Raw genomic sequence first — 114603 nt, 5'->3', positions numbered from 1 at the left:
GCCCCGGACAATCTTGTCCACTTCGGCCAGATTGTTCTCTGCCACCCGCCGGATCGCCTTCATGGCCGCCAGGACACTGTCGTCAGCCAGCCTGTAGACCACGAACTTTCCCTGCCGCTCCGCTGCGACCAGCCCCGCCCGCCGCATGGTCTGCAGGTGCTGCGAGACATTTGCGATGGGCGCCCCAAGCTTTTCTGCGAGCAGATCGACGCTGCGCGGCCCCTGGCCGAGTTGTTCGATCAGCTCGAGCCGTTGGGGGTGACCCAGCGTCTTGGCGACCAGGGCGAACTGCTTAAACAGGGCGAGCTTCGGTGAAGGACTTGACATCAGATCATTGCTCAATCATTCAATTGAAATATTGAATATACCAACACAGATCCATCCACAAGGGTTGATCCAACGGAGTGCCATCATGATCCTGCGCCAGTTTCTACACTTCGATCCCGTAGGGGCGTCCTATCTTCTGGGCTGCGGCGGCAAGGCATCAGCGGCGGTTATCGATCCAATCGGCCCCGTCGAGCCTTATCTCGAAGCTGCCGCCACCACCGGCATGAAGATACTCTACGTGATCGATACGCATATCCATGCCGACCACATCTCGTCCGGTCGTATCCTGGCGGAGGCGAGCGGCGCCAAATATGTGCTGTTCGCTGGCGCGTCCTGGCGGCCAAAGGACAGGTTCTGCTGTGCGGAAGCTGCTTGGACGCAAGGGGTCTCGCTCAGGCCGATGTCGTCGACGGAGCGGCCAGAAGCACCATGGATGCCTTGGCGGCGGCATCAATGACCGCCGACAAGGTCCTAGTTTTTTAGTCGCGCACTTTGCCCTGCCGCTATGCGCTTGGTCTTGGCAGTTCACATTCCAGAAGGGACCGTTGTCCGAACAGGGATATGAGATGACGGGTCTCCCCGCGGTAGCACTTCGAGGGGGACCTGGGTCCAAACGCACTGCACCACTCTTTCAATTTGTTGATGGGTATGTTGGGTCCGGCGCAAGGGTCGGCTATCACGCAGATTGATATCCACGGAGGGTGACTATGGAATTGGTGCAGAGCCGTGGAAGCGGTCGTATCCGAGCTGGCTTCCAAAGGCTATTTGCCACTCCGGCCATGCCGCCGAAAGCGGGCCGAGCCTTATTTGAACGGCCCTGGCCTATAGTCGTTTTACTGGCGCTGCCGGCTGCAGCCATGATGGCCGGAAGTGACTACACCCTCGGTATCTGGATGCAGTCCTTTCCAGAAGACCTGCTGCCCATCGCACACTTCGTCACTGACCTCGGCGAGGGTGTCGAGGTGTTGGTCACCACCGGACTCTTGCTCCTGTTGAGCGCGCTGGTCCCGGTGATCTCTCTGAGACGCCGTGTGAAAGCAGGACTGAACGCCGTTACCGCTGGGGCGGCTTTCATATTTCTCTCGGTGGCGGGTGGCGGCCTCCTGGCGCTGGTGCTCAAATATGCAATAGGCCGGGCTCGTCCGGTCCTATTGGACAGCGAAGGCTACCTTTCATTCCAGCCCTTTGCGATGCACTCCGACTTCGCCGCACTTCCCTCCGGGCATTCGGCAACGGCTGCGGCAATGGCACTTTCATTGGCGCTGGTTTTTCCGCGCCTTCGGGCGCTCTTCGTCACCGCAGGCGTTCTTATCTGCGTGTCCCGGCAACTGGTCGGCATGCATTGGATGAGCGACACGCTGATGGGTTGGGCGGTTGGCGCGGCCTTCACATATTGGCTTGCGCATGTCTTCGCCCGTCGTGGCCTGATGTTCCGCTATGATGATTTTGGCCGCCTGCGGCCGAGGCGAACACGGTTTGCCCCGGCCCGGTTCTTCCGTCGATCGGCCCTCAGATCAGCGTAAGCAGCGCTCCACCTAGGCCGAGCAAAACAACCACAATCCACGGGGCGGTTTTCCACACAGTCAGCAGCAGGAAGCCGGCAAGGGCCAGAGCAAAGTCGGCGGGTGTGAGCACGGCGCTGGTCCAGACCGGATTGTAAAGAGCTGCTCCCAGGACGCCAACGACCGCGGCATTGGCACCGCGCATCGCCGCTTGCGCGACTGGCCTGGTGCGGAATGCATCCCAGAACGGCAGGGCACCGACCACCAGCAATAGACCCGGGAGGAACACCGCCACCAAGGCTATAGCAGCGCCCATTGGGCCCGCGGGCTCAGGTTGCATTACCGCGCCGAGATAGGCGGCGAAGGTGAAGAGCGGACCCGGAACGGCCTGGGCCGCGCCATATCCGGCCAGGAAGGCATCGCTCGACACCCAGCCGGTTCGCACCACTTCGGTTTCGAGGAGCGGCAAGACCACGTGGCCACCACCAAACACCAGCGCGCCGGCCCGATAGAAGGCGTCGAAGAGGGATAGCGATTGCGAGGATGCAAGAGCCTCGACGACCGGAAGCCCGACCAGCAGGATAAAGAACAGGGCCAGCGCTGACCATCCCACTGCCTTGGGCACACCGAATGTAAGGTGACCAACTGGGTTGGGTGGCATCCCCCTGCAGAGCCACAGCCCCAGGAGACCACCCACGACAATCGCCGCGACCTGGCCGATTGATCCGCCGACAAAGATGACCAGCAGAACGGCGAGCAGGGCGATGCCGGCCCGCTCGCGGTCCGGAGCCAGCGTCCTAGCCATGCCCCAAACCGCCTGGGCCACGACGGCAACGGCCACCAGTTTGAGGCCGTGGAGAATGCCCGCGCCGACCTCGCCTTCGAACCAGCTTGCCCCAAAAGCAAGGAACAGCAGGAGCAAAGCCGAAGGCAGGGTGAAAGCTGTCCAGGCCGCTAAGGCGCCCAGCGGACCGCCCCGTAGCAGGCCCAGGGAAAAGCCGACCTGGCTTGATGCCGGCCCCGGCAGGAACTGGCAGAGCGCCACGAGGTCGGCATAGCCTTCCTCGCTGATCCATCTGCGCCGGGTGACCAGCTCGTCGCGAAAGTAACCCAGATGGGCTATGGGTCCACCAAACGACGTCAATCCCAGCTTCAGGAAAACGCGAAAGACCTCTCCTGCTGAGCCACGGGACGTACCTTCCGTGGTGTCAGGATTTGCTACTGCCGACCTCATGAAACAGCTCCCCAATCTTGTCGCGAGCTGTTTGCAAGCCCTCGATGCCGTAAGGTGTTGCGCGATAGACCCGCCGCACGGACCGCCCGACCCGCTCGCTCCTGGACGTGAGATACCCCTTGCGCTCCATTGCGTGCAGCATTGGATAAAGCGTGCCCGGGCTGATTTTGTAGCCGTGATGGGCGAGTTCCTCGATCATCCAGTGACCATAGAGATCCCCTTCCGCCGCATGATGCAGGATATGCATCCGGATGAAGCCTGCCAGCAGTTCCTGGTGTTCCATGCTGCAATCGCATTGAGTTTCACACAATCGAATCTCGATATCGGGAACCGATTGTACGAAGAGGTTGTTATCCTGACAACTCATCGCGCGATGAGTCCACGGCAATCATAGGAGGCTTTCATGACCAGCGAAACAAACCGCGATCCACGCCACCACACCCAACAGGTGCAGCAGCGCCTTCAGGAACTGATGAACCACCTGCGCCAGGACATTGAGAAGGTTGATGAGCCGCAGCTCAAAGCCATGTTCGAGACGTCGGCCGAGGTATTGGGCGGCATCAAGAAGGCGTTTAGCGACTACGAAAGCAAGAACGAGAGCGCCTGGCGATAGACGAAATGGTGGAGGGACGGTGACACTGCAGCAGGCCCGTTTGCGGCAGATTTCCTTGTTCGGTCGCTGCAATGATGGTGGACGACAATTGGCAATCAAAAGAGCGAGGTCCCTGAGTGCCGGGAGAATTGAACGTGGCTCTTAAGCCAGTAATGCTAGCTATCCTCGATGGCTGGGGCTGGCGTGAAGAGAGCGCCGACAACGCAGTGCGCCTGGCCCACACACCGCATTTCGATCGCCTATGGGAAAGCTGTCCGCGTAGCTTCCTTGCGACATCTGGCCTGGATGTGGGGCTTCCAGATGGCCAGATGGGCAATTCCGAAGTCGGTCACCTCAACATCGGAGCAGGCCGAGTCGTCCTGCAGGATCTGGTCCGCATCACAAAGGCAATTGAGGACGGAACGCTGGCGGGCGCCGTCATGGCCTCGGGGCTGCCAGCGGCGCTCAAGGCAAGCGGCGGGACCTGTCATCTGATGGGGCTGGTTTCGCCCGGCGGCGTGCATTCGCATCAGGACCATGCAGTGGCCCTTGCCCGAGTATTGCAGCAATCCGGCGTTCCAACGGTGATTCACGCCTTTACGGACGGGCGCGATACCCCGCCCGAGGCTGCAGCAGGCTATTTGGCCGAGATCGACGCCGCCCTGCCACCCGGCGTAGATATCGCCACAGTGACCGGCCGCTATTGGGTAATGGACCGTGACCAGCGTTGGGAGCGGGTACAGCAAGCTTATGACGCGATCGTCACGGGCCGTGGGCAGAATAGCGCTACGGCGCAGGAAGCCGTTGACGCGGCCTATGCGAACTCTGTCACCGACGAGTTTGTGCCTGCGTCGGTTATCGGTAAATTCGGTGGCATCAAGGACGGGGACGCCGTCCTTTGCTTCAACTTCCGCGCAGATCGTGTCAAGCAGTTGATGGCCGCGCTGCTCCTTCCTGATTTCGACGGGTTCACGCGCCAGGCGCCGCAACTATCGGCAGCCGTCAGCATGACGCACTATGGGGATGAATTTGACCCATGGCTGAAGCCGCTGTTAGCGTCGCAAACCATTGCCAACGGACTGGGCGAGACCGTGGCGCTCGGCGGAAGCAGGCAATTGCGACTTGCCGAGTCAGAGAAATATCCGCACGTCACCTATTTCTTCAACGGCGGTAGGGAAGAGCCATTTGTCGGCGAGGAGAGGACCATTGTCGACTCGCCCAAAGTCGCCACCTATGACCTGCAGCCTGAAATGTCCGCCCCGATGGTCGGCGATCGTGCCGTCGAGGCAATCGGCTCGAAACGCTACGATCTGATCATCGTCAATTTCGCCAACCCCGACATGGTCGGCCACACTGGCAATCTTGAGGCAGCAATCGCCGCGGTCGAAGCGGTCGATCTTCAACTCGGGCGAATTGCGGAGGCGATCCATTCGGCCAATGGGGTGCTGATGGTGACGGCCGATCATGGCAATTGCGAGCAGATGCGTGATCCCCTCACTGGCGGGCCCCACACTGCGCACACCACTAATCCGGTCCCGGCCATACTCTATAACACCACTCATCGGTCGCTTCGCAGCGGCCGCTTGGCAGACGTGGCTCCGACATTGATCCAGCTGATGGATCTGAAGAAGCCGCAGGAGATGTCGGGGACATCGCTGCTAGCGTGACATCCGGTAGAACCAGCGCTCGCATGGAGCCGCGCCGGCTGCGTTGCGGAACAGTCCGGGAGCCAATGGTGGCGTCGACCTAGGTCGATGACCTAACGCAAACTCGGTTGCCACGTTTTTGAGACCTCGTCATACCGCCTCAACAGCGAGAATGGGTCAACAAGCGCGCTGGGACAGCCTGGCCTAAACGGCAGCTATCGACGCTTTGGACTCGGGAAGCGGCCAGTCTTCAAACGGCCCCATATTTGCCATGAGCCGAGCGCGTTGGAAGGGCAGGGAGTGGGGCCCATATTGATCGGCAGGCCTCGCTCGTTTCAGGAACTCTTGTGACAGAAGTAGGTGAATATTACCTAGTAATTTCAATGCAATAGGTGTTCACAGTTTTGTTCTGACCGGCGCGCCATTATATGACTGTGTGAATGTCGGAGAAACGCCCCCACCGAAGCGGGGCAGTTGATTAATGCGGGCATCTCATGCATGCAGACCGTATGACAAGCCCAATTGCTTATCGGCCTGACATCGACGGATTGCGCGCGGTTGCTGTCGGCGCCGTCGTGATATTTCACGCCTTTCCAAGCCTTCTTCCAGGCGGTTTCATTGGCGTTGACGTGTTCTTCGTGATTTCGGGATTCCTGATCACCAGCATCCTTCAGAAGAGCCTCGGCGAGGGCCGCTTCTCACTGGTCGACTTCTATGCGCGCCGCGCCCGACGGATATTCCCCGCACTGGCCTTGGTCATCGGCGCGTGCCTCATTGCGGGCTGGTTTCTATTGCTACCGGACGAGTTTGCCACGCTTGGCAAGCACGCTGCAGCCGGGGCCGGCTTCGTTGCCAATTGGGTGCTCTGGCAAGAGACTGGGTACTTCGGAGAGGAAGCCTCCCAGACCATCCTTCTGCACTTATGGTCACTCGGCATCGAAGAGCAATTCTATCTGGTCTGGCCGCTGCTCATGCTGGCTGGCTGGAAGCTACGTTTCGACCTATTCTGGATGGCCGCGCTGATGTGCGCCGTCTCCTTTGGCGTAAACATGTGGGTCATCAACGTCGATCCGGTTGCCACCTTCTATTCCCCGGCCACCCGCGCATGGGAACTTGGCATCGGCGCCATGCTGGCCCTGAGCCCTCGTGGGCAAGTGGGGCCACGCGCAGCGACGGTTTTGTCGGGCATTGGCCTAGTGACAATTGCCGCGGCCGCCTTATTGATGTCCGAGGGCGAGCCTTTCCCGGGCTGGCGCGCCGCTATACCTACCGTCGGCGCGGCTGCCATCATCGCGGCCGGTCCGACTGTTTTCGGCAACCGCCTCCTTGCCATGCGCGCCCCCGTATTCATCGGCAAGATCAGCTACCCCCTCTATCTGTGGCATTGGCCGCTGCTCGCATTCCCGGCCATAATCCTGGACGGCGCCGTCCCTACCCCTTGGCGGGCCTTCGCCATGGTGGCGGCCTTCGCTTTATCCGTGGCCACCTATCGCTTGGTCGAGCGCCCGTTGGCGGGCGACAGGCAGTTGTTCCGCAAGTCTGGCATTCTGGCAGCGGCGTTATCCCTGGTCGCCGCTCTTGGCTTCACGACCTTCTCAAGTGCCGGGCTGCCGGCCCGTGGCAACATGGCAGAATACGCAAACACGCAGACCTGGCTGGCCGCGCGCATGGACTGGCCCTACGCAGAGAACGACCTGTGCCTTGAGCGCTTCCCTTCACCGCATCGGCGCGAGGGATGGTGGTTTTGTATGCTTGAAGAAGATGCGCCACCGAGTGTTTTCCTGATCGGCAACTCATTTGCAAATCATCTGTATGCAGGTGTAGCCAACGCCCCAGCGCTTCGAGACGAGAATGTCCTTCAGTTCGGCAGTTGCGATCCAGGACTCGGCCTATCTTTCACCTATTCACCGTCACATCCTTGCTTCGGTGAGGGGCGTCAGGCGCAGGAGGAAATGACCAACCGGATCATCGAGAACAACCCGACAATCCAGCTCGCAATCCTTAGCGCCCCTTGGCCGTCATTTAACGCCGATGGCGATGCCGTTGACTATTTCGACCCCTTAAAGGTTGACGGTGAATTCAGCTCGGTCCCGCCAGTCCCCGGCGAGACATCCTACGACGCGTTCATGGGTGCCCTAGAGCGCCGCATCGCGTTTTTGGATAACCGAAACATCCGGACTGTGGTCGTGCTAATGACGCCAGAGATCGAATACAGCCCTGAAACGTGCTACGGCGGACGCCCCCTGATTGAGGCCGCCAACCCTTGCGAAGTAAGTTATGCCGGGGAACTTCAGAAGCAGGAGCGCTTTCGCGCCGGATTGGCTTCAATCGAGGCCAAGTATCCAAAACTGTCCGTGTTCGACCCGTTGCCTACGCTATGCCGCGACGACGTATGCATTATGAAAGGCGAGGGCCCGCTCCTGCGCGACATCGGGCATCTATCGGTGGAGGGCAGCAATCTGGTTGGTGAAGCACTGACCGAATGGCTTACCAGCGATTTTTCAACCAGCGAGCCATGACGTTCTGCGGATCCGGAGCGAGGTGCCCGTCAACATCGAGAAGTTGGACTTCGGCGCCGAAAGCCTCACCGAACTGCACAACGGATTCGGTACTAACATGATCATCTCGGTAACCTATACGGATGAGTACATTGCGTTCCCTGAGTGCACCGGCATACTTTTCCAAGGCGACGGGCGGCAATGGCCTCACCATTGCGGGCACCTCCCTGGCGCGCGACAGCCTGGTGCTCAATGCCGGGTTCGATGTCAACCTCACCGACAGCGCCACATTGGGCCTGGCCTATGTCGGCCAGTTCGGCTCGGGCATGCAGAACCATGGCGCCAGCCTCAGTCTGAATGTGAAGTTCTGATCGCGAGCGGCGCCATTCGGCAGAAACGTGAAAACCCTCACCATGGCTTCCCCAAAATCAGTTCTCGCCGCTACCGTTGCCCTGGTGCTGTCGCCTCAATTTCCAGCGCCAGGAACCGGGACTGCCCGGTAATGCATCGAGCCTGCGTAAGAGCCATGGCAGCTGGCAGCTCTGCGCCCGCTCACTGACCGTTATCGGATCTTCGTGGGCCCAAAGCCGTTAATCCGCCAACGACTCTTTTCCGGTCACCTGCCAATTGAATTGGAATGTGGGGGGCGCGGCGCAAATCTGCCGCTTAGCAGTTTATAGGATTCGAAATTTCCCAACAATTGCAGTGCCTATCATGTCGCAGCGGGCGCACCATCTGGCAGCTGGTGGGTCTACACGTCCAGCTGTCCTCCGACAGTCCGCATCGCGCGTTGGTTGAAGAGGGAAGTCGCGCAACGGGCTATTTAGGCGCTCGGTGGCAGGGAGCCGCGCGCAACGATCGGCATAGGTACCAGGTCCGGCTGCGTGGTTTGCAGCGATCCCAGGAGCAGCTCGACGGCCCGGCGCCCCATTTCTTCGTGCGGCAAGCCAATGGTCGTCAGGCCCGGCCGCAAGTATGACGCGAGCTCGTCGTTGTCGAACGAGACCACGGCAACATCCTTCGGAACGTCAAGGTCGGCTTCTGCCAAGGCCTGGTAGGCGCCGAAGGCAAGACGGTCGTTGAGACAGAGGATCGCGTTGGGCCTTTCTGACTTGAGCAGCTTGCGGGTCAGTTCATAGCCATGTCCGGGTTCCCAGTTCCAGCAGCTGAGTTCCGCGGAGAACTCCATGCCGTGTTCTGCCATGGCCTCGCGGATTCCGGCGAATCGCCGGGCGATGCTCTCGGAACGGAAAAGTCCGGCTTCATCCCTGGCGTTGTGACCAAGGAGTACCACGCCGTCCCGAATGCCGGCAGCAGCGAGCAGGTCGACCGCCTGGCGGCCGCCGCGGTATTCGTCCGGCAGCACGGAAACAGGAAACCGCGCGCTGGTCCCGTTCAGCATTACCACAGGCACATTTATCGCCAGGTCCGGCACGAATACCTCCCGCGCCCGCATGGCGGCGAAGATCAGGCCATCGACCTGCCGGTCGAGCGCGGCTTCTACCGCCTGAATTTCGCGCGCCGGTTCGCCGCCGGTTTCGAGCACCAGCATGACATGCTTGGCTCCCTCGGCCGCTGCCAGCGCGCCGCGGATGAGGCCGCTCGCAAAACGCGTGGTCGCCACATAGTCGGAAATGAAGGCAATGGATCGTGACTTGTCGGTACGCAGGGCGCGTGCCGCGACATTGGGGCGATAGCCAAGGCTTGCCGCCGCGGCATGCACCTTGGCATGCGCATCCGCCGACAGGCGGGTATCGGGCCGACCGGTCAGGATCATCGAGGCAGCGGTGGTGGACAGACCCGCCAGGCGAGCGACATCTGCCAGCGTAACGCGCTTCTTTTGCAAGCCTCGTACCTCCCTCGCCCCTACAGGGGCTGACGTCGTTTGCATAAACACGCTGCACTCGCTTGACAACCGAGCCGCGCCATTGCATCTGCTAAATGCTTTTAGCAGGGGAAGTGAATGGGTTTCAACCTGTCCGATCACTGGGTGTGGGACTTCTGGCTGGCCGATGACGGCGTCGGCTACCATCTCTATTACCTGCATGCGCCCAAGTCGCTCGGCAACCCCGACCTGCGGCACCGCAATGCGCGTATCGGGCATGCCAGTTCCACCGATCTGGTCAACTGGACCAATCATGGCCGCATCTTCGATGCCGGTCCTGCGGGCAGCTTCGATGGCAGCGCCACGTGGACGGGCAGTGTCGTGCGCGACCCAGCCGGGCTCTGGCGCATGTTCTATACCGGTTCGCGCTTCCTCTCGCCCGACGGCAACGCCAATATCGAAACCATTGGCCTTGCCACATCCACCGATCTGTCCACCTGGACCAAACAGCCCGGTCCGATCCTCGTTGCTGATCCCGCCCTCTATGAAACGCTTGGCACATCGAGCTGGCCCGAAGAAGCCTGGCGCGATCCCTGGGTGTTCTGGGATCAGGCAAGCCAGCTTTGGCACATGCTCATTACCGCCCGCAGCACGACAGGTGCGGAGCCGGACAGGGGCGTCATGGCCCATGCCACCTCGCCCGATCTTTTCAGCTGGACAGCCCAGCCGGCCCTGAGCCAGCCGGGCGCGGGCTTTGCCCATCTCGAGGTCTTCCAGATTGTCCAAGTCGGGGGGCGCAAGCACGTTGTTTTTTGCTGCGACGCCGCCAAGCTGGTGGGTGCGCGGGCTGGAGAGATGGGTGGCGTGTGGACGCAGCCGCTCGATCATTTCCCGGCCGAGATCGACTTCCGCGCCGCACGGCTCCTCATCGATGAGCGGCTCTATGCCGGTCGCATCGCCTTTGACCGCGCCGGCAAGGCATTCCTCCTTGCCTTCAACAATGTCACTGCCGATGGCCAGTTCATGGGCGGCATTTCCGATCCGCTGCCTGTCCAGGTGGGCAGAGATGGCTATCTCGAGCTGGAGGTCGCACGATGAGCGCCGCAATTCACGGGTTCGCCGCAAGCGGCTACGAGGCCGTTGCCGAGGCCTTTGCCAGTGCTTTTGACGGTCGACCCGAAATGGGCGCTGCGCTGCATATCATCCGTGACGGCGAAAGCGTCGTCGATCTGTGGGGCGGTGTAGCCGATGCGCGCGACGGGCGTGCCTGGCAAGCGGACACGCCTTCCGTGATCTTTTCGTGCACCAAAGGTCTGGTCTCAATCCTTGCCGCCCGGCTCGTCCAGGAGGGCCGGCTTGATTATGACGCTTCGGTCAGCCGCTACTGGCCTGAATTCGCCGCAGCCGGCAAGGCCGAAGTCACGGTGGGCGACGCGCTGGCGCACCGTGCCGGGCTGTCGGCACCGCGACAGGACCTCACTGAAGACGATATTGTCGACTGGGACCGCATGGCCCAGGTCCTTGCCGAGCAAGAACCGCTCTGGCCGCTCGGCACAGGCTATGCCTATCATGCCCTCACCCATGGCTGGGTCGCCGGCGAAATCATCCGCCGCGTCACCGGCCGCTCGGTCGGGCAGTATTTTGCCGATGTCGTTACCACGCCGCTCGGCGTCGACGCCTGGATCGGCCTGCCCGAGGGCGAAGCCTCGCGCGTGGCGCATCTGCGCGTCAGCCCGCCGCTCTCGGCCCTCTGGGCCGACGAAGCCTCAAAGCCAGCACCAAACTGGCCCTATAAGGCCATGACGCTGGGGAATGCCCTGCCGGCCGACCTCGTTTCGGAAACCGGCGGTTTCAACACCCAGCGCATCCGCGCCGCCGAAATTCCCGGCGCCGGCGGCATTGCCAGCGCCGAGGCGCTCGCCACCATCTGGTCGGCCGCGGTCGTGCCAACACGCGGCATATGGCTGCTCGACACCCCTGTTGTCGCCGAGGCGACGCGCACCCGCAGCGAAGGGATGCCGGTGTTCGGCGGAGAACCTCCTTATTCGCGCTGGGGCTGCGGCTTCCAGCTCGATTCCGAGGCACGCCGCTATCTCAATGACATGTGCTTCGGACATGACGGTGCAGGTGGGCAGGTCGGCTTTGCCGATCCCCGGCACCAGATCGGTTTCGGCTTCGTCACCAACTGGATGATGGGTCCGGAAGACCAGCGCGCCACCGCAATCATCGCGGCGCTCCGCGCTTCACTCTAGTCGCCGCGCCCGGGCGCAATGCGGATATTGACTCCGCGCTGCGCCCATGCGCTAAATCCATTTAGCAGAGGGAAACATCCCTGCAGACTTTATCCTGGAGGAGGCAAGTCTTGAACAACCCAACCCGCAACGCCCTGCGTATCCTGACCACGCTGTCGGCCGCCGCCACTGCCGGCACGGCCCTCGCCGCGCCCACCTGCGGCACCGACCCGGTCGTGCTCAATGCCTATTTCGAAACCGGCTTTCCACTGCCGACGCGCCTGAGCGAAGAGTTCACCAAGCAGTTTCCCAATGTCACCTTCGACATCAAGGAAGACCAGTTCGCCAACATGATGGAGAACTCGCCGCGCATCCTGTCCGAGGACAATGCGCCCGATCTCATCCGCCTGCCGTCGTTGACCGACCTCGTCGCCAACGATCTGCTGCTCAATCTCGACACCTATTTCACCGAATTCGGCTGGGACAAGTTCCCTGCCGGCCAGCTGGTGCAGTTGCGCGTCGAAGAGGGTGGCCGTCCGCGCGGCACCGGCTCGCTCTTTGGCATGGGCCTGAACTATTCCATGACCGGCGTCTTCTACAACAAGGCCCTGGCCGAGCAGCTCGGCATGACCGAGCCGCCCAAGACCGTTGCTGAGCTCGATGCACTCATGGCCAAGGCCAAGGAAGCGGGCATCCAGCCGATCATGCAGTGGAACAAGGGCACGGCAGGCCTCGCCTTCCCGCTGCAGAACCTGATGGGCGCCTATGGCACGCCTGAGCCGATCAATGACTGGATCTTCCAGAAGGACGGCGCCAGCATCAACACGCCCGAGGCCCTCGAGGCCGCCGAGCATCTCGATGGCTGGATCAAGGCCGGTTATTTCCCGCCCGATGCCAATGCGATCGAATATTTCCAGATGATGAGCCGCTTCATCGGGGGCGAAGGCCTCTTCATGTTCAACGGCGATTGGGAATCGGGCAATCTCGATACCAATGCCAAGGACAAGTTCGGCTTCTTCATCATGCCGAGCACCGAAGAGGGTGGACGCCATGCCTCCATGTCCGCGCCGCTGAGCTACGGCATCGGCGCCAAGGCCGCCAACCCCGATTGTGCCGCCTTCTTCCTTGATTGGGTCGCAACCAATGAAGAAGCGCGCAAGATCAACGTCGCCGTCGGCGGCTCCAATCCGGGTGGCCCGGCCGACATGGCCATTCCCCCGGTCGAGCCCGGCTCGGTGACCGAGCAGTCACTGGCGGCCGGTGCGGTGCTGGCGCAGGACAATGGCGCCATGGATTTCATCGCCAATGCCACCGGCGCCATCTTTGCCGCCGGCTGGACGCCGGAACTGCAGAAGATGGTCGGCGGACAGCAGACGGCTGCCGGTCTTCTCGAAGCCGTCCAGAAGGAATACGAGACCCAGCTGTCCCGCTAAAGAGGTCTCGGCTGCCCACATGCCCGGAATGAACCATGACTGAAAATCCATCGTCCGTTCCGGACGTGTCGCAGCGCAACAAGCGGCTTCCCCCCGCAAAGGGAAGCCGCAGAACCAGGCTCACGGCCTGGTTCTTCATTGCGCCGGCCTTCCTGGCCTACGCCGTCTTCGTGCTCGTGCCGCTCTGCATGAGCTTTTATTATTCGTTCCTGCGCTGGGACGGGATTGGCGAGGCACGCTTTCATGGCCTCACCAATTACATCACCGTCCTAACCGACAGCGATCTTCTGCAGATCATCGGCAATGCCTTTCAGCTGGTGCTCTATTTCACCCTCATTCCCGTCGGGTTGGGGCTGGCCGTCGCCTCGGCGATTCGCGGCCAGATGAATGGCCGCTTCGGCATGGCGACGCGCACCATTCTCTTCCTGCCCCAGGTCATTCCGCTGGTTGCCGCCGGCATTGCCTGGAGCTGGATGTTCGCCTCGACCGGGCTCGTCAACCAGGCGTTGAAGGCCGTGGGGCTGTCGAGCTGGGTCAAGGGCTGGCTGGGCGATTTCGTCTGGGCCCTGCCGGCCGTGGGCGTCATCGGCGCCTGGGTGTTATTGGGCCTCTGCACCATGCTGCTGGTCACCGGCATCACCAAGATCGACCAGAGCCTTTATGAAGCCGCCCGGCTCGATGGCGCGAGACCGTGGCACGAATTCCGCTACATCACCCTGCCGGGCCTGCGCCAGGAAATCGGCGTCTGTATCACCGTCACCGTGATCGCCGCGCTCGCCAGTTTCGACATCGTCTATATCTCCACCCAGGGCGGTCCGGGCATCACCACAACCGTTCCGGGTCTCGAAATCTATCGCCTCGCCTTTGCCCACCGACAGGTCGGCCTCGCCTCGGCGCTCGCCATTGTCCTCATGGTCCTGGTGCTGCTCTCGATTGCACCGGTCCAGTGGTTCACGCGGGACAAGAAATGAAGACCTCCCTGCCCAACACCATAATCGCGCGCACGCTGATCGTTCTCCTGATGGCGATCACGCTCCTGCCCTTTCTCTCTATGCTGTCGGCGGCACTCGCCCCGCAGGGCACCTATCCCAGTGGCCTGCAATGGCCAGCGGACCCGCAATGGGGCAATTTCCTGCGCGCCTTCGAAGTGGCCAAGATGGACCAGCTGCTGGTCTCGAGCGGGCTCATCGTGCTCGGCGTCGTGCCCATCTCGGTGCTCTGCGCCACCATGGCCGGTTATGGCCTCGCCAAGCTCACGACCAACAGGTTCAAGTGGCTCTACCTGGTCTTTGTCTTCGGGCTGACTCTGCCCTTTGAGGCCGTCATCACCCCCCTCTATTACGAAGTGCGGTCCATGGGCCTGCTCAACACGCGCTTTGCCATCATTCTTCCGCTGATCGGGCTCTACATGCCCTTCGGCGTCTACTGGATGCGCGCCCACTTTCTCAACGTGCCGCAGGACCTCAGCGAAGCGGCCCAGATCGACGGCGCCACCCGCTGGACCGAGTTCTGGCATGTGCAGGTGCCGCTGGCCCGTCCGGCCATCATGTCGCTGACCATTCTCCTGTTCCTGTGGACCTGGAACCAGTTCCTCCTGCCAGTGGTGCTCGTGCAGGATCCGATGCAGCGCACCATGGCCGGCGCGCTGGGTGCTTTCCAGGGCCAGTGGGGCACCGACATACCACTACTCTGTGCAGGCTCGCTGCTGATCCTCACGCCCACCGTCATCATCTTTCTCATCTTCCAGCGCCAGTTCGTCGCCGCCCTCATGCAGGGCGCGGTCAAGGGCTAACAGGAGTCCCCCCAATGGCAGGACTTACCCTCCGTTCCGTTCACAAGGCCTATGGTGAAGTCCCCGTGATCAAGGGCGTGGATCTCGATATCGACCATGGTCAGTTCGTGGTTTTTGTCGGCCCCTCGGGCTGCGGCAAGTCCACTTTGCTGCGCATGATTGCCGGCCTCGAGGACATTTCTGAGGGCGAGATCCGCATCGGCAACCGCGTGGTCAACGAGGTCGAACCGCGGGACCGTGGGGTGGCCATGGTTTTCCAGTCCTATGCGCTCTATCCGCACATGAGTGTCTACGACAATGTCGGCTTCGGCCTGAAGTTAGCCGGCACGCCCAAGGCCATGCGCGATGCCAAGATCCGCGATGCCGCCAGAGTGCTGCAGATGGAACACCTGCTCGATCGCAAGCCGGGTCAGCTTTCGGGCGGGCAACGCCAGCGCGTCGCCATCGGCCGTGCCATCGTGCGCGAGCCCGATGTGTTCCTGTTCGACGAACCGCTTTCCAATCTCGATGCGGCCCTGCGCGGCGACATGCGCATGGAGCTGGCCCGGCTGCACAACGATCTGGGCGCCACCATGATCTACGTGACCCACGACCAGATCGAGGCCATGACCCTTGCTGACAAGATCGTCGTACTCGATGGCGGCGTCGTCCAACAGGTCGGTTCACCCCTCGAACTCTACAACAACCCTGCCAACCTTTTTGTGGCCGGCTTTATCGGCTCGCCCAAGATGAATCTATTGCAGGTCAGGACGGTAGATGGCGTTGGCAGCGGCCTTGTCCTTGGCGACCACGCCTTGGGTATTGAGGCGCCGGCTGGGGCAAGCGATGAACTGACCTTCGGCATCCGTCCACATGCCCTTTACCTGGCCGAAGGAGGTCGTTTGGTCGGCACGGTCGTGTTGATCGAGCGTCTAGGCAACGAAACGATCATCCGGATCCGCCTGCGATCCGGCAATGATATCACCGCGGCGCTGGCCGGGCAGGTGAACCTCGCGCTCGATCAATCTGTCGCGTTGGACTTTGATCGTGCCGACTGCCTGTTGTTTGATGCCTCGGGTCGCAGAATCTAGAGATTTGCGCCACGGGCTCTGCGATAGCGCATGCCTACACCCTTGAGTGCCCCAGTCGCCATCCTGACGGCAATCGGTATGTCGGGACTGCGTGGCCGCCCAGTCCCAAATCCGACCGAGACGCGCCCCCATTAGCTTCGTGACGCGATAAATGCGCGCCAGCCCCCATGATGGGTTACGTCTTCGGCATCTGCAATGGCATGGGCCTCGCAGAGAAAGCCGGATACAGCACTTCCGTCATCGAGGATCACCTTGCCGATCCCCAATGGCGCCGGAATTCGGGCAACGAAACGACCAAAGGCATCGGCAGGAAGGGCCCAGACTTCGACCTCGAGGCCTGCGCCTGCGAAGCCGGGCTGCCGCACCATGCCGGGTTTGGCCGGAACGGTATTGGGCAGGGCATACAACCGGTAGTCGCCGGCCGTCCGGCACACTTTCAGCAGGCGTCCTCCAGGGCCGGTCAGTTCTGCGTTGAGTGGCATTCCGGACAAGTGGGCGCCGACCACAACGATCGGAATGTGCTGGTCGTCTCCGGAAGACGTGTCATCGGCCCCTACCGTCAGATCGGTCGCAATTGGCAGCATCAGATTTCCTCCATGACGACGACAACATCGCCGGTTTTGACATTTCTACCCGGTCCAGCGCGCACCTCGCGCACCCGGCCTGCCGCGTGGGCAGTAACGGTTATTTCCATTTTCATGGATTCGATGATGGCAACGGCTTCGCCCTGGGCGACCGCGGCACCGCTTTCGACCAGAATTTTCCAGATATTGCCGGGCACGCCGCTGGCAATGCCGAAGCAGTTTTCCGGTATGTCGCCCTCGATTGCGCCGTTGCCGGCATCGTCGGCGATGAAGCTATCGAGGCCTTCCACCTTCCAGCGATTGCGTTCGGCGTCGAATGCGGCCTGCTGGCTGGTCTTGAAGGCGGAGATGCTCCGGGCATTGGCAGCCAGTTCCCGGGCGTAATCGGCGTAGGAGAATTGTGTCTCCTCGATCCGCAGTGGATAGGCGCCGTGCGGGAAGGCGGCGCGCGCTTCGGTGAGTTCATCGTGACTGACCGGGAAGAAGCGGATCTGGTCGAAGAAGTTGAGCAGCCACGGCTTGCCCGGGGTGAATTCCGGGGTCGAGCGCCAGGTGTTCCACACCTGGATTGTGCGGCCGAAGAGCTGATAACCGCCGGGGCCTTCCATGCCATAAACGCACATATAGGCGCCGCCGATTCCCACCGCGTTTTCCGGCGTCCAGGTACGTGCCGGATTGTATTTGGTGGTGACCAGGCGATGGCGCGGGTCGATCGGCGTGGCCACTGGCGCGCCGAGATAGACGTCCCCGAGTCCCAGCACCAGATAGCTGGCATCGAAGATGGTGCGCTTGACGTCCTCGATACTGCCGAGCCCATTGATGCGGCGGATGAACTCGATATTGTCAGGGCACCAGGGCGCGTTGGGGCGCACCAGTTCCTGGTATTTGCGCATGGCCAGCTGGATATCCGGGTCGTTCCACGAGAGGGGCAGATGTACGATGCGGCTTGGGACAATCACGTCCTCTGCGGCAGGTAGCTCCGTTTCGATCCCGGTCAGCAGACCCAAGAGCGTCGCACGCGAGAGCACGGTGCTGTCGTAGTGTATCTGAAGCGAGCGGATGCCCGGCGTGAGGTCGATGATGCCGGGCAGACCGGCGTCGCGGACGGCTTGCTCCAGCAGGTGAACGCGCAGGCGCAGGGCAATGTCGAGCGACATGGCGCCATATTCGACCAGGAGGTTGTCATCGCCCTGGCGGCGATAAATGACCGGCACCGGACAATCATCGGAGCGGGCGAGAATGGCCGAACCCGTGTTGTATTCGGGGCGATGGATGGCTGGTCCGGCAACCGGATCGCGGGGGCGGGCGACAGGTTTGAAGCGGATGGTGTCGCCGGGCTTGAACTGGCCCATCTTCCACAACTCGTCGCGAGCGATTACTGCCGGGCAGACGAAACCGCCCAGGCTGGGGCCATCGGGGCCGAGGATAATCGGCATGTCGCCGGTGAAGTCGATGGCACCAATGGCATAAGCATTGTCATGCAGGTTCGATGGGTGCAGCCCGGCCTCGCCGCCATCGCTGCGGGCCCATTTCGGCGCCGGGCCGATGAGCCGGACGCCGGTGCGGGCGCTGTTGAAATGGACTTCATAGTCGGTGGCAAAAAGTGCCTCGATATCGCCGTCCTGGAAGAAGTCGGGTGCACCATGTGGGCCGTACAATACGCCGACCTCCCAGTGGCGGGTGAGAGGGGCCGGCGCTTCGGCGGGATGGACGACTGGCTGTTCGGCGCGGGCAAGGTGCAGAACGTGCCCGGCCTTGACTGTCCCGGTGGCATGGCCGCCGAACTGGCCGAGGCCGAAGGTGGCGCGGGAGCCGAGGACGATGGGGGCTGCAAAACCTCCCGCCACCGCGAGATAGCTGCGCTGTCCAGGGCCATCGATGGCGCCGATGGCGAGGGTTTGCCCGGCCGCGATTGCCACGGGTGCGTTGTGGGCAACCGGAATTCCATCGAGCTTCATCGGCATGCGGGCGCCCGACAATGCGACGGTCGCCGGGGCGTGGAAGCGCAGGGTCGGGCCGGCAACGGTAAGCTCCAATGCAGCTACCGCATCGGCATTGCCGACGAGCCGATTGGCGTGACGGAAGCTGCGGCCATCCATAGGTCCGCTGGGAGGCACGCCGACATGCCAAAGGCCAAGACGACCGGGCAATTCCTGGATGCTGGATTGGGCACCTGGGGCAATGACTTCCACCACATCGGGGACGAATGTAAAGTCCCGGAGCGCCGTGGTCGCAACCTTGCCGCTGGCAAGCAAGTCGGACGCAGCGATGGTCCTTAGATAGGCGAGGTTGGTTTCGATTCCGGCGACGGACGTCTCATGCAGCGCCGCCCGCAGATTGGCGATGGCCGTGGGGCGGTCGATGCCGGCGACGATGATCTTGGCCAGCATTGGATCGTAGTTGGACGTGACTTCGGTGCCGGTTTCGATCCAGCCGTCAACGCGGACATGGTCGGGGAATTTGACTTCGGTCAGCTGCCCCGCGCTTGGCCGGAAATTCGCGTGCGGTATTTCGGCATAAAGCCGGACTTCGATGGCCGCGCCTTGCGGGGTCAGCGGGCCGACCTTGGCAATGGGGTCTTCGCCTGCGGCCTGGCGGATCATCCACTCGACGAGGTCGATGTTGAATACCGCCTCGGTGACAGGGTGCTCGACCTGGAGACGGGTGTTGACCTCGAGGAAGTAGAAGTCCTCGCGGACCGGGTCGTAGATGAACTCAACCGTTCCGGCCGACGCATACTTCACCGCCGAGCCGAGATCCGTGGCGGCCTTGTGCAGACGGGCGCGCACGGCTTCGGAGAGGCCCGGCGCAGGTGTTTCTTCCAGCACCTTCTGGTTCCGGCGCTGCAGCGAGCAATCGCGCTCGCCCAGCGCGATGACTTTTCCCCTGCCATCGCCGAAGATCTGCACCTCGACATGGCGGGCGTCGGATACAAAGCGCTCGATATAGACGCGGGCGTCGCCGAAGCTGGCGGTTGCCGTGCGCTGCACGCTGGCGAAGGCGGCAGCGAGCGCCGCCGCGTCGGTACAGAGCTGCATGCCGATGCCCCCGCCGCCGGCGGTGCTCTTGAGCATGACCGGGTAGCCGATCGTTTCGGCGGCGGTGAGGGCCTCCTCCACACTGCTGAGCAGGCTGGTGCCAGGCAGCAGCGGCACGCCGCTAGATTTGGCCAGTTCGCGGGCGGTGTGCTTGAGGCCGAAAGCCTCGATATTGGTCGGCGTGGGGCCGATGAAGGTGATGCCGGCCGCGGCCAGGCGCTGGGCGAAATCGATGTTCTCGGAGAGGAAGCCATAGCCGGGATGAACGGCTTCGGCGCCTGTGGCCTTGCAGGCAGCGATGACGGCGTCGACGTTGAGGTAGGACTCGGTTGCCGGGGCAGGGCCGAGGCGCACGGCCTCGTCGGCCAGCGATACGGCTCTGGTGAACCGGTCAGCGTCGGAATAGACGGCGACCGAGGCGATGCCCATGCGGCGCAGGGTCTTGATGATGCGCACGGCGATTTCGCCGCGATTGGCGATGAGGACTTTAGTGAACATGGGATCAGTCCGAAATCACGACGCGGATGGGCGTGGGATTGAAGCCATTGCAGGGGTTGTTGACCTGGGGGCAGTTGGAGATGACGCAGAGCACGTCCATCTCAGCGACGAGTTCGACATGATCTCCAGGTGCCGACAGACCATCGACGATGGTCATCTGGCCGGAGGGTTCGATCGGCACATTCATGAAGAAGTTGATGTTGGCGACGATGTCACGCTTGCTCATGCCGTGCTTGGTTACCTCGAGCACGAAATTGTCGCGGCAGGCGTGGAGATACTTGGTGTCGTGGCCGAAGCGGACGGTGTTGCTCTCGCAGGAACATGCGCCGGCCGACGTGTCGTGGCGACCGCAGCTGTCGGCAGTGACGACAAGCATCACATTGCCTTCGTTGCTGACGATTTTGGTGCCCAGCCCGATATAGGCATTGCCGTTGACGCGCAGGGTGTCCTGACCGCTATAGCGCTCGGAAAAATCGTCGGCCCTGTAGAACAGCGTATCGACGGCCTGCTGGCCCTCGCTGTCGATGATGCGAATGGTCTGGCCCTTGCGGACGATACCGGACCAAGGCTTTTCGGCGGGGATGAGGTGTTCCATTTTGTCTCCCTCAAGCCAGCTGCATGGCGTTGTTTTCGAAGCCGCGCACGGCCTCCGCGGTCGCTGTGCGACAGAGATCGTCGACGGCGATGGGCGCGCGGAACCGGGTGACGGTCACCGGATGCGGCGCATAGTGCGGGCTCGGATCGAGCGGGTGCGGGCAGTTGGAGAAGGCGACGATCAGGTCCATCTCGGCGCGCAGGTCCACATAGTCGTTGGCAACAAGCAGGTCCTCGCGCCAGGTGAATTTGCCACTGGCATCGACGCGGACCGGGGCGAAGAGGGTGAGCGCCGAGGGAACGTCGCGGCGATTGAGGCCGAGCTTGCCGGCGACAAGGATGAAATTGTCGCGGGTGTTCCTGACGCCGTCAGCATATTTGCCGGCATTCGAGGCAGCAGTTGAGCCGCCGACCAAGCCGTCATGCGCGGTGGATGCCGCTTCGGTGACCGAGAACAGAACCCGGCCCATATCGGTAAACAGCACACGACCCCTGGCGATGGCGGTTGTCCACTGGACCTTGACGGTGTCGGGCAGGTTGAGGCGTTCGCTACTGTCAGCGGATGACCAAGCGATCAGCGAAAGGGCAGACGGCCCCTGGTCCTGAGCAATGCGGATGGTGTCGCCGACTCTGAGGCTAGTCGACCAGTACCAGCCCCCGGGGATGGTCTCGACATGCAAAGGATTGGCAATCGGTGCAGCGGGAATGGTGCTGGGGCCGGGAAGGGCTTTGGGAGCATTCTGCATCCCCTTGCGCTGGTGTTCCTCGTAGCGCGCTCGATCGGCAGCGATCTGCTCGGGTGTTCGGCTCATGGATTGACTCCCTGTTTTGGCGCCAGGTCGTCCTGGCCAAGACCCAAGGGAATGACCGGGTCGTCCCGGTCTGGGGCAAAAATGGACGGCTCGCCGGCAATGCGCGGTGGCCAGATATCGATGTCGCGGCTGAGGAGCGCGCCATAGCGCTCGCGCTCTTCCGGGCGATCACGTGGTCGCTCGAAGGCGATGACGCGCGTGCCCAGGGTAAAGGCCTCACGCATGTCATGGGTGACCATGACGACTGTGAGCTCGGTCTCATGCCAGAGGCGCTTCATCAGCACATGAATTTCGGCCCTTATGCCCGGGTCGAGCGCGCCGAATGGCTCGTCGAGCAAAAGGACCTTGGGCTTCATGATCAGCGCCTGGGCCAGGGCCAGGCGCTGCTGCATGCCGCCTGAAAGCTGGGCGGGGTACTTGGTCTCTGATCCGGCGAGACCGACTTCGGCAATGAGCGACATGGCTTCGTCTATCGCCTTACGGCGGGCGGCACCAAACAGGCGCGCGGTGATCGGGCTCTTGAATTCCTTGCCCAGCAGCACATTGCCAAGCACGGTGAGATGCGGAAAGACCGAATAGCGCTGGAAGACCACGCCGCGGTCGGGGCCGGGCTCGGCCACCAGCGGCACGCCATCCATGGTGATGGTGCCATGTGTGGGTGCTTCTTCGCCGAGCAACAGCTTGAGGAAGGTGGTCTTGCCGCAGCCCGATGGGCCGACCAGCGCCACGAATGCGCGTGAGGCGATGGTCAGCGAGATTTTCTCGAGCACGATCTGGTCGCCATATTCTTTCCAGACATTGTCGAAGACGATGGTGCTCATCAGCGGCTCCCCAGATTGGACCAGGGGAAGACAATGATGCGCAGGCGATCGAGGGCGAAATTGGCGAGGACCGCCAGAAGCGTGATCCAGGCGACGTATGGGAAGATCACGTCCATGGAGAGATACCGGCGGACAAGGAAGATCCGGTAGCCCAGGCCGCTATCGGCCGAGATGGCTTCGGCGGCGATGAGGAAGAGCCATGCGGGTCCAAGCTGCAGGCGAAGGCAGGTGATCAGCCGCGGCAGGACTTGCGGCAGTACCACGCGCAGCGCGATCTGCCAGGATGAGCCACCGAGCGTTTGGGCCTTGGTGATCTGCTCCTTGGGCAGTTCCATGACGCGCAGGGAGAGATCGCGGATCATCGCCGGGGCGACGCCGATGATGATCAGAGTGATCTTGGCGGTCTCGCCCAGGCCCAGGACGATGAAAAGAATGGGCAGCAGGGCCAGGGGCGGCACCATGGACGCGGTTGCGATGAACGGAGAAAGCAGTGCTCGCGCATAGGGCAGCATGCCCACGATCATGCCGACGACAAGGGCCAGGAGGGTGGAAATGCCCAGTGCCCAACCCAGGCGGACGAGGCTTGCGGCGGTATCGGACCACAGGATGTATTCGCCGGTGCGTGGATCGGGAATGAAGGCGAGGCGGTTGACGGCATCGATCATGCCCTGCAGTGCTGGCAGCAGCTTGTCACTTGGATTGTCGGCCAACCGCGCCGCCGAGCCGACGCCGTAGGCAGTAACCAGCAGCACGAAGGGCAGCAGCATCAGCAGCGTGGTGACTGTGGGTGTAGGTTTGGTGTTGATCCAGCGCATGGTTTGTTCGGACGGTGGTGACGTGGACGACCGCCTCAACCGCCCTTCGGGGCCTTCTCCCACGAGGGGCGAAGGCGATGGAGCGGGGAGGCCTCAGTCGGGACCCTTCTCCCTTGTGGGGGAGGGCGGCGCTTAGCGGATGAGGGGATCTACAGCGCCTCGTCGGCCGCCATCTGCATGTATTCCGCGGTGAACCGAAGCTTTATATTGGCACTGTCGCCAAGCACGGTGCCATCGGGCAGTTCGATGCCGATGACGTCGGCCGAAGGCGCGCCGGAGCCGAGCAGGCCCTTGTCGAAGAGGAAAGTGCGGACCTTGTCCATTGTGGTGGCGAGGTCGGGCGAGGTGGTGAAGGCCACGGCTTCGGCGGCGGTTGGGAAGAGTTTGGTGGCCGCAAGCTGGGCTTCAAAGCCGGCCTGGTCGGTGCCCGAGGCAACGCCCATGGCTTCGCGGGCAGCGGCGCCTTCGGGCGTGTCTGCCGTCATCACCGCCATCGTGTCGTACCAGATGCCGACAAGCGCCTTGCCGAAATCGGGATTGGCATCCAGCACGTCGGTATTGGCGACCATCATGTCGATGATCTCGCCGGGGATCTGCGCGCTGTCGAAGACCTTGGTGGCGTCGGGCAGAGCCAGGATTTCCGAAACCATCGGGTTCCAGGTGACCATGGCGGTGACGTCTGCTGTCTGGAAGGCGCCGACCATGTCGGGATCAGAGGTGTTGACCACGCTGACATCGCGCTCGGTCATGCCAACGCTTTCGAGCGCCCGGGCGAGCAGGTAGTGGCTCACCGAGAATTCGACGAGATTGACCGACTGGCCGGCGATGGACGTCAGGTCGCCCTCGCCCTTGAGAATGACGGCATCATTGCCGGCCGAGAAATCGCCAATGATCACTGCCGTCGTATCAACGCCGCCGGCCGCCGGGATGGACAGGCCATCCATATTGGTGAGGGTGACGGCGTCATAGGCGCCGGCGGTGTATTGATTGATGGATTCGACGTAGTCGTTGAACTGAGTCACCTCAATAGTAATGCCGTACTGGTCGGCCCACTTCTGTACGATGCCGCTGTCGGCGGCATAGCCCCAGGGCATCCAGCCAACATAGATCGACCAGGCGACCTTGAAGTCGGTCTTGGCCTGCGCCAAGGCGATCGTCGACGTGCCAGTGGCCAGAGCCAGCGAGACTGCAGCTACCGTGGTGAGTTTGGTCAGAAACGTCATCTCAATTCCCCTTGCGAATTCACAATAAGGGATTGGACAGAAACCATCGCGCCAATCCCTTGGCTATCGAGGTCTCCCGGGCTTTTGTCCCGCCGTGCGTCCGGGCGGATGTCTCCCGCCCGGTGGTAGCTCTTGGACCAGGCACGTCACTGACGCCGGAACCCTAGCACCTTACTCTGTATGCAAGTCAGCAAGTGCCGTGCCAAAGGCATAAGGCATCAATTTCAAAGGCTTAGGGTGCAGCCTGAGATATGCCATGACTAATAACTGGGCGACATTAGGCTTGCTGTCTAATATTTGTGCAATGCAGCGGACTTCGGTCAGGGGAGCGAGGCTGGTCCGGTGCGTAACCAGGAGCTGCACACTATCGTCCAAACGGCGTTGGCGGCGCTATGGCAGCGGAATGCTCCTGCCTGGGCTATGTGAGTTAGCGATTGATCTGGTCACAAATCGCGGCTTGGAAAACAGTCGTCACTGCCCATAGTGCCGCGCAACTGCGTCCAGTTCCTCAGGCTCAAGACGATGCGGGCCTTCTTCAAGCGGATCCTGGACCACTTTCGCCATGACTTCGGCAAAGCGGCCGCCGCGGTCGGCGCCATGCTTCTGGAACAGTTGTAGCTGCAAGCGCAAGTATTCGACTGGCTGGCCGGAAAGGCGCGGATAGTCGGTACGCGCCGTGGCCCCATGGCAACGCTCGCAGGCGGGAATGTCGCGCGAGACGATGCCCTCGCGGGCTATGTGGGCGCCAAGGGCGTTGCTGGCGGATGGGCCGACCTCGATCTGCCGGCCGAATTGACGCGCGAGGTCCTGGATGTCGGCGTCGGACAATTGCCGGGTCGCTGCCATCATGGTGCCGCTATGACGGCTGCCGTCACGGAAGGCGGTGAGGGCGTCCGTGAGATATTGCGGGCTCTGGATATCGAGGCGCGGGAAGGCGCCGTCGCGCCCCGCGCCCGTCTCGCCATGGCAGGAGGCACAGCTGCCTGGTTCGGCATTGCCATGGGCCAGCGCCGCATAGTCGCTGGCCTGCATCGTGGGCAGTCGCCGCACGAACGCCACCATGGCCCAGATTTCATCGTCGCGCATATCGGTCGGCCAGGCCGGCATGGCTGTGTGGCGGATACCATATTTGATGGTCTGGAACAGACGCGCATCGGGGCGCCAGGCGGTGAGGGCCGGTGGCGACGGCGACAGGTCCTGCGCAAAGCGCGCGGCCGGCGCTTCGGGGCTGCCGTGGCAGGCGGCACAGACGAGCTGGTAGTGGCCAGCCCCGCGCCGGATCATGGCTGGATCGTCGAGGTCGGGCGCGCCGGTCAAGGCCGAGCGCAGACCGATGGATTGACGGGCGGCAGTCTGGGTGTACCAGTCGACCATGGCATTGCTGCCAGGCCTGGCGCTGTGGTCGATGAGCCCGGTCAGCGGCAGGGCCAGGATGAACAGCGCGCCGGCCGCGGCACTGGCAATGATGGGTGCGAGACGCCTCATGGCAGTACAGGCCGCCTCAGGGCCCGCGCCACGAGGGTCAGTCCACCGGCCAGATAGATCACCCCGCCTATGGCCAGCATGATGACGCCGCCCACCTGCTGGTCGGCCATTTCGGAGAGGCCGAAAGGACTGTGGTGGTCATGTCCGGGATAGATCGGCCGGGGCGCGAGGCCGATCAGGGCGCCAAGCAGCGTCATGTGCATGGAGGTGAAGAACAGGGTCAGTGCGCCGGCCAGAGCCGCGCTTTCCCGCCGCCCGGCAGGTGCCGCCAGGGCCAGAATCCAGACCAGTAGCGACGCGATGGCGAAGGAGGCCTGTTCATAGGCCAGCATCAGGCCCGAGGTGCGTGAGGCATGGTGAAGCGCAGGCGTGTGCCAGCCCCAGACAATGACGAGGTCGAAGAGGCTCACGGCAATAGGCAGGGCCAGTTGCGAGCGCAGCCAGGGGTGGTCGGCCACCATCGGTGCCAGGCCCGCTGCGAGAATGGGAACGGCGATGCCGACGACACCCATATGGAGGGCCATATGCGCGGCGAAGCTCTCTGGCACGAGGCGCGGCAGTGGTCCCGCCCAGGCTGCGAGCAGCAGGATCAGGCCCAGCCCGACAAGTGCGCGCGGGCTCACCGGCAGGTCTCGAGATAGAGCATCGGAATGGTGACGTAGATCACCGCCACGGCGGAGAGCACGCAGAGCATCAGCGCCACATGGGAGAGGAAGCGGTGCCGCTCCTCGGGCGTATTGTGCTCATATTCGAAATCGTCATCGGTGAGGCTGCGATCGTGGACGCGCCAAAGCCGGGTGCTGGACCAGAAGATGCCACCGAGCGCCGCCACGGTGACGATGATCACCAGCAGGCGGATATTATCCAAAGGCGCATCCCGCCCCATCTTCTCGCAATAGATAGCAGCGGTGACATAGCAGGCGAGAAAATGCAGCGCCCAGATGGTGGGCGAGATGATGACGCTCCAGAGGTCCGTGCCGGACCCCGTCTCGCGCCTCACTTCCTTGCCGATGGGATTGTCGTCGCTCATGTCAGATACGGAAAGCCTCCAATGACCAGCGCCGTCAGCACGCCACTGAAAGCTGTAAAGTGCCAGTAGAGGGCGATGTTCCAGAGATCGGCGTCATGGGTGGGCGTCGCCTTGCGGTAGATCAACCGCGCGAGGCCGTAGGCCTGCATGATGAGGCCGGCGATGAAATGGCCCAGCACCCAGAGCACCAGCGCCCATATGATGGCCGGGTAGGAATTGGCGGTCGGGTCGAGCCCCGTGGTCCAGGGGCCGGCCGCGAGGGCGAAGCCTGAAGCAATGGTCACGACGAGAGCTGCGCCCAGCAGCAATTGCGCCGTGCCTGATCGTCCCCGGCCATTGATGATGCGGGCGCCCAATGTCAGCCCCCAGGTCAGCAGGACCAGCAGCCCCGCCACCATTGGCCAGAACCAGCCCGGTCCGTCCATGCCTTCGGGCGGAAAATTAGGGTGGATCGTCCAGAAGAAGAAATAGCCGAAAAGAAGCGCGAGGAAAGCGGTGAGGTCGCCGGTCATGGTGATGAACATGGCCCACCATCCAGTGGATTTGTAGCCCGAGACATAGAGCGGCACGCGCTCGCCTCCGCCAATGTCCTTGGTCTTCTTCTCCGGGATTACAGCGGTGCCGGTCCAGAGCCAGACGAGCACGGCCGCGAGGAAAACCACGCCGCCCAAGGCGGTGAGGATCCACCATTTGAAGGTCATGAAGATGAAGACCATGCCCAGGCCCGCGGCTGCAATCATCGGCAGCCAGCTGGGCCCGCCAACGCGCAGAACCTGGATCGGCTGGGCGTCGAGGACGCTGGTCACCAGGGTTTCGCGCTTGCCTTCCCTGGCGTCGGGCAGCAGCCCCTCGCCATTGTCGATCGTATGGAGCAGGGCCTTGTCGTCCCAGAGCGGATAGCGGGAATTGATACGCGGGATCGAGCGCATGCCCCAGCTGTCGCCGAAGCGGGCCGCCCATTCGAGCGTGCCGGCATTCCAGACGTTGCGCGCCACCTCGGGCTGGTCCTTCTTGGGTCGCACGCAATCCCACACCAGAAGCAGAAAACCGGCGGCGAAGATGAAGGCACCGACCGAGGAGATCATGTTGAGCTCGGTCCAGCCACGCTCAGCGCCATAGGTGTAGACGCGGCGCGGCATGCCCAGCATGCCGGTGAGGTGCATGGGCAGGAAGGCCGTGTTGAAGCCCACCATCATCAGCCAGAAGGACCAGATGCCGAGCTTGCGTGACAGCGCCTTGCCCATGACCAGCGGGTAATAATAGTAAACCCCGGCCATGACCGGGAACAGCATGCCGCCAATCAGCGTGTAGTGCAGGTGGGCGACGATGAAATAGCTGTCATGAACCTGGAAATCGAAGGGTGCGACGGCGACCATGACACCCGTCAGGCCGCCGATGATGAAGATGGCCAGCGCGCCCAGGCAGAACAGCATGGGCACCGAGCGCACCACCGTTCCGAGCATGACCGTGGCGATGAAGGCAAAGATCTGGATGCCGGTGGGGATGGCCACGGCTTCTGAGGCGGCCGAGAAAAAGCCCAGCGACACCGAGGGCAGGCCGGTGGTGAACATGTGGTGCACCCAGAGCCCGAAGCTCAGAAAGCCGGTGCCCAGAGCCGAGAGCACGATCCAGGAATAGCCGGTGATTTCGCGCTGGGCGAAGGTCGGCACGATCATCGCGAGCAGCGCAATTGCGGGCAGGAAGATGATATAGACTTCCGGATGGCCGAATATCCAGAACAGGTGCTGCCAGAGTATGGGGTCGCCGCCCCGGGTGACATCGAAGAAGGGCCAGTCAAGCAGGCGTTCAAGTTCGAAGAGGATGTCGCCCGCGATCAGTGGCGGGAACGCGAAGAGGATCATCCCGCCCACGACCAGAACATACCAGCCGTAGAGTGGCGTGAGGTTGATATGCATGCCCGGCGCCCGGCATTTGAGCACGCCGACGATCAGTTCCACCGCCGCCGCAATCGACGCCACCTCGATGAAACTGAGGCCCAAAAGCCAGATGTCGGCGCCGATGCCTGATTGCTCGGTCGAGAGCGGCGGATACATGAACCAACCGGCATCGGGTGCCGAGTTGAAGAAGATCGAGCCGCAGACAAAGACGCCCCCGATGAGATAGCACCAGAAGCCGAAGGCCGAGAGGCGCGGGAATGGCAGGTCACGCGCGCCCAGCATGCCGGGCAGGATCAGGATGGCCACAGCCTCGAAGATGGGCACGGCAAACAGAAACATCATCACCGTGCCATGCAGGGTGAAGACCTGGCTGTAGAACTCCGAGGTCACCAGCGTGCTATCGGGCACGAAAAGTTGCATGCGGATGATCAGCGCCAGCGCGCCGCCGAACAGCATGAAGGCAAAAGCGGCGGCGAAATACCACAAACCCACGACCGAATTGTTGACATTGGTCAGGTAGCTGAGGCCCCGGGGATTTTCCCAGACCCTGGCCAGCTGGGCGGTTTCGGCGCTCTTGTCGGTCATTTGAGGTCCAGCAGGTAGGAGACGAGGGCGTCGCGCTCGGTCTGGGGAAGCGCCGCATAGGAGGGCATGCGCACATCGGGTTTGAGGTGAGCGGGATCGAGTAGCCAGTTCGCGAGATTTTCCGGACTGATCGGCATCGTGCCGGCCGCCATCGTCCGACGGCTGGCGAAATGCGTGAGGTCGGGACCGACGGCGCCACCGGCGCTGGTGCCGCGCACTGCATGGCAGGCGCCGCAGCCAGTGGCGATGAACAGATCATGCGCTTCCGTCGCCGCCACGGGCTGAGCCTCGCCGGCGAGGAAAGCATCGAAACCTGCCTGCTCGTGTACCACGACCGGGAAGGCCATCAATGCATGCGACGGTCCGCAGAATTCGGCACAGACCCCACGGAACACACCAGTTTCGGTGGGCTTGAGGCGCCAGAGATTGGTGCGCCCCGGAATGACGTCTATCTTGCCGCCGAGATTGGGAATCCAGAAAGAGTGGATGACATCGGTGGAATTGAGCACGAATTCGGCCGTCTGCCCCACCGGCAGGTGCAGTTCGTTGGCGGACTGCACCACCGATCCGTCCGGCAGTTCATAGGCAATGCGCCACCAGTACTGCTCGGCAGTGACATGGACGCGCAGGTCTGCCCCCTCGGTTCGCACCCAGTCGGGCAGCAGGGCCAGGCCAAAGATCAGCAGGGCGGCCAGGGTAATCGAAGGAAAAGCCACGCCACCAATGAGGATGAACCGGTCGGCGAAACGCTCGGTCGCTGGACGCTTCGTGCCCAGCACCGCATAGACGGTGATCCCCATGACGATAAGCCAGATGACAACCGTGCCAGCCGCCATGACCCAGAAGAGGTTGGCGACGGCTGCGGCGTCCTCGCCGGCAGGGTGCAGCATGCTTTGCTCGGAAACGCAGGCGGCAAGCAAAGGCGCGCTGGCGACGAGCACCAGACCCTTCTGAATAGCCGATAACTGCCGCCCCTTGATCATGCACCCCCGCAAATGAACCCGGGATGGAACGTCCCTGTCGTAAATGAGTTCCACCAAAAGAAATTTCTGGGAGACATTGATGCCGGTACCCCGCACCTATTCACGCCTGCAGATCGCTCTGCACTGGATCATTGCAGCGCTCATTCTGGTGCAGCTGACGATCAATACCGACATGCAGCAGGCTTTTGCCCAGCGCCTTTCTGGCACAGCCTTGCCGGACGATGCGGGCGCCGCCTTCCATGCGGTCATCGGCATCACTATCCTCGCCCTAGCGATGATCCGGGCCTTCGTGCGCAGCACGCGCGGCGTGCCGCCGCCGCATAAGGACAATCACTTCATCATCAACGGCCTGAGCCATGCCACGCACCTGCTGCTCTATGGCTTCATTTTTTTCATGCCGATCACCGGGGCCTTGGCGTGGTTTACCGGGTTCGAATTGGCCGGCGTGTTGCACGAACTGGGGCGGCTGGTCCTGATCCCCGCCATCTTGCTGCATCTGGGCGGCGCGATATTCGAGGAACTGGTGCTCGACCAGCGAGTGATCAAGCGGATGATCAGGACGAAATCGCCCTGATCATCTGCTCCGCCGCAATCAATCCGGCAATGCGTAGGCGATGAAGTAATCGCCGATGGGCGTCTCCATGAAGTCGTGGCCGCCGGCATTAATCACCACGATCTGCCGCCCATTTGCTTCGTAGGTCATGGGCGTGGCCTGCCCGCCGGCCGGCAGTTCCACATCCCACAGGGTTTCGCCGGTATCCACGTCGATGGCGCGGAACAGGTCGTCGGTGGCCGCGCCGATGAAGAACAGGCCAGAGGCGGTGATGACGCCGCCGCCATTATTGGGCGTACCGATATCGACGGGCAGCATGGACGGAATGCCGAAGGGGCCATTCTTGCGGGCGCTGCCAAAGGGCCTATCCCAGACCATCTCCCGCGTATTGAGGTCGATCGCGGCGATGCCGCCATAGGGCGGCTCCTTGCAGAGGAGGCCGGTAAACGGCACGCGCCATCCCGCATTGACGCGGATGCCGTAGGGCGATTCCGCCTGCGGGCTGATCGAGCCATGCGAGCCCGAACCGGCTTCGGGGTCATAGGCAGGGTTATTGAGCGAGACAATGCCCATGGCGTCGACTTCCTCGCGCGGCACCAGCTGGTTGAAGTTGGGCATGTTGTTGTAATTGGCGATGAGAAGCCCATTGATCGGATCGACGGCAATGCCACCCCAATCCGACCCGCCATTGTAGCCGGGGAACTGGATCCAGGGCGTGTCCACGGTTGGCGGCGTATAGACACCATCATAGGTGGCCTGGCGGAACTGGATGCGGCACCAGAGCTGGTCGAGCGGCGTCGCCCCCCACATCTGGGCCTCGGTGATCACAGGCTTGAGGAGGTTCGGAAAGTCCGTGACATAGGGCTGGGTTGGCGAAAGGCGTTCAGGCTCGACGCCACCTTGCGGCGCCGGGCGCTCCTCGATGGTCACCAGCGGCTCGCCGGTTTCACGGTTGAGGATATAGAACTGCGCCTGCTTGGATGGCATGATGATGGCCGGCACTGGACCCGCATCGGTGGGGAAGTCGACCAGTGTGCCCTGTCCACCCAGGTCATAATCCCAGATGTCATAATGGACGGTCTGGTAATGCCAGGCGACAGCGCCGGTTTCTACGTCGAGCGCGACTATGGCGGTAGAATAGGTGTTTTCGGCCTCGGAGCGGTCTCCGCCCCAATAGTCGACAGCGGAATTGCCCATGGGCAGGTAGACCAGGCCCAGTTCGTCATCGCCTGAGGCGATGGTCCACATATTGGGCGTGCCTTCGGTGTAAATCTCGCCTTCCGGCGGCAGCCCGGTTTCGCCTGGCCGGCCCATGTCCCAGGCCCAGTCGAGCTCACCCGTGACCGCGTTGAAGCCACGAATGACGCCCGAGGGCGCGCTGCGCTCCTGGTTGTCGGAGACCTGGCTGCCCACCACCAGCACGTCGCGAACGAGGGTCGGCGGCGAGGTCGGGGCGTAAAAGCCCGGCGCATTGTCACCAATGCCTTCCATCAGGTTGACGATGCCGCCATTGCCGAAATCAGGGCAGAGCTGGCCGGTTTCGGTATCGAGCGCGATCATGCGGGCGTCATGGGTGAGGTTCACGACACGCGTGGCGCAGAGTTCGCCGTCTGCTGCCTGCGGGTTCTCGAAATAAACGAGCCCACGGCAGGCCGCGTTGTAGCCGACGGCGTCGGAAGACACCTGCGGGTCATAGGTCCAGAACTGGCCGCCGGTCGCGGCATCGAGGGCGAAGATCTTGTTGAGCGCTGAACAGATATAGAGGCGGTCGCCCACCTTGACCGGGGTATTCTGGTTGCCGAAGGGTTCGTCGCCCTCGGGCAGGTCGCCAGTGCGGAACTCCCAGAGTTTTTCCAGCCCCGCGACATTGTCCTTGTTGATCTGGTCAAGCGGGGAATAGCGCAGCGCCGCATGAGTGCCGCCATAGGCGGGCCAGTCTGCGCCGACTTGGAGGGCCACATAGGTCGGTTCTGCCGCTTCCGGCGCCTCGACCGCTTCGCCAGGTGCTGGTTCGACACCGGGGGCAGGGGCCGTGTCCTGACCGTCCGGCGGAGAGTCGAGGGCTGGTTCGCTGGTTGGCTCAGTTCCGTCCGTGACGGGCGGCGCGACCGGAACTTCGGGCTGACCGGCCGGTTCGTCCACTTCCTGGGCGATAGATGGTTCGACGCCATATTGTACCATGCCGATGACGCCAACCGCGCCGGCCAGGGTGACCATGGCAGCAACTGCGGCGCCTCCATAGCGACGGATAGAGGCCCGCAGCACGGGCACGGTGGTCAGAACAAGGATCAGCACCACGGTCGGCGCGACGAGGCGAGGCACCTGGGCCCAGCCGTTGAAGCCGGCCTCCCAGAAGGCCCAGACCAGCGTCGCCAGATAAGTGAGGAGATAAACCCAGACCGCCGTTATGTCGGTTCGAAACAGGAACCAGGCGGTGAGGATCAGGCCAATCCCGGCGGGCAGGTAGTACCATGATCCGCCCAGAGTGATGAGCCAGAGGCCCCCTGCGACAATGGGCAGGCCGAACACCAGCAGCACAAGGGCGACGAACATCGCCCACCAATAGCCAATTCCGCCACGCCGTGGTCGCGCCAAGGCCTCTCCAGACATCCTAGCCTCCATTGTTCTTAGTGGAGGCAACGCCGCAATGCGGCCACAGTTCCCCTGCGCCCAGTCCCACCGCCAGGCGCTGGGTTTCAGCCTATGGCTGTCCGGAGTTCCGATGAACGGTCGGCGGAGCCTCATGCCGGGCGGCCGCACCGCTGCTGCCAGTCCCATTTGGTGTGACGTAGGGTTGGCCTGCCAGTTTATGAGCAAGCATCCTCCTCGGCTCCCGCTGCCGAGGGACAAGCCTGGCTGCATCTTACCCCGGGAAAGCCGAGCTCTGCCTAGTCCGGTGTGTCGAGCACCGGGCCGCCTGGCGCAAAGTTGAAGACTTCGAGGCGCATGACACTCTCGCCGGGCTTGTTGGCAAGGACGGTGAGACTGGCTGGTCCAACGGGGATGATGCGACGTGGGGAGACATCGAGCAGGGTCTGCAAGAGGGCGCGGATGACGCCACCGTGGCAGACGATCAGCACGCGATCAGCCGTCTGGGTGGCTTCCCCCGTGACGCGCGCTGAAGGATCGTTCTCGAACAGATCGACGATGAACTGCTGACCGGCAGTCTCGACGCGGTCATCGAGCACGATGGGTGCGCCGAACTGGGCTTCGTGCTGTTGCCATCTCGTCGGAGCGCAGCACGATTTTCGTCATGAGGTCGAGATAGTCGCTGCGCTGCAGCGGATCGACCATGATGACGCGACCGATCCAGCCTTCGGTGGTCAGTTCTCAGAGATTGCCGACTGGGGCGCCATCGAGCAGTGGCACCTTTGCAATTGCAAGTCACCTTGCAACAAGCGATGCCATCACGCCCGAGTGACGCGCAGGAAGCGGACGGGTTCGTCGGGATAGTCGCTGTCTGCAGCAGCGCGGGCAAAGATGCGGCGTACAGCATCCTCTCCAGAGGTCACCTGACCAAAGGCAGCAAAGCCCTGGCCGTCCGGATTGCGCTGGCCGCCGAAGTCCAGCTCAGGCTGGTCGCCGATGCAGATAAAGAACTCCGATGCTGCGGAGCCAGGCGCAAAGCGCGCCATGGAGACCGTCATGTTCCTGTGCCTGAGTCCCGTGACGTCATTGCTCTCATGCGCAATTGGCGGAAAGGGGGCGGGCTTGTCCTCGGTCGCGCCAAAACCCCATTGCACCACTTCGATCTTGATCGGCTTGGCCGGTTCATTGCTGTCGGTCACAATGCGATAGGCAGTGGCATCGTCGAGATAGCGGCCATCCACATAGGCCATGAAATTGGCCGCGGTGATCGGAGCATGCGCGTCGTCCACCGCGATGGTGAAGGCGCCGAGCTCGGTTTCAAGCAGAACGGAAATGGTCACGGAAACTGGTCCAGTTGGAATTAAACGCTCCCGCCGGATCAACCGGCGGGAGCAGGCATGATTACTCTGCGACCTGAGCGTCGCGGAAGTAAGGCACGTTGAGCGGCGAGCGCCAAAAGCCGGTCACTTCCGGGCTCATCATCATGTAGTTGTAGCGGTGGTACTGGGGCAGGATGACGTGATCGTTCATCAGGATTGCCTCGGCCTTGCGCATTTCGTCGCGCGAAACCGCCTCATCGCCAGCGGCCTTGGCCGCCTCGATGGCCGCGTCATAGTCGGCATTGGACCAGCCATTGAGATTGTTGGCGCTGCCGGTGACGAAGTTGTCGAGGAAGGTCATGGGATGCGGATAGTCGGCGCCCCAACCCATCTGGGCGATCTGGTACTCGATCTTCTGGACCTCGGGGTAATAGACCTGCCATTCGGTCGCCTGGATCTCGACGTCGATGTTGAGGTTTTCCTTCCACATCTGCTGAATGGCTTCGAGCAGCTTTTCGATCGGCGGAGAGGAATAAGTCACAAAGAGCGTCGAGGGGAAGCCAGCGCCATCGGGATATCCAGCCTCGGCCAGTGCGGCCTTTGCCCCCTCGACATCGGCCGTCTCGGACAGGCCGAACGTGTCGCGACCATCGGTGAAATCCTCGCCGGCCAGACCCATGCCCGGCGGCACCAGTCCGAGAGCCGGCGTGTCGGCGGACTGCAGAACGAATTCGATGATCTCGGACCGATCGATGGCCATGGAGAGGGCCTTCCGGACGTTCAGATTGTCCAGCGGCGCCTGGTTGGGATTGAAGAAGGCATAGGTAGTGCCGAGCGCCGGCACGATCAGGAAGGCGTCGGATTCGACCGAAAGGCGCGGAATTTCCGGTGCCGGAACGGCCTCGATGCCTTCCACTTCACCGGCTTCAAACGCCGCAAGGGCCGTAGCCGGATCGGGGATCAGGCGGAAGGTGAGCTTGTCGAGGCTGACTTCGTCAGCGGCGTAGTAGTTCGGGTTCTTCTCGAACACGACCGACTCGCCCTGGTTGAATTCGGTGACGCGGAAAGGTCCGGTGCCGATAAAGGTCGCCGGATTGCGGGTCCAGCCTTCAGGGTCGGCAGAGACCACGTCTTCGCGCACCGGGTAAAAGGTCGGATAATTGAGAAGCTGCAGCATGTAGGGGACGCGCTGCTTGAGCGTGAAGGTCAGGGTCTTGTCGTCGGGCGCCGAGACGGCAATGGCCGAGGCATCGCCGCCGCCAAAGGCCTCTTCGGCGCCAACGATGTGGTAGAGCATCTGCGAGTTCATGGCGCCCGAGGCGGGGTCGAGGACACGCTTCCAGGCATAGACGAAGTCAGAGGCCTTTATCGGTTCGCCGTCCGACCACTTGGCGTCGCGCAGCGTGAACGTATAGGTGAGGCCATCCTCGGAGACTTCCCAGCTTTCGGCCAGCGCGGGCACGACTTCGCCTTCGGGGCTCAGGCGCACCAGGCCCTCGAATGTGTTGCCGATGATCGGGGCGGCAAAGGTTTCGGCAGTGGTGCCGGGATCGTACTTGGCGCTCTCGTTGTTGACCACATAGGTCAGTTCGCCGGCGGCAAAGGCGCCCGCCGTCGATGCAAGAAACGCCGCCGTCAGCAGCGGCAGGAAGGTCCTGTTCATCGTCTTCTCCTGTTTCGGGCGAGGCATTGCCTCGACCCCCTCGTTTTCCCTCGGTCAGCTTATGCTGCCTTTGGCGCCGCATCACCGGCATAGTGGCAGGCGGCCAGGTGGCCGCCGCCGATGTCCTTGAGTTCCGGCTCCTCTTTTGCACACCGGTCCGTGGCCATGGGGCAGCGGGTGCGGAAGCGGCAGCCGGTTGGAATGTTCATTGGGCTCGGGATCTCCCCGTGCATCGGCTCCTCGGCCCGCGCCGCGGTCGGGTCGGGCACGGGAATGGAAGCGAGCAGTGCCTGCGTATAGGGGTGGGACGGCCGCCGATAGAGATCGGTATTGGAGGCCAGTTCAACGATCCTGCCCAGATACATGACCCCGATACGGTCCGAGATGTGGCGGACCATGGAAAGGTCATGGGTGATGAACAGATAGGTCAGGCCAAGCTGGTCCTGCAGGTCTTCCAGCATGTTGACGACCTGGGCCTGCACCGAGACGTCGAGCGCCGAAATCGGCTCATCGCAGATGACCAGGTCGGGCTGGAGCGCGATGGCGCGGGCAATACCGATGCGCTGGCGCTGGCCGCCCGAGAATTCATGCGCAAATCGATTGGCGTGATCGGCCTGAAGACCGACCCGCGCCAGCAGGTCATGAACCTTGCGTGTGCGTGACTGTGGTGTGCCGATCCCTGCAATGTCGAGCGGTTCTGCAATGAGGTCGCGCACTGTCATGCGGCCATTGAGACTGGCATAGGGATCCTGAAAGATCATCTGCACGCGGCGACGGAACGGCGTCAGCTCCCGCTCGCTCGCCGTTGCCACATCCTGCCCGTCAAACACCATTTGGCCGGAGGTTGGCTGGTAGAGACGGATCAGCGTGCGCGCCAGGGTCGACTTGCCGCAACCGGACTCGCCGACGAGCCCAAGCGTCTCGCCACGCCTTATGTCGAGATCGACGCCATCGACGGCGCGCAGAGTCGGCTTGGGCCCGAAAAGCTTGCGACCGACCGAAAAATGCTTGTGCAGTCCGCGAATGGAGACGAGCGGCGCTTCGGTGCTCATGCTGCCACCTCGTCAATGTCGTTGATGCCGTTGACGCGCGGCGCCTCGGGATGATGCAGCCAGCAGCGGGCGCCCCGCCCTGACCCGAAAATGGGTGGCAGGGCCGCGTCGCACTGGCGCAGGGCATGCGGACAGCGGGCCGTGAAGGGGCAGCCGATGGGCGGCTGGGCCATATCAGGCGGAGAGCCGGGAATGGGTGTCAGGCGACGATGCGTATCGTCACGCAGATCGGGCACCGAGGAGAGCAGGCCCTGAGTGTAGGGATGCATGGGACGCGCGAAGAGATCGCGGACCGGCCCGGTTTCCATGACCAACCCGCCATACATGACCACGATGCGGTCGGTGACTTCGGCGATGACGCCAAGATCATGGGTGATCAGGATCACCGCCATTCCAAGGCGCCGCTGCAGGTCCTTGAGCAGCATCAGGATCTGGCGCTGGATGGTGACGTCGAGTGCGGTGGTTGGTTCGTCCGCAATCAGCAGCTTGGGATCGCAGGCAAGCGCCATGGCGATCATGACGCGCTGGCGCATGCCCCCGGAGAATTCATGTGGGTAGGATTTGAGCCGCTCGGCGGCGGAGGGTATTCGCACGAGTTCGAAGAGTTCGACAGCCCGGGCGCGCGCCTCGGCCCGGCTGGCCTTGCGGTGGCGCAGGATCGTCTCCATGACCTGGTCGCCGACCGTCAGGGTCGGATTGAGCGAGGTCATCGGGTCCTGGAAGATCATTCCGATCTTGTTGCCGCGAATGGTGCGCAAGGCGTTCTGATCGAGTTTCATCAGGTCCTGCCCGTCGAAAATGGCCGAGCCCCCCATGATGCGGCCGCTGGCCTTGAGCAGGCGCAGCACCGACATGCAGGTGATGGACTTTCCTGAGCCGGACTCGCCGACGATGCCGAGGATTTCACCTGGATAGACGTCAAAGGACACGCCGCGAACGGCTTGCACTTCGCCGCGCTGGGAAAAGAAGGAGGCCTTGAGATCGCGGACGGAGAGGATGGCTTCGGTCATTTGCGGAACCGCGGATCAAGCGCATCGCGCAGCCCGTCGCCAAGGAAGTTGAAGGCGAACATGGTGAGGCTGATGGCGGCGGCGGGGAAGAAAAGCTGGTAGGGATAGGTGCGCAGGGTTTCGACGGCCTCGGAGGTCAGCGTTCCCCATGAGGCGAGCGGAGGCGTTACCCCGAGGCCGATGAAGCTCATGAAGCTCTCGATGAAAATGGCCGAGGGGATGAGCATGGTGAGCGTGACGATGATCGGGCCGATCGAATTGGGTAGCAGGTGCCGCGTCAGGATGCGCGGTGTGCTGGCGCCCATGGTGCGAGCCGCAGCGACATAGTCCTGGCTTTTGAGCGAGAGTATCTGTCCGCGCACGATACGTGCCATGTCGACCCAGAAAACCGAGCCGATGGCAATGATGATGGAATAGAGGCCGCTGTCGAACACCACCATCAACAGCACGACATAAAGCGTCAGCGGGATGGTCGAAATGATCTCCACGATGCGCATCATGATCGCGTCGGTCCTGCCACCCACATAGCCGGCAATGCCGCCATAGAAGACGCCGATGAAGAAATTGACGAAGGTGGCGACGAAGGCAACGGTGAGGGAGATACGGGCGCCATAGAGCTGGCGTACCAGCACGTCACGGCCTAGTTGGTCGGTACCGAAGAGATAGGAGCGGTTCCAGCTCCAGCCGCTGGGCAGGATGGTCGAGCCATCAGCGGCGACGAGCTTGGCCGGCAGGGTCTTGTAGTCGAGCGTGACCGTGGCATCGCCAAACTCGAAGGCCTGGCTCTTCCTGATCATGTCCCGCCGCTCGCCCCTGATGATGCCGAGCACGTGTCCCTCCTCATCAACTTGATAGAGGTTGAAGTTGGAGGCGTTGAGGAAGAAGCGGGTTGTTTCACCCGTGCTGTCGGTGACCGAGTAGGTCTCGAAAGAAGGTGGGATATTGGCGAGCTTCAGGTCCTGCTGGTAATAGGTGTAGGGACTGAAGAGCGGGCCAAAAATGGCCGCCAGGATCAGCAGGATGATGAAGACGATGCTGACGACGGCCGGCCTGTTGGCCCAGAGACGCCGACGCGCATCCTGCCAATAGGTCAGGCTCGGCGCACCGGCGGCGACCGATATGTCCTGTGCTGGAAGCTTTTCCCACATATTGGGGGCGATGTCGCTCATGCAGCCGCACTCGTCAGTTTGATGCGCGGGTCGAGCACGGCATAGAGCAGGTCGACGATGAGGATCATCACCATCAGGGCGGCGGCGTAGAAGATGGTGATGCCCATGATGGCCGTATAGTCGCGATTGGTGATCGAGAGGACGAACTGACGGCCGATGCCGGGCAGGGCGAAGATCTGCTCGATGACAAAGGACCCGGTGATCAGGTTGGCCACGACGGGCCCCAGGACGGTGACCACAGGAACGAGCGAATTCCTCAGGCCATGCTTGAACAGCACCTGGGCAGGATGCAGCCCCTTGGCATGGGCGGTGGTCATATAGTCCTGCTCGAAGGTCTCAAGCAGGGATGAGCGGGTCAGGCGCGCGACGAAGGAGATCCAGAACCCGGACAGCGCGAAGACCGGCAGGATATAGCCGCGCCAGTCGTCAAGACCGAATGTCGGCACCCAGCCCAGTCGCAGGGCGAAGACATAGAGCGACACGGTGGCGATGACATAGCTCGGGATCGCGACCCCCACCGTGGCGAGGATCATCACGGCCGTATCCGGCCATTTGTTGCGATTGAGGGCCGCCACGACGCCGAAGGGAACGCCAAGAGCGATCACGCAGATCACCGCCAAGAGACCTGTGTGCAGTGTCACCGGCAGGCCAGCCGCGATCATCGAGTTGACCGAAATGCCGGGATATTTGAAGGACGGGCCGAGATCGAAGGTGATGATCCGCCCGAGATAGTTCAGGTATTGCTGCCAGACCGGCTGGTCGAGCCCATATTTGGCGTTGAGGGCCGCGGCGATTTCAGGCGCCAGCATGCGTTCGGAGACGAATGGCCCGCCGGGCACCGCATGCATCAGGAAGAAAGTCAGCGTGATGATCGCCCACAGGGTGACGGCCATCATGCCCAGCCGATTGAGTATATAGAGAGGCATCGACCTGCTGCTTGGGTAAGCTGTTCCGAATTGCGCCGCCAAATTGAAACGGTAATGCATAGCATCACCAGTGTGGCGCAAAATCAATCCGATAGCTGTCATTACAGACAGATTGCTGGTCGCGGTGGCCGCCGGTTCGACCAATTCCCCGGCTGGCCTCTAACGATCTAAAGCGGAGTCGCCGTCGAGGTCTTCGGACTGGCTGGTCTCCCAATTGAGGGCGGGGCCAGTGTCTCTGTCAGGCGTCTTCAGGAGGGGGCGGCAGGGGCGCCAAATGGAGGCGGGCGGCCGTTCAGGCTTCGGGAATGACCCTCACCGACTCGCGCTCGATGATCTGCGGCACCAGGAGGACGCGCTGGGGCGGGAGCTGGTGACTGGCAAGATCCATGCGGTCGAGCAGCAGCCGGAAGGCGGCGATGCCCATGTCTGAACCCGGCAGGCGCACCGTCGTCAGCGGCGGCGAGATCTGGGTGGCGGCGACGAAGTCGCCATAGCCGACGACGGACACATCGTGGGGCACGCTGTAGCCCAGCCGGTGCAGTTCCGAGACGACGAAGACCCCGAGACTGTCATGCGAACAAAACAGGGCCGTAGGCATGTCGCCCTCGAGCCGCAGATTGAGGAAGCATTCGGCAAAGGTTTGCTCGGGGCTGAACTGGATCTCGTAAATGCTCGCGTCGTCGTAAGTGAGGGCCGCCTCGCGCAGGCCGAACAGGCGCTCCATGCGACCGCGCAACACGCGGCTGCCATGGACAAAGCCAATGCGGCGGTGGCCGCGCGAGAGCAGGTAATTGCCTACGGCGCTGCCTGCTTCGTGATCGGCGCCGGCCACCTGGTCGGCCAGTTCGAGCGGCTGCACCCAGCCGAGCCGGACCACGGGGCGATTGGTCCGCCGGACGGCGGCAACCGAATCAGCGCCATGCTGACCCACCAGGATCAGCCCGGCGCTGGCCTCGGCGATGTTGGCGACCAGGGTCGCGTCACTGGTCCAGTGCGACTGGATCTGGAAGCCGGAGCCCGAAGAGGCCTGCTGGATACCGTTCTGCATCTGCATCCAGAGTTCGCTATTTACCGGGTCATGGTCGGTGAAGACGATATGGATGACCGGTCGCTCTCCTGCCAATGTCGGCGGGCGCTGGTAGCCCATTTCCACAGCCTTGGCCGAGATACGCTGGCGGGTATCGTCACTGACCCCGTCCTTGCCGGAGAGGGCGCGCGAGACGGCGAACTTGGACAGACCCAGCTCAACGGCGATGTCCTGCAGTGTGACCTTTTTCATCGCGTCTCCGGCGTTTTGTTAGGTTGTATCACATCGGTTGTTTTGTGCAAGTTTTGTGAATTCGCGCGCGATATTCCACTGAAATTCAAAAGGTTGGTGGGCGATCTGCAATCGATAGAAGCGTGATGGAATAGCGTATTGACCTAACAGTTTTGTAACGGCAGGCTTTGGTTAGCTTGAAGAGCGACGCGTTAGGTCGCCCGGGTGAGGAGGAAACCATGACGTCTATTTCCCGCAGATCATTTCTGGCTGCCACTGGCGCTGCCCTGCTGCTGCCGGCCATCCCTGCCTTTGCGCAGACACCGCTCAAGGAAGCGCCGGCGCTGGGCGATGCCGTGGCTGCCGGAACACTGCCGCCGCTGTCCGAGCGCCTGCCGGTCAACCCCATGGTCGTGCAGCCGCTCGACCAGGTGGGTCAGTATGGCGGCGATCTGCGTGCGGCCCTGGTGGGGGGCGGCTCGCTCAACATGATGCATCGCTACCAGGGTTATGAAGCGCTGGTGCGCTACACGCCCGATTTTACCGGCGTGATCCCCAATGTGGCCGAGAGTTTTGAGGCCAATGAAGATGCCACGGTCTATACGTTCAAGCTGCGCGAGGGTCACAAGTGGTCGGACGGCCAGCCCTTCACTACCGACGACATCATGTTTTTCTACGAGGATGTGCTGCTCGATCCGGAGCTGACGGTCAGCGCCCCGACGCCGCTGCGTACGCTCGGCGGTGACATCGCCAAGTTCGAGAAGGTCGACGCCACCACGTTCCGTATCGTCTTCCCCGAGCCCAATGGCCTCCTGCCGCAGCGCCTCGCCTGGGCCAATGACGACCGCAGCACCCGCACGCCGCGTCATTATCTCGAGCAGTTCCACATCAAGTACAATCCCGATGCGGACCAGCTGGCAAAGGATCGCGGCCTGACCGGCTGGGTGCAGCTGTTCCAGATCATGAGCGGCATTTCGGTCGACGGCGAAATCTTCAAGAACAAGGACATGCCGACCCTTTACGGCTGGAAGATCGTCCAGCCGCTGGGCGAGTCCGCCGAGTACACCATTGCCGACCGCAATGCCTACTATTTCAAGGTCGACACCGAAGGTAACCAGCTGCCCTATATCGACCGCGTGACCTATGCGGTCGTGGCCGACAATGAAGTGCTGCTGCTCAAGGCGCTGCAGGGCGAGATCGACGTGCTCGACCAGTGGATCTGCACCCCGGCCAACCGCGCCGTGCTCTACGATGGCCAGCAGGCGGGCAATTACGGCTTCTACACCACGACCTCGACCGAGCCGAATGAGATGGTGTTCCAGTTCAACATGACCCATCCCGATCCGGTCAAGCGCGCCCTGTTCCAGAACAAGGACTTCCGCATTGCTATGAGCCATGCGCTGGATCGCCAGGCCATCATCGACACGGTCTTCATCGGCCAGGGCGCGCCTGCGCAGCCCTCGATCCGGGCCGAAGACCCGCTCTACAACGAGCAGTTGGCCACCCAGTATACCCAGTTCGATCCGGCACGTGCCAACGAGTTGCTGGACACGCTGATGCCGAACAAGGATAGCGAAGGCTATCGCCTGCTCGAGGATGGCACGCGGCTGACTGTCGTGTTCGAAATCGACCAGGCAAGGCAGACCTTTGTCGACAGCTTCCAGCTCGTGCTGCCCATGTTCCGGACGGTGGGGATCGACGCCCAGATGCGCTCGATGGATCGTTCGCTCTGGACGGTGCGTGTGCGCGAAGGCGGCGAGTACGACGCCACAGTGCACAAGTTCGGCGGCAATAGCGGCATCTCGGCCGTGCTCGATCCGCGCTACTACTTCCCGAACACGACCGAGGCCTTCTACGCCAAGGGCTGGCAGATCTGGTACAACAATCCGGACTCTCCCGATGCGGTGGAGCCGGGCGCGGAAACCAAGCGCCAGTTCGACCTCTATAACCAGGTCCGCCAGACCGGTGACCAGGCTCTGCAGCAGGAACTGATGGCCGAGATCGTGCAGATCGCCGCCGACCAGTTCTATGTCTTCGGCGTCACCCTGCCGATGGACGGCTACGGCATCGTGTCCAACCGGATCCACAATCTGGCGCCGATCATGCCCAATAGCTGGGGCTATCCGACCCCGGCGCCGACCAATCCCGAACAGTATTTCATCAGCTGACGTCCTCCCCCTGTCAGCCCTCACACCGGCGGCTGCCCCGCCGCCGGTGTGTCCCTACTCATCCCGTTTTCCGGATAGAATAATGCTGAAGATCGACGAAAATCCCGTAGCAACCGGACTGCGTTCTCCCGACTGGTACAAGCATGCCACCCGCTGGACGCAGCTGACTTTCGTCGAGGACGACCCGCAGCGCTATGATCCGGACTTCTGGGTCGATGTCTTCAAGCGGACGCAGTCCAATGCCCTGTGCCTTTCGGCCGGCGGCTACATTGCCTACTATCCGAGCGAAATTCCGCTGCACTATGTCTCGCAATATATCGGTGACACCGACCCGTTCGGGACGCTGGTCGATGAGGCGCGTAAGCTGGGCATGCATGTCATGGCCCGCGTCGATCCCCATGCCATTCATGCCGATGCCGCCGAGGCCCATCCGGAATGGGTGTCGCTGACCAAGGAGCGTCAGCCGCGCGAACACTGGGCGCTGCCCGGCATCTACGTCACCTGCGCCTATTCGAGCTATAATTTCGATTTCATGACCAAGGTGATCGTCGAGATCGCCGAAAAATACGATATCGACGCGCTGTTCGGAAACCGCTGGCAGGGCCATGGCGTCTGCTACTGCAAGGCCTGCGAGGACAATTTCCGCGCCTATTCGGGCCATGACCTGCCCGAGACCAGCATTGCCGCCGACCCGGTATGGCAGGCCTGGGCCGCCTGGCGCCGGACCACACTCACCAAGCTCGTTGCCCACTGGGACAATGAGGTCAAGAAGGTGAAGCCGCATGCCAGCTTCATCCCCAATATGAGCGGCTCGTCGCTGATGGAGTTCGATCTCTCCGTCATCAAGAAGCACTGCCCCATCCTGTTCGTCGACCACCAGGGCCGTCGCAATGTCGAGCCGGCCTGGTCGGCTGGCCGCAACGGCAAGCGTATCCGCGCCACTTTCCGCGATCGGCCGGTGGGCCTCATTACCTCGATCGGTCCAGAGGAAATCCCGCGCTGGAAGGACTCGGTGCAGACCGGGCCGGAAATCGAACAGTGGATCCATGCCGGCGTGACGCAGGGCCTGTTCCCCTGGTTCACCAAGTTCAATGCCTGCATCCCCGATGACCGCTGGGTCGAACCGACTGCCAATGCGTTCCGCCTGCATGCCAAGGTAGAAGAGGCGCTGACCGACACCCAGCCGACCGCCGAAATCGCCATCATAGATCCGGCCACCACTTTGCGTCACTGGGATCCTGACAAGCGGCACCTGGCCGAGCTCAACGACCTGGGCTTCTATCAGGCGCTGGTCGAGGCGCGGTTGCCCTTCGAGTCCATCTCCGACCAGGTGATGACAGCGGAGGCGCTGCGGCGCTTCAAACTGGTGATCCTGGCCAATGCCACCTATCTCTCGGACGAGCAGTGCAATGCGATCAGCGACTATGTCGCCGGGGGCGGCTCGGTCGTCGCGGCGCACCAGACCTCGCTCTATGACGAAGCGGGGCATGCAAGATCTGACTTCGGCCTCGCCGATGTGTTCGGCGTCAGCATGAAGAGTGCCCCCCGAACCGGCGTGCGCAATTCATATGTCGCCATCAATGGCATCCACCCTATCAACCAGGGCTATGAGGGCGCGCTACGCATCATTGGCGGCACGGAGTTGATCGCGGTCGAACCGACTGTTGATCTCGACCAGCCATTCCTCACCGTGCCCGACTTCCCCGACCTGCCGATGGAAGAAGTCTATCCGCGCCTGCCGCCGCAGGGCGTCGGTGTCTCGGCCCGGACGACGGATGCGGGCGGACGCGTCGTCTATATTCCATGGAATATCGGCGAGGTGTTCTGGACCTATCTTGCGCCCGACCAGGGACGACTGATCGCTAATGCCGTCAAATGGGCTTTGGGCAAGACGCCCGAGGTCGAAGTGACCGGCAAGGGTGTGTTCGATCTCGGGCTGCATGAGGGCCCCGCCGGCCGGAGCCTCTGCATCCTCAATCTCACCAATCCGATGATGATGAAGGGGCCGCTGCGTGACACCTGGCCGGTCGGTCCGCTCGCTGTCACCCTGGACGTGCCGGCCGGCAAAACCGTCCGATCAACGCATTTGCTGGTAGCCGGACAAGAGGTCCCATTCCGAATCTCGGAGGGTCGTGTAACGGTCCACATCGGTCAGATCGAGACCATGGAAGTGGTCCATCTGACCTGGGAGTGACGCAGACGGAGACGTCTTACAGACCACCGACCCGACGTTACGCCGGGTCACCTGCAAGGCCGAAAGAGGAGCGGCAATGCTGAACTATATCCTGAAGCGACTGGCCTACATGGTCCCGACCCTGTTCGGCATGTCGATCATTTCGTTCGCCATCATCCAGCTGCCCCCAGGCGACTACCTGACTTCGCTCATGTCGACGCTCGCCGATGGCGGGGCGCCCATCGACCCGGCCACGATGGCCCGGTTGCGGGCGCAATATGGGCTCGATGAACCGGTCTGGGCGCAATATGCGCGCTGGATCTGGGGCATCCTGACGCGTGGCGATTTCGGCTTCTCATTCGAGTGGAACCAGCCGGTGTCCGAGGTCATCTGGTCCCGCATGGGCTCGACCCTGGCCATTTCCTTTGCTGCGCTGCTTTTCGTCTGGGCCGTCTCCCTGCCCATCGGCATCTATTCGGCGGTCCGCCGTAACTCGGTGGGCGACTATGTCTTCACCTTCCTCGGCTTCATCGGCCTCGCCGTGCCCAATTTCATCCTGGCGCTGACGCTGATGTATGTGTCCTTCCGCTTCTTCGGGCAGTCGGTGGGCGGGCTGTTCTCACCCGAATATGTCGACGCGCCCTGGAGCTGGGCCAAGCTGTGGGACCTCATCCTGCATCTGTGGATCCCCATCATCGTCATCGGCATGTCCGGCACGGCGGCGATGATCCGCATCCTGCGCGCCAACCTCACCGACGAGCTTTCCAAACCCTACGTGGTGACGGCGCGCGCCAAGGGCCTGCCCGAATACAAGGTGATCGTGAAGTATCCGGTGCGGATCGCGCTCAATCCCTTTGTCTCGGCCATTGGCTGGGTGCTGCCTGAACTGGTTTCAGGCGTCACCATCACCGCCATTGTGCTCAATCTGCCGACGGCTGGGCCGCTGCTGCTGCGCGCGCTCGTCGCCCAGGACATGTACCTGGCCGGCAGCTTCATCCTCCTCCTCAGTGTTCTGACCCTGGTCGGCATGCTGATCTCCGACATCCTGCTGGCGCTGCTCGATCCGCGCATCCGCTACAATTGAGGGTGATGGCATGACGACCTCTCCCAGCCTCGACGCCAAGCTTGCCGAAGAGGGACCGGCGATTTCCGGTCTCCGTCCCGGCATGGACCCGATCTCGGACGCCGCCGCCGGGCAATGGACGCTGATCGGCCGTAAATTCCTGGCCCAGAAAGTGGCGGTATTCTGCGCCGCGGTCATTCTGGCGCTTTATCTCATCGGCGCTTTTGCCGAGTTCCTGGCGCCCGGCCTGCCCGATACCAGCCGGGCCCAATATACCTATGCGCCTCCGCAGAGCATCGGCCTGTTCACGCCCGACGGGCAGTTCCAGCCGCATGTGAAGGGTTACAAGGTCGAGATCGACCAGGCGGCCCTCAGGCGCACCTTCGTGGTCGATGACAGCGTCATCGTCCCCATCGGCTTCTTCGTCGAGGGACCGGCCTACAAGATGTGGGGCCTCTTCGACGCCAACCTGCACCTGATCGGACCGCTGGACCCGAACCAGACCATGTATCTGCTGGGCGCCGACCGCCTGGGCCGGGATCTCCTGAGCCGGCTCGTCTATGGCACGCGCGTGTCGATGTCGATTGGTCTCATCGGCGTCGTGATGTCCCTTTGCCTCGGGGTTATCCTCGGTTCGATCTCGGGCTATTTCGGTGGCTGGGTCGATACTGTCATCCAGCGCATCATCGAAGTGGTCAGCGCCATGCCGACCATCCCGCTCTGGCTGGGCCTCGCCGCGGCCATTCCGTTGACCTGGTCACCGCTCAATGTCTATTTCGTCATAACCATCATTGTGTCGCTCCTCGGCTGGACCGGGCTGGCACGGGAGGTGCGCGGACGGTTCTTTGCGCTGCGCAACGAAGACTTCGTCACCGCTGCCAAGCTCGATGGCTCGACCGAGCGCCGGGTGATCTTCCGGCATATCCTGCCTTCGCTCACCAGCCATATCCTGGCGGTGGTGACGCTGGCCGTGCCCTCGATGATCATTGCCGAGACCTCGCTTTCCTTCCTCGGCGTCGGCCTCAAGGCGCCGGTGGTGAGCTGGGGCGTGCTGTTGCAGGACGCCCAGAACATCCGCTCGATCTCGACGGCGCCGTGGCTGCTGATCTGGCCGAGCCTTGCCGTGGTCACGGCGGTGCTTTCCTTCAACTTCTTCGGCGATGGCCTGCGCGATGCCGCCGACCCATACGAGACCTGAGGTGCCCGCGATGGAAAAACCTGTCCTGAGCGTGGAAGGCCTGTCGCTCGACTTTCACCTGCGCACCCACATTCTGCACGCCGTGCGCAATGTCAGCTTCGAGCTGCACCGCGGGCGCACCCTGGCGCTGGTGGGCGAAAGCGGCTCGGGCAAGTCGGTGACCGCACGGTCGCTGATGCGCATCGTCGACAAGCCTGGCCAGATGGTCGGGGGACGTATCATTCTGCGCACCGGCGGCCAGGAAACGGACCTCGCCCAGCTCGACGCCAACAGCAAGGACGTGCGCGCCGTGCGCGGGGCCCGGATCGGCCTCATCTTCCAGGAGCCGATGTCCTCGCTTTCGCCGGTGCATACGATCGGCAGCCAGATCGATGAAGTGTTGCGCCTGCATGCCGGCCTCGACAAGAAGGCGGCCCGCGAGCGTACGATCGAGCTGCTGGGGCAAGTGGAAATTCCGCACCCCGCAGAGATGGCCAACCGCTATACGTTCGAGTTCTCCGGCGGCATGCGGCAGCGCGCCATGATCGCCATGGCGCTGGCCTGCACGCCGGACATTCTCATCGCCGACGAGCCGACCACGGCGCTCGACGTGACCACCCAAGCCGAAATCCTCGACCTCATCAAGCGCCTGCAGGCGGCGCGCGGCATGGCCATGCTGCTGATCACCCATGACATGGGCGTGGTGGCCGAAGTGGCCGACGACGTGGCGGTGATGCGCTTCGGACAGATCGTCGAGACCGGGACGGTGGACGACATTTTCCACGCGCCCAAGCATCCCTATACCCAGCGCCTCCTGGCCTCGACGCTCAAGCTCGAGCAGGCGGCCGAAGTGCGCGACGGGGCTGTCGTGGCGCCTGAGCCGATCCTGACGCTCAGCAATCTCACCAAGGTCTATGGCGGCGCGCGTGGCTTCATGGGCCAGACCAAGTTTGCGGTCAGAGCCGTGGACGATGTCAGCCTCACCCTCCATGCCGGCGAAAATCTTGGCATTGTGGGGGAAAGCGGCTCGGGCAAGACCACGCTGGGGCGCCTCATCCTGCGCACGGTGGAGCCCAGTTCGGGGACCGTCACCTATCGGGATCGCCAGGGCCAGGAGATCGACGTCACCGGGCTCAACAAGGCGGGACTGCGCAAGTTTCACGCCGATGTGCGGCTGATCTTCCAGGATCCCTTCGCCTCGCTCAATCCGCGCATGACCATCCGGCAGATCGTCAGCGATCCCTTGGTGGTGGAGGGCAAGCTCAAGCCGGCCCAAATCGAGGAGAAGGTCGCCGAGCTGCTGCGTCTTGTCGGGCTCTCGCCCGATATCATGGAGCGCTATCCGCACGCCTTTTCCGGCGGTCAGCGCCAGCGCATCGGCATTGCAAGGGCGCTCGCGCTCGATCCGCGCGTTGTCATCGCCGATGAGGCAACCTCGGCGCTCGACGTGTCGATCCGCAGCCAGATCCTTGATCTGCTGCTGGACATCCAGCAGCGGCTGTGCCTGTCCTTCATCTTCATCTCGCACGACATTTCGGTGGTCCGCTATTTCTGCGACCGCGTTGCCGTCATGCACAAGGGCAAGCTGGTGGAGCTGGGGGATGCGGACAAGATCTGCACCGATCCCGATGCCGACTACACCCGCGCGCTGATCTCGGCCGTGCCCAATCCCGATCCGCGCAACAAGCGCATGCTGCATCGCACCCGCTTTACCGCTTCCCCCGCTCCAACAGCCTGATTGTCATGACAACTCAACAACGTGCCATCCTCGTCGGCGCCGGCGCCATGAGCCGCAAATGGCTCGACTGCATCAAGAGCATCGGTGGCGTCGACATTGTCGGCATCGTCGATCTCAACCTCGCCAATGCCGAGGCACGGGCGGCCGAACAGGGCATCACGCCTGCCATCGGCAGTGACCTTAGGGCTATGCTGGCGAACCAGTCGCCCGATATCGTGCTCGACGTGGCCATTCCGGCGGCGCGGCATGACATTGTCTCGACGGCGCTGGCAGCCGGGGCGCATGTGCTCTCGGAAAAGCCCATGGCCGAGACCATGGACCAGGCAAGGGACCTCGTGGCGCGGGCCGAGGCGGCGGGCAAGCTGCATGTCGTGGTGCAGAACCGGCGCTATCTCGCGCAATTGCGGCGTATCCGGCGTCTGGTGGCTTCGGGCGCCATTGGCGAGATCACCGGTATCCATTGCGACTTCTTCCTCGATCCCCATTTCGGCGGTTTTCGCGAGCAGATGGCCCATGTCCTGCTGCTCGACATGGCCGTCCACACATTCGACGCGGCGCGTTTCGTGGCCGACGATGTCGCGGCTTCGGTCTATGCCGAGGAGTGGAATCCGGCCGGCAGCTGGTACGAGCGGGACTCGTCGGCCTTTGCCAGCTTCCGCTTCAGCCGGGGCGCGGTCTTCACCTATCGCGGCTCCTGGTGTGCGCCGGGTCTGCGCACCAGCTGGGAGAGCCAGTGGCGCATCACCGGCACGCTGGGCACGATCCTGTGGGATGGCTACGACGATATCCGCGCGCAACGCTCCAGACCGCATGTCGCCGGTCAGCTGATGCCGGAAACGGAGGCCGTCACCATTCCTGACCTCGATCCGGCGGACCGGATCGACGGGCATATGGGCGTCATCACCGATTTCATCGCCGCCACCCGCGGCGGCCCGGTTCCCGAGACTGTGGGCAGCGAGAACATCAAGAGCCTGGCCATGGTGCTGGGCGCCATCGACAGCACCGGGCAGGGCCGGCGCGTCGAGATCACTATCTAGGAGATTTAAGTTATGGCCATTGATCCCAAGGCAATTCGCATCGGCACCATGATCCGCGGGCACGAGCCCGATCCGGCAGGGTATCTTGAAAAGATCCTGCCGCATGGTTTTGAGAGCATCGAGCCCTATTTCTGGCAGACCGTGAACAAGGACCTGCCCGAACTGGCCAAGCGCCTCAAGGATGTCATCGGCGACCGCGACGTCACCATTTCGACCTTGGGCATGTTCGGCAACCCGCTCGAAGAGCGCGAGAAGGATGTCGAGACGCTGCGCGGCTGGGAAATGCTGATCGACAATGCCCATCATTTCGGCGCGACTTGCATTGCCGGCTTTACCGGCCGCATCCGCAATCGTCCCATCGAGGAAAGCCTGCCGCAGTTCAAGAAGGTCTGGGGCGAACTATCCCGTCGCGCCGCTGACAAGGGCGTCAGGATCGCCTTCGAGAACTGCGCCATGAATGGCGGTAGCTGGGCCACCGGCGACTGGAACATTGCGCACAATCCCGATGCCTGGTCGATGATGTTCAACGAACTTCCCGAGGACAATCTGGGCCTCGAATGGGAGCCGTGTCACCAGATGGCCTATCTCATCGATCCCATCCCGCAGATCCGCGAATGGGGCCACAAGTTCTTCCACGTCCATGGCAAGGACGCGACCATCCGCTGGGACGTGATCAAGAAGCACGGTTTTGGCGGTAAGGAAAAAGCGGTGTGGATGCGCACGCCGGGTTTTGGCGACACCAACTGGGCCGATGTCATCTCCGAGCTGCGTCTGGCCGGCTATACCGGCGCTATCGACATCGAAGGCTGGCATGACCCGGTCTATCGCGAAGAGCTGGAAATGGTCGGCCAGGTGCATGCCCTGAACTACCTCAAGTCCTGCCGCGGTGGCGATTTCATCGCCTATCCCGGACCGCTCAAGGGGGCCTGATCCGTGCCGCGTTTTTCTGCCAACGTTTCCATGCTCTATCCTGAACTTCCCTTCATGGAGCGGTTCGGGGCCGCGGCCGCCGACGGTTTTGCCGCCGTCGAATATGTCGGCGCCTATGATCAGGACCCGGCAGCGCTCAAGGCGCTGCTGGAGCAGCACAGCCTGACACAGGCCCTGTTCAACCTGCCGGCCGGCAACTGGGCCGCCGGCGAGCGTGGCATAGGCTGCCATCCGGATCGGGTGCACGAATTCCGCGCCGGCGTCGACAAGGCCATCGACTATGCCAAGGCGACCGGCTGCGCTCAGGTCAATTGTCTGGCCGGTATTGCGCCCCAGGGCATCGAGCGTGCCGCGCTCGAGCAGGTGCTGGTCGACAATCTGCGCTATGCCGCGCCGCGCCTCGCGCAGGCGGGGATCAAGCTGCTGCTCGAGCCGATCAATACCCGCGACATCCCCGGATTTCTCGTCAATTCGACCGACGACTACGAGCGCATCGCCGCAGCGATCGGCCACGACAATCTCTACCTGCAATATGATTTTTATCACATGCAGGTGGTGCAGGGAGACCTGCTGCAGACCTTCAAGCGGCTGCAGTCGCGCATCGCCCATGTGCAGGTGGCCGACAATCCGGGCCGCAATGAGCCTGGCACGGGCGAGATCAATTACGTCAATATTTTCAGGGCGCTCGATGCGGCCGGCTATGCCGGCTGGGTTGGCGCTGAATACAAGCCCGCCGGCGGCACCAGTGCGGGCCTGGGCTGGTTCAAGGAGTGGGCGCGATGAACATGAAGATCGGTTTTATTGGCCTCGGCGTCATGGGGCGCCCGATGGCCGGCCATCTCATCGCGGCCGGGCATGAGCTTTTCCTGCACCGGGTCAAGGAAGTGTCGCAGCACCTCGTCAAGGCCGGTGGCAAGGCGCTTGATAGTGCCAAGGCCGTGGCCGAAGCGGCGGATGTGGTCATCCTGATGGTCCCTGACACGCCCGATGTCGAAGCGGTGCTGTTTGGTGCCGACGGCGTCGCGGACGGACTCTCGGCGGGCAAGCTCGTCATCGACATGAGCTCGATTTCTCCGGTTGCCACCAAGGACTTTGCCGCGCGCATTGGTGCGCTGGGCGCCGGTTATGTCGATGCACCCGTCTCGGGCGGCGAAGTCGGCGCCAAGGCAGCGTCGCTCACCATCATGGTGGGCGCGTCGGAAGCCAATTTCGAACGTGCGCGACCGCTGTTCGAACTCATGGGCAAGAATATCACCCGCATCGGCGATGTCGGCGCCGGGCAGACGGCCAAGGTGGCCAATCAGGTGATCGTGGGCCTCACCATCGAGGCCGTTGCGGAGGGACTTGCGCTGGCCAAGGTGGCCGGTGCCGATCCGGCCAAGGTGCGCGAAGCGCTGATGGGGGGCTTTGCCTCGTCGCGTATTCTCGAGGTGCATGGCGACCGCATGGTCAAAGGCACATTCGATCCCGGTTTCCGCATTCGCCTGCATCGCAAGGATATCGGCCTTGCCATGGAAGCGGCCAAGGCGCTGGACCTTTACCTCCCGCATTCGGCCAGCCTTCAGCAGTTGATGAACAAGGCGCTGGCGGACGGGCTGGGCGACAAGGACCATTCGGCGCTCTACAAGGTGCTTGCAAAGGACTGACGCGCCGACATGGGCACGGCTCGCAAGCGCGCCGCCCTCGAGGGGCGCGAACTGGAATTCGGCGTCGAGGATGCCATCAGGGGCATGAACGTGCTCGATGCGGTGTTTGCGAGCGAAAGGTCAGGCACCTGGGCCAGCGTCGCCAGTTGATCGCGGTCCCGAGGCGGGACGGGGTTCGACCAAAGTCCTACTTTTGCGATGGCGCCAGCCCTGATCTTTGGTGGGTCATACAGGCCGCTCCACCGTCCGCAAGACGGGCGGTGAAGCAGAGGCGGCCAATGCCTGACCCCGAGGAGACCCAATTGTCCGACACACCCAGCCTGCGCGACGCCGCGCTGCATTTCCACGAATATCCGCGCCCGGGCAAGCTCGAGATCGTGGCGACCAAACCCCTGGCCAATACGCGTGACCTGTCGCTGGCCTATTCGCCGGGCGTGGCTATTCCCTGCGAGGAAATCGCCGCCAATCCTGAGGATGCCTACAAATACACGTCCAAGGGCAACCTGGTCGCCGTCATCTCCAACGGCACCGCAGTTCTGGGCCTCGGGAATATCGGCGCGCTGGCGAGCAAGCCGGTGATGGAAGGCAAGGCGGTTCTGTTCAAGAAGTTCGCCGGCATCGACAGCATCGACCTCGAGGTCAACGAGCAGGACCCGAAACGCTTCATCGAGATCGTGGCGCCGCTGGAGCCCAGCTTTGGTGGCATCAATCTTGAAGACATCAAAGCCCCGGAATGTTTCGAGATCGAGGAAGCCTTGCGCGAGCGCATGAATATCCCGGTCTTCCACGACGACCAGCACGGCACGGCGATCATCGTGGCGGCGGCGGTCATCAACGCCATGCGGCTGGTCAAGAAAGACATTGGTCAGGTCAAGATCGTAACCTCGGGAGCGGGAGCCGCGGCCATTGCCTGCATGAACATGCTCATCGCCGTCGGTGCGAAGCGTGAGAATATCTGGATTGCTGACAGCAAGGGGCTGGTCACCAAGGCCCGCCACAACAATGTCGACCGCTGGCGCGGTGCCTTTGCGCAGGAAACGGACAAGACTGAGCTGGCCGAGGTCATGGCCGGCGCCGACATCTATGTCGGTCTCTCCAAGGCCGGGGCGCTGAAGCCCGAAATGATGAAGGACATGGCGGAGAACCCGTTAATCCTGGCGCTTTCCAATCCGATCCCGGAAATCATGCCCGAACTGGCCAAGGCGACGCGGCCCGATGCGCTGGTCTGCACGGGGCGGTCGGACTATCCCAACCAGGTCAACAACGTCCTCTGCTTCCCATTCCTGTTCCGTGGGGCGCTCGATTGCGGCGCTACCATCATCAACGAGGAAATGAAGGCAGCGGCTGCCCATGCCATTGCCAAACTCGCGCATGAGCCGGGGCTCGAAGCCACGGCGCATGGCGTGCCGGCAATCTTTGGGACCGACTACCTGATCCCCAATCCGTTCGACCAGCGCCTGATCCTGCGGATCGCGCCTGCCGTGGCCGAGGCGGCAATTGAGTCCGGTGTTGCCAAGCGGCCCATCGCCGATTTCGATGCCTATCGCGACCAGCTGCGGCGCTTCGTGTTCCGCTCGGGCATGGTGATGAAGCCGATGATCGAGCGGGCGCAGAGCGCCGAAAAGCGCATCGCCTTTGCCGATGGCGAGGACGAGCGCGTGCTGCGAGCGGCGCAGGTGATCCTCGAAGACGGGATCGGCAAGCCGCTCCTCATCGGCCGCCCGCTGGTGATCGAGGCGCGACTCGAACGCTTTGGCCTCACCATTCGACCGGGGAAGGATTTTGAGGTCATCAATCCCGAAGACGATCCGCGCTACCGCGACTATGTCGCCGATTTCCACGCGCTGGTCGGGCGCAAGGGCGTGACGCCCGATACGGCCCGCACCATCGTGCGCACCAATACCACCGTCATCGGGGCGCTGGCGGTGCGGCGCGGCGAGGCGGATGCGCTGATCTGCGGCCTGCAGGGACGTTTCATCAAGCATGCCCGCGACATCCATTCGGTGATCGGGGTCGCGCCGGGCGCGCAGCAACTCTCGGCGCTCTCGATGCTGATCCTCAATCGCGGTGTGTTTTTCCTCGCCGATACCTATGCCAATATCGATCCGAGCGAGGACGAGCTGGTCTCCATCGCCCTCCAGGCACGCGACCACCTCAAGCGCTTCAACATCGAGGCCAAGGCGGCGTTGCTCTCCTATTCCAACTTCGGGTCGCGCGATGGCGAGACCTCGATCAAGATGCGGGCGGTCTACGAGAAGCTGCAATCTGTGGCGCCGGACCTGATGGTCGAGGGTGAAATGCAGGGGGATCTGGCCGTCAATGCCGAGCTGCGCGACCGCTTTATTCCGGACTCGGTGCTCAAGGGCGAAGCGAACCTTCTGATTTTCCCGAATCTGGAAGCGGCAAACCTGTCGATGACGCTGCTCAAGGAGCTCAATAACGGGCTGCATATCGGGCCGATCCTGATGGGCACGGCCAAGCCGGCGCATATCCTGGCGCCGACGGTAACCAGCCGGGGCATCGTCAATATGGCGGCGATTGCCGCGACGGAAGCGGCGGGCTAAGGGTCGGGATCGGCGCTCGCCACACGAGGCGGGCGCTGTTTCCAAGCTGGTCCCGAAATCAGTCTAATCTATTGATTGAATTTGCGATTTTATCCTGCCCAACGGCGTCTGGGCGGGGCGCTTCTGCACGACCCATAGGCGGGATTACTTTCCGAGCTTGACAGCGGTCACGCCTGAATCAATAGTTCGTCAACTGACCGAACTAATTAAGGTAGCCGCGTTGAGCCAAGCCGTTCGCATCTCCCGCCAGTTTTCCCTGCGCGCAGTTCTTGAGGCGATCGTTCAGAATGCGCCGATCTCGCGCGCCTCGATCGCCAAGCAGACGGGTCTTTCCAAGCAGACGATCTCGGAAGTGATGCGTCAGCTCGAAGACGAGGGCTGGGTGAGCGAGACCGGGCGGACCAGCGGTCATATCGGTCGCACCGCCGTCACCTATGAAATTGTGCCCTCGGCGGCCTATGTCGTTGCCGTCGATCTGGGCGGCACCAAGGTGCGTGTCGCGATCTGCGATCTGGTCTCCAAGGTCATCGTTGAATTGACCGAGCCGACCCATGCCGAAGGCGGCAGGGCAGTGATTGCCCAGATCGCGCGGCTGACATTCGAGGCCGCTGCTCAGGGTGGCGTGCCCACCGAAAAGCTGCGCATTGCCGTGGTCGGCGTGCCGGGCGCGCCGCAGGCGGCAACGGGCCGGGTGCTGCTCGCACCCAATATTGCCGGATTCGACACGCTCGACGTCGCCTCGGGCCTGGAAGACGCCCTCGGCTTCGAGGCCATGCTGGAGAACGACGTCAATCTCGCCGTGCTCGGTGAAAGCTGGCTGGGCGCGGGGCAGGGGCTCGACAACCTGGCCTATATCGCGCTTGGCACCGGCGTGGGCAGCGGGCTGATGCTGAATGGTCAGCTGGTCCGCGGCGCCGCCAATGCGGCAGGCGAGCTGGGCTTCCTGCCCTTTGGTGCTGATCCGTTCGAGCCGGAATCGCTGCGCGCCGGTGCCTTCGAGCGTCTCGTCGCCTCCCATGGCATGGTGGCGCGCCACCGCGAACTGGCCGGATACGATGCTTCGGTGCCGAGCATTTTCGAGCGCGCCAACAATGGCGACCCGCATGCCGGGCAGGTGCTGGATGAAACCGCGCGGCTGCTGGCGCGCGGCATTGGCGCCATCGCCGCCATCGCCAACCCGGACAAGGTCGTGCTGGGCGGCTCCATCGGCAGTCGCCAGGAGCTGGTCGAGCGCGTCCGGGCGGTCCTGCCGGCCTGCTTCCCCTATCCGGTGGCGGTCGAGGCGGGCGAATTGGGCGATCATTCGGCCCTGGTCGGTGCTACCGCCATTGGCCTCAGCCACCTGCACAACACCTTGTTCGGGGCAGACGCGCCCGAGAGCCGGATATCATTGCCCCCTGCCAATGCCGTCTCCATGCGCGAGGCGCTGAAATGAACGCTCTGACTCGTATCTTGCGCGATCACCTCGACCAGGACGATGCCATTGCGCTGTTGCGCGGCGCGATCGGCCGCGAGAGCATTACCGGCAATGAAGCCAATGTTGTCTCCTATCTCGCCGAGCAGATGCGGGCGCGGGGCCTCGCCGAGGTCGAAACCACCGACTTTCTGCCCGGCCGCCCCAATGTGCGCGGCACGCGTAGGGGCAGCGGCAAGGGGCCGCGTCTCATGTTCATCGGCCACACCGACACTGTCCATGTCGATGGCTGGCGCGAACACTGGGCAGGCGAAGCGCGCGAGGACCCGTTCGGTGCGCCCATCATCGATGGCGAAATCTGGGGTCGGGGTTCGGGCGATCTCAAGGCAGGCATTTGCACCAGCCTTGCGGCCTTGAGCCTGCTTGATCGCGCCGGCATCCGCCTCAAGGGCGATGTCGATTTCGCCTTTGTCGGCGACGAGGAAAGCGGCCAGCCTGGCAGCGGTGTCTCGGCGGGGGTCAAGGCTCACGTGGCGCGCATTGCCGCGGGTGAGCTGCCGCGGCCCGATTTCGTCGTCTATACCGAGCCAACGCGCCTGGCTATCTACCCGGCCCAGATCGGCTTTTTCATTGCCGATATCACCATTACCGGCAAATCCGCCTATTTCGGCGTGCCGGAACTGGGGCGCGATGCGCTCAAGGCCAGCCATGCAGTCATGAGCGCGCTTTGGGCCCATTCGGACGCCATTGCCGCGCGGGCCGAGCATCTCCTGATCGGACGTGCCTTCCTGCTCATCACCACGCTCAATGGCGGTGGTTTCATCGCGGTGCCCGAGCGCTGCACGCTCTCGCTCATCCGCAAGCTGCTGCCGGGCGAAAGCCTCGATGCCGCTGCGACCGAGCTGGAAGCGGTCATTCGCGGCGCGGTAGCCGACCCCGAAATCGCGGTCGAAATCGCCTATCCGGCCGGGCGCGATCATGCGCTGGGCGGCACGGCTGCCGAAATCGATCCCACCCATCCCGCGCTCGCCATGCTTGGCGAGGCCGTGGGCCAAGCCATGCCCGGCCGGGGCGGCGCCGAGGGGGCGCCCTTCTGGTCGGAGACGCCGTTCTTCGTCAACGGCCTCGGCATCCCGGCGGTCTATTGCGCCCCGGGCGACATCCGCAACTGTCACACGTTCGAAGAGCGCGTCAGCGTCGAGGAATATCTCGCGGGCGTGGTGGCCTTTGCCGATTTCATGACCCGCTTCTGCGGCGTCGAAAATAACTAGGGTTCTACAAGGGAGACTATCATGAAGACCAAGACCATCCTGGCTGCATTGCTTGCCAGTACGCTGCTCGCGCCGTCCGCCTTTGCCCAGACCGTCGGGCCCAATGGCGAAGCGGCAACCCCCAGTTCCGAAGTCGTGCTCTCGGACGACGACATCGCCGCGCTTGCCGGCAAGGGCTACAAGGCTGCGCTGCTCTGGCACACGTCCTCCGATTTCATCAATGCCGTGGCTGCCGGCGCCAATGACGAATTCGCCCGCGCCGGTGTCGATGTGGTCGTCACCACCGATGCCGGCTTCGACGCGGCCAAGCAGCGCTCGGACATCGAAACCGCGCTGGCCGCCCAGCCCAATGTCATCCTGTCGCTGCCGCTCGATCCGGTCACCTCGGCCGAAGCGTTCCGCGAAGCGGTCGATACTGGCGTCGAACTGGTTTTCCTCTCCAACCTGCCGGCCGGCTATGTGCACGGCACTGACTATGCCGCCATCGTCACCGACGATCTGTTCCAGATGGGCAAGCAGGCGGCCGATGTGCTGGCCGAAGCCATCGGCGGCGAAGGGCAGGTGGGCTACATCTTCCACGACGCCGCCTATTACGTGACCAACCAGCGCGACCAGGCTTTCAAGACCACGATCGAAGCCGACTACCCAGGCATCGAGATCGTCGCCGAACAGGGCATCACCGATCCGGCGCGTGCCGAGGAACTGGCCAATGCCATGCTGCTGCAGAATCCCGATCTAGACGGCATCTATGTGACCTGGGCCGAACCGGCTGATGGCGTACTGGCGGCGCTGCGTGGAGCGGGCAATACCGAAACCAAGATTGTGACACTCGATCTGTCCGAACCTGCGGCCCTCGACATGGTCAAGGGCGGCAACGTCGTCGGCCTTGTGGCTGACGAAGCCTATGAACTGGGTCGCGCCATGGCGGCTGCCGGCTTGAAGGGGCTGCTGGGTGAAGATGTGCCCGCCTTTGTGGTGGCCCCGGCCCTCACCGTCACTGCCGACAACGTCGCCGAAGGCTGGCAGCAGTCGCTGCACCGCGAAGCTCCGGCTTCGGTCCTTGCCGCGCAGTAAGCCCTCGGGCAGGTCGGGCGGGTTCGCTCCGCCCGACCTCATTCGTTAAAGGGGAAATCCGCCATGTCCGCTTCAGCCATTTCGGCAAGCCCGCTCCGTTCCGCCCTCGCGCGGATCAACTTCCAGCAATATGTGGTCTATGTCGGCTTCCTCGCCATATTCCTGTTCTTCGCCGTGGTGCTGCGTGACAGTGGGTTTTTGACCCAGCGGAACCTCGTCAACATCATCCTGCAGACCGCGCCGGCGACGATCATGGCGATTGGCCTGGTTTTCGTGCTGTCGGCCGGGGAAATCGACCTCTCCTTCGGCTCCACAGTTGCCGTTTCGGCGCTCTGCGCCGCCATGGCCATGGCGGCCGTCCCCGATGCTGCGCTGCCGATCGGCATTGCTGCCGGCATCGGTGCGGGCCTGATCGTCGGCGCCTTTAACGGCCTTCTTGTTGCATGGCTCCGGCTACCCTCCTTCCTCGTGACGCTGGCCACGATGGGCCTTGTCGCTCGTATTGGCCGCTCGCTGACCCAGTTGCGCTCCATTCCGGTGACCGACCCGCTGTTCACCGGCATCTTTGGCTCTGGCGCCTTGTTCGGCGTGCCCTCGCTGGTGATCTGGACCGTGATTGCCGTCGCAATCGGCCACGTGGTCTATCGCCGGACGCGCTTTGGCGCCCATGTGCTGGCGACCGGGGACAATGCCCGCGCCGCGCAGGTGACCGGCATCAAGGTCACCCGCATCCGCCTCCTGGTATTCATGATCAGCGGTGGCCTCGCCGGGCTCGCCGGCCTTCTCTATGACGGGCGTCTGCAGGCCGCCAAGTACACGCTCGGCGAAACCGACCTGATGACGGTCATCGCAGCCGTCATCGTGGGTGGCACGCTGCTCAATGGTGGCAAGGGTTCCATCATCGGGGCGCTGGTGGGCTCGCTGCTCATGGGCATGCTCAACAATGGCCTCATCCTGATGGGCCTTTCCGTTTCCGACCAGATGATCGTTCGCGGTCTCATCATTATCGTCGCAGTCGCCGTGTCGCTGCGCGAAAAGTCCCGCTGAGGAGATCAGGGATGTTTCTCGACGTACTGCGCCGCCGCAATCCACGTTTCATCGAAGCCGCCATGGCGCTTCACCAATCGGGACAGATCCCGGCCAATGCCTATGTGCTCGATCTCGACGCCGTGGAGGCCAATGCCCGCGTGCTCAAGACCGAGGCCGACAGGAACGGCCTCAAGATCTTCGCCATGACCAAGCAGGTCGGTCGTGCCTCGAGCTTCTGCCAGGCCGTGCAGCGTGGCGGCATCGGAAAATCCGTGGCCGTCGACATGGCCTGTGCCCGCGCCACCCATCGCGCCGGCATGCCGGTGGGGCACCTCGGGCACCTGTCGCAGGTGGCGCGAGCCGAAGCCGACGCCGCGGCCGCCACCTTCCGCCCCGACTACTGGACCGTGTTCAACGCCGAGAAGGCCCATGAAGCGGGCAGGGCGGCACACAGGGCCGGTTATCGGCAGAACCTGCTCGCCCGGATCAAGGCCGAGGGCGACACCTTCTATCGCGGCCACGAGGGCGGCTTTGACGCGGCCGATATTGCCGCCGTGGCTGATGGCCTCGACCGGGTCGAAGGCGGGCGCTTTGCCGGCATCACCACATTCCCGGCCCTCTTGTTTGATCACGAGACGCGCAAGGTGAAGCCGACGCCGAACCTGACGACGCTGTCGCGCGCGGCCGATGCCCTGCGCAGGTCGGGCCGTCGCGATATTGAAATCAACGCCCCGGGAACGACCTCGTCGGTGCTCCTCAAGGGCCTGGCCGAAGCGGGGGCAACCCAGTGCGAACCGGGCAATGGCCTGCATGGCACGACGGCGCTGCATGTGGTGGAAGACCTGCCGGAATTGCCGGCCGTGCTCTACCTCACCGAGGTATCGCATCTGTCGTCCGACAAGGCCTATTGCTTCGGCGGCGGCTTCTATATCGACCCCATCTTTGCCGACTATCCGGTCAAGGCACTGGTGTCGCCCGAGCCGACCACCGATGCCTCGGCCCTGCTGGAGGTCGAAATTCCACCGCCTTCGGCCATCGACTACTACGCCATGATCGACGCTACCGGCGCTCGCGCTCCGCGCCCGGGCGACACGGCCGTTTTCGGCTTCCGGGGCCAGGCTTTCGTCACCCGCGCCTATGTGGTTGGTGTCTCGGGCATATCGAACGGCAATCCCAGGGTGGAAACGATCGAAAACGGCTTCGGCGAAGCCGAAAGCTGGCCGGTTTAGGAGGCGATCATGCTCGATACACGCAATGCCCCGGTCCTGGAGCTCAGCAATATCCGCAAGACATTTGGCGGCGTCGTCGCCATCGAGGATTTTTCCCTCGATGTCCGTGCCGGAGAAATCGTCGCCCTGGTGGGTGACAATGGCGCCGGCAAGTCGACGCTGATCAAGATCATTTCGGGCGTGCATGCCCCGACTTCGGGTGCCATCCGCATCGATGGCGGGGATGTGTCCATGTCCAGCGCCACCAAGGCGCGTGAACACGGGATCGAGGTGGTCTACCAGGACCTCGCCCTGGCCGACCAGCAACCGGTCTATATGAACCTGTTCCTCGGGCGTGAAATGACCAGGGGTCCGCTGGGCCTGCTGGATCGCAAGACCATGATTGCCGAGACCGAGCGCCTCGTGACCGAGCTCGATGTGCGCATCCCCTCGCCCCATGCCACGATCCGCGATCTTTCGGGCGGGCAAAGGCAGGGCATTGCCATTGCCCGTGCCACCCATTGGGCGCGCAAGCTGGTGCTGCTCGACGAGCCGACGGCGGCGCTTGGCGTGGCCGAGACGGCGAAGGTGGAAAACACGGTGGCGGCGCTCAGGTCCCGGAATATCGGCGTGTTGATCATCAGCCACAGCCTCGACCAGGTGTTCCGGCTGTCCGACCGTATCTGCGTTCTAAGGCGCGGCAAGCAGATCGGCATTCGCGAAACCGCCAAGGCCGACAAGAACGAAATCGTGTCGATGATCACTGGCGTCTGACACGCACAGCTTTTCACCCCGGCGGGCTCGGCCTGCCGGTGTATCTATTGGCGGTGACCGGGTCGAAGCCGGCTCGTTCGACCGGGCGAAAGGGGAAGATCAGGGAAATCGTCGAGCCCTCGCCTTCGGTGCTCTGGATGTCCATACGGCCGCCATGCAGGTCCATGATCTGCGAGACAAAGTGCAGGCCGATGCCGGTGCCGGCTATCCCCTCGGCCGTGCGGGCGCGGAAGAAGCGCTCTGTTATGAAAGGGATTTCGTCGGCCGGAATGCCGACGCCGCGGTCGACCACGCTGACCACCACATCATTGCCCTCGCGGTGTCCACGGATCACCACCTTCGTGCTGGGTGACGAGTATTTCAAGGCGTTGGAGATCAAGTTCTGCAAGGCCTGCTCGAGCAGGCCGGTATCGGCAATCACCTGGCGCGGCAATTCATCGAGGGACAGAACGATCCTGGTCTGGTCGTCATCGGGCTGCATCTCGAAAACCGATACGACCAGGTGGCGCAAATCGCAGGGGCGCGGGTGGAAGCTGATCTCGCCCTGCTCGAGGCGCGCCGCGTTGAGCGTGCTTTCCATCAGCCGCGTCAGCCGCTGACATGCCTTGCGGATCTTGGTGGCCCGATTGACGATTTCTTCCTCGGTCATCGACCCGCCCCGCCGCAGCATGCGTTGCGCACTGGCATCGATAATGGTGAGGGGCGTGCGGAACTGGTGCGAAACCACCGATGTAAAGGCGCGATGCAGGCGCGAGATCTGTCGCTCATGTTCGAGCGCCGCCTCGGCGCGCATGGTGGTGCGCAGGCCGCGGACGACGATGAACGTGACGAGCACGCCCGCCGCCATGGTGGCGAGCAGGTAGCTCAGCACCTCCACCAGAATGCGCCGGCGCACGTCGCGTACCGCGTCATCCTTGTTACGGGCGTCGAGCATGCCGGCATTGGCAAAGTCGCGCATGGCCTGCCCCATGGCGCGGGCGGTGTTGTGCAGGGTGGTGATGGCGAGACTGTTGCCCTGCTGCACGGTCGGCATCTGCTGGCGCTGAGCCTCGAAGGCCTCGCGCAGTTTGGCGACGCCGTCGCGGTAGCCAAGCTCCATGACAAGCCGGCTTCCGATGCCCTCTTCGAAGAGGCGCAGACGGCTATCGAGCAGGTCGAAGCGGAGCAGCAACTCGGTGCGCTCGACACGACCGGCTTCGAACAGCAGCGCCGCGTCGGCCAGGCGCATGGCCTCATACTGACCTTGGCTCGCGAACCACATGACGCTGTCGTCGCGTTCACCCGAAATGCGGTTCTCGTTGACGGCAAGACGCGTCACCGCGGCAAGCAGCAGCGTAAAAAGAATGGTCAGAGCAAGCGCTGCGGCCAGAAACGGCCGTGATATCCACGGCCGTTGGGTCATTGAACATTGAGCGCTTTGAGTTGCCAGACCCAGCGTTCATGCAAAAGCGTATTCTGGAGCGCCGGGACATCGTCCCGGGGATAGACGATCCAGATCGGCCCCTTGTCGCTGACCTGCATCTCCTCGCCATTCATTTCCATGGCCAGGATCACGTCGTGATCGCGAAAGTCAGCCAGGGGGATGTCCACGACATATTCGTTGAGTGCGCTGGCACGCACAACGGAGCCCTGGGCGCCAACACGTTCGAGCACTGATCGCACCAGTACGCCGCTGAAGGTCTGTACGCCATCGGTCCAAGGTGTCGAAGTGCTGATGACCGTGGTGCCCAGATCAAACAGCATCTGGCGGTCAAAGGCAGCACCGTCCGCATTGTTGGTGACGCCAATATTGCCGGTGACGGTCAGAATGACGGGACCAGACGGTAGGGGAAGGGGCTCCGCTGCCTCGGCCGCTGCCGCAGCGGCCACGGGCAGAAACAAAGTAGCCATGAGCACCATGGCGCGGTGCAGGCGAGCAGGCAATGCAGACAGATCAGGCGTCATACTCGATACTGACACAGCAACCACCTCAACCGGGCCTACGGAGAGGGCCTATTTGTACGATATTCGAATCATAGCCGCATCTAAAATCTTGAGTTCAGAAAAATTCTTACGCTTCCCATGTCTATCTGAAGATGATCTGTTACCTATTGGTAGATCAATTCAGTCAAAATGAATGTTTTTTGAGTTTATTTTGGCCTTCGCGAGGTAAATGCCGGACGGCAGACTTTTCGATCGACTAGGTTGTGAGTTTAATTGTCCGTCCCCGGCGAGGGTATTTGACACCCCCTCAAACAGGTGGGGATGCGCCATACCCCATGCTCTATCACAGGTTTACGGCGCCTAACGGCGTCGGTGTTGGGAGTGATGCGCAATGAATGTTCATATGCAGATCCAGCCGCACATGATCAGCCCGCTTTTGGCGCTGGACATAGAAGCGCTCAGCATGTGCCTTGCAGGACAGGTGGTGATTGCCGGGCATGCGGACTACGTCGCACTAAGGGGCATTGCCAGCAGCCACTGGGACCAGTGCCCCCTGCTTCTGGCCCGTGTTTCCGATGCAGCCGACGTCGCCGATGTCGTCGACTTTGCCCGCCGCAATCAGATCGAACTGGCCGTGCGTAGCGGTGGACTGCCGGCCGGAGAGCACCGTGCTTTCGATGCGGGCGTGGTGATCGACCTGCGCGATCTCAATAGCCTCGAAATTGACCTCGTCGCGATGACGGTATGGGCCGGGAGCGGCCTGACGGCCGCGGACGTGTCGCGCGCGCTCGACAAGCATGGCGTAGCCGTGAGTTTCGGGGATGCCGGCACACTCGGCGTCGGCGACGCCACCCTTGGCGGCGGTATGGGTCACCTTGTTCGCAAGTTTGGCCTGGCCTCCGATGCGCTGGTTGGCGCCGAGATCGTGACGGCCGCCGGGAATGTGCTCACCATCAGCGAAACGAATTATCCGGACCTGCTCTGGGCCCTTCGTGCGGGCGGCCAGTTCGGCATCGTGACGCGCTACTGCTATCAACTCAGCCCGCTGCCCGCTTTCAGCGGCGGCCCTCTGGTCCTGCCGGCTACGCCGGAAATCCTCGACCGTTTCGTGGCCGCAGCGCAGGCAGCCCCCGATGCGCTGACGGCCACGCTGCTGGCCATGCCGGCACCCGGTCTGCCATTCTTGCCCGACGGGGCCAACAAGACCGTCCTCATGGGATTGATGGCCTATGCAGGCTCACCGGACGAGGCGCGCCTTGCCATGGCGCCCTTCCGCGCCCTGACGACGCCGATTGCCGACCTCGTTCGGCCATGCGCCTTTAGCAACATGTACAGGGCCGGGCCGTCGTCCGCGACGGCGGTGCCAGTGCGCCCTGTGTACAAGCCGTCGCTCAATCTGGCGGAGGCAGGCGAAATCCTGGCCCGGCTTGAGCGGTGCGATGCGCAAGGGTGCATGGCGCGGATACGGGTTCTGGGTGGTGCAGCGGCGCGCGGCGGTGACGTGAACAGGGCCGGGCTGGCGATCGAATTCGTTGATCCCGAGGCCGATGGGAATAGCGCGGCGGACCATCGGGCGTGGTCGGATGCGGCGGCGACCGCCCTCGGTGCAGAAAGCGGGCAGGCCACAAGGGTTAATTTCCGCGCCGAACAGGGCGCGGATATGATCCGCATGACTGAACCGGGTTCGGACTGGCAAAGGCTGCAGCGGGTCAAGCAGATGTACGATCCGACCAATCTGTTCCGGTAAAATCGGTCTTCATTCAGCAATGCCGTCCAGACGATCAGGACGCATCAGGCGCCGGCGCTTCCCCCGCCCGGCGCCTTTGCTTTCTGTCGTTCACAACTGACCGAATCGCTCCTGCACCCACCTATTTGAGGGAAGATGCAATTGTTAAAAAATGGTTACTAACACTTGGTTGGAGGGTGAAGTCAATCGATACGATCGGACATTCAGCCATGCGCCGAACCCTGCTGCTTTCGGGCCTTTATGTGTTTGCCCTTACTCTGCTTGCGCTGCCCTATGCGGTTGCGGGCTAATATGGAGAAGTAACCATGCGTCGACTGCCTCGCACCATTGACTTCAATGACACTGACTTCCCGGAACTGGCGGAGATTTTCCGCGCCATCGATGCGGACATTGCGGCTTTGGTGGCCAGTGGCCCTGTCTATCGAGGGGGCCCGGCGCGCCCCGAAGTCAGCGCTGCCAGCCGGCCCAATTCAGGCGAGGAACGCCCGCATCGCCAGGCGGCCTAAAGGGATCATTTGTCCAGCGCGACCGGATTGGACAGGAACAAACTGATGAGATCGGCCTGGCGGTCGGTCTCGGTTTTCCGGAACAGGTTCTTGAGAGTGTAGCTCACCGTGTTGCGCGATAGGCCGAATTCATCGGCAATTTCGTCAATTCTCATGCCCTGCACCAGGGCCAGCGCCAAGCGGGTTTCCGCCGGAGACAGACCGTAAAGCTGAGCGACGGCTTCTGTTGCGTCGCTGGGGCGCCATTCCGGATCCGTGACGAACAGACCAACGGCGGGTTCCCCTGTCTGCGCTGCTCCGCGACCGAGAGGACAGGCCACGGCAATCAACGGTCGCTTGCCGCTATTGCGCGTCAGCGCGACCGCATCCGTGCCATGCCGGTTTCCCTGGGCCATGCGTTGGATAGCCGTTTCCACGATGTCCCTGAGCGCTTGGGTCTGTGCCGGTTTTTCGCCACGCAACAAACCTTCGCGCGACAGGGTGATGCCGTCGGCTTCATCGAGCAATTCGTCAGCACGCCGGTTGCGGAACAGCACTTTGCGATCGATGTCGATGAGAAAGACGCCCACGGCAATGCGGTTGAGGGCTTCGTCTGCGCCCATCAATGCGGCGCGCAGGCCGCGGTTTTCGGGCTCTTCGTGCGGCATCGCGCCCTTGATGCGTGAAACCTGGTCGAGGCGGGCCGATATGGTGATCAGCATGAGGTCGAAATCGATCGGCTTGGTCAGGTAATCGTCCACCCCCGCCTGCTTGCCTGCAATGATGTCCTGTCGCCCCGCCAGCGCCGTCAGGAAAATGAAGGGCAGGTCTGCGAGCCGGTCCTCTTCCCGAACCCGCCGCAGCAGGTCTATGCCGGACATGCCGGGCATGGTGATGTCACACAGGACCAGATCGTAGTGTTCGCTTTGCAGGAGGGCGAGCGCCTCTTGCCCGTCACCTGCCTGATCGACATCGAAGCCGGCAGAAACCAGCTCTTCGCACATGTCGGCACGGAGGTCTGCCTCGTCTTCAACGCACAGTAGCTTCGCACTCATCTCGGGCCGCACCCAACGCTCACACAATGCGGGGGATTCCCGACATTGACGCCATATTGCTGCGGAGCAACGCACAGGTCCAGCGATCTGGTCGATGAATTCCGCTCAAAGCCTTAACCATCAGCGCTCATGGCCAAGAAAAGTTCGTCAATGACAGGGAGATGACGACAGTTTTATGACGCTGTCTTGAGGTTCATGTTCCGGCAAATTCTGCGGTGTTCGCCGCGGAAATTTCGCCGTCGCGACAGTCTGCGGTCATTTTCCGATCCGGTGTCGCCAAGTCTTTCCTGCACCACGCAAATAGGTGGGGAAAAGCGGCGCTCCTTTGGCTAATACTAAGCCCATCAGCGTCGTCCCCAACGGCTCCTGAACTCCTCCTGACCTCCAAGACCCCTGCCGCCCTGCTCCCCCAGCCGGGCGGCTTTTTTATTCTGCATCATGGTGTTGCCTGCAGGATTGGTTCTCCGGGGCCCGTCCAAAAGGGTGGGGCAAAAAACCGGGCCAGGGTCTATGAAGAAGGGGAGGCCGGCTTGGGGGCAGGCTTCCGTTCTTCGACAGGGAGCTGCCCTCGATGTATGTGCGCAAGGCCACCCGCCGCCGTTTCTTTCGGGCCAGTTTTATCGTCCTGGCGCTGGTGCTGATGGCGCCGAAGCTGGAGCTGTCCGAGGTTCCTCAGTTGTCGGCCGTACTGATTGCGGTCGGGCTGGAGACGCCGCGCGCCAGCTAGCGCGCCAACCTTAACCATCTTGGAAAGTTTGCGCCGCCCGCGCCAGCCGGATGCCTGCTGACTGAGGCGCCGCCAAAGCTCAAAGGCCTTGCGCTTGCGGAGCGGCACTTCGCAGGCTTGGCTCCCGGTCAAATCAGGATAGTCTGGCGACAGTGCAGGGGCCAGGATTGCCGTGACCGATACCATTCCAGAACAGGCGGCCCTGATCGGGCAGGCCCGCAAGCTGCAGGCCATGCTCGAGTCGGCCGTCGACGCCATCATCACCATCGATGGACGGGGAATTATCACCACGGTCAACCCGGCGGCGGCTCGGCTCTTCGACTATCCGAAGGACCAGTTCATCGGACGCAACGTGCATTTCCTGATGCCCGAACCCTATCACTCCGCCCATGACGGCTATATCGCCAACTATCGCAATACCGGTTCGGCCAAGATCATTGGTATTGGCCGCGAGGTGACCGGTCGCAAGCGCGATGGCTCGACCTTTCCCATGCACCTGGCCGTCAGCGAGTTCGAAATGGATGGACGGGTGCATTTCACCGGCATCATCCATGACCTGTCGAGCCAGAAGGCCACCGAACAGGCCCTGCGCCATGCGCACAAGATGGAGGCGATGGGGCAGCTGACCGGGGGGATCGCCCACGACTTCAACAATCTGCTCACCGTAATCATCGGGAATCTCGAAATGCTCGAAGCCAGGCTCACCACGACCGGCCAGCGCGAACTGGCCACCGAAGCGCTGGAAGCCGCGGACCTGGGCGCGCGGCTGACGGCGCGGTTGCTGGCCTTTGCGCGCCGGTCGCATCTTGAACCTGAAGTGGTGAACCTCAACGATTTCGTGCTCGGGCTCACCGACATGCTGCATCGCACCATGGGGTCGACGATCGCGCTCTCCAACACGCTGACGCCCCGCCTGTGGATGACACGGATCGACCCTTCGCAGGTGGAAAGCGCCATCGTGAACCTCGCCATCAATGCGCGCGATGCCATGCCCCAGGGCGGACGGCTGATCATCGAGACGAGCAATGTGTCGGTCGACCCTGCCATGTCCGAAGACCTCGACGGACTGGTCCCTGGCGACTATGTCCGCCTGTCGGTGGCCGATACCGGCCTGGGAATGCCGCCCGATGTGCGCGAGCGGGCCTTTGAGCCCTTCTTCACCACCAAGGAGAAAGGCCGGGGCACGGGGCTTGGATTGTCCATGATCTATGGCTTTGCCAAGCAGTCTGGCGGCCACGCCACGATCTATAGCGAGCCCGGGCGGGGGACGAACGTCAATATCTACCTGCCACGCCATGGCGCAGCGACGCAATCTGCCGCCTCCGATGATGCCGAAGCAGCACTCGAGACCGGCAAGACCATCCTTGTGGTCGAAGACGATCCGCGCCTGCGCAAACTGACGGTCAATCGCCTCGAAACGCTCGACTATAGGACGCTGGTCGCGGCCGACGCGCAGGAGGCGCTGAGGATCCTTGAGGGGGGCGCGCATGTGGACCTGGTCTTCACCGATATCGTCATGCCCGGCATGTCAGGATACGCACTGGCGCGGCAGGTTGCCGAGCATTGGCCCGGGCTGCCGGTGCTGCTGACTTCCGGCTATGCCGACGAACTGGTGCGGCGCGATGAGGACGCCCTTGCCCATCTCAAGGTTCTGGGCAAGCCCTATCGCCTCACCGACCTGGCGCAGGCCATAGCCGAGGCGCTTGAGAGCGGCAGGTAAACCGGGTGCGTGACAACCAAACGTGGGTGAGACGAGCCGGGAAAACCGCTAGCTGAAACTGCGTGGCGTAAAACTGTAGCCGGCGCCGCGCACGGTCTTGATGATCTGCGGGTGACGCGTGTCGGCTTCGATCAGCTTGCGCAGCCGGGCTACCTGATTGTCGATGCTGCGATCATTGGGCGACCAGTCGTGACCCTTGAGCAGGTCCATGATGCGGTCGCGGTCGAGCACGGTATGGGCATGGCGGCAGAACAGCAGCAGCAGGTCAAACTCGCCGGTGGTGAGCTCGATATCGCCGCCATCCGGGCCTGACAGGCTCCGGCGAGCCGGGTCGAGCACGAAGCCATCGAAGCGGATTCTCTCCGTGGCTGGCGTTGCGGGAGCTGTACTGCCGACGCTGCGCCGGAGGACGCTGCGGATGCGGGCAAGCACTTCGCGCAGGTGGAAGGGCTTGGCGATATAGTCATCGGCGCCGATCTCAAGACCGACAATGCGATCGATCATGTCGCCCTTGCCTGTGATCATGATAATCGGCACGTCCGAAACCTGGCGGATGCGCCGGGCGATTGCCAGACCGTCGGCGCGCCCGAGATTGAGGTCGAGGGTGACGAGGTCGGTGCCGCCGCGCAACGCCGCCTCGATATTCTCGCCATCGCTCGATTCACTGACGCGATAGCCTTCGTCCTCGAAGCATCGGCGCAGCATGCGGCGGATCTGGGCGTCGTCGTCGACGACGAGGATATGGTGCGTCTGCATCGAACGGGGGCGGAATCTCGCCGTTACAATCGGTTACAATCTTCGGATAGGCCGATTACCTTGCCATGGTCAATTCCGTTCCGCCACAGCCAGCGGAGCCCCCCGATGTATCTCTTCCCCCACGCAGCCCCGGATACAGCCCCGCTCGAGCGGTCCGTTGCTGACAGTCCCGGACGCACCGTTGGGGCGACTACCGTGCTCTTTCACGAGGGCGACAGCGCCGACGCGCTCTATGAAGTGGTGACCGGCGTGTTCCGGGCGACCAAGGTTTTTCAGGACGGGCGTCGCCAGGTCGTCGCTTTCGCCTATCCCGGCGACATTATCGGCTTCGGCCATGGCGCGGCCTATCGCTTCGATTGCGATGCCCTGACAGCGGCACGGGTGCAGGTGACGACGCGTGGTGATCTCGGCCAGGCGCTGCGGAGCCGGCCGGATCTGGGCGAGAAGCTTCTCGCCATGGCGGCCGGGGAAGTCGCCAGCATGCATGACCTGTCGGTGCTGCTCTGCCGCAAGTCGGCGATGGAGCGCATTGCCGGCTTCCTGCTGTCGCTGGCCGGGCGCACCGGCAAACTTGGCAATGACCGGCGGGTCAACCTGCCCATGTGCCGTGCCGATATTGCCGATCACCTGGGGGTGACCATCGAGACGGTGAGCCGCAATCTGACCAAGCTCAAGCTGCGCGGGATCATCGACCTGCCCGGTCGCGGTAGCTTCGTCATCCGCGATCTGGCCCGGCTGCAGCAGCAGGCCGAAGGCGAGACCGTGGTGCACTAATCCAGATGTCGCGTGACCGTGTCGCCATTGCCCATTTCCCGAGCTCTGCCGCTGCCCTGCGCACGCGCATGGCCCTGGTTGCGCAGGGGGGCGCGCCGCGCGCCTTTCTGGCCGAGGCCGATGGACCATGTTACCTGGAAGTGACGCTGCCCCAGCCGCTGGAGCGGCGCCTGCTCGATATTCTCCTGGGTAGTGATGCGACCCTCGTGGATGTCCACGACGCCTGAGATGAGGCCATCCTTGTTGGTCAAGGCATTAGCCATCTTTGCGCGCAGTGGCGTGGACCACCCGAACAAGTCGGGTGGTGACAATGGGGGAGGGATTGGGTCAGCGGGCTTGGGTGTTCAACCGGCAGAGCTAAAGCCGGTAAATCCGCCGGGCATTGCCGCTGAGCAGCTTTGCCTGTTCGGCTTCGCTCGCTCCCGAAATGATCTCGCGCGTTGTGGTCACCCAGTCGGTCAATGTGCCGCCAAGGGTGACGACGGGGTGATCGGAGCCCCAGACGACGCGGTCCCAGCCGAAACAGTCCACGATGTGTTCGACATAGGGGCGCAGCTGGTCGACCGTCCAGTTCGGGCCGGCATAGGCCATGATGCCGGACACCTTGGCATTCAAATTCGGCAGCTGTGACAAGGACTTGATGTTTTTGCGCCAGGGGCCGGGCTGGGACATGTCAATGTCCTGGGCACCGCAATGGTCGAGGATGAAGGTCACCTCGGGGCAGCGGCGTACCAGGGCCTCGCCGATGGGGAGCTGGTCGTGGCGGACGCAGAGATCGAAGGTGAGTCCATAGGCTGGAAGCCGCTTCAGATTTTCCGCAAAGAGGGTGGTCTGGCTGACCTCGTCGGGCACCTCGTGGAGAATCCGGCGCAGGCCGCGGACGCCGGACATGGACGCCAGCCGCTCCAATTGCGCTGGAAAATCAGGACTTTCCGGGCGGCAGGCGGCAATGGCGCCGACCACGCCCTCGAGGTGGAGGACATAGCGCGTTTCGTCCTCGATATCGGCCTCGGCGACGTCGACTTCCATATGGAGAGCCGCTTCGATCCCGAGCGGGCGCGCCTCCTGGAGATAGCTTCCGATGTTCCAGTGGCCGCTCAGGGGATGGGCCGCGGAAATCCACGGATAGGAAAAGCGATCCGGGTAGATCAGGTGCAAATGCGTGTCGATGATGGGAATCATATTCTACCCCTGAAGTCGAATTTGCTAGCAGACTGTTAGCACTGGACGGAACATTGCGGTCAGCCCCGTTAGCGCCTGACGCCGAGACGGCTCATTTTCTCGCTGAGGGTGCGTCGTGGCACCTGCAGGGCCTCGGCGGCGGCGGCGATGGAGTTTTCGTTTCGGTCGAGTTCGGCCTCGATGAGATGGCGCTCATAGGCGGCGAGACGATCTGCCAGGGAGACACCCGACGGGACAGATGGCGGACGCTGGCCGATCATGTCGCCGATGGACCGTCCGGTGGCGCCGAGGCCGAGGGCGAAGCGGTCCGCGGCGGCCTTCAACTCGCGCACATTGCCGGGCCAGGTGTGTGAGACAAGGGCGCTGATATCGGCCGGGTGCAGGGCCGGCGCGGGGCGGCCGAAGCGGCGGGCGGCATCGGCGAGGAAATGGTGGAAGAGGATGACGCAATCGTCGCCGCGGTCGCGCAGTGGCGGCAAGTCGAGGGTTGCCATGTTGAGCCGATAGTAGAGATCGGACCGGAAACGGCCGGCCTGACTCTCCGCGGCGAGATCGACCTTGGAGGCGGCGATGATGCGGATGTCGAGCGGGATCGACCGGTTGGAGCCGAGGCGCTCGACGACGCGCTCCTGGATGACGCGCAATACCTTGGCCTGGGCGAGCAGCGGCATGCTCTCGATCTCGTCGAGCAGCAGCGTGCCGCCATTGGCGAATTCGAACTTGCCGACGCGCTGGCCGGAGGCGCCGGTGAAGGAGCCGGCCTCGTGGCCGAAAAGCTCGCTTTCGATGAGGTCGGCGGGAATGGCGGCGCAATTGACGGCAACGAAGGGCCCCTTGGCGCGCGGCGAGAAATCGTGGAGGCACCGGGCGGCGACTTCCTTGCCGGTGCCGGTTTCGCCCAGGAGGATGATGTCGGCCGGGATGGCGGCCAATTCGAGCACCGAGCGCCGGAGGTCCTCCATGACCCGCGAGGCGCCGACGAGCCGGGTGGAGAGCTCGCTTTCGCCGCCATCGAGCTTGCGGCGCAGGTCGGCCAGCTCGCGCTTCAACCGCGCCTGTTCGGCGGCGCGGGAAATGGAATGGACCAATTGGTCGGGCACATAGGGCTTTTGCAGGAAGTCGAAGGCGCCGGCGCGCATGGCCTCGACGGCCATGGGCACATCGCCATGGCCGGTGATGAGGATGACCTCGGTGGGCAGGCCCCGCTCGGCGATGGAGCGCAGGAGGTCCAGCCCGGAAAGGCCGGGCATGCGCACATCGGTGAGGACGACATGGGGGTGCCGGTCGTCGATCACGGCAAGCGCCTCCTGGGCATTGGAGGCAGTGGCCGTGTCGAAACCGGAAAGGCGCAGCCACTGCTCGAGCGCGGTGCGGACCATGTCTTCGTCGTCGACGATGAGGATGGTGGGGGTCATGGGTTCAACGCTTCTTTTTTCTCACCACCGTCCCAACTGCCTCCGCGCCGCCCTCGGGCTTGACCCGAGGGCCTGCCTGGGAGCCACGATGGTCAGGACCGTGCTTGATGGAAGTGGCCCTCGGGTCGAGCCCGAGGGCGGAACCGTGATGCGGGTAATCTAAAGGGGTCATAACTTTCTTCCCTTGCGCCTCTCCATCGCTGACCCCTCATCCGCCCTTCGGGCACCTTCTCCCGCAAGGGGAGAAGGCGAAGGAGCCGGAGTATTAGCGGTGAGCGAAAGTGCCACCGGCAGCGTCACGGTGAACGTGCTGCCCTTGCCCTCTCGCGACCGTACCGTGATGGTGCCGCCGCTGTCGCGGACGAGGCCGTAGGAGATGGCGAGGCCGAGGCCGAGGCCCTTGCCTGAGGGCTTGGTGGTGAAGAACGGGTCAAACAGGGTGGCCATGTCGGCTTCGGCAATGCCGGTGCCGGTATCGGCGATGGTGATGCGGGCGGCGCTGCCCTCTGACGATACGCCGATGGAGAGTACGCGCAGCGGCGCCTCCTGCATGGCGTCTGAGGCATTGGCGATGAGGTTTATGAGAACCTGTTCGAGATGGACAGGATTGGCTGCGACCACGATGGGCGGGCGGGGGCGGCGATATTCAATGTCGACGCCGACCTGCCTCAGTCGATGGTCGGTTAGGTCGAGTGCATTTGCTATGGCTGCGCCGATATCGGCCTGCATGGGGCTGGTGGTCTGCTTGCGGGAAAAGGTCTTGAGGTGGCTGGTGAGGGTGGCGAGGCGTTCGACCACCTTGTCCATGGCGCTCAGGATCGGCCCCATTTCGCTGCCGCCGCGACGCTGTTCGATGAGCCGGGCGCTGGCCATGTGGGTGGCGAGAGCCGCGACCGGCTGGCTGACCTCGTGGGCAACGCCGGCCAGGGCCTGGCCGAGACTGGCGAGCTTGGCCGCCTGCACCAGTCCTTGCTGGGCATCCGCCTCGGCCTTTTCGGCGCGGATGCGCTCGGCAATCTCGCCGCGCAGCTGCTCGTTCATGGCATGCAGGTCCTCCGTGCGCTCGGCCACGCGCAGTTCGAGCTTGATGTGATCTGCAAGGCGCTGGGCGACGAGGCGGCGGCGCTGTTCGAGCAGCACGATGATGAGAAGGAGCGCCGCGCAGGCGAGGGCGGCGGCCGTGGCCATGGTGATGGCGCCGCCATAGAGCGGGGCGAGCGGCGAGAAGGCGAGCAGCCGCCAGCCATGCTTGGGCAGGCGCAGTTCCTCAAGCACGAAATAGCCCGAGGTCTCGGGATCGGAGCCGGCGAGCAGCGCAAATTCGCCGCCGCGCGAGAACCATCGGTCGGTGATGATGCCTGCATTCTCGACCCCGTTTTCGCCATAGCGCTGCTGGTCGGCAATGGCGGCGAACTGACTGCGCGGTATGGTCTGGAGCGGCCGATAGCGCCAGTCGGGGCGCGTGGAAAGGATGACGACATCGTTCACGTCAACAATGCCGATCAGCTCGCCCGACCGCCACCAGGCGGCTTCGATCTCACCGAGATTGATCTTGGTGACGGCGACGCCCAGCGGGCCATCGGGTCCTTCGACGCGCTGCGACAGGAACAGGCCCGGTACGCTGGTGGACATGCCGAAGGCGTAATACTCGGCGCGACCTCTTGCCATGGCGTCCGCAAAATAGGGGCGGAAGGAATAATTGGTGCCGACCAGGCTGGTGAGCGTCCACCAGTTGCTGGCGGCCACCACGCTGCCCGTATCTTCCATCAGGAAGATTTCGCTGGCGCCCGCCGTCTCGTTGAGCTTGCTGAGAAAGCCGTTGGCCGCTTCGACGGCGGCGGGGTCGGCGGGGTTGTCGAGAGCGGCGCGGGTTTCAGGCGCCTGTGAAATGGCCACGGGCAGGTAGTGGTAGCGCTCGATGATGGCTTCCAGCGTGCGGTCGAAAAGGGCCAATCGCCGCTGCGACTGGGTTTCGACGTCGCGTACGGCGGCGCTGAGCGTCACTTCAAAGGCGACCCAGAAAACCATCAGCACAAGCGCCAGCGAGCCGCTGGCAATCCAGAGATGCCGCGGGGCGAACAGGTTTCGCCATGTTGGGTTGTTCTGCCCCATTTCACTCCCGATCTGGCAAGAACTTGCCGGAGGTTCCGGCAAATTTCGGCAAGTTCTTGCCAGAGGAGTTAACATGATCCGCGGCAATTGCATATCTGCCTTGCGTTTTTGCTTTGGCACGCGGATTGCAACGGTGGGAACGAGCCCGGAAAGCCGGGTCCCCCGGGGAGGACATCGGGGACATGTATTTTGGGAGGACAACAAGACCATGAAGACCATATTCAAGACCTTTGCCCTTGGCCTTGCCGCCAGCACGATGCTGGGTTCCGCCGCCATGGCGCAGGACTACCCGACCCAGCCGGTGACCATTGTCGTGCCGTTCTCGGCCGGCGGCCCGACCGATACGGTGACGCGCCTCGTGGCTGCGGCGATGAGCGAAGATCTCGGCCAGCAGGTCGTGGTGCAGAATGTGGGCGGTGCCGGCGGCACGCTGGGCGCCGGCCAGGTGGCGGCCGCCGCCAATGATGGCTACACCCTGCTGCTGCACCATATCGGCATGTCGACGGCGCCCTCGCTCTATGCGAGCCTGCCCTATGATCCGATGACCGATTTCGCCACGATCGGTCTTGTCACCGAAGTCCCGATGACCGTGGTGGCGCGCAAGGACTTCGAGCCCGAAACGCTGGAAGACCTCGTCGCCTATATCAAGGAAAACGGCGAGAACATCACCTATGCCAATGCCGGTATCGGCGCGGCGAGCCAGCTCTGCGGCCTCCTGATCATGGATGCGCTCGAGACCAAGATGACCGAAGTGCCCTATCAGGGGACCGGCCCGGCCATGACCGACCTGCTCGGCGGGCAGATCGACATGATGTGCGACCAGACCACCAATACGACCAACCAGATCCAGGCCGGCGAAATCAAGGCCTATGCCGTGACCACGCCGGAACGAATTGCCGTGCTGCCTGACGTGCCGACGCTGGCGGAGGGCGGGATCGACAATTTCAACCTTTCGATCTGGCATGGGCTCTACGCCCCGGCCGGCACTGACCCGGCCATCATCGAACGCCTGACGGCCTCGCTGCAGAAGGCTCTGGCCGACGAAACCGTGGGCAACAGCTTTGCAGAGCTCGGTACCTATCCGGTGGCCGCCGACCAGGCCACGCCGGCTGCGCTGAGCGAGAAGCTCGAAGGGCAGATTGCCCTGTGGGCAGAAGTCATCGCTGCCGCGGGCGTGGCTGCGCAGTAAGCGTGAAGGGGCGCCGCGGCAAAAGTTGCGGCGCCCTCGCGTTTTTCCACGGAGTCATTCCCGCGAAAGCGGGAACCCCTGTTTGCGGTGCAGCATCAGGGAAACGGAGGTTCCCGCTTTCGCGGGAATGACCCTGTGAAAGGGCCGGGATAACCGGCGCAGCATATCGGGGGAGGAACCATGGCGCTCAACGCATCTAAAAACGACCTGGCATCGGGGGCGATGTTCATCGCGTTCGGCGCCTATTTTGCGCTGGAAGCATCGCGCTACGATTTCGGCACGCCCTTCCGCATGGGGCCCGGCTTCATGCCGGTGGTGCTGGGGGGCGTGCTGATCCTTCTGGGGATCGTCGTGGCGGCCAAAGGCATCGGCAAGCCCGATGAGGAGACGCCTGCCCCCTGGCCGTGGCGCGGCATCGCGCTGGTGCTGGGCACGATCATCTTCTTTGCCGCCACCATTCGCGGGCTGGGCTTCATACCGGTGGTGCTGATCTCGGGCTTTGCGACGGCCATGTCGTCAAGCCGGAACACGGTGTTGCAGGCGCTGATGATCTCGGCTGGCCTGTGCCTGCTCTGCTACCTCATTTTCATCGTCGGTCTTGGCATGCTGGTGCCGATGGTCGGCCCCTGGCTGCGGTTCTAGGAGCGGATCGATGGACCTTTTCTCTTCGCTGTCACTGGGCTTTTCGGTCGCGCTCGATCCGTCCAATGTCCTCTACTGCTTCCTTGGCGTGCTCTTGGGCACCCTGGTGGGGGTGTTGCCGGGCATCGGGCCGACGGCAACTATCGCCATGCTGCTGCCCATCACCTTTTCGCTCAATGCGGAAACAGCGCTGATCATGCTGGCCGGCATCTACTACGGTGCCCAGTATGGCGGCTCGACCACCGCCATTCTCATCAACCTGCCGGGTGAAAGCTCCGCCGCCGTCACTGCGATCGACGGCTACCAGATGGCCCGCAAGGGCCGTGCGGGCCCGGCGCTGGCGGCGGCGGCCCTCGGGTCCTTCTTTGCCGGGTCGGTGGCGACCTTCCTCCTCGCCGCCTTTGCCCCGCCGCTGGCGCGGGCGGCGCTCAATTTCGGGGCGCCCGAATATTTCTCGCTTATCGTGCTGGGCCTCCTGGTCTCCATCGCACTGGCGCATGGCTCGATATTGAAGGCGCTGGGCATGATCGTGCTCGGGCTGCTGCTGGGCATGGTGGGGCAGGATATCTATACCGGCACGCCGCGCTTTACCTTCGGGCTGCGTGAGCTGTTCGGCGGGCTCAATTTCGTGGCCGTGGCGGTGGGCGTGTTCGGCATTGCCGAAATCCTCCGCAACCTCGAAAACGAGCGCGAGCGTGAAGTGGGGGTGACGGCGGTCAAGAACCTCTGGCTGACGCGCGAGGATTTCCGCCGCATCATCGCGCCGGTCCTGCGCGGGACCGGGCTGGGCTCGGTGCTGGGCGTGCTGCCGGGCGGAGGGCATATCCTCTCGTCCTTTGCCTCCTATTCGGTGGAAAAGCGCGTCTCCAAGCATCCCGAAGAGTTCGGCAAGGGCGCCATCGAGGGCGTGGCGGGGCCGGAATCGGCGAATAATGCCGCGGCGCAGACCTCGTTCATTCCGCTGATGACGCTGGGCATTCCGGCTCATCCTGTCATGGCGCTGATGATCGGAGCCTTCATCCTCCAGGGCATCACGCCGGGCCCCAATGTGATCAACGAACAGCCGGCGCTGTTCTGGGGCATCATCGCCTCGATGTGGATCGGCAACCTGCTGCTGGTCATCCTCAACCTGCCGCTGGTGGGGCTGTGGGTGAAGATGCTCTCGATCCCCTACCGCGTGCTGTTCCCGGCCATCGTGCTGTTCGCCTGCATCGGCACCTTCTCGATCAACCAGAATGTCTACGACATCTATGCCATCGCCTTCTTCGGCATCGTCGGATACCTGCTGATCCGCTTCGGCTGCGAGCCGGCGCCGCTGCTCCTGGGCTTCGTGCTGGGACCGTTGCTGGAGGAGCATCTGCGGCGGGCGATGATCATTTCGCGCGGCGACCCGATGATCTTCCTCGAGCGGCCGATTTCGGCAACGTTGCTGGCCATGGCGCTGGCGGCGGTCATCGTGGCGGTGCTGCCAAGCATCCGCAAGAAGCGCGACGAGGTCTTCGTCGAGGAGGACTAAGGGCCCACGCCAGCCCTCCCCCTGGGCGGGGGAGGGAGCAGCACCGCCCTAGCGCGGACCGACCAGCGAGGCGTCGACCGAAGCCGGGCGACCGGCAAGGCTCAGGGCACTTTCACGGCGCGGGGCAGAGGCGATCACCTTGCCCGACTTGATGACGGCGAGGCGACTGGGTTTGAGGCGGATGGCTTCGATCGGGTCGGCGGCCTGGAGGAGGACCATGTCGGCCTTGTTGCCCACTTCGATGCCGTAGCCATCGAGATGCATGATCTTTGCCGGGCCCGATGTGACCAGATCAAAGCAGGTGCGCATGGCCTCGCGGCTCGACATGTGGCCGATATGGAGGCCCATCGAGGCGACTTCGAGCATGTCGGCCTGGCCCAGCGAATACCAAGGGTCCATGACGCAGTCGTGGCCGAAGGCGCAGGTAATGCCATAGGTCAGCATTTCGGGGATGCGGGTCATGCCGCGGCGCTTGGGATAAGTGTCGTGGCGGCCCTGGATGCCGATATTGATCAGTGGATTGGCGGTGGCGCTGACCCCGGCCTCGGCCATCAGGGGCAGGAGCTTGCTCACGTAGTAATTGTCCATGGAATGCATGGAGGTGAGGTGGGAGCCGTTGACGCGACCGCCGAGGCCGAGGCGCTGGGTTTCGTAGGCCAGGGTCTCGATGTGACGGCTCAGCGGATCGTCGGTCTCGTCGCAGTGGAGATCGACCAGCAGGCCGCGCCTTTCGGCGATTTCGCACAGGGCTTTCACCGAGGCCGCGCCGTCGGCCATGGTCCGCTCGAAATGGGGGATGCCGCCGACCACGTCGACGCCCATGTCTAGGGCGCGGTCCAGCAGGTCGACGGCGCCGGGGGAACGGTAATAGCCATCCTGCGGAAAGGCGACCAGTTGCAAGTCGATATAGGGTGCGACCTGCTTTTTGACCTCCAGCAAGGCTTCGACCCCGAGCAGTCGCTCGTCGCAGATGTCAACATGGCTGCGGATGGCCAGGAGCCCCTGCGACACGGCCAGGTCGCAATAGTCGAGCGCGCGCTGGATCACGGCGTCCTGGGTCAGGAGCGGCTTCAGCTCACCCCAGATCTGGATGCCTTCGAGCAGGCGCCCGCTTTCATTGTAGCGCGGCAGGCCGAGCGACAGCGTAGCGTCCATGTGGAAATGCACGTCGACAAAGGGCGGGGAGACGAGCTGGCCCCGGGTGTCGATGATGTTTGCGGCCTCGCCGGCGAGGTTCGGTTCGAGCGCGGCGATGCGGCCGTTGTGGATGCCGATGTCGATGCCGGTGCGGCCGTCGGGGAGGGTGGCATTGGTGAGCTTGAGGTCGAACATGGTTTGCCTTCGATTGCTGGCAGTAGATCTATGCTCATCGTCATTGCCGGGCTTGTCCCGGCAATCCAGTTTGCGGCGGGGTGGACCACCGGGACAAGCCCGGTGGTGACGAAGGAGTGGATGGGGTGGCGGGTCTAGTGCCTCTGCCCCCGTGTCCAGGGTTGCAGCAGGGCGCGGGGATAGTCGGCTTTGCGGGCGACCAGCACCAGCGCGAGGATGGACAGGAGATAGGGCATCATCAGGAAGACCTGGCCGGGCACGACCTGGCCGATCTCGGCCTGGAGGCGGATCTGGAAAGCGTCGAAGGCGCCAAAGAGCAGGGCCCCGAGCAGGGCCTTGCCGGGTTGCCATGAGGCAAACACGACAAGGGCAATGCAGATCCAGCCCCGGCCATTGACCATGCCGAAGAAAAAGGCGTCGAAGGCCGACATGGTGAGGAAGGCGCTGCCCAAAGCCATCAGGGCCGAACCGACGACGACCGCCCCGACGCGGAGGCCGATGACCGAGAGGCCCTGTGCCTCGACCGAGGCGGGATTGTCGCCGACGGCGCGGATAGCGAGCCCGAGGGGTGTGCGGTAGAGCACGAAGGCGACGACGCCCACGAGGACCAGGGCCAGCCAGGTCAGCGCGGTTTGCGAAAACAGTGCCGGGCCAAGGAAGGGGAGGTCGCTCAAGACGGGAATGTCGAGCGGCTGGAATGGCGTGATGCGCGGCGGCGTCGAGACATTGGGCAATGCGGTGCGATAGGTGAAGTAGCTGGCGCTGGTGGCGAGCAGCGTGATGCCGATGCCCGAGACATGCTGGGAGAGGCCCAGAATAACGGTGAGGAAGGCGTGCAGCAGGCCGAACATGGCGCCTGCCGAAGCCGCAACCAGCACACCACCCCAGAGGCCGGCACCGAGATAGACGGCGAGCCAGCCGGCCATGGCGCCGGCGACGAATATGCCCTCGATGCCGAGATTAAGCACGCCGGAGCGTTCGCAGATCAAGGCGCCCAGAACGCCGAAGATCAGCGGCGTGGCGATGCGGATGGCGGCGGCCCAGAAATTGGCGGAGGCGAGGATTTCGAGAACGGTGTCCATGGTCAGGCCTCCACATGCCGGGCAGCGGGGACGAGGCGGAAGCGCAGGAAGAAGCTGCCGACGAGGACGCAGAGCAGGCTCAGTGCCACGACAAGATCGGCAAGGTAATTGGAAATGCCGGTGGCGCGGCTCATCGAGTCGGCGCCGACAAAGACAGCCGCGATGAACACTGCCGACAGCACCGAGCCGATCGGCGAGAGGCCCGCCAGCATGGCGACGACAATGCCCGAATAGCCGAAGCCCGGCGACAGGTCGGTCGAAAGATAACCCTTGACCCCGGCGACTTCGCCGACGCCGGCGAGACCGGCGAGGCCGCCGGAAATCAGCGCGACCTTGAGCATGGTGGCATCGACTGGAATGCCGGCGAAGCGGGCGGCAGCCTTGTTCTCGCCCACGGCCTTGATCTCGAAGCCGAGTACGGTGCGCTTGACCATGAGCCAGAGGATGATGGCGGCGACGAGGCCGACTACGAGGCCCCAATGCATGCGCAGGCGCGGGATAAGCTTGTCGAACCTGGCCTCAGGTATCAGCGGCACCGATTGCGGCCAGCCCATGGCCAGCGGGTCCTTGATGGGGCCTTCGACCAGCATCTGGATGAAGAGGATGACGACAAAGTTGAGCAACAGGGTGATGACGACTTCGTCGGCGCCGAAGCGCTGCTTGAGGATGGTGGGCACGACCATCATCAGCCCGCCGGCGAGAAAGCCCGCCAGCATGATGGCTGGAATGGCCAGGAGTGGCGGCATTTGCAGGAAGCCCGAGCCGACGATGACCGCGGCCAGTGCGCCCATGTAGAGCTGGCCCTCGGCGCCGATGTTCCAGAGGCGGGCGCGAAAGGCGACGGCGGCGGCGAGGCCGGTGAGGATCAGGGGCGTCGCGCGGTTGAGGGTTTCGGAAAGCGCAAACATGGACCCGAAGGCGCCCTGCGCCATCAGCAGATAAGCCTCAAGCGGGTTCTGGCCGGCGGCCATGACGGGGATGGCAACCAGCAGAAGCGCCATGAGGCCTGAGGCAATCGAGACCGAGAGGCGCAGGCCAAGGGAGACGTCAGCGCGGGGTTCGAGGCGGAACATCATGAGGCCAAGGTCTCCGGCGCTGCAGCATGACCGGCCATGAGCAGGCCAATGGTGCCGCGATCGAGCGTGTCGGCCGGGCCGGCATCGACCAGTTCCCCGGCGTGAATGACGAGAAAGCGGTCGGCGAGAGTGAAGAGCTCGTCGAGATCCTCGGAAATGACAAGGATAGCGGCGCCGCGATCGCGCGCTGCGATGATGCGGCGGTGCACCTCCGCCTGCGCGCCGATGTCGAGGCCGCGGGTCGGCTGATTGGCGAGGATGACATTGGGTTCGCGCTCAAGCACACGCGCCAGGATCAGCTTCTGCACATTGCCGCCGGAGAGCAGGCGTGCCTCGGCATCGGGGCCGGGGCAGCGAACGTCATAGGTGGCAATGGCGGCTTCGGCACGGGCGCGCATGGCCTTGCGATCGAGCAGGCCATAGCGCGACAGGTCGGGCGAGCGCACGTCCTCGATGGCGATATTGTCGGCAACACTCATGGTTCCCACGACCCCGTCATGCTGGCGGTCCTCGGGCATGCGGGCGACGCCCGCTGCGACGAGGCCCCGCGGGCTGGCCTTGGCGATGGGCCTTCCATAGAGGCGGACCGTGCCGCCCTCCGGCAGGGCAAGTCCGGACATCAGGGCTGCAATACTTGTCTGTCCATTGCCCGACACGCCGGCCAGGCCCACAATTTCACCGGCCCGCAGCGCGAAGGTCACGTTTCTGAGCGCCGTGCGATCGCCGGGCCTGCCCATAGTGACCGTATCAAATTCAAGCAGGGCCTTGCCCACATTGCCAGGCGTGCGGGAGACGGACGCGACCGCCTTTCCAACCATGAGGTCGGCTATGGCGCGGCGGTCGGCCGATGCTGTCGTCAGTTCACCGGCTTTCTGCCCGGCGCGGAGCACGAGGATGCGGTGCGAGACAGAGAGCACTTCGCCCAGTTTGTGGGAAATGAAGATGACGCCCAGCCCGTTGGCGGCGAGACGACGCAACACGCTGAACAGGCCCTCGGCCTCCTGCGGGGTGAGGACGGCGGTGGGTTCGTCGAGGATGAGCACGCGCGCGTCGCGATAGAGCGCCTTGAGGATTTCCACGCGCTGTTTTTCGCCCACGGTGAGGCCGGCGACGCGTCGGTCGAGATCGACGTCGAGGCCGCTTTCGGCGACGAGCTTCTGCACTTTCGCCCGAGCCTCGCTGCGGTTGCCGCGCGAGAACAGCTTTTCCGTGCCGAGGCGGATATTGTCGAGGCCGGAGAGGTTTTCGGCCAGGGTGAAATGCTGGTGCACCATGCCGATGCCCGAGGCCAAAGCCGCGCCGGGCGAGCCTGATGGCAGCGTGATCATGGCGCCGTCGGGCGCGGCGACGCGAACCGTGCCTTCGTCCTGCACGTAATGGCCGAAGAGAATGTTCATCAGCGTGGTCTTGCCCGCGCCGTTCTCGCCCAGCAGCGCCAGGATCTCGCCTTCATGCAGGTCGAGGGAAATCGCATTGTTGGCGATGAGCGGGCCGAAGCGCTTGGTGATGCCGGTCAGGGAGAGCAGGGGATTTTGGTCGGTCATGGGCCTGCTTTCACTGGTAGGGCCAGATGCTCGCCCTTTCACTGTGCCGCCCTCGGACTTGATCCGAGGGCCATTATCACGTTCCGCGGTATTGGCGAGTTGCCCTCGGATCAAGTCCGAGGGCGGCGCCGAGTTTGGAACGCTGTCATAGCCTGCTCCATCGTCATTGCCGGGCTTGTCCCGGCAATCCAGTCTGCGGAGACATGGACCACCGGGACAAGCCCGGTGGTGACGATGAATTGGAGATGCAGGTCCCTTACTGCGTCGAAGTCGGTTCCGCGTCGTTGATTTCAACCGTGAAGCTCTTGTCGAGGATGGTGGCCTCGACGGCCTTGGCGGCTTCTACCGCTTCGGCGCCGGCCAGTTCCTCGTCGACCACCATGGACGAGCCGCCATATTCCATGAAGGCGTAGATGCCGTAGTCGGAGGCGGTAAAACTGCCGGCCTTCACGTCGGCAATGGCCTTGTCGATCATCGGCTCACCATGCCAGAGCGCGGAAGCCAGGATCGTGCCCGGATAATCGGCTGCGGTGTCGATGACATTGCCGATGGCATAAATACCGCGTTCCTTGGCGGCGTCGCTGACGCCGAAGCGTTCGGCATAGAGAATGTCGGCGCCGGCATCGACCATGGCGAAGGCGGTCTCCTTGGCCTTGGGCGGGTCATACCAGGAGTTGATGAAGCTCACCGAGAATTTCGCATCCGGATTGACCGACAGGGCACCGGCCATGAAGGCGTTCATCAGCCGGTTGACCTCGGGAATGGCATAGCCGCCCACCATGCCGATCTGGTTGGACTCGGTCTTGAGGCCGGCGATGATGCCCGTGAGATAGCTCGGCTCGTGGATGAAGTTGTCGAAGGTTGCGAAGTTCGGCTCCACCGGCGGCAGTGACGAGCCCATGAGGAAGGCGATCTCGGGATAGTCGGCGGCAACCGTGCGGGCCGGCTGCTCGACGCCAAAGGCCTCGCCGACCATCAGGGCCACGCCCTGCTCGGCATATTCGCGCATGACGCGCTCATAGTCGGTATTGGCGATGTTTTCGGAATAGACATAGTCGATCTCGCCCCGCTCTTCGGCGGCGACAAGCGCGTTATGCAGGCGGCTGGCCCATTGCTGCTCGACCGGCACGGTCCAGATGGCCGCGACCTTGGTGACGTCCTGCGCGAAGGCGACCCCGCCTGTGAAGGTGAGGGCAGTGGTCAGGCTGAGAGCCGCGATGACGGCGCGGCGATTGAGATTTCCCATTTGCGTTCCCCGTTTGATGCTTTGTTGGTCAGTTCTCCCTGCTGAGCATCTAGCGGGCAGGGAGAGTATTGTGGAAGGGGGCAGTGGTGGTGTCCCCCCGGTGTTGCGGCATGGCGTGATGCGCTCCCTCTCCCTTTGGGGGAGAGGGTTGGGGTGAGGGGGCCTTTGGCCCAAGCGGAAAGGCCCACTCACCCGGCGCTGCGCGCCGACCTCTCCCCCAAGGGAGAGGTGAGAAACATAAAAGGCGCGCCGGGTGGCGCGCCTTGGGGTTAGTCAGCGGAAGGCCGGGATGACGTGCCTGCCGTAATTGGCGATGATTTCTTCCTCGTCGCCACTATCGAGGTAGATGTTGAACTGGGTGACGCCCGCCGCCTCCAGGTCCTGGATCTTCTTGACGTGATCCTCGGGCTCGCCGAGGACGCAGAAACTCTCCACCACATCGTCGGTGATGAAATCGAGATAGGGATTATCGGCCTGGCCGTGCTTGGAATAGTCGTAGCCGCGGCGCTTTTCGATATAGGATGTCAGCGCGGCCGGGACCTTGTCGCTGTCGGCACCATATTTCTCGACAATGTCGGCGACGTGGTTGCCGACCATGGCGGGGAACCACTTCACATGCTCGATGGCGCGCTTCTTGTCGCCGAAATAGGCGGGCGCGGCGGCCATGGAGCGGAAATTGCTCATGTCCTTGCCGACAGCATTGCCGGCCTCGATGCACTGGTCGGTGAACCATTTGCAGAGGCCCGGATCGGCAATCTGCAGCACGACGCCATCGGCACTTTCGCCGGCGGTCTTGAGCGCCAGCGGGCCATAGGCGGCGATCCAGCTGGGCATATCGTGGCCGACCGCCCAGGGGAATTTCACCGGGGCCGGGATCTCGCCATAGGTGACTTCCTCGCCGCGCACCATGGCCTTGGTCTTGTCGATGAATTCCGCGACGCGCTTCAGGGTAGCCGGCTTCTTGCCCATGACGCGCATGGAACTGTCGCCACGGCCGACGGCAAGGTCGAAGCGCCCGCCCGACTGCTTGGAGAGCGAACCGAAAATCGAGGCGGCGACCGACCAGTCGCGCACGTCAGGATTGGTGACCAGCGGGCCGAAGCGCATGTCGGTCGTGTGTTCCATGCACATGGCAATGGCAGCGTAGCAATCGCGCCAGAGAATGTGGCTGTCGTAGAACCAGCAATAGGAGAAGCCGGCATATTCGGCGGCGCGCACCAGGTAGCGGGCGCGCTCGTGTTCGATGAACCCCTTGAAGGTGATGCCGAATTCCATGTTTCCCCCAGGCTCCCTTTGCTGTCAGAAATTTGACCAGCCGATCAAATTTTTGAGTGCACGAGCCCCGATTGTCAATCGGGTATTTGCAGGGAAATGGGGTCGGTGGCGTCGTCATAGACAATGAGCGGGCGCCCCGCTTCCGGATCGGGCAGGAGGCGGGCGCGGACACCATAGACGGCGTCGAGCAGGCGGGGGGTCAGGACCTCCGCCGGCGCGCCCTGGGCGGCCAGACTGCCACCCGAGAGCACGACAAGATGATCGCAGAAGCGGGCAGCAAGGTTGAGGTCGTGCAAGGCCAGCAACACGGTCATGCCGGCCGCGGCCCGGCGGCGGAGCAGGGCGAGCAGCTGGAGCTGGCCTGATATGTCGAGGTGGCTGGTGGGTTCATCGAGCAGCAGGAGGCGGGGCTGTTGCGCCAGGGCCCGGGCCAGATGCACGCGCTGCTGCTCGCCGCCCGAGAGCGTGTCGAAGCGGCGGACAGTGAAGGCAGACATGCCGGTTTCGGCGAGGGCGGCCTCGACAATGGCGGCGTCGACGGGATCGGGCGCGGACTGCCAACTGGCTTCGTGCGGAATGCGGCCCAGGGCAACGACGTCGCGCACCGTAAGGCGTTCTTCTGTCGAGGCCGACTGCTCGACCAGCGCCACAATGCGGGCCCGCTCGCGGCGCCCCATGCCGGGCAGGTTGTTGCCCTCATATGTGGCGGTACCGGCGGCCGGGATGAGGCCGAGGATGGCCGATAGCAGTGTCGACTTGCCCGCGCCGTTGGGGCCGATCAGCCCGGTGACGGCACCTGATGGAGCAGTGAAACCGACATGGTTGACGAGGGGCCGGCCCGATTTGAGGACTGAAAGCCCGGAGACGACAAGGCTCATGTGATCCTCCGGAAGCGCAGGAGGATGAGGAGGAAGATCGGCGCGCCGATGATGGCGGTGATGATGCCGACGGGCAGTTCGCGCGGATCGAACAGGGTGCGGGCGGCGGTATCGGTCCAGAGCATGAAGAGCGCCCCGACCAGCATGACATGGGGCAGCAGGACGCGATGCCTGGAGCCCAGGGCGAGGCGCACGGCATGGGGCACGACGAGGCCGACAAAGCCGATGGCGCCGCCAATGGCGACCATGATGCCGGTGAGCAGGGCCGTGGCGCCAAGCAGGGTCCAGCGCAGGCGGGGCACGTCGACGCCCAGAGACGCGGCGGCCGTATCGCCGAAGGCGAAGGCGTCAAGGGCGCGGCCGGAGAAGAGAATGATGGGGCTGCAGAGGACCAGCGCGATTGCGGCGAGACCGGCATCGGCCCAGAGCGAGCCCGAGAGCGAGCCCATGAGCCAGGAAAGGATTTCGCGATAGCTGTCGCCGGTGGCGTACCAGAAGATCAGCAGCGAGGTCAGCGCCGAGGCGAGCGCCGAGATGCAGATGCCGGCGAGGATCGCGCGGCTGGGCGTGGCGCCACCGAGGAGCCGCGCGATGAGCAAGGCCATGGCCAGGGCGCCGAGGCTGCCGAAAAAGGCGCCTATGGGCATGAAGAGGGCAAGGCCGATCAGGGCGAAGCTGACGGCGCCGAGCGCGGCGCCGGAGGAGAGGCCGAGCAGGTAGGGATCGGCCAGCGGATTGCGGGTCAGCGCCTGCATGACCGTGCCGGAGAGGGCGAGCCCGGCACCGACGCCAAGGGCGGTCATCACGCGCGGCAGGCGCAATTCCCAGACAATGGCATCGCGTAGCCGCGACACCGGGCTTTCGGGCAGGAGGCCGAGATGGTGGAGGATGACCGCCCAGACCTCGCCGGGGGTGATCTCGGCCGGGCCGAAGGTGACAGCGATGATGGCGCTGAGAAGGACGAGCAGCGCGAGGATCGGGAGGGAGAGGCGGGTCATGGGTGGTGGCCGCTGAAGTCTACCCCCACCCTATCTCTGCTATGGCCTGACGGCCAAGCGGCGCTACCCTCCCCACAAGGGGGAGGGAGGTGGCCAGCACAGGCGCTCCGGTCCTGCGCCTCCCTCCCCTTGATGGGGAGGGAATGAGGGTGGGGTGACATGAGGCTAGTTCATTCCCCGAAGTCCAGCCCCGCCAATTGCGCCGCCATGTCCGCCGTGGCCGGCACATTGCGCACGCCGGCTTCGGCGGCGGGGAAGGGGACCACGAGGTAGCGCTGGTTTTTCACCGCATCGAGCTCCTTGGTGATCGGATTTTCGGCCAGCAGCGTCTTCTTCTGCTCGGCCGAATTCCAGGCGGCGTCGACCAGCACGATGACATCGGGATTGGCGTCGACCACGGCTTCCCAGCTGGCCGAGGTCCAGCCCTCATCCACGTCGGCAAAGATGTTGGTGAGGCCAAGGGCCTCCATGATCATGGCCGGAGCACTGCTGCCGGCGCCGACATAGGGGGTCTTGGTGCCCGAGGAATACCAGACGGCGCTGCGGCCATTGGGGTCGGCGGGGATGGCGGACAGGATGGCCTGCTGTTCGGCTATGAGGGCGGCGGCGGCGTCCTCGACGTCGAAAATGGCGCCCATTTCGGCGATTTCGGCAAAGAGCTGGTCAAAGGTCAGCTTGACCGGCTTGATCGAGCGGCAGGCGGCGGGGGCGACATAGGTATCGACGCCGAGCGCATCGAGGGTGGGTCGTTCACCGGCGCCATCGGCGGCGAAATTGCTCTCCCAGCCGCCATAGATGAAATCGGGCTCGGCTTCGAGCACCACTTCCTGGCTGGGCAGTTTGTCGGAGAGCACGGTGAGGTCCGTGGCCAGATGTTCGGGCAGGGGGCCATCCTGGAAGCCGACGCCGACAATCTTCTCAGCAAGGCCGAGCGAGAGCAGCAGCTCCGTGGCGGTGGACTTGATGGCGACAACACGCTCGGGCGCGGCGTCGAAGGTGATGATCTGGCCGCAGTTCTCGATAGTGAGCGGGTAGGTGGTGGCGGCGAGGGCGGGGGAGGTGAGAAGAGTGAGGGCGATGGACGTGAGGACGAGCTGACGCATGCTGCGGTTCCTGCGGTGAGCGTTGTTTAGCGCCCCCTCTCCCTGGGGGGAGAGGGGGGGGTGAGGGGGCCTTGTTCTGGTTCGGGCGAGCCGTGCCAGGCCCGCTCACCCGGTCCTGCGGACCGACCTCTCCCCCCAGGGAGAGGTGAAGAATTGAGTTCCGCCAGGGCGGCTTCGTAGCCGAGGCGGTATGCTTCGGCCGAGCCGAAGCGGAACATATCGTCGTCGCCGGTGCGGCTGAGGGTGCGGGCGCCCGGCGCATCGAGGCCGAGCACGAAACGCCCGAGCCCGCGCACCACGGCGACGGGGATGCCCGAGGTCTTACCCTTGACCAGGTCGGCGGCCCCGGCGATTTCGTCGGCTACAACGGCCTGGGTGACATGCAGCGGCCGGCCATTTGCGTCATTGCTGCCGCGCAGGTCGTCGCTCAATTGCACACCGGCGGCGCCGATGGCCATGTCGGTCTGGCCAATGCGCCAGGCCCGTCCAATGGTGTCGGTGATGATGACGCCGAGGTCCACGCCGAAGCGGGTCCGAAGGCCCGCACAGAGGGCGCGCGCCGATGCATCCGGATCGGCGGGGAGCCGAAGCGCCGTGCCCTCAGGAACATTGGACATGTCGATGCCGGCGGCGGCCATGACCAGGCCCTGCCGCGTCTCGACAATGCGGAAGGTGCCGCCCGGATGCACGCGCTCGGCCACGACGCGCACCGTATCGGCAGCAATGGCCTGCTCGCGCTCGGCGGCGGGCACCTGCATGCCTTCGGATTTCGAGACGATTTTGCTGGTGACGACGAGAATGTCGCCAGCCTGGAGGGCGGCGTCGGGGTCGGATGCGGCCTGGGCCTCAATGGCAGTCGCGATAAGGGCGACGAGGTCGTCGCCGGGCTGGATTTCCGGAATGCCGGGAATGCCCCAGACGGAGAAGCGGGGGGTCATTGGAGCTCCTCACTAAACTTGGGTCCATGTTCACCCCCACCTAGCCTCCCCCTGCAGAAGGGGGAGGGACCGATCCAGTATGGCGCGGGACCGGTTGCTAACTCGATGTACCCCTCCCCCTGCAAGGGGGAGGTTGGGTGGGGGTTCTTACCCATTTCGAATCACTAGCTTCCTGAGCCGAGGCAAAATCTCCTTGGCATAGAGCCCCAGGAACCGGCTCTGGTCAGTGCCCGGTGCGTGGAAGACCAGGTGGTCGAAGCCGTAGTCGATATAGGTCTTTATCTGCTCGACATGCTCGTCCGGGTCGGACGAGACGATCCAGCGCTTGGCCACCCGTTCGATCGGCAGGGCATCGGCGAGGCGTTCCATTTCCTCGGGATCTTTTACCGAGTGCTTTTCCTCGGCCGATAGCGAGAGGGCGGCCCAGTTGCGGGTGTCGTTGAGGGCGCGGTCGAGATCGGTGTCGAAGGAGACTTTCACCTCGATCATGCGCTCGAAGGGCTTTGCCTGGAGGGCACTTTCGGCGCGGCCGACCTCGACATTGGGCAGCAGCTCATCGACGTAGAGCGAGGCGCCCTTGCCCGAGGTGCAGATGAAACCGTCGCCGGCGCGGCCGGCATATTTGGCGTTGAGGGGGCCGCCGGCAGCGATGTAGATCGGAACCGGCTCTGACGGCTTGTCATAGATGGTGGCGCTGACGGTCTTGTAATAGTCGCCCTCGAAGGTGACGCGGTCCTCGCTCCAGAGCTGGCGGATGAGTTTTACCGCTTCGCGCAGGCGCGCCGAACGCTCCTTGAGTTCAGGCCATTCCATGCCGGTGGCGGGCACTTCGTTGAGGCCTTCGCCCGTGCCGACGCCGAGGATGACGCGGCCGGGGAACATGGCCCCCATAGTGCCGAAAGCGTGGGCCACGACCGTGGGATGCAGGCGGAAAGTGGGTGTCAGCACGGAGGTGCCAAGAATGACTTTTTCGGTGCGCGCCAGCACGGCCGACATCCAGCCCGGGGCGAAGGGGGCATGCCCGCCAGTGTGTTTCCAGGGCTGGAAGTGGTCGGAGACGAAGACGGAGTCAAAGCCCGCCTGTTCGGCCTCGATGGCGAAGCGCAGCAGATCATTGGGTCCGAACTGCTCTGCCGAAGCCTTGTAGCCGAAACGCATGATCCATTCCTCTCCCTGCGATATTTGATCGTTTGGTCAAAAATTGGATTTCGTCAAGGGCGTTTGTGTCATCTCACGCCACCCTGGCACGCGTCGATGGCACAATGTTGAAATTGGTGTTGAAGACATTGTCTGGATCGTAGCGCTGCTTGAGGTCGCGCAAGCGCGCCAGCGTCGGCGGCGGGAAGGCTTCAAGCAGCCGGTCAGGATGCGTATCGGTCTCGAAGTTGAGATACATGCCGTTGAGATGCGGACGCAGGGGCGCCCATATGGCGTTGAGCCGCGCCTCGGTCCCTGAAGTCGCCGCGGCGTTGAGCGAAAAATTCTGGCTGCGATGGGCATAGGCCACGGCATCGGCGGGCAGGTCGTTGACGGCGCCGCCGACGGCGCGAAATTGCACCATGGAGCTGACGCGCTGGGCAAGAATTTCGGCAACGGCGTCGCCGATCGCGGGCGTGATGTGATCGACAAGGCCCGAGCGGCCCGAAAGCGCACTGCCACCACCCTGCGCGCCACCCTGCCAGGGTACGAGAGCAGCATAGGGCGCGATATGGGCCTGTTGCTGGACGAGGGGTCCGGCGTTCCCGAGTGGCGTCAGGGCTTCGGCAGCGGCGTCTACATCGTCGCCCGCATAGACCGAGACGGCCTGCGCCATCGGGTTGCGCTGGCCGGGGACGAGATAGAGGAAACTGGTGATCTCGCGCGGCGCGGCCTCAACCAGTCTCCCCCAGTTCTGCACCAGCGCACTGGCATCGCTGGCGTCGAACACCTGGACGGCGCGAATGACATTGCCCAGTTCCGCGGCCTCGAACTCGAAGGCGGTGACCACGCCGAAATTACTTCCGGCGCCCCGGATCGCCCAGAACAGATCCGGCTCGGTCCGGGCATCGGTGCGGACGATGCGTCCATCGGCGAGAACCACTTCGGCGGCCACGACGTGGTCGATGGTGAGGCCATGCTTGCGGGCAAGGAATCCGAGCCCGCCCGAGGTGGCGAGGCCGCCGACGCCGACATCGCCATAATCGCCCGAACTTATGGCGAGGCCATGCGGCGCCAATGCTTCGGCCACCTGGCCCCAGCGGGCGCCTGGCCCGACGCGGACCAGGCGCTTGCTGCGGTCGAGGACGGTGATCGTGTCGAGTTTTTTGAGGTCGATGACCACGCCGCCCTCATTGGTGGAACGGCCGGAAACGCCGTGGCCGCCGCTGCGGATGGCGAGGGGCACGTCCTGCCTGCGGGCGTAAAGGATGGCCTCGGCGACGTCTTCGGCGGAGGCCGGCTGCAGGACGAGGCCGGGGCTGCCTGACCAGATATAGGTGTGGCGGACAGTGTGGTAGTGGCGATCGCCGGGCTCGATGGCGCTGGCGGCCAGGGCCGGGGGCAGGGTGTCATAATCGATGCCGGACGCGCGCTGCGCCTTGACGGCGGCCGAGCGGCCCAGCGGGGCGCTCACCGCCGGGTCGGCCTCGCGCGCCTTGGCCACGGCGGCGCGCACGGCGGGGGCGATGTCCTGGCCCAGCGTCCGGAACAGGTCGGGGTCCTCGCTGGCGACGATGAAGGTCGAAAAACCATGTTCGAGCGCGAGGGCGGTCAACTCGTCGACCCACTGGCTGGCCGGGCCATTGAGAAAGCCCTCATTGCTGGCGGCGAGACTGACGCGACCGAGATTGAGCAGGCGCCGAATTTCGCGCGGATCGCGTCCGGCGGCAAAGGCGCCTTCGTCGATCAGCCGATTGGCGGCGGCGATGCCGGGCTCCTTGATATAATCGTAGCTCGGCAGCCAGCCGTCGGCCTTGGCGCCGGTCAGCGTCAACATGCGTGGCTTGTAGGCCCCCAGCCAGATGCCGATGTCATGGGCTGGGGCCGGACCGGCGCGGACGCCGGGAATGTCGTAGGCCTTGCCCTTGTGCTTGAACATCTTGCCATCGCCCTTCCAGACGCCGTGCAGGATGTCGATGGCTTCGCCCAGGGCCGTGATGCGTTCGCCGGTGGTCATGTCAGGCCCGCCCATGGACTTGATCGCGTCGCCAAAGCCGCCGGCGCCAAGGCCCATTTCAAAGCGGCCGCCCGAAAGCAGGTCGATGCTGGCGCCCATCTTGGCGAGTACGGCCGGCGGGCGCAGTGGCAGGTTGGTGACATTGGCCGCAAGCTTGATCCGCCTGGTGCGGGCGGCGACGAAGCTCATCAGCGTGTAGATGTCGAGAAAGCCGGGATTGTAGGGATGGTCCTGGTACGTCACGAGGTCGAGGCCCGCGGCTTCAGCTTCCTGGGCAAGAGCCACGACCTGCTCAGGCTCCTGTGCTGATGGCATGGCGAAGACGCCGAATTGCAGGTCGTGTCCATAGTCGGTCATTGTTCGTGCCTCTAGTTACGAATAGTAACCTGTATATGGGCGAGAGGTTCTGCAGGCGCAAGCAGGCACCCGCCAAGAGGTGAGGCACAGGCAGGTAACCGCGAAATCTTTGACCAGACGGTCGAAAATGGCTAATGGCACGGCCAGACAAGAGACGAGACCAATGACGATGAAAGTCATCTTCGACACCGATCCGGGCATCGACGACGCCATGGCGCTGCTTTACCTCAGCAAGCTGCCGCAAATCGAGCTACTGGGCATTACGACCGTGGTCGGCAATGCCGATCTCGATACCACGACCCGCAATGCGCTGTTCCTGCGCGAGAAGTTCGGCCTCAAGGCCCCGGTCGTGCGCGGTGCCGGCAAGACGCTTGATGGCGTCGACAAGGCGGAGCCGGTGATCGTCCACGGGCTCAACGGGCTGGGCGAGATCGACATTCCCGCTGTCGACGAAAGCGGCCTGAGGGCGGGCGAGGCCAGCCAGTTCATCATCGACACGGTGCGCGCCCATCCGGGCGAAGTGACCATCATTGCGGTCGGTCGCATGACCAATCTGGCCCTGGCATTGCGCGCCGATCCCGAGGTCGCAAAACTCACCAGGCAGGTCATCATCATGGGCGGTGCCTTCGGCTATGAGGGCCGCAGCGGCAATGTCACCCCGGTCGCCGAAGCCAATATCCACGGCGACCCGGTCGGCGCGGATGAAATCTTCGCCGCCGAATGGCCGGTGGTCGTGGTCGGGCTCGACGTCACCCATGACATTATCCTCGACACCGACTATCTCGCGGCCCTGTCGCGCGAGGTGGGCGAGAACGGCGAATTGCTGCGCCAGATGTGCGACCACTATGCGCGCTTCTACAAGGAGATCATGGGCCTTTCCGGCGTCGTCGGGCATGACCTCCTGGCCGTGACATACGCACTCCACCCCGAATGGTTCGAAACGCGCCGTGGTCCGATTCTGGTTGTGCGGGACGGCATTGCCGTGGGCCAGACCATCCAGATGCCCGAGACGCGCAAGGGCGGCCACCCCGACTGGGCCAACCGGCCCGTGCAGACCATCTGCATCGGCGTCGAGGCCGAAAAGGTGCTGACCCACTTCCGGCAGACTGTCGCCAGTTAGCTTCAAATTATGGTGTGCCCGGCGGGTCCGGGCGCATTTTCTCTTCACGGGAATCTACGTAGTGTCCTCGCGTCTGGGAGGGCGCCGTGGTGAGCAGTAACGAGGATAGGCCGGGCTTTGGCGAGGGGGCGCAGCGCGCCTTTACCCTCGATGATGCGGTCGTCTTCCGCCGGCTGATGCTCGACATCTACAACCACTGCTGTGCCCTGACGGGGGGAGCGCTCAGCGCCGGCCCCGACGAAGGTCTCGACGTCTTCCTGTTTCAGCCCCTTGCGCACGGCGGGTCGATGACCCCGGCCAATGCGCTTGTGGTCGACCGGGCTGCGGCCAGTCTCCTCAAACAGGGACTGGTCCTCGTCGACGACGACTATGTCGCCTTCTTGCCCCATCCCGAGATTGCCGGTCCCGCATTCGACGCTGCGTCGTCGTCGGGGCGACGACTGCACCTGCCCGATAGCGTTTCCATGTGGCCCGACCGGGCGATGCTGGCCTATCATCGGAGCCTGTTCCGTACGCAATAGAGACGTGCGTAACTGGCGACGCAGGATGGAAAATCGGGGCAGAGGGGCGCAAGAATGCGCCGCTTCCATTCCAGTATCCGGATCCATCATGCCCTTTCCAGATCTCGTCCATCCCGCCCTCGGTGCCTATGAAAGTACCGTGACCATGCCAGACGACTTTGCCAGCTTCTGGCAGTCGACCCTGGCCGAGACGCGGGCCGTTGGCGGCGCTGTGAGCATTGTGCCGGCCGAGACGACGCTGAAGACGGTGGAAGCCTTCGATGTGACATTCCCCGGCTTTGGCGGCCATCCGATCAAGGGCTGGCTGGTGCTGCCAAAAATGCGCGAAGGGCGCCTGCCGCTCCTCGTGCAATATGTCGGCTACGGTGGCGGTCGCGGTTTTCCGCACGAATTGCTGCATTGGGCGTCGTCGGGCTTTGCCTATTTCCGCATGGACACGCGCGGCCAGGGCTCGGGCTGGAGCACCGGCGCGACGCCAGACCCGGTCGGTTCAACCAGCCAGATCCCGGGTCTGATGACCAAGGGCGTGCTCGACAAGGCCGACTATTACTATCGACGGCTGTTCACCGATGGCGTGCGGGCCATCGATGCGCTGATCGATCAGGATTTCGTCGATGCCGACCGGGTTGCCGTGTGCGGCGGGTCGCAGGGCGGGGGTATTGCGCTGGCGGTGGCGGGCATCGATCCCAGGGTCAAGGCGGTGATGCCCGATGTGCCCTTCCTCTGCGATTTTCCCCGCGCCACCCGTACCGCCGGTCGCGACCCCTATCTCGAGATCGTGCGGTTTCTCGCCCAGCACCGCGACAAGAAGAGCCAGGTGTTCGACACTTTGCGCTACTTCGACGGCGTCAACTTTGCCCGCCAGAGCAAGGCTGCGGCCTTGTTCTCGGTGGCGCTGATGGACGATGTCTGTCCGCCTTCGACCGTCTATGGCGCCTTCAAGGCCTTTGCCGGCGTCGACAAGACCATCGTCGACTACGAATACAACAACCACGAAGGGGGCCAGGCTTTCCAGGATCGCCAGCAGATGGCGTGGCTGACGCAAAAGTTCGGGGTCTGATACAGGAAATTTGATGAGTGGAGCCGGAACCGGTTTTCCGACTCCACCGTTGCCCGGCCATCGTCAAAATCCATAACAGGAGCTGGAGACAAATGGCTGAGAAGCAACTGGACGACCTTTTCCTCGATACGCTCAAGGACATCTATTATGCCGAGCGGCAGATCCTGAAGGCTCTCCCGAAGATGGCCAAGGCGGCCACATCGCCCGAACTCAAGGCCGGCTTCGAGCAGCACCTTGCAGAAACCGAAGGGCAGGTGGAACGCCTGCAGCAGATCTTTGAAATCCTTGGCAAGCCGGCTCGCGGCAAGACCTGCGACGCCATCCTCGGCATCATCGAGGAAGGCAAGGAAATCATGGACGAATACAAGGGCACAGCGGCCCTGGATGCCGGCCTCGTGTCGGCTGCACAGGCGGTGGAGCACTACGAGATTGCCCGTTACGGTACCCTCGCCACCTGGGCCAAGCAGCTCGGCCATACCGATGCGCTGAACCTCCTGCTCGAAACGCTCAAGGAAGAAGAAGCGACCGATCAGAAGCTCAGCCAGCTGGCCAAGGCTTCGGCCAACATCAAGGCAGCTGCCTGATCGGTCCGAGGTGCGGCGGTGTTGAAGAACACGGCGCTGGCCGAACGTATGCGCCAGACAGCCTATTTCATGTGGGAGCAGGACGGCCGCCCGGAGGGCATGGCCATGGCCTATTGGCTGCGCGCCAAGGAGGGTCTGCTCCGGGAAGTGGCCTATGACCGCTGGCTTGCCGAAGGCACGCCACCCGGTCGCTCCGACCAGCACTGGCACGATGCCGAACGCGAACTGGACGAGAAATGAGAACGGGCCCCAACAGGGGCCCGTTTTTTTAGGGATCGTGTGTCTTGATGGGCCGGGCCCTCCGAGCGTAGCTCTCCGGGCCTGATCGCCTAAAAACGCTCCACTGGAGCGTTTTTGCTGCCGAAGGCAGCCGGCGATCAGTCCTTGGCGCGTTCGACGTAGGAATTGTCTTCCGTCAGGATGACAATGCGCACGCCGGCATCGATATGCGGCGGCACCATGACGCGCAGGCCATTGTTGAGCACGGCGGGCTTGTAGGATGAGGAGGCCGTCTGGCCCTTCACGACCGGCTCGGTCTCGACAATCTCGAAGGTCATGCGCTGGGGCAGTTCCATGGAGAGGGCGATGCCTTCATGGGTCATCAGGTGCACCTTCATGCCATCGGAGAGATAGGCCTTCTGGTCGCCGATCACGTCGTCACCGACGACGAGCTGTTCGTAAGTGGTCGGTTCCATGAAGTGGTGGCCTTCGACGTCCGAATAGAGATAGTCGTATTCACGATCATCGACATCGGCCTTTTCGACCATTTCCACGGTGCGCCAGCGGCCGATGACCTTCACGCCATCGGAGATGCGGCGCATGGTGACGTTGGTCACCGAATTGCCCTTGCCGGGATGAACGTTTTCGGCGGTGAGCACGACGTGGAGGTTGCCGTCCTGCTCGACCACATGGCCCTTGCGCAGGGACGAGGCGATGACCTTGACCATAATTCTTCCTTGTTCGTTTCGCTGGCGCGGTCTAGAGGCAGGGCCGTCCGGGCGCCGGTATTCGTATCTGTGGTGCGCCCGATACAGTATTCCGCGCCCTTTCGCCAGACCGGACCGCAAGAAACCCGCACAATGAGCGCTTCTGACACATCGCCCTGGTGGCATCCCGAGCGCCATGCCGACCGCCGGCCGGCGCTGCTGGCGCGCGCGCGCCTCGAGGCCGCCGTGCGCCTCTGGCTCTTCGAGCGCGACTTCCTCGTTGTCGACCCGCCCGGGTTGCAGCGCTCGCCGGGGAACGAAACACACCTGCATGCCTTTGGCACGGAAATGATCGGCAATGATGGGCAGGGGCAGGTCATGTACCTCCATACCTCGCCCGAATTCACCATGAAAAAGCTGCTGGCCGCCGGCGAAACCCGCATTGCCAGCCTGCAGCATGTCTGGCGCAATCGTGAGCGCAGCGCGCTGCACCACCCCGAATTCACCATGCTCGAATGGTACCGGGCGGGTGAGCCCTATGAGGCGATCATTGCCGATACGCTGGCGATTATTCGCCTTGCCGCCGAGGTGACCGGGATAAAACAGTTCGAATTTCGTGGCCGGGTCTGCGATCCGCGTGCCGAGGCCGAGCGCATCAGCGTCGCCGATGCCTTCCTGCGCTATGCCGGGATCGACCTGCTGGCGACCATGGATGCCGACGGCGTGCCCGACGATGGGGCGCTCGCGACGCAGATGGAAAGCATCGGCATGACGCTGCCCGAGGACCGGCGCTGGAGCTACCTGTTTACGCATATCCTCGTCGAAAAGGTCGAACCGGAGCTGGGCAATGGGCGCGTCACCGTGCTCGACCGCTATCCCGCCTGCGAGGCGGCGCTGGCGCGGCGCGTGCCCGGCGATGCCAGGGTGTCCGAGCGGTTCGAGGTCTATGCCTCGGGCGTGGAACTGGCCAACGGGTTTGGGGAACTGACCGACGCGGCCGAGCAGCGCATACGCTTCGAAGGCGAAATGGACGAAAAGCAGCGCCTCTATAGCGAGCGCTATCGGATCGACGAGGATTTTCTCGCGGCGCTCGACTTCATGCCCGAGGCCAGTGGCGTGGCGCTGGGATTTGACCGGCTGGTCATGCTGGCCACTGGCGCGCAACGGATCGAGGCGGTGCTGTGGGCACCGGTGGCGGAATGAGCACGGCCAAGGTACCCCTCACCCGTCTCGGCCTGCGGCCGATCCACCCTCTCCCGCAAGGGGAGAGGGGGAACTCCACTCCTGAGGCTGCACCGAAATTCCCTTCTCCCCTTGCGGGAGAAGGTGCCCGAAGGGCGGATGAGGGGTTGCGATCCATCAAGTCGGTCGATGGCCTTGTCTCTGCCGGTCTGGTGACGGAGGAGGGAAACCTCGCCGCTGTCGCCGAAAGATATGCCATCGGCATCACCCCCGCCGTGCTCGACCTGATCGATCCCGCGGACCCCGACGATCCGATGGCACGCCAGTTCGTGCCGACCGCTGCCGAGCTGGTCACCACGCCCGATGAGCGCGCCGACCCGATTGGCGACCTTGCCCATTCTCCGGTTGAAGGCATCGTGCATCGCTATCCTGACCGGGTGCTGCTCAAGGCGGTGCATGTCTGCCCGGTCTATTGCCGCTTCTGTTTCCGCCGCGAAATGGTGGGGCCGCAGGGGCTGGGCACGCTGACCGGGCCGGAACTGGATGCCGCCATCGACTATATCGCCAGCCATGCCGAAATCTGGGAAGTGATCCTCACCGGCGGCGATCCGCTGGTGCTCTCGCCGCGCCGTCTGCGCGATCTGATGGAGCGGCTGGCCGGCATCAGCCACGTGAAAATCGTGCGCTTCCACACCCGCGTGCCAGTGGTCGAGCCGGAGCGGATCGACGACGCCATGGTGGCGGCGCTGAGGGCGGCCGGCAAGACCACTTACCTCGCCGTCCATGCCAATCACCCGCGCGAGTTTTCGCCAGAAGCGCGGATGGCATTCAGGCGCCTGTTCGAGGGTGGCATTGCGCTGATCAGCCAGTCGGTGCTGCTCAAGGGCGTCAATGACGATGTCGAAACGCTGGCGGCGCTGATGCGCGGCTTTGTCGAAAACCGCATCAAGCCCTATTACCTGCATCATCCCGACCTGGCGCCGGGCACCGGGCATTTCCGCGTCAGCATCGAGGAGGGGCAGGCTCTGGTGACAGCCCTGCGGGGCCGGATCTCGGGCCTTTGCCAGCCGACCTATGTGCTCGACATTCCCGGGGGGCACGGCAAGGCCGATATCGGCGCGGCGTCAATCGCGGGACGCGATGGGTGCTTTACCGTGCGGGACTGGCAGGGCGGGGAACATGATTATCGGGGGTGAGCCTTCACCTCTCCCTTTGGGGGAGAGGTCGGCGCAAAGCGCCGGGTGAGGGGGCCTTGCAGAATTGGGTGAGGGAAGGCCCCCTCACCCGACCGAAGACGGTCGACGTCTCCCCCAAAGGGAGAGGTGAAGAAAGCTCAATCCACCACGCGTGGATCGACGTCCTTGGAATAATCCACGCCACCGACCGCGAAGCCGAAGAGTTTCAAAAACTCGGTCCGGTACTTGGGCAGGTCCGCAAGCTCGGCAAGGTTTTCGGTGTCGAGAATTTCCCAGCGCTTCTTCAGTTCGGCCTGCATGGCCTCGGACAGTTCCCAATCGTCGACACGGATGCGCTCGGCTTCGTCGAGGACGATCGTGCCCTGAAGCTTGTCCCGGAACAGGCGGTCGATCTGCTGGATCGGGCCTTCGCCGAGACCCATCTCGTCTTCGACCTTGATCAGGAGCGTGCCATAGAGCGGCACGACCGGAATGGCGGAGCTGGCCTGCGTGACGACGGCCTTGAGGGCGACGACATGGGCGGCATTCTCGCCATGCTGCGCGCGGATGGCTGCTGCGGCGCGGTCGAGATCACCCTTGGCCTTGCCCAGAGTGCCCTTGTGATAGATCGGCCAGGTCAGCTCGCTGCCCAGATAGGTGTAGTTGAGCGAGGTGAAACCGTCTGCCAGGACGCCGGCTTCGCCCAGGGCCGCGATCCAGAGTTCCCAGTCCTCGCCGCCCATGACCTTGACTGTGGCCGCAGCCTCTTCCTCGGTGGCCGGCTCGACGGTGACGGTCGAGACTTCGCCGGTGCCGGTATTGAGGGTCTTCGACGAGACCTGCGACCCATAGGGCTTGATGGCCGAACGATAGGTGACGCCGTCCTTGGGGTCGGTGCGAACCGGGGAGGCCAGCGAATAGACGATGAGGTCGACCTGGCCGAGGGTTTCCTTGATGGCTGCGATGGTCTGGGCCTTCACCTCATCGGAAAAGGCGTCGCCTTCGACGGTCACGGCCTTGGCGCCGGCAGCACGGGCCCGGTTTTCAAAGGCGCGGTTATTGTACCAGCCAGCCGAGGCAGGCTTGGTTTCGCCCGGCTCGCGCTCGAAGCTGACACCCACCGTATCGGCACCGGAGCCGAAGGTGGTGACGATGCGCGAGGCAAGGCCATAGCCCGTGGAGCAGCCGAGCACGAGCACGCGCTTGCGGTCGGAGGGGATCGGCCCCTTGATCACCACATGGTCGATCTGGCGCTGCACATTGGTGGCGCAGCCAGTGGGATGAGCGGTGGTGCAGATAAAGCCGCGGATTTTTGGCTCGATGATCATGGGATTTTCTCCTCGTGTTCCTTCAGCCAATAGCCCGGATGGTGGCCAAATTCCAGCGGCAGACCGATGTTTTGCCCGCTCCCTTGACGGGAGTCAGCATCGGCCTATATGGTTCGTTAGTGAAGTAATGAACCAATGAGGCGAGCGTGTTCAGCGACAACGTTCCGATATACCGGCAGATCGGGGATCGCATCCGTGCCGACATCGTGACCGGCACGCTGGGCGCCGATCAGCAGGTCATGTCCACCAATCAATACGCGGCCTTTTACGGCATCAATCCGGCCACCGCTGCCAAGGCTTTCCAGGAGCTGATCGACGAGGGCCTGCTCTACAAGCGCCGCGGCGTCGGCATGTTCGTCAGCCCCGAGGCCCAGGCCAAGCTGCTGGGTGAACGGCGCGAACAGTTCTTTGCGGCGCATGTGGCGCCGATGATTTCAGAGGCCAGGGTGCTGGGCATATCGCTCGACCAGGTGGCCGACCAGGTGCGCGCTGCCGCGCAATCGACCAAGAAGGATCCGTCATGACCCTTTCGCTCGACATCCAGAATCTGACCATGCGCTTCGGCGACGTGACGGCCGTGGACAATCTCTCGCTGCGGCTCGAAGGCGCCGGCATTTGCGGCCTACTAGGCCGCAATGGCTCGGGCAAGACCACGCTGCTGGCGGCCGTCGCGGGATTGCGCAAGCCCGATGGCGGCGCCGTGCTGGTCGATGGCCAGCCGGTCTTCGAGAACGAGGCCGCGACCAGCCGCATCTGCCTCATCCGCGAGAGCGGCGACACCGTCGACGGCACCGAGTCGATCGGCTATGCGCTCGAATTTGCCGCCGACATGCGGCCCAACTGGTCCGAGGCGCTGGCAGGAAAACTGCTGGAAAAATTCCGGCTCGACCGAAAGAAGAAGATCGGCGCGCTGTCGCGCGGGCAGCGTTCGGCGCTGGCCTGCACGCTCGGCCTCGCCGCCCAGGCGCCGCTGACCATTTTCGACGAGGCCTATCTGGGCATGGATGCGCCGACCCGCTACGCCTTCTACGAGGCGTTGCTGGCCGACTACATGGACAATCCGCGCCTCGTCGTCCTGTCCACGCACCTCATCGAGGAGGTGGCGCGGCTCTTCTCCGACATCATCGTCATCAACGATGGGAAACTTGTGCTGCGCGAAGAGGCAGAGACCCTGCAGGCACGCGGCGCCACGCTGGTCGGCCCTCGCGAGGCGGTCGACCGGGCCACTGCGGGCCTGCGCGTACTGTCAACCCGGGACCTTGGCCCGACCCGCTCGGTGGCCATTTACGGCGACATTGATGTCGCGACCGAACGGGCCCGCGCCGAAAGCCTCGAGCTGGGCGGACTGCCCATCCAGGATATTTTCGTTCACCTCACCGCCGAGGGAGACAGGTCATGACCTCCACTTCGCCCCGCCTGCCGAAGGGCTTTGCCGTATTTCCCCGACGCCTGCTCACCGAGCAGGGGCTATTTGCCGCCATGGTGTGGGCCGGCTTTTCGCTGGTCATGCTCGTCATCCCGATTGTCGTGTCGTTCTTCCGGCCCATCGAAGTCAGTGGCTGGGTGTTCGGCCAGTCCATCGCGCAATGGTATGTGCTGGCCATCGGCTGCTATGTCGGCTGGCAGTATTTCGAGCTGCACGTGACCCATGGGCAGAGCCGGGCCAGCTATCTCAAGTCGGCCTTCACCTTCGTGGTGCTGTTTGCGGCCATTGTTGCGGCGCTCTGCGCCGTGACCTTCTGGCCCGAGGCGCTGATCTACAACCTGGCCGGCTGGCCGCAGGCAGTGGACGGCTCGCGCCTCTATGACTCGCCGCTCGATTTCCCGATGGTGTTCCTGCATGGCTGGCTGACTTTTGGCCTCTGGGGCGCGGGCGGTCTTTTCCTCGGCGTTGCCTGGTACCGCAATTCCGTTATCGGCAGCTTCGGCATCCCCTTTGCTTTCGCGCTGAGCTGGGTAGCGGGCGTGGGCATGGCCAGCACCGACGGGCCATTGCAGTTCCTCGTCCGCGAGGGGGTCGTGCCCAGCGAACCCAATGCCCTGCTGGCCACCGTGCTGTTCAGCGCCTGCGTTGCCGTGCTCTTTGCCGCCACCTGGATCTGCGGGCGCGACGTGGCAATCAGAAAGAAGGCGGCTTAGCCAGAGCCCCGCGTCACCTCACCTCATTCCTTCTCATCTCAGATCGCTCCACTGGAGCGATCTGCCCTTCGGGACGGATCGAAGCCCAAAAGCTCAATCCACCTTGGCCGGCCCTGCCGGGAAAATCCCCGACATGACGGTAAAGCCCGGCACGCGGCGGACGCGGTCGGTCCAGCGGCGAAGGGCGGGATAGTCCTGGCGCGAGATGCCGCCTTCTTCGGAGAGCATCACATAGGGGAAGCAGGCAATGTCGGCGGTCGTGGGATGGGCGGGGGAACAGAGCCAGTCGCGGCCGGCCTTTTCACCAAACCACAGATGTTCGTCCATCAGCCGGAAAATGCGGTGCGCGCCCTTCTGGCTTTTTTCGACGTCGAAATCATAGTCATAGCCCAGCGCCAGGCGGGCGGCTGAACTGGTGGCAGTGATGTCATCGGCCACGGCGTGCCAGCGCAGCACTTCGGCCGTGATGGCGGGATCGTCGGGAAACCACTGCCCCGACGTGTCGTATTTTTTCGCCAGGTAAGCCAGGATGGCGCCGGAGTCAGAGAGGACGAGGTCGTCGTCCTTGAGCACCGGTAGCTGGCCGAAGGGGTTGAGGCGCAGGAACCAGTCGGCCTTGTGCTGGCGGCCAGGGAAAAAATCCACCGGCACGATGTCGTAAGGCAGGTTGAGGATGCTCATCAGCAGCCGCAACTTGTAGCAATTGCCCGAGAGTTCGAAGTCGTAAAGGGTGATGGTCATGATCGTGTCTTTGCCCCGATGCGCTCCCTCCCCCTTGTGGGGAGGGCTGGGGTGGGGGTAGGCCGCGAACGCGGAGTGTGTGACTCACCCCCACCCTCATTCCCTCCCCACAAGGGGGAGGGAGGCGATGGGGCGATGAGATCGTTGATTGGAAGCATCATCAGATATCCAGCACCAGGCGCGCACTCTTGGCCCGGCTGACGCAGGTCATCATGCAGGTGTTGGAGGCCTTCTCGGTCTTGTTGAGATAGACGTCCTGATGGTCGACCTCGCCTTCCATCACCGTGGTCAGGCAGGTGCCGCAGGCACCCTGTTCGCAGGATGACGGTACGGTCAGCCCCGCCTCGCGCATGGTTTCGAGAATGGTCTTGCCGGCGGGGACATGCAGGGTCATGGCCGAGCGCGCCAGTTCCACATCGAAAGCGCTCGAGCTGTCGATGACCTTGTCGTTCTGGAAATATTCGAAATGCACGGCCTCGTCGGGCCAGCCGAGTTCTGACGCCACTTGCTGCACCATTTCGAGCATGGCGCCGGGGCCGCAGATATAGACGTGGTTGGCAAACTGATAGGGACCCATCACCGCGGCGACCTTGGCTCGGATGGCGTCGCGGGAGAGGCCGGTATGCCGCTCGACATGGCCATGCAGCACGCCCAGTTCGCTGCTGAAAGCGGCGCTTTCATCGCTGCGGGTGAAGTAGTGCAGCTCGTAATTGAGGTTCGACTTGTCAAGGAAGCGCGCCATGGAGAGGAGCGGGGTGATGCCGATGCCGCCGGCAATCAGCACCGTGCGGGTGGCGTCGCGGCGGAGCGGGAAATTGTTGCGCGGCTCGGAAATCTGCAGGAGGTCGCCCTCGCGCACGGTTTCCACCAGCACCTTGGAGCCGCCCTTGCTGGCGCTCTCGGCCTTGACGCCGATGACATAGCGCGACAGGTCGCCCGGACCATTGGTGATCGAATATTGCCGCACGAGGCCATTGGGCAGGTGCACGTCAATATGGGCGCCAGGCTGGAAGGTCGGCAGGTGCTTGCCGTCGCGGTCGGCCAGTTCGAAGCCGATGACGCCATCGGCGCTCTGCCATTTGCGCTTCACGACAACCGTCAGAGTAGTGCCCCGCGGCACGGCAATGTCGGGCATCGTGGAGAGGTCGGCCGAGACCTTCTCATAGACGGGCTGCAGCGGCTCCGGTGCTGGCTTTTTCGCGGCAGCGCGTTCCAGTCGGTCGCGCAGCTTGGTCAGGAGTTCGTTGTAATGGCGGAGCGTCGCCACTTCGTCTTCCGGCTTTTGAGGCAGCAGGCCCCTGACGACGGCGCGACCGGCATCGACCGGCTGCACAAACCAGGTGACGCCGCCAACACGCACCACCATGGCGGGCAGGAGTTCGGCAGGCTCGTCGTCGGGCGCAAAGCGCGCCAGAGCAGCCACGACATCCTCAGGCGCGGCATTGACGGGCATGGCGCGCAGCGCGAACCAGTCATGGCCGTCGGCGCCGGGGAAGGGCGCATAGGGCTGGTCGTCATTGGCGGCCGACCAGATGAGACCGAACGCTTCGCGGATCGGGTATTTGCGGTTTTCGATGCGGCGGGCCGGGGCGTCGGCGGGGTGGGCCGGAATATAGGTGCAGCCGGCCGACTGATTGGCATAGCGCCAGCCGTGATACTGGCATTTCAGCTCCTGGCCCTCATTGATGCCGATGGAAAGCCGAACGCCGCGATGCAGGCACCGGTTCTCCCACACATTCACATTGCCATCGTCGGCGCGCCAGACCGCGAGCTCGCGGCCCAGGAGCTGGCCCTGATAGACATGGCGGAAGGGCAGGTCCGCGCTGGAGGCGATGGGATACCAATTGGGGTCGGAGAGACTGAGGGGCATGTCGATCAGATCCGCTGTTACGAGATCGCGCCACGATCGAAGTCTAAGCTAGTCGTAGTCCTGGCGTACGGGACCCTGACTCCCTCTCCCTTGGGGGGAGGGTTGGGGTGAGGGGGCCTTTGGCACGCGCCGGATTGAGGAAGGCCCCCTCACCCGGCGCTTCGCGCCGACCTCTCCCCCAAAGGGAGAGGTGAAGAACGTCAGCTCGCCTGGGGAATCACCCCATAGGTAATCCCCTTCTGGCTCAGCCAGCGGCGATAGGCGATGGCGCTCTTGTCGGCGCGGATCGGGGTTTCCGAACGCGGGTCGAGCGGCAGGCGCTTGGGATACTGGTTTTCGAGGATCGGCTTGTCCTGGCCGAAAATGGTCTGCTGGAAGCGCCGGAGATCGGTAATGGTCGAGGTCGAGTCGATCATCGATTGCAGGAGATGGGCGCGGCAGCGTTCCTCGGTCATGGGCTGGAGGAAAATGCCGATGACGTCGCGGCGGCTCTCATCCTCGGGGCAGGATTTGTAGAGCACCGAGCAGAATGGGTGCGGCACGCGATAGACATATTCCACTTCCATCGCCGTCGTCGCCGACTTGGCGGCCATGGGCTGGATGAAGCGGCATTTGGTGGCCAGAACCTCGTCGCGCTCCTCGGAGACCTCGACGTCATATTCCTTGACCTCGGTATGCGGCTCGGACCCGAGAATGTCGGTATGAACATAGGGGAAATGCCCCATGTCGAGGAAGTTTTCGACGGCGCGCGGCGCCGAGACATGGATGCCGATGGAGCCGCAGCTCATGTTGACGCGGTCGGGCTCGGCATATTCGGGAATGGGGAAGAGCTCGGCATCGGGCGTGCCGAGGCAGGTCCATGTGTAGCCATAGGCCGTACGGACCGGCAGGCGCTCAATCACGCTGTCGGCGTCGATCTCGTCGCCATTCTGTTCATGGCTGCGCAGCCAGACAACCGGCTCGCCATCGCTGCCGCGGGTCAGCGCCAGGCGCGTATCGAGCAGCAGCGTGGTTTCAACAAGGCCAATGGGCAGTTCATCAGTCGCAGCGACCACGTGCCAGAGATTGCGCGTAATCGGATCGAGGTTTTGGGGCATGAGGCAGTCTCAACTTTGTGCCGTAAGCATAGCCCCATCGTCGCGACGTGCCAGCATAAAGTTGCAGCATGGGCCATGCGTCGCAGGCATGGGCCTGTTCTTTGTGTGTGAGCCTCGGCCATTCCCCCATCGTCATCACCGGGCTTGTCCCGGTGATCCAATAGATGGTCACCGCGTGCCGGAAGGTGGATTGCCCGGACGAGCCGGGCAATGACGAAGGATGGATGGCTTGGAGCGAACGGAGATTCCCGCTTTCGCGGGAATGACCAGGTGGCTAGAAAGCCCAGGGAGGAATGACATGTACCAGGACGATCATACACCGCGTTTTCCCGCAGAGCTGCTGGCCGACCGCGTCGAAGTTCGCCTCGCCGAAGCGGCGGCGAGTGCGCCGTCGCGCGCGGCGGCGATCCGAGCCATGTTGCATGCCTCGCTTGTCGGCGTCGACAGCCATGGCGTGCGGCTCGTGGCGCATTATTGCAGGATGCTGGGCGGCGGTCGCCTCAACAAGGACCCGCAGCTGACAGTGGAAAAGCGCGGCGCGGGCAGTGCCACGGTCCATGGCGATGACGGGCTGGGGCACTATGCGGCCTACAGGGCCGTCGAGGTCGGCATGGAACTGGCGCGCGAAGCCGGTGTCGGTGCGGTGGGGGTGAAACACTCCTCGCATCTGGGCGCAGCCGGCGCCTATGCGCTGGCGGGAGCGGAACAGGGTTTTGTCACTTTCGCCACCACCAATACCGACTCTGTGGTGGCCCTGTTCGATGGCGCGCAGAAATTCCACGGCACCAATCCGCTGGCCTTTGCGGCGCCGGTGCCGGGGCAGAAGGCGTGGCTGCTCGACATGGCGACCAGCTCCATTCCCCTCAACCGGGTGATGCTGCATCGCTCGCTCGACAAGCCCCTGCCGGAAGGCGTGGCAGCAACGCCCGACGGCGAACCGACGACCGATCCGCATGCGGCCGAAATGCTGCTGCCGCTGGGCGGGGTCGATTATGGCTACAAGGGCGCCGCTTTGGCCGGGGTGGCGACCCTGTTCTCGGCGCTGCTCAACGGCACGACGCTCGATAGCGATTTCTTGCCCATGTATGGCGGCGACGATATTTCGACGCCGCGAAACATGGGGCATTTCGTGCTGGTCATCGACCCCGACAAGTTCGCCGGATCGGCCGTTTTCGGCGCTGCCATGCTGCAGTATCTGGCGAGCCTGCGTGGCTCGGCGGCGCGCGACGGCGGCAAGGTCATGGCGCCCGGCGATCGCGAGTGGGCGGAGATGGAGGACCGGAAAGCCAGGGGCATTCCGGTCGACCCCGATACGGTGAGTTTTCTCGGGCTTTAGGCCCCCCTCACCGGGTCAGGGCAAGCGGATGAAGAAGCGGCCGCCTACTCGTCAGCCTCTTCATCGGGCGGCGTGTATTCGGCTTGCTTGCCGACAAGCGCGTCGCCCTCGATTTCGAGCCCGATCACCGCGCTGCCGCCCGTTGGGCAGCAATTGCCGTCATCGGCGTGCCAGAGCGAGGTGCGGGCAATATAGCCCGACCAAGGGTTGGAGAAATCGAACTGGACACCCTTCCAGATTTCGAGCCCTTCGGGGAGTTCCACGCCATCCAGCCAACTGCCCATGTCGATCGGGGTCCAGGTCGCGCCGTCCTGTTCCAGCCGGTAGAGGCGATCGGTGTTGAACACGCCGGTGCCCTGGCTATAGCCGGGGACGTGCAGGACATTGTCCTCGTTGAGCCGGGGCAACTGGAAATAGCCATCGAAGCCTTTGTCGAGCACGTTCCAGCCCTCGCCATCATGCGCGAACAGCACGAAGCCGCCGATCGTGCCATAACCGCCGGTCCCGGCCTGGGTCTGCCAGGCGATCAGCGGTTCGCCCTCGGCATCGCTAAAGTCGGCGCGGTTGAAATAGCCGGCCGTCAGCACCTTGCACTCGTCGAGCTCGGTTTCGAGGCAGGTGTCACCAATGGATTTGAGCGAGACCTGGGCGAAGGCGGGGGTGGCGAGGAGTGCGGTGAGCGGCAGCAGGCGGGCAAGGCGAAGCAGCATGGGATTTCCTCCGTCCGGGGCAGGGCATACTGCCGGTTTGGCCGAATTGTGTCAGCTCTGGCGATGGATCAGGAACGGACCGATAGCCTGCTCGGTGGCCATCATCTCGATTTTGTTGACGTTGACATGGGCGGGCAGGCTGGTGGCCCAGAAGATGCTCTCGGCAATATCTTCGGCAGTCATCGGCGTCATGCCGGCATAGACATTGTCGGCCTTATCCTCATCGCCCTTGAAGCGGACCACGGAAAACTCGGTCTCGGTCATGCCCGGCTCGATATTGGTGACGCGCACCTTCTTGCCCTGCAGGTCCGAGCGGATGGCGAGGGCGAAGTGCTTCACGAAGGCTTTCGAGGCCGCATAGACCGAGGCGCCGGGATAGGCATATTCGCCAGCCACCGAGCCAAGGGTGACCACATGGCCGCCGCCGCGGGCGACAAGGCCGGGCAGCAGCAGGCGCACGGTATAGACGAGGCCCTTGATATTGGTGTCGATCATCGTCTCCCAGTCGCCAAGATCGGTTTCGGCAGCCGGCTGCAGGCCGAGGGCGAGGCCGGCATTGGCGAGCACGATATTGATCTGGTCGAAGGGCGCGGGAATGGCGGCAATTGCCGCTTCCATGGCGGCACGGTCACGAACATCGAGCGGGATGATGTGGCAATTGTCGGGGCCCAGTTCGTCGCGCAGCGCCAGCAGCCGGTCCTCCCGGCGGCCGGTCGCGATCACCTTGCCGCCGGCGGCGACATAGCGGCGCGCGGCAGCGGCGCCGAAGCCCGAGGTGGCGCCGGTGATGAAGACGACGAAGCGGCTGGGATCGAGCAGCGAATACATGGCAAATCCATAGAGGGGGAAAATCCGATTGCAGGGTGGACCGGTGCCGTTGGGAGGTCAACCACTCCCGGGCCTTTGATTGGCCATGCCGGGCAAAGCTTGCCAACCTTACGAAGTGCTAACGTGAACCGATCGGCGGATCGGGTTATCGTCCGGACAAATCTGGATTCTTGCGGGACCTCATTGTTTTGAAGACTTTTGCGAAATTGCTCCTGACGCTCATCGTGCTGGGCGGCGCCGGGGCGGCGGGCTGGTGGTATTTCCTGGCTCCCAGCCAGGCGAGCACCACTCCCGATACCGTCAGCGTGGGGCGTGGGGACATCGAGACGACGGTCCTCGCCTCCGGCGTGCTGGAGGCCAGCGCATTGGTCAGCGTGGGCGCGGAGGTCTCGGGCAGCATCAAGGCTGTGCATGTCACGCTTGGCCAAGCGGTCAAGCGGGGCGACCTCATCGCCGAGATCGACAGTCTCAACCAGGAGAATGCGGTCAAGTCAGCCGAGGCCGCGCTGGCCGGCATCGAGGCGCAGATCCGCAACCAGCAGGCGAACCTGGTCACGGCTAAAGCCAGCCTTGTGCGCCAGCAGCAGCTCAGCGCCAGCAGTCTCGTCTCGCAGACGGCGCTGGAAACGGCCCAGGCCGCGGTCGAGCAAGGCAATGCCCAGATCGACCAGCTCAATGCGCAACTGGCCCAGGCCGAGCTGACCGTCGAATCGGCCGAACTCGACCTGTCTCGCACCCAGATCGTCGCCCCCGCCGATGGCACGGTCGTGGCGCTGCTGGTGGAGGCCGGGCAAACGCTCAACGCCAATTCGTCGACCCCGACCATTGCCAAGATTGCCAATCTCGACACCATGGTCATCAAGGCGGAGATTTCCGAGGCCGATGTGGTCAAGGTGAAGCCGGGCCAGAAGGTCTATTTCACCATTCTGGGCGAGCCGGATGCGCGCATCGAGGCCACCCTGCGCGAAATCGAACCGGCGCCGACCTCGATTGCCGACGAGACCGCCGCTTCGGGCGGCAGCGCAGTCTATTACAACGGCCTCTTCGAAGTGCCCAATCCCGATCACCGCCTGCGCATTTCCATGACCGCGTCGGTGACAATCGTGCTCGACGAAGCGCGCAACGTGCTGACGCTGCCCTCGACGCTGGTGTCGCGGCGCGGCCCGGATGGTGTTACCGTCATGGTCTATGACCCCGACAGCGAGCAGGTGCGCCCGGCGCAGATCGAAGTGGGTCTCAACAACAATATCACCGCCGAGATTGTCTCGGGGCTCGAAGAGGGCGATCAGGTCGTCAACGCCACCGGCGCCCGCCTTGGTGGCGCGGGTGGTCAGGGCGGCGGTCCGCGCGGGCCGGGCGGCATGGGTATTGCCATGCCGAGGGGTGGCGGTTGATGAACCGCCCCTTCAGTCCCCGGGAGAGCGCCGGCGCCAGGGCCCAGCTCGACCAGCCGATCATTTCCATCTCCGGTCTCGTCCGCCGCTTTCAGGCGGGTGGGGAAGCGGTGGCGGTGCTGAAGGGCGTCGATGTCGACATTCATCGCGGCGAGATGGTGGCCATTATCGGCCAGTCCGGCTCCGGCAAATCGACGCTGATGAACATTCTGGGCTGTCTCGACCGGGCCAGCGAGGGCACCTATCGCTTCGCCGGGCGTGATGTCAGCAAGCTCGATGCCGATGAACTGGCGGCTTTGCGGCGCGAGCATTTCGGTTTCATCTTCCAGCGCTACCAGCTGCTGCCCGATCTCGATGCGGTCGAAAATGTCGAAGTGCCGGCCATCTATGCGGGGGCCGATGCCAATGCCCGGCGCGAGCGGGCCATTTCCCTGCTGACGCGACTGGGCCTTGGCGAACGGCTCGACCATCGTCCCAATGCGCTTTCCGGCGGCCAGCAGCAGCGCGTCAGCGTCGCGCGGGCGCTGATGAATGGCGGCGAAGTCATCCTTGCCGACGAGCCCACTGGCGCGCTCGATTCACGCTCGGGCAAGGAGCTGATGGCGCTGCTCAAAGAGCTGCATGCCGACGGGCACACCATCATCCTAGTCACCCATGACCAGAATATTGCGGCGCAGGCGGAACGTGTGATCGAGATCGCCGATGGCGAAATCGTCGCTGACCGGCACACTGTCGAGCCACGGCGCTTTCCCGCGACGGCTCCTCAGATCAAGCCGGCGGCGAGCTGGCGGCGGGGCCTCGACAGCATGGGCGAGGCGCTGCGCATGGCCTTGCGGGCGATGGGCGCCCACAAGCTGCGCACCTTCCTCACCATGCTCGGCATCATCATCGGCATTGCCTCGGTGGTCTCGGTGGTGGCGCTGGGACAGGGCAGCCAGCAGACCGTGCTCGAAAACATCTCATCGATCGGCACCAATACGATCAATGTCTATCCCGGTTCAGGCTTCGGCGACATGCGCTCCGGCCGGGTGCGGACGCTCCGGGC

The 114603-nt window shown here is 63.5% G+C and carries 102 protein-coding genes, 2 pseudogenes and 1 riboswitch (2 of these 105 cut by a window edge); of the genes and pseudogenes, 53 read left to right on the top strand and 51 right to left on the bottom strand.

The genetic code is table 11. From position 1 onward, the window contains the following. Positions 1 to 327: the 5' portion of an ArsR/SmtB family transcription factor gene (locus MQW79_RS08900; RefSeq protein ID WP_046110301.1), read on the bottom strand. The gene continues 336 nt to the left of window position 1, outside the view; 327 of the gene's 663 nt are visible here — the first part of the coding sequence; the start codon lies at positions 325 to 327; its stop codon lies off the left edge, out of view. A gap of 85 nt (positions 328 to 412) precedes the next feature. Here MQW79_RS08900 and MQW79_RS08895 point away from each other — a divergent pair. The 3 genes and pseudogenes from MQW79_RS08895 to MQW79_RS08885 form a co-directional block, all read left to right on the top strand. Continuing rightward, a pseudogene (locus MQW79_RS08895) lies at positions 413 to 634 on the top strand (MBL fold metallo-hydrolase); the annotation flags it as partial. A 65-nt stretch (positions 635 to 699) separates the two neighbouring features. Further along, positions 700 to 810, top strand: coding sequence for a hypothetical protein (locus MQW79_RS08890; RefSeq protein ID WP_236021046.1), 111 nt, complete (start codon positions 700 to 702; stop codon positions 808 to 810). Positions 811 to 1034: 224 nt separating this feature from the next. Next, on the top strand, positions 1035 to 1850 hold the full coding sequence (locus MQW79_RS08885; protein ID WP_051961021.1) for a phosphatase PAP2 family protein: 816 nt from the start codon (positions 1035 to 1037) through the stop codon (positions 1848 to 1850). On the opposite strand, the gene chrA is transcribed toward MQW79_RS08885, so the two are convergent. Further along, positions 1837 to 3063 carry a chromate efflux transporter gene (chrA, locus tag MQW79_RS08880; RefSeq protein WP_476588080.1) on the bottom strand — a complete coding sequence of 409 codons (1227 nt, stop codon included), beginning with the start codon at positions 3061 to 3063 and terminating at the stop codon, positions 1837 to 1839. The two genes, MQW79_RS08885 and chrA, sit on opposite strands and share 14 nt — an antisense overlap. Then, complete coding sequence (locus tag MQW79_RS08875; RefSeq protein WP_476588079.1) at positions 3038 to 3346, bottom strand: PadR family transcriptional regulator; 309 nt, start codon at positions 3344 to 3346, stop codon at positions 3038 to 3040. Before MQW79_RS08875 ends, chrA begins: the two co-directional genes overlap by 26 nt. A 120-nt stretch (positions 3347 to 3466) precedes the next feature. Here MQW79_RS08875 and MQW79_RS08870 point away from each other — a divergent pair, with 120 nt between their 5' ends. The 4 genes from MQW79_RS08870 to MQW79_RS08855 all read left to right on the top strand — a co-directional run bounded on the left by MQW79_RS08870 (position 3467) and on the right by MQW79_RS08855 (position 8170). Beyond that, the gene (locus tag MQW79_RS08870) at positions 3467 to 3676 is read left to right on the top strand and encodes a hypothetical protein (RefSeq protein ID WP_476588078.1); all 210 of its coding nucleotides are present in this window, start codon (positions 3467 to 3469) and stop codon (positions 3674 to 3676) included. 152 nt (positions 3677 to 3828) lie between these two features. Further along, positions 3829 to 5322 carry a 2,3-bisphosphoglycerate-independent phosphoglycerate mutase gene (gene gpmI / locus MQW79_RS08865; RefSeq protein ID WP_476588077.1) on the top strand — a complete coding sequence of 498 codons (1494 nt, stop codon included), beginning with the start codon at positions 3829 to 3831 and terminating at the stop codon, positions 5320 to 5322. Between the two features lie 488 nt (positions 5323 to 5810). After that, positions 5811 to 7820 carry an acyltransferase family protein gene (locus tag MQW79_RS08860; RefSeq protein ID WP_476588076.1) on the top strand — a complete coding sequence of 670 codons (2010 nt, stop codon included), beginning with the start codon at positions 5811 to 5813 and terminating at the stop codon, positions 7818 to 7820. Positions 7821 to 7951: 131 nt separating this feature from the next. Next, on the top strand, positions 7952 to 8170 hold the full coding sequence (locus MQW79_RS08855; protein WP_476588075.1) for an autotransporter outer membrane beta-barrel domain-containing protein: 219 nt from the start codon (positions 7952 to 7954) through the stop codon (positions 8168 to 8170). A 452-nt stretch (positions 8171 to 8622) separates the two neighbouring features. On the opposite strand, the gene MQW79_RS08850 is transcribed toward MQW79_RS08855, so the two are convergent. Next, positions 8623 to 9645, bottom strand: coding sequence for a LacI family DNA-binding transcriptional regulator (locus tag MQW79_RS08850; RefSeq protein WP_476588073.1), 1023 nt, complete (start codon positions 9643 to 9645; stop codon positions 8623 to 8625). Between the two features lie 117 nt (positions 9646 to 9762). On the opposite strand from MQW79_RS08850, the gene MQW79_RS08845 reads away from it, so the two are divergent. The 6 genes from MQW79_RS08845 to MQW79_RS08820 all read left to right on the top strand — a co-directional run bounded on the left by MQW79_RS08845 (position 9763) and on the right by MQW79_RS08820 (position 16150). Next, the gene (locus MQW79_RS08845; protein ID WP_476588072.1) at positions 9763 to 10722 is read left to right on the top strand and encodes a hypothetical protein; all 960 of its coding nucleotides are present in this window, start codon (positions 9763 to 9765) and stop codon (positions 10720 to 10722) included. After that, positions 10719 to 11876: a serine hydrolase domain-containing protein gene (locus MQW79_RS08840; protein ID WP_476588070.1), complete on the top strand. Its 1158-nt coding sequence runs from the start codon at positions 10719 to 10721 to the stop codon at positions 11874 to 11876. The genes MQW79_RS08845 and MQW79_RS08840 overlap by 4 nt, the downstream gene beginning before the upstream one ends. 110 nt (positions 11877 to 11986) lie before the next feature. Continuing rightward, the gene (locus MQW79_RS08835; protein ID WP_476588069.1) at positions 11987 to 13288 is read left to right on the top strand and encodes an ABC transporter substrate-binding protein; all 1302 of its coding nucleotides are present in this window, start codon (positions 11987 to 11989) and stop codon (positions 13286 to 13288) included. Between the two features lie 35 nt (positions 13289 to 13323). Further along, entirely contained in the window at positions 13324 to 14259 is a 936-nt protein-coding gene (locus tag MQW79_RS08830; protein ID WP_476588068.1) for a carbohydrate ABC transporter permease, read from the top strand. Beyond that, positions 14256 to 15080, top strand: coding sequence for a carbohydrate ABC transporter permease (locus MQW79_RS08825; RefSeq protein ID WP_476588066.1), 825 nt, complete (start codon positions 14256 to 14258; stop codon positions 15078 to 15080). The genes MQW79_RS08830 and MQW79_RS08825 overlap by 4 nt, the downstream gene beginning before the upstream one ends. 14 nt (positions 15081 to 15094) lie before the next feature. Beyond that, positions 15095 to 16150 carry an ABC transporter ATP-binding protein gene (locus MQW79_RS08820; RefSeq protein ID WP_476588065.1) on the top strand — a complete coding sequence of 352 codons (1056 nt, stop codon included), beginning with the start codon at positions 15095 to 15097 and terminating at the stop codon, positions 16148 to 16150. Positions 16151 to 16281: 131 nt separating this feature from the next. Here MQW79_RS08820 and MQW79_RS08815 read toward each other — a convergent pair. The 12 genes and pseudogenes from MQW79_RS08815 to coxB all read right to left on the bottom strand — a co-directional run. Further along, positions 16282 to 16683, bottom strand: a pseudogene (locus MQW79_RS08815) (allophanate hydrolase-related protein); the annotation flags it as partial. Between the two features lie 50 nt (positions 16684 to 16733). Next, a complete protein-coding gene (gene uca, locus MQW79_RS08810; protein ID WP_476588064.1) occupies positions 16734 to 20270 on the bottom strand; it encodes an urea carboxylase in 3537 nt (1178 codons plus the stop codon). A gap of 4 nt (positions 20271 to 20274) precedes the next feature. Beyond that, positions 20275 to 20865, bottom strand: coding sequence for an urea amidolyase associated protein UAAP2 (locus tag MQW79_RS08805; protein ID WP_476588062.1), 591 nt, complete (start codon positions 20863 to 20865; stop codon positions 20275 to 20277). A 10-nt stretch (positions 20866 to 20875) separates the two neighbouring features. Further along, the gene (locus MQW79_RS08800) at positions 20876 to 21676 is read right to left on the bottom strand and encodes an urea amidolyase associated protein UAAP1 (RefSeq protein WP_476588060.1); all 801 of its coding nucleotides are present in this window, start codon (positions 21674 to 21676) and stop codon (positions 20876 to 20878) included. Further along, a complete protein-coding gene (locus MQW79_RS08795; RefSeq protein ID WP_476588058.1) occupies positions 21673 to 22497 on the bottom strand; it encodes an ABC transporter ATP-binding protein in 825 nt (274 codons plus the stop codon). Before MQW79_RS08795 ends, MQW79_RS08800 begins: the two co-directional genes overlap by 4 nt. Further along, positions 22497 to 23312: an ABC transporter permease gene (locus tag MQW79_RS08790; RefSeq protein ID WP_476588057.1), complete on the bottom strand. Its 816-nt coding sequence runs from the start codon at positions 23310 to 23312 to the stop codon at positions 22497 to 22499. Before MQW79_RS08790 ends, MQW79_RS08795 begins: the two co-directional genes overlap by 1 nt. 149 nt (positions 23313 to 23461) lie before the next feature. Continuing rightward, the gene (locus MQW79_RS08785; RefSeq protein WP_476588056.1) at positions 23462 to 24535 is read right to left on the bottom strand and encodes a putative urea ABC transporter substrate-binding protein; all 1074 of its coding nucleotides are present in this window, start codon (positions 24533 to 24535) and stop codon (positions 23462 to 23464) included. A gap of 71 nt (positions 24536 to 24606) precedes the next feature. Continuing rightward, positions 24607 to 24712: riboswitch (guanidine-I (ykkC/yxkD leader) on the bottom strand. A gap of 294 nt (positions 24713 to 25006) precedes the next feature. Continuing rightward, positions 25007 to 26020, bottom strand: a complete 1014-nt coding sequence (locus MQW79_RS08780; RefSeq protein ID WP_476588054.1) for a c-type cytochrome — start codon at positions 26018 to 26020, stop codon at positions 25007 to 25009. Continuing rightward, the gene (locus MQW79_RS08775; RefSeq protein ID WP_476588052.1) at positions 26017 to 26643 is read right to left on the bottom strand and encodes a cytochrome c oxidase assembly protein; all 627 of its coding nucleotides are present in this window, start codon (positions 26641 to 26643) and stop codon (positions 26017 to 26019) included. Before MQW79_RS08775 ends, MQW79_RS08780 begins: the two co-directional genes overlap by 4 nt. Then, positions 26640 to 27050 (bottom strand): hypothetical protein, encoded by a 411-nt coding sequence (locus MQW79_RS08770; protein WP_476588051.1) that lies wholly within the window; start codon positions 27048 to 27050, stop codon positions 26640 to 26642. Before MQW79_RS08770 ends, MQW79_RS08775 begins: the two co-directional genes overlap by 4 nt. Beyond that, complete coding sequence (locus tag MQW79_RS08765; RefSeq protein ID WP_476588050.1) at positions 27047 to 29533, bottom strand: cbb3-type cytochrome c oxidase subunit I; 2487 nt, start codon at positions 29531 to 29533, stop codon at positions 27047 to 27049. Before MQW79_RS08765 ends, MQW79_RS08770 begins: the two co-directional genes overlap by 4 nt. Further along, a complete protein-coding gene (coxB, locus tag MQW79_RS08760) occupies positions 29530 to 30423 on the bottom strand; it encodes a cytochrome c oxidase subunit II (RefSeq protein ID WP_476588048.1) in 894 nt (297 codons plus the stop codon). Before coxB ends, MQW79_RS08765 begins: the two co-directional genes overlap by 4 nt. Positions 30424 to 30595: 172 nt before the next feature. Here coxB and MQW79_RS08755 point away from each other — a divergent pair, with 172 nt between their 5' ends. Further along, entirely contained in the window at positions 30596 to 31090 is a 495-nt protein-coding gene (locus MQW79_RS08755; RefSeq protein WP_476588046.1) for a cytochrome b, read from the top strand. 18 nt (positions 31091 to 31108) lie between these two features. On the opposite strand, the gene MQW79_RS08750 is transcribed toward MQW79_RS08755, so the two are convergent. The 9 genes from MQW79_RS08750 to MQW79_RS08710 all read right to left on the bottom strand — a co-directional run bounded on the left by MQW79_RS08750 (position 31109) and on the right by MQW79_RS08710 (position 42076). Next, positions 31109 to 33679: a membrane-bound PQQ-dependent dehydrogenase, glucose/quinate/shikimate family gene (locus tag MQW79_RS08750; RefSeq protein WP_476588044.1), complete on the bottom strand. Its 2571-nt coding sequence runs from the start codon at positions 33677 to 33679 to the stop codon at positions 31109 to 31111. Positions 33680 to 33957: 278 nt separating this feature from the next. Beyond that, entirely contained in the window at positions 33958 to 34257 is a 300-nt protein-coding gene (locus MQW79_RS08745) for a histidine phosphatase family protein (protein ID WP_476588043.1), read from the bottom strand. Between the two features lie 219 nt (positions 34258 to 34476). Beyond that, a complete protein-coding gene (locus MQW79_RS08740; protein WP_476588042.1) occupies positions 34477 to 34998 on the bottom strand; it encodes a peptidylprolyl isomerase in 522 nt (173 codons plus the stop codon). Between the two features lie 61 nt (positions 34999 to 35059). After that, a complete protein-coding gene (locus MQW79_RS08735; RefSeq protein ID WP_476588041.1) occupies positions 35060 to 36640 on the bottom strand; it encodes a peptide ABC transporter substrate-binding protein in 1581 nt (526 codons plus the stop codon). 59 nt (positions 36641 to 36699) lie between these two features. Beyond that, on the bottom strand, positions 36700 to 37692 hold the full coding sequence (locus tag MQW79_RS08730) for an ABC transporter ATP-binding protein (protein ID WP_476588040.1): 993 nt from the start codon (positions 37690 to 37692) through the stop codon (positions 36700 to 36702). Then, positions 37689 to 38702: an ABC transporter ATP-binding protein gene (locus tag MQW79_RS08725; RefSeq protein ID WP_476588039.1), complete on the bottom strand. Its 1014-nt coding sequence runs from the start codon at positions 38700 to 38702 to the stop codon at positions 37689 to 37691. Before MQW79_RS08725 ends, MQW79_RS08730 begins: the two co-directional genes overlap by 4 nt. Next, on the bottom strand, positions 38699 to 39871 hold the full coding sequence (locus MQW79_RS08720) for an ABC transporter permease (protein ID WP_476588038.1): 1173 nt from the start codon (positions 39869 to 39871) through the stop codon (positions 38699 to 38701). The genes MQW79_RS08725 and MQW79_RS08720 overlap by 4 nt, the downstream gene beginning before the upstream one ends. Further along, the gene (locus MQW79_RS08715) at positions 39868 to 40797 is read right to left on the bottom strand and encodes an ABC transporter permease (protein WP_476588037.1); all 930 of its coding nucleotides are present in this window, start codon (positions 40795 to 40797) and stop codon (positions 39868 to 39870) included. The genes MQW79_RS08720 and MQW79_RS08715 overlap by 4 nt, the downstream gene beginning before the upstream one ends. Positions 40798 to 41089: 292 nt before the next feature. Beyond that, positions 41090 to 42076 carry a LacI family DNA-binding transcriptional regulator gene (locus tag MQW79_RS08710; RefSeq protein WP_476588036.1) on the bottom strand — a complete coding sequence of 329 codons (987 nt, stop codon included), beginning with the start codon at positions 42074 to 42076 and terminating at the stop codon, positions 41090 to 41092. A gap of 218 nt (positions 42077 to 42294) precedes the next feature. Between MQW79_RS08710 and MQW79_RS08705 the strand changes: the two genes are divergently transcribed. The 17 genes from MQW79_RS08705 to MQW79_RS08625 all read left to right on the top strand — a co-directional run bounded on the left by MQW79_RS08705 (position 42295) and on the right by MQW79_RS08625 (position 63321). Continuing rightward, the gene (locus MQW79_RS08705) at positions 42295 to 44223 is read left to right on the top strand and encodes an ABC transporter substrate-binding protein (RefSeq protein WP_476588034.1); all 1929 of its coding nucleotides are present in this window, start codon (positions 42295 to 42297) and stop codon (positions 44221 to 44223) included. 82 nt (positions 44224 to 44305) lie between these two features. Then, entirely contained in the window at positions 44306 to 46417 is a 2112-nt protein-coding gene (locus MQW79_RS08700; RefSeq protein ID WP_476588033.1) for a family 10 glycosylhydrolase, read from the top strand. Positions 46418 to 46493: 76 nt separating this feature from the next. Then, positions 46494 to 47480: an ABC transporter permease gene (locus MQW79_RS08695; protein WP_476588031.1), complete on the top strand. Its 987-nt coding sequence runs from the start codon at positions 46494 to 46496 to the stop codon at positions 47478 to 47480. 10 nt (positions 47481 to 47490) lie between these two features. Continuing rightward, the gene (locus tag MQW79_RS08690) at positions 47491 to 48657 is read left to right on the top strand and encodes an ABC transporter permease (protein WP_476588029.1); all 1167 of its coding nucleotides are present in this window, start codon (positions 47491 to 47493) and stop codon (positions 48655 to 48657) included. A gap of 10 nt (positions 48658 to 48667) precedes the next feature. Beyond that, the gene (locus MQW79_RS08685) at positions 48668 to 50374 is read left to right on the top strand and encodes an ABC transporter ATP-binding protein (RefSeq protein ID WP_476588028.1); all 1707 of its coding nucleotides are present in this window, start codon (positions 48668 to 48670) and stop codon (positions 50372 to 50374) included. A 5-nt stretch (positions 50375 to 50379) separates the two neighbouring features. Then, positions 50380 to 51411 carry a Gfo/Idh/MocA family protein gene (locus MQW79_RS08680; protein WP_476588027.1) on the top strand — a complete coding sequence of 344 codons (1032 nt, stop codon included), beginning with the start codon at positions 50380 to 50382 and terminating at the stop codon, positions 51409 to 51411. Positions 51412 to 51423: 12 nt separating this feature from the next. Further along, positions 51424 to 52341: a sugar phosphate isomerase/epimerase family protein gene (locus MQW79_RS08675; protein WP_476588025.1), complete on the top strand. Its 918-nt coding sequence runs from the start codon at positions 51424 to 51426 to the stop codon at positions 52339 to 52341. 3 nt (positions 52342 to 52344) lie between these two features. After that, on the top strand, positions 52345 to 53124 hold the full coding sequence (gene hyi / locus MQW79_RS08670; protein WP_476588024.1) for a hydroxypyruvate isomerase: 780 nt from the start codon (positions 52345 to 52347) through the stop codon (positions 53122 to 53124). A gap of 2 nt (positions 53125 to 53126) precedes the next feature. Continuing rightward, entirely contained in the window at positions 53127 to 53987 is an 861-nt protein-coding gene (locus tag MQW79_RS08665; RefSeq protein ID WP_476588206.1) for a 2-hydroxy-3-oxopropionate reductase, read from the top strand. A gap of 9 nt (positions 53988 to 53996) precedes the next feature. Beyond that, complete coding sequence (locus MQW79_RS08660; RefSeq protein WP_476588023.1) at positions 53997 to 54137, top strand: hypothetical protein; 141 nt, start codon at positions 53997 to 53999, stop codon at positions 54135 to 54137. 128 nt (positions 54138 to 54265) lie between these two features. Further along, positions 54266 to 56551 carry an NADP-dependent malic enzyme gene (locus tag MQW79_RS08655; protein WP_476588022.1) on the top strand — a complete coding sequence of 762 codons (2286 nt, stop codon included), beginning with the start codon at positions 54266 to 54268 and terminating at the stop codon, positions 56549 to 56551. Positions 56552 to 56771: 220 nt separating this feature from the next. Continuing rightward, complete coding sequence (locus MQW79_RS08650; protein ID WP_476588021.1) at positions 56772 to 57986, top strand: ROK family transcriptional regulator; 1215 nt, start codon at positions 56772 to 56774, stop codon at positions 57984 to 57986. Continuing rightward, entirely contained in the window at positions 57983 to 59236 is a 1254-nt protein-coding gene (locus MQW79_RS08645) for a M20 family metallopeptidase (protein ID WP_476588020.1), read from the top strand. The genes MQW79_RS08650 and MQW79_RS08645 overlap by 4 nt, the downstream gene beginning before the upstream one ends. A 21-nt stretch (positions 59237 to 59257) precedes the next feature. Continuing rightward, positions 59258 to 60310, top strand: a complete 1053-nt coding sequence (locus MQW79_RS08640; protein ID WP_476588019.1) for a substrate-binding domain-containing protein — start codon at positions 59258 to 59260, stop codon at positions 60308 to 60310. A 63-nt stretch (positions 60311 to 60373) separates the two neighbouring features. Then, the gene (locus tag MQW79_RS08635) at positions 60374 to 61357 is read left to right on the top strand and encodes an ABC transporter permease (protein ID WP_476588018.1); all 984 of its coding nucleotides are present in this window, start codon (positions 60374 to 60376) and stop codon (positions 61355 to 61357) included. Positions 61358 to 61368: 11 nt separating this feature from the next. Next, on the top strand, positions 61369 to 62568 hold the full coding sequence (locus MQW79_RS08630) for an alanine racemase (protein ID WP_476588017.1): 1200 nt from the start codon (positions 61369 to 61371) through the stop codon (positions 62566 to 62568). Positions 62569 to 62577: 9 nt separating this feature from the next. After that, positions 62578 to 63321, top strand: a complete 744-nt coding sequence (locus MQW79_RS08625; RefSeq protein ID WP_476588016.1) for an ATP-binding cassette domain-containing protein — start codon at positions 62578 to 62580, stop codon at positions 63319 to 63321. 13 nt (positions 63322 to 63334) lie between these two features. On the opposite strand, the gene MQW79_RS08620 is transcribed toward MQW79_RS08625, so the two are convergent. Beyond that, complete coding sequence (locus MQW79_RS08620; RefSeq protein WP_476588014.1) at positions 63335 to 64723, bottom strand: sensor histidine kinase; 1389 nt, start codon at positions 64721 to 64723, stop codon at positions 63335 to 63337. After that, positions 64720 to 65280: a putative pterin-binding protein gene (locus MQW79_RS08615; protein ID WP_476588012.1), complete on the bottom strand. Its 561-nt coding sequence runs from the start codon at positions 65278 to 65280 to the stop codon at positions 64720 to 64722. The genes MQW79_RS08620 and MQW79_RS08615 overlap by 4 nt, the downstream gene beginning before the upstream one ends. Positions 65281 to 65635: 355 nt before the next feature. On the opposite strand from MQW79_RS08615, the gene MQW79_RS08610 reads away from it, so the two are divergent. Together MQW79_RS08610 and MQW79_RS08605 are read left to right on the top strand one after the other, a co-directional pair. Beyond that, positions 65636 to 66991, top strand: coding sequence for an FAD-binding oxidoreductase (locus MQW79_RS08610; RefSeq protein WP_476588010.1), 1356 nt, complete (start codon positions 65636 to 65638; stop codon positions 66989 to 66991). Between the two features lie 305 nt (positions 66992 to 67296). Beyond that, positions 67297 to 67497 carry a hypothetical protein gene (locus MQW79_RS08605; protein ID WP_476588009.1) on the top strand — a complete coding sequence of 67 codons (201 nt, stop codon included), beginning with the start codon at positions 67297 to 67299 and terminating at the stop codon, positions 67495 to 67497. A 5-nt stretch (positions 67498 to 67502) separates the two neighbouring features. On the opposite strand, the gene MQW79_RS08600 is transcribed toward MQW79_RS08605, so the two are convergent. Beyond that, a complete protein-coding gene (locus tag MQW79_RS08600; protein WP_476588008.1) occupies positions 67503 to 68531 on the bottom strand; it encodes a response regulator in 1029 nt (342 codons plus the stop codon). 571 nt (positions 68532 to 69102) lie between these two features. Between MQW79_RS08600 and MQW79_RS08595 the strand changes: the two genes are divergently transcribed. Beyond that, the gene (locus MQW79_RS08595; protein ID WP_476588007.1) at positions 69103 to 69258 is read left to right on the top strand and encodes a hypothetical protein; all 156 of its coding nucleotides are present in this window, start codon (positions 69103 to 69105) and stop codon (positions 69256 to 69258) included. A gap of 172 nt (positions 69259 to 69430) precedes the next feature. Beyond that, complete coding sequence (locus MQW79_RS08590) at positions 69431 to 70978, top strand: PAS domain S-box protein (protein ID WP_476588006.1); 1548 nt, start codon at positions 69431 to 69433, stop codon at positions 70976 to 70978. A 48-nt stretch (positions 70979 to 71026) separates the two neighbouring features. Here MQW79_RS08590 and MQW79_RS08585 read toward each other — a convergent pair whose 3' ends face one another. Further along, positions 71027 to 71734 (bottom strand): response regulator, encoded by a 708-nt coding sequence (locus tag MQW79_RS08585; RefSeq protein ID WP_476588005.1) that lies wholly within the window; start codon positions 71732 to 71734, stop codon positions 71027 to 71029. Between the two features lie 105 nt (positions 71735 to 71839). Between MQW79_RS08585 and MQW79_RS08580 the strand changes: the two genes are divergently transcribed. Both MQW79_RS08580 and MQW79_RS08575 read left to right on the top strand, forming a co-directional pair. Next, positions 71840 to 72508 carry a helix-turn-helix domain-containing protein gene (locus MQW79_RS08580; protein ID WP_476588004.1) on the top strand — a complete coding sequence of 223 codons (669 nt, stop codon included), beginning with the start codon at positions 71840 to 71842 and terminating at the stop codon, positions 72506 to 72508. 5 nt (positions 72509 to 72513) lie between these two features. Continuing rightward, on the top strand, positions 72514 to 72735 hold the full coding sequence (locus MQW79_RS08575; RefSeq protein WP_476588003.1) for a hypothetical protein: 222 nt from the start codon (positions 72514 to 72516) through the stop codon (positions 72733 to 72735). Between the two features lie 130 nt (positions 72736 to 72865). Here MQW79_RS08575 and MQW79_RS08570 read toward each other — a convergent pair whose 3' ends face one another. The 3 genes from MQW79_RS08570 to MQW79_RS08560 all read right to left on the bottom strand — a co-directional run bounded on the left by MQW79_RS08570 (position 72866) and on the right by MQW79_RS08560 (position 77217). Beyond that, on the bottom strand, positions 72866 to 73690 hold the full coding sequence (locus MQW79_RS08570) for an amidohydrolase family protein (RefSeq protein ID WP_476588002.1): 825 nt from the start codon (positions 73688 to 73690) through the stop codon (positions 72866 to 72868). A gap of 68 nt (positions 73691 to 73758) precedes the next feature. Then, positions 73759 to 75105, bottom strand: a complete 1347-nt coding sequence (locus tag MQW79_RS08565) for a sigma-54-dependent transcriptional regulator (RefSeq protein ID WP_476588001.1) — start codon at positions 75103 to 75105, stop codon at positions 73759 to 73761. Positions 75106 to 75273: 168 nt separating this feature from the next. Beyond that, positions 75274 to 77217 carry a sensor histidine kinase gene (locus tag MQW79_RS08560; RefSeq protein ID WP_476587999.1) on the bottom strand — a complete coding sequence of 648 codons (1944 nt, stop codon included), beginning with the start codon at positions 77215 to 77217 and terminating at the stop codon, positions 75274 to 75276. A gap of 208 nt (positions 77218 to 77425) precedes the next feature. Here MQW79_RS08560 and MQW79_RS08555 point away from each other — a divergent pair, with 208 nt between their 5' ends. The 3 genes from MQW79_RS08555 (at position 77426) to MQW79_RS08545 (ending at position 80564) form a co-directional block, all read left to right on the top strand. Next, the gene (locus tag MQW79_RS08555; RefSeq protein ID WP_476587998.1) at positions 77426 to 78406 is read left to right on the top strand and encodes a tripartite tricarboxylate transporter substrate-binding protein; all 981 of its coding nucleotides are present in this window, start codon (positions 77426 to 77428) and stop codon (positions 78404 to 78406) included. Positions 78407 to 78586: 180 nt separating this feature from the next. Continuing rightward, complete coding sequence (locus tag MQW79_RS08550) at positions 78587 to 79048, top strand: tripartite tricarboxylate transporter TctB family protein (protein WP_476587997.1); 462 nt, start codon at positions 78587 to 78589, stop codon at positions 79046 to 79048. 10 nt (positions 79049 to 79058) lie between these two features. After that, positions 79059 to 80564 (top strand): tripartite tricarboxylate transporter permease, encoded by a 1506-nt coding sequence (locus MQW79_RS08545; RefSeq protein ID WP_476587996.1) that lies wholly within the window; start codon positions 79059 to 79061, stop codon positions 80562 to 80564. A gap of 48 nt (positions 80565 to 80612) precedes the next feature. Here the strand turns inward: MQW79_RS08545 and MQW79_RS08540 are convergent, their stop codons facing one another. From MQW79_RS08540 to MQW79_RS08485, 12 genes are all read right to left on the bottom strand, one after another. After that, entirely contained in the window at positions 80613 to 81896 is a 1284-nt protein-coding gene (locus MQW79_RS08540) for an amidohydrolase family protein (protein WP_476587995.1), read from the bottom strand. 134 nt (positions 81897 to 82030) lie between these two features. Beyond that, the gene (locus tag MQW79_RS08535; protein ID WP_476587994.1) at positions 82031 to 82978 is read right to left on the bottom strand and encodes an ABC transporter permease; all 948 of its coding nucleotides are present in this window, start codon (positions 82976 to 82978) and stop codon (positions 82031 to 82033) included. 2 nt (positions 82979 to 82980) lie between these two features. Beyond that, the gene (locus MQW79_RS08530; RefSeq protein WP_476588205.1) at positions 82981 to 84051 is read right to left on the bottom strand and encodes an ABC transporter permease; all 1071 of its coding nucleotides are present in this window, start codon (positions 84049 to 84051) and stop codon (positions 82981 to 82983) included. Beyond that, positions 84051 to 85598 (bottom strand): ABC transporter ATP-binding protein, encoded by a 1548-nt coding sequence (locus tag MQW79_RS08525; protein WP_476587993.1) that lies wholly within the window; start codon positions 85596 to 85598, stop codon positions 84051 to 84053. The genes MQW79_RS08530 and MQW79_RS08525 overlap by 1 nt, the downstream gene beginning before the upstream one ends. 256 nt (positions 85599 to 85854) lie before the next feature. Beyond that, positions 85855 to 86844 (bottom strand): BMP family protein, encoded by a 990-nt coding sequence (locus tag MQW79_RS08520; protein ID WP_476587991.1) that lies wholly within the window; start codon positions 86842 to 86844, stop codon positions 85855 to 85857. 273 nt (positions 86845 to 87117) lie between these two features. Continuing rightward, positions 87118 to 88119, bottom strand: a complete 1002-nt coding sequence (locus MQW79_RS08515; protein ID WP_476587989.1) for a TIGR03842 family LLM class F420-dependent oxidoreductase — start codon at positions 88117 to 88119, stop codon at positions 87118 to 87120. Positions 88120 to 88193: 74 nt separating this feature from the next. Then, a complete protein-coding gene (locus MQW79_RS08510) occupies positions 88194 to 88997 on the bottom strand; it encodes an ABC transporter ATP-binding protein (protein ID WP_476587988.1) in 804 nt (267 codons plus the stop codon). After that, a complete protein-coding gene (locus MQW79_RS08505) occupies positions 88994 to 89995 on the bottom strand; it encodes an iron chelate uptake ABC transporter family permease subunit (protein WP_476587987.1) in 1002 nt (333 codons plus the stop codon). The genes MQW79_RS08510 and MQW79_RS08505 overlap by 4 nt, the downstream gene beginning before the upstream one ends. Before the next feature lie 170 nt (positions 89996 to 90165). Next, entirely contained in the window at positions 90166 to 91098 is a 933-nt protein-coding gene (locus tag MQW79_RS08500; RefSeq protein ID WP_476587986.1) for a putative F420-0 ABC transporter substrate-binding protein, read from the bottom strand. 26 nt (positions 91099 to 91124) lie between these two features. Further along, positions 91125 to 92036, bottom strand: a complete 912-nt coding sequence (cofE, locus tag MQW79_RS08495; RefSeq protein ID WP_476587985.1) for a coenzyme F420-0:L-glutamate ligase — start codon at positions 92034 to 92036, stop codon at positions 91125 to 91127. A gap of 147 nt (positions 92037 to 92183) precedes the next feature. Then, entirely contained in the window at positions 92184 to 93194 is a 1011-nt protein-coding gene (fgd, locus tag MQW79_RS08490) for a glucose-6-phosphate dehydrogenase (coenzyme-F420) (protein WP_476587984.1), read from the bottom strand. Positions 93195 to 93267: 73 nt separating this feature from the next. Beyond that, on the bottom strand, positions 93268 to 95547 hold the full coding sequence (locus MQW79_RS08485) for an LLM class flavin-dependent oxidoreductase (RefSeq protein WP_476587983.1): 2280 nt from the start codon (positions 95545 to 95547) through the stop codon (positions 93268 to 93270). 163 nt (positions 95548 to 95710) lie between these two features. On the opposite strand from MQW79_RS08485, the gene MQW79_RS08480 reads away from it, so the two are divergent. From MQW79_RS08480 to MQW79_RS08460, 5 genes are all read left to right on the top strand, one after another. Beyond that, complete coding sequence (locus tag MQW79_RS08480) at positions 95711 to 96667, top strand: nucleoside hydrolase (RefSeq protein WP_476587981.1); 957 nt, start codon at positions 95711 to 95713, stop codon at positions 96665 to 96667. An 86-nt stretch (positions 96668 to 96753) separates the two neighbouring features. Then, positions 96754 to 97188 (top strand): hypothetical protein, encoded by a 435-nt coding sequence (locus tag MQW79_RS08475; RefSeq protein WP_476587980.1) that lies wholly within the window; start codon positions 96754 to 96756, stop codon positions 97186 to 97188. Positions 97189 to 97276: 88 nt separating this feature from the next. Continuing rightward, the gene (locus MQW79_RS08470) at positions 97277 to 98248 is read left to right on the top strand and encodes an acetylxylan esterase (protein ID WP_476587979.1); all 972 of its coding nucleotides are present in this window, start codon (positions 97277 to 97279) and stop codon (positions 98246 to 98248) included. A 92-nt stretch (positions 98249 to 98340) separates the two neighbouring features. Further along, complete coding sequence (locus MQW79_RS08465; protein ID WP_476587978.1) at positions 98341 to 98832, top strand: YciE/YciF ferroxidase family protein; 492 nt, start codon at positions 98341 to 98343, stop codon at positions 98830 to 98832. A gap of 18 nt (positions 98833 to 98850) precedes the next feature. Continuing rightward, positions 98851 to 99072 (top strand): DUF2934 domain-containing protein, encoded by a 222-nt coding sequence (locus tag MQW79_RS08460; protein ID WP_476587977.1) that lies wholly within the window; start codon positions 98851 to 98853, stop codon positions 99070 to 99072. Positions 99073 to 99209: 137 nt separating this feature from the next. Here the strand turns inward: MQW79_RS08460 and efp are convergent, their stop codons facing one another. Then, on the bottom strand, positions 99210 to 99779 hold the full coding sequence (efp, locus tag MQW79_RS08455; protein ID WP_476587976.1) for an elongation factor P: 570 nt from the start codon (positions 99777 to 99779) through the stop codon (positions 99210 to 99212). Between the two features lie 132 nt (positions 99780 to 99911). On the opposite strand from efp, the gene epmA reads away from it, so the two are divergent. After that, positions 99912 to 100961 (top strand): EF-P lysine aminoacylase EpmA, encoded by a 1050-nt coding sequence (gene epmA, locus MQW79_RS08450; RefSeq protein WP_476587975.1) that lies wholly within the window; start codon positions 99912 to 99914, stop codon positions 100959 to 100961. A 146-nt stretch (positions 100962 to 101107) separates the two neighbouring features. Next, on the top strand, positions 101108 to 102136 hold the full coding sequence (locus MQW79_RS08445) for a lysine-2,3-aminomutase-like protein (RefSeq protein ID WP_476587974.1): 1029 nt from the start codon (positions 101108 to 101110) through the stop codon (positions 102134 to 102136). A gap of 137 nt (positions 102137 to 102273) precedes the next feature. Here the strand turns inward: MQW79_RS08445 and fabV are convergent, their stop codons facing one another. Further along, positions 102274 to 103443, bottom strand: a complete 1170-nt coding sequence (gene fabV, locus MQW79_RS08440) for an enoyl-ACP reductase FabV (RefSeq protein WP_476587972.1) — start codon at positions 103441 to 103443, stop codon at positions 102274 to 102276. A 146-nt stretch (positions 103444 to 103589) separates the two neighbouring features. Between fabV and MQW79_RS08435 the strand changes: the two genes are divergently transcribed. The 3 genes from MQW79_RS08435 to MQW79_RS08425 are packed head-to-tail and all read left to right on the top strand — an operon-like array spanning position 103590 to position 105582. Beyond that, positions 103590 to 103967, top strand: coding sequence for a GntR family transcriptional regulator (locus tag MQW79_RS08435; RefSeq protein ID WP_476587971.1), 378 nt, complete (start codon positions 103590 to 103592; stop codon positions 103965 to 103967). After that, complete coding sequence (locus MQW79_RS08430) at positions 103964 to 104842, top strand: ATP-binding cassette domain-containing protein (RefSeq protein ID WP_476587970.1); 879 nt, start codon at positions 103964 to 103966, stop codon at positions 104840 to 104842. Before MQW79_RS08435 ends, MQW79_RS08430 begins: the two co-directional genes overlap by 4 nt. Next, positions 104839 to 105582, top strand: coding sequence for a hypothetical protein (locus MQW79_RS08425; RefSeq protein WP_476587969.1), 744 nt, complete (start codon positions 104839 to 104841; stop codon positions 105580 to 105582). Before MQW79_RS08430 ends, MQW79_RS08425 begins: the two co-directional genes overlap by 4 nt. Before the next feature lie 93 nt (positions 105583 to 105675). On the opposite strand, the gene MQW79_RS08420 is transcribed toward MQW79_RS08425, so the two are convergent. From MQW79_RS08420 to MQW79_RS08410, 3 genes are all read right to left on the bottom strand, one after another. Next, positions 105676 to 106323, bottom strand: coding sequence for a glutathione S-transferase family protein (locus MQW79_RS08420; protein ID WP_476587968.1), 648 nt, complete (start codon positions 106321 to 106323; stop codon positions 105676 to 105678). 160 nt (positions 106324 to 106483) lie between these two features. Beyond that, positions 106484 to 108193, bottom strand: a complete 1710-nt coding sequence (locus MQW79_RS08415; RefSeq protein ID WP_476587966.1) for a Rieske 2Fe-2S domain-containing protein — start codon at positions 108191 to 108193, stop codon at positions 106484 to 106486. Between the two features lie 200 nt (positions 108194 to 108393). Then, positions 108394 to 109290: an aromatic ring-hydroxylating oxygenase subunit alpha gene (locus tag MQW79_RS08410; protein ID WP_476587964.1), complete on the bottom strand. Its 897-nt coding sequence runs from the start codon at positions 109288 to 109290 to the stop codon at positions 108394 to 108396. Positions 109291 to 109588: 298 nt separating this feature from the next. On the opposite strand from MQW79_RS08410, the gene MQW79_RS08405 reads away from it, so the two are divergent. Further along, entirely contained in the window at positions 109589 to 110626 is a 1038-nt protein-coding gene (locus MQW79_RS08405; protein ID WP_476587962.1) for an Ldh family oxidoreductase, read from the top strand. A gap of 44 nt (positions 110627 to 110670) precedes the next feature. Here the strand turns inward: MQW79_RS08405 and MQW79_RS08400 are convergent, their stop codons facing one another. Beyond that, positions 110671 to 111336, bottom strand: coding sequence for a hypothetical protein (locus MQW79_RS08400; protein WP_476587961.1), 666 nt, complete (start codon positions 111334 to 111336; stop codon positions 110671 to 110673). A gap of 51 nt (positions 111337 to 111387) precedes the next feature. Then, entirely contained in the window at positions 111388 to 112164 is a 777-nt protein-coding gene (locus tag MQW79_RS08395; RefSeq protein ID WP_476587959.1) for an SDR family NAD(P)-dependent oxidoreductase, read from the bottom strand. A gap of 206 nt (positions 112165 to 112370) precedes the next feature. On the opposite strand from MQW79_RS08395, the gene MQW79_RS08390 reads away from it, so the two are divergent. Both MQW79_RS08390 and MQW79_RS08385 read left to right on the top strand, forming a co-directional pair. Next, a complete protein-coding gene (locus MQW79_RS08390; protein ID WP_476587958.1) occupies positions 112371 to 113558 on the top strand; it encodes an efflux RND transporter periplasmic adaptor subunit in 1188 nt (395 codons plus the stop codon). Beyond that, positions 113558 to 114603, top strand: partial view of a MacB family efflux pump subunit gene (locus MQW79_RS08385; RefSeq protein WP_476587956.1) — the 5' portion only. The gene runs 952 nt beyond the window's last position; the window shows 1046 of its 1998 coding nt (coding positions 1-1046); the start codon lies at positions 113558 to 113560; the stop codon falls past the right edge of the window. The genes MQW79_RS08390 and MQW79_RS08385 overlap by 1 nt, the downstream gene beginning before the upstream one ends.

It is taken from the genome of Devosia sp. Micro-HW1 (assembly GCF_056341075.1).
Note: the sequence above shows the minus strand (reverse complement) of the source record. Positions and strands in the feature narration are given on the sequence as shown.

What these genes read in the sequence shown, in the direction of transcription:
- MQW79_RS08400 (WP_476587961.1), bottom strand. Translation starts at nt 111,336, where the DNA reads ATGCTGCTTCGCCTTGCCCGCCTGCTGCCGCTCACCGCACTCCTCGCC.
- MQW79_RS08520 (WP_476587991.1), bottom strand. Translation starts at nt 86,844, where the DNA reads ATGGGAAATCTCAATCGCCGCGCCGTCATCGCGGCTCTCAGCCTGACC.
- MQW79_RS08675 (WP_476588025.1), top strand. Translation starts at nt 51,424, where the DNA reads ATGGCCATTGATCCCAAGGCAATTCGCATCGGCACCATGATCCGCGGG.
- MQW79_RS08545 (WP_476587996.1), top strand. Translation starts at nt 79,059, where the DNA reads ATGGACCTTTTCTCTTCGCTGTCACTGGGCTTTTCGGTCGCGCTCGAT.
- gpmI (WP_476588077.1), top strand. Translation starts at nt 3,829, where the DNA reads ATGCTAGCTATCCTCGATGGCTGGGGCTGGCGTGAAGAGAGCGCCGAC.
- MQW79_RS08600 (WP_476588008.1), bottom strand. Translation starts at nt 68,531, where the DNA reads ATGAGTGCGAAGCTACTGTGCGTTGAAGACGAGGCAGACCTCCGTGCC.
- MQW79_RS08560 (WP_476587999.1), bottom strand. Translation starts at nt 77,217, where the DNA reads ATGGGGCAGAACAACCCAACATGGCGAAACCTGTTCGCCCCGCGGCAT.
- MQW79_RS08510 (WP_476587988.1), bottom strand. Translation starts at nt 88,997, where the DNA reads ATGAGCCTTGTCGTCTCCGGGCTTTCAGTCCTCAAATCGGGCCGGCCC.
- MQW79_RS08575 (WP_476588003.1), top strand. Translation starts at nt 72,514, where the DNA reads ATGTCGCGTGACCGTGTCGCCATTGCCCATTTCCCGAGCTCTGCCGCT.
- MQW79_RS08780 (WP_476588054.1), bottom strand. Translation starts at nt 26,020, where the DNA reads ATGAGGCGTCTCGCACCCATCATTGCCAGTGCCGCGGCCGGCGCGCTG.
- MQW79_RS08580 (WP_476588004.1), top strand. Translation starts at nt 71,840, where the DNA reads ATGTATCTCTTCCCCCACGCAGCCCCGGATACAGCCCCGCTCGAGCGG.
- MQW79_RS08680 (WP_476588027.1), top strand. Translation starts at nt 50,380, where the DNA reads ATGACAACTCAACAACGTGCCATCCTCGTCGGCGCCGGCGCCATGAGC.
- MQW79_RS08640 (WP_476588019.1), top strand. Translation starts at nt 59,258, where the DNA reads ATGAAGACCAAGACCATCCTGGCTGCATTGCTTGCCAGTACGCTGCTC.
- MQW79_RS08700 (WP_476588033.1), top strand. Translation starts at nt 44,306, where the DNA reads ATGCTGAAGATCGACGAAAATCCCGTAGCAACCGGACTGCGTTCTCCC.
- MQW79_RS08820 (WP_476588065.1), top strand. Translation starts at nt 15,095, where the DNA reads ATGGCAGGACTTACCCTCCGTTCCGTTCACAAGGCCTATGGTGAAGTC.
- MQW79_RS08500 (WP_476587986.1), bottom strand. Translation starts at nt 91,098, where the DNA reads ATGCGTCAGCTCGTCCTCACGTCCATCGCCCTCACTCTTCTCACCTCC.
- MQW79_RS08875 (WP_476588079.1), bottom strand. Translation starts at nt 3,346, where the DNA reads ATGGAACACCAGGAACTGCTGGCAGGCTTCATCCGGATGCATATCCTG.
- MQW79_RS08690 (WP_476588029.1), top strand. Translation starts at nt 47,491, where the DNA reads ATGACGACCTCTCCCAGCCTCGACGCCAAGCTTGCCGAAGAGGGACCG.
- MQW79_RS08505 (WP_476587987.1), bottom strand. Translation starts at nt 89,995, where the DNA reads ATGACCCGCCTCTCCCTCCCGATCCTCGCGCTGCTCGTCCTTCTCAGC.
- MQW79_RS08840 (WP_476588070.1), top strand. Translation starts at nt 10,719, where the DNA reads ATGAGCGCCGCAATTCACGGGTTCGCCGCAAGCGGCTACGAGGCCGTT.
- cofE (WP_476587985.1), bottom strand. Translation starts at nt 92,036, where the DNA reads ATGACCCCCCGCTTCTCCGTCTGGGGCATTCCCGGCATTCCGGAAATC.
- uca (WP_476588064.1), bottom strand. Translation starts at nt 20,270, where the DNA reads ATGTTCACTAAAGTCCTCATCGCCAATCGCGGCGAAATCGCCGTGCGC.
- MQW79_RS08795 (WP_476588058.1), bottom strand. Translation starts at nt 22,497, where the DNA reads ATGAGCACCATCGTCTTCGACAATGTCTGGAAAGAATATGGCGACCAG.
- MQW79_RS08620 (WP_476588014.1), bottom strand. Translation starts at nt 64,723, where the DNA reads ATGACCCAACGGCCGTGGATATCACGGCCGTTTCTGGCCGCAGCGCTT.
- MQW79_RS08825 (WP_476588066.1), top strand. Translation starts at nt 14,256, where the DNA reads ATGAAGACCTCCCTGCCCAACACCATAATCGCGCGCACGCTGATCGTT.
- MQW79_RS08535 (WP_476587994.1), bottom strand. Translation starts at nt 82,978, where the DNA reads ATGGACACCGTTCTCGAAATCCTCGCCTCCGCCAATTTCTGGGCCGCC.
- MQW79_RS08695 (WP_476588031.1), top strand. Translation starts at nt 46,494, where the DNA reads ATGCTGAACTATATCCTGAAGCGACTGGCCTACATGGTCCCGACCCTG.
- MQW79_RS08765 (WP_476588050.1), bottom strand. Translation starts at nt 29,533, where the DNA reads ATGACCGACAAGAGCGCCGAAACCGCCCAGCTGGCCAGGGTCTGGGAA.
- MQW79_RS08565 (WP_476588001.1), bottom strand. Translation starts at nt 75,105, where the DNA reads ATGACCCCCACCATCCTCATCGTCGACGACGAAGACATGGTCCGCACC.
- MQW79_RS08395 (WP_476587959.1), bottom strand. Translation starts at nt 112,164, where the DNA reads ATGTATTCGCTGCTCGATCCCAGCCGCTTCGTCGTCTTCATCACCGGC.
- MQW79_RS08550 (WP_476587997.1), top strand. Translation starts at nt 78,587, where the DNA reads ATGGCGCTCAACGCATCTAAAAACGACCTGGCATCGGGGGCGATGTTC.
- MQW79_RS08430 (WP_476587970.1), top strand. Translation starts at nt 103,964, where the DNA reads ATGACCCTTTCGCTCGACATCCAGAATCTGACCATGCGCTTCGGCGAC.
- MQW79_RS08595 (WP_476588007.1), top strand. Translation starts at nt 69,103, where the DNA reads ATGTATGTGCGCAAGGCCACCCGCCGCCGTTTCTTTCGGGCCAGTTTT.
- MQW79_RS08570 (WP_476588002.1), bottom strand. Translation starts at nt 73,690, where the DNA reads ATGATTCCCATCATCGACACGCATTTGCACCTGATCTACCCGGATCGC.
- MQW79_RS08715 (WP_476588037.1), bottom strand. Translation starts at nt 40,797, where the DNA reads ATGCCTCTCTATATACTCAATCGGCTGGGCATGATGGCCGTCACCCTG.
- MQW79_RS08540 (WP_476587995.1), bottom strand. Translation starts at nt 81,896, where the DNA reads ATGTTCGACCTCAAGCTCACCAATGCCACCCTCCCCGACGGCCGCACC.
- MQW79_RS08525 (WP_476587993.1), bottom strand. Translation starts at nt 85,598, where the DNA reads ATGACCGACCAAAATCCCCTGCTCTCCCTGACCGGCATCACCAAGCGC.
- MQW79_RS08610 (WP_476588010.1), top strand. Translation starts at nt 65,636, where the DNA reads ATGAATGTTCATATGCAGATCCAGCCGCACATGATCAGCCCGCTTTTG.
- MQW79_RS08425 (WP_476587969.1), top strand. Translation starts at nt 104,839, where the DNA reads ATGACCTCCACTTCGCCCCGCCTGCCGAAGGGCTTTGCCGTATTTCCC.
- MQW79_RS08860 (WP_476588076.1), top strand. Translation starts at nt 5,811, where the DNA reads ATGACAAGCCCAATTGCTTATCGGCCTGACATCGACGGATTGCGCGCG.
- fgd (WP_476587984.1), bottom strand. Translation starts at nt 93,194, where the DNA reads ATGCGTTTCGGCTACAAGGCTTCGGCAGAGCAGTTCGGACCCAATGAT.
- MQW79_RS08870 (WP_476588078.1), top strand. Translation starts at nt 3,467, where the DNA reads ATGACCAGCGAAACAAACCGCGATCCACGCCACCACACCCAACAGGTG.
- MQW79_RS08720 (WP_476588038.1), bottom strand. Translation starts at nt 39,871, where the DNA reads ATGAGCGACATCGCCCCCAATATGTGGGAAAAGCTTCCAGCACAGGAC.
- MQW79_RS08725 (WP_476588039.1), bottom strand. Translation starts at nt 38,702, where the DNA reads ATGACCGAAGCCATCCTCTCCGTCCGCGATCTCAAGGCCTCCTTCTTT.
- MQW79_RS08755 (WP_476588046.1), top strand. Translation starts at nt 30,596, where the DNA reads ATGCCGGTACCCCGCACCTATTCACGCCTGCAGATCGCTCTGCACTGG.
- MQW79_RS08635 (WP_476588018.1), top strand. Translation starts at nt 60,374, where the DNA reads ATGTCCGCTTCAGCCATTTCGGCAAGCCCGCTCCGTTCCGCCCTCGCG.
- MQW79_RS08845 (WP_476588072.1), top strand. Translation starts at nt 9,763, where the DNA reads ATGGGTTTCAACCTGTCCGATCACTGGGTGTGGGACTTCTGGCTGGCC.
- MQW79_RS08785 (WP_476588056.1), bottom strand. Translation starts at nt 24,535, where the DNA reads ATGACGTTTCTGACCAAACTCACCACGGTAGCTGCAGTCTCGCTGGCT.
- MQW79_RS08410 (WP_476587964.1), bottom strand. Translation starts at nt 109,290, where the DNA reads ATGCCCCAAAACCTCGATCCGATTACGCGCAATCTCTGGCACGTGGTC.
- MQW79_RS08530 (WP_476588205.1), bottom strand. Translation starts at nt 84,051, where the DNA reads ATGTTCCGCCTCGAACCCCGCGCTGACGTCTCCCTTGGCCTGCGCCTC.
- MQW79_RS08555 (WP_476587998.1), top strand. Translation starts at nt 77,426, where the DNA reads ATGAAGACCATATTCAAGACCTTTGCCCTTGGCCTTGCCGCCAGCACG.
- MQW79_RS08420 (WP_476587968.1), bottom strand. Translation starts at nt 106,323, where the DNA reads ATGACCATCACCCTTTACGACTTCGAACTCTCGGGCAATTGCTACAAG.
- MQW79_RS08485 (WP_476587983.1), bottom strand. Translation starts at nt 95,547, where the DNA reads ATGACCGACTATGGACACGACCTGCAATTCGGCGTCTTCGCCATGCCA.
- coxB (WP_476588048.1), bottom strand. Translation starts at nt 30,423, where the DNA reads ATGCTGCACCCTGCCGGCGAGGACGCCGCAGCCGTCGCCAACCTCTTC.
- fabV (WP_476587972.1), bottom strand. Translation starts at nt 103,443, where the DNA reads ATGATCATCGAGCCAAAAATCCGCGGCTTTATCTGCACCACCGCTCAT.
- MQW79_RS08660 (WP_476588023.1), top strand. Translation starts at nt 53,997, where the DNA reads ATGGGCACGGCTCGCAAGCGCGCCGCCCTCGAGGGGCGCGAACTGGAA.
- MQW79_RS08655 (WP_476588022.1), top strand. Translation starts at nt 54,266, where the DNA reads ATGCCTGACCCCGAGGAGACCCAATTGTCCGACACACCCAGCCTGCGC.
- MQW79_RS08750 (WP_476588044.1), bottom strand. Translation starts at nt 33,679, where the DNA reads ATGTCTGGAGAGGCCTTGGCGCGACCACGGCGTGGCGGAATTGGCTAT.
- MQW79_RS08770 (WP_476588051.1), bottom strand. Translation starts at nt 27,050, where the DNA reads ATGAGCGACGACAATCCCATCGGCAAGGAAGTGAGGCGCGAGACGGGG.
- MQW79_RS08800 (WP_476588060.1), bottom strand. Translation starts at nt 21,676, where the DNA reads ATGAGCCGAACACCCGAGCAGATCGCTGCCGATCGAGCGCGCTACGAG.
- efp (WP_476587976.1), bottom strand. Translation starts at nt 99,779, where the DNA reads ATGGTCAAGGTCATCGCCTCGTCCCTGCGCAAGGGCCATGTGGTCGAG.
- MQW79_RS08470 (WP_476587979.1), top strand. Translation starts at nt 97,277, where the DNA reads ATGCCCTTTCCAGATCTCGTCCATCCCGCCCTCGGTGCCTATGAAAGT.
- MQW79_RS08480 (WP_476587981.1), top strand. Translation starts at nt 95,711, where the DNA reads ATGACGATGAAAGTCATCTTCGACACCGATCCGGGCATCGACGACGCC.
- MQW79_RS08465 (WP_476587978.1), top strand. Translation starts at nt 98,341, where the DNA reads ATGGCTGAGAAGCAACTGGACGACCTTTTCCTCGATACGCTCAAGGAC.
- MQW79_RS08665 (WP_476588206.1), top strand. Translation starts at nt 53,127, where the DNA reads ATGAAGATCGGTTTTATTGGCCTCGGCGTCATGGGGCGCCCGATGGCC.
- MQW79_RS08415 (WP_476587966.1), bottom strand. Translation starts at nt 108,193, where the DNA reads ATGCCCCTCAGTCTCTCCGACCCCAATTGGTATCCCATCGCCTCCAGC.
- epmA (WP_476587975.1), top strand. Translation starts at nt 99,912, where the DNA reads ATGAGCGCTTCTGACACATCGCCCTGGTGGCATCCCGAGCGCCATGCC.
- MQW79_RS08805 (WP_476588062.1), bottom strand. Translation starts at nt 20,865, where the DNA reads ATGGAACACCTCATCCCCGCCGAAAAGCCTTGGTCCGGTATCGTCCGC.
- MQW79_RS08830 (WP_476588068.1), top strand. Translation starts at nt 13,324, where the DNA reads ATGACTGAAAATCCATCGTCCGTTCCGGACGTGTCGCAGCGCAACAAG.
- MQW79_RS08625 (WP_476588016.1), top strand. Translation starts at nt 62,578, where the DNA reads ATGCTCGATACACGCAATGCCCCGGTCCTGGAGCTCAGCAATATCCGC.
- MQW79_RS08710 (WP_476588036.1), bottom strand. Translation starts at nt 42,076, where the DNA reads ATGAAAAAGGTCACACTGCAGGACATCGCCGTTGAGCTGGGTCTGTCC.
- MQW79_RS08685 (WP_476588028.1), top strand. Translation starts at nt 48,668, where the DNA reads ATGGAAAAACCTGTCCTGAGCGTGGAAGGCCTGTCGCTCGACTTTCAC.
- MQW79_RS08735 (WP_476588041.1), bottom strand. Translation starts at nt 36,640, where the DNA reads ATGAACAGGACCTTCCTGCCGCTGCTGACGGCGGCGTTTCTTGCATCG.
- MQW79_RS08705 (WP_476588034.1), top strand. Translation starts at nt 42,295, where the DNA reads ATGACGTCTATTTCCCGCAGATCATTTCTGGCTGCCACTGGCGCTGCC.
- MQW79_RS08585 (WP_476588005.1), bottom strand. Translation starts at nt 71,734, where the DNA reads ATGCAGACGCACCATATCCTCGTCGTCGACGACGACGCCCAGATCCGC.
- MQW79_RS08405 (WP_476587962.1), top strand. Translation starts at nt 109,589, where the DNA reads ATGTACCAGGACGATCATACACCGCGTTTTCCCGCAGAGCTGCTGGCC.
- MQW79_RS08645 (WP_476588020.1), top strand. Translation starts at nt 57,983, where the DNA reads ATGAACGCTCTGACTCGTATCTTGCGCGATCACCTCGACCAGGACGAT.
- MQW79_RS08730 (WP_476588040.1), bottom strand. Translation starts at nt 37,692, where the DNA reads ATGAGCACCGAAGCGCCGCTCGTCTCCATTCGCGGACTGCACAAGCAT.
- MQW79_RS08515 (WP_476587989.1), bottom strand. Translation starts at nt 88,119, where the DNA reads ATGGAATTCGGCATCACCTTCAAGGGGTTCATCGAACACGAGCGCGCC.
- MQW79_RS08790 (WP_476588057.1), bottom strand. Translation starts at nt 23,312, where the DNA reads ATGCGCTGGATCAACACCAAACCTACACCCACAGTCACCACGCTGCTG.
- MQW79_RS08885 (WP_051961021.1), top strand. Translation starts at nt 1,035, where the DNA reads ATGGAATTGGTGCAGAGCCGTGGAAGCGGTCGTATCCGAGCTGGCTTC.
- MQW79_RS08605 (WP_476588009.1), top strand. Translation starts at nt 67,297, where the DNA reads ATGCGTCGACTGCCTCGCACCATTGACTTCAATGACACTGACTTCCCG.
- MQW79_RS08630 (WP_476588017.1), top strand. Translation starts at nt 61,369, where the DNA reads ATGTTTCTCGACGTACTGCGCCGCCGCAATCCACGTTTCATCGAAGCC.
- chrA (WP_476588080.1), bottom strand. Translation starts at nt 3,063, where the DNA reads ATGAGGTCGGCAGTAGCAAATCCTGACACCACGGAAGGTACGTCCCGT.